This window comes from Niastella sp. OAS944 (genome assembly GCA_024809215.1).
Lineage (GTDB): Bacteria > Bacteroidota > Bacteroidia > Chitinophagales > Chitinophagaceae > Niastella.
The window spans coordinates 1-115,343 of record JANUBW010000007.1 but is presented as its reverse complement, the minus strand read 5'-3'; the positions used below and the strand labels follow the sequence as shown (position 1 = coordinate 115,343).

Here is a 115,343-nt window from a genome sequence, read left to right as displayed (position 1 = left end):
AGATCTGGAATAATGTGTTCATGGAATTCAACCGCAAGAAAGACAGTACGCTTGAGCCGCTGCCCGCCAAACACGTGGATACCGGAATGGGCTTTGAACGTCTGGTTCGGGTACTGCAAGGCAAACAATCAAATTACGATTCTGATGTTTTCACCGGCACCCTGGCTGCTATTGAAAAGATCACTAATAAAAAATATGACGCTTCTGCTAAACCACCTTCCGAAGGTGGCAAGCCAACTGAATGGCTTCAGGCAGTAGCCTTTCGTGTACTGGCCGACCATATTCGTGCCATCAGCTTTACCCTTGCCGATGGACAACTGCCCTCAAACACCGGGGCCGGATATGTGATCCGTCGAATTCTGCGCCGGGCCGTTCGTTATTATTATTCTTACCTCGATTATAAACAGCCGCTTTTGCACCAACTGGTACCGGTACTGGCCGAACAGTTCAAAACCGTTTTCCCCGAACTGATACAACAGCAGGATTTTGTTGCCAAGGTAATTAAGGAAGAAGAAGATGCGTTTCTGCGTACGCTTGAAAAAGGGTTGAAGAAGATTGACGAAATAATTGCTTCTACAAAGAACAAGATCGTTAATGGTTCGGCTGCTTTTGAACTGTATGACACCTATGGTTTTCCAATAGATTTAACGAAGTTAATTGCCAAGGAAAACAACCTTGATGTTGATGAAGAAGCTTTCAAAGCCGAAATGCAACAACAAAAAGACCGCGCCCGGGCCGCTACAGCTATCAATGCCGAAGATTGGGTTGTATTGAGCGAAAATGGCAGCACCAGCTTTGTAGGTTATACCGAAACTCAAACCGAAGCCAAGGTGCTTAAATACCGAAAGGTTACCGCCAAAGGCAAAACCTCGTTCCAACTGGTTCTGACCAAAACACCTTTTTATGCCGAAAGCGGCGGACAGGTTGGTGATACCGGTACCTTATCATTCTCAGGTGAAGAAGTGGCAGTTATAGATACCAAAAAGGAAAATGACCTCATTATTCATTTTGTTGAAAAGCTGCCAACCAATATAACAGCTGTAGTTGAAGCACGCATAGATGCTGCCCGCCGCGCACGCACTGCAGTTCACCACTCTGCTACCCACCTGCTGCACGCAGCTTTGCGTAAAGTATTGGGCACACACGTAGCACAAAAAGGATCGCTGGTAAACGATGAATACCTGCGATTCGACTTCTCGCATTTTGCAAAAATGACCACCGAGGAAATTGCAAAAGTAGAGGCCATTGTAAACGAAAAAATTCGCGCCAATATACCCGTAGTTATAAAAGAACTGCCTAAGGACGAAGCCCTGAAACTGGGCGCTATGGCGCTTTTTGGCGAAAAGTATGGCGATGTGGTACGGGTAGTTGTTATGGACCCTGCTTATTCAGTAGAGCTTTGTGGCGGAACCCACGTAGGCGCTACCGGCGAACTGGGCCTTTTCAAAATAAAACACGAGTCGGCTGTAGCTGCCGGCGTTCGCCGTATTGAAGCTATTAGCGGATTGGCGGCCGAACAATATATTGGAGAGCAACTGGCACAATTGCATCAGGTAAAAGAAGAGTTGAAAAACCCGGCCGATCTGTTAAAGGCCATTCAAAACCTGGCTGCAGAGAACAGCGAAGTAAAGAAAAAACTCGAGCACCTCGAGAACCGCATACTGGTAGGTGTTCGCAACGAACTGTTGCATAAAGACGAGATCATCAATGGAGTAACCTTTGTTGGTGATATTGTTGAAGTTGGCAATGCCGACGCATTAAAGAAATTATGCTTTGATCTTAAGAACCACCTCAACGATCACGTAGTGGTACTGTGCGCTAACATTGGCGGCAAACCATATGTTGCCGTCGGGGTAGCCGATACAGTAGCAGCCGCTCGCCAGCTCGATGCCGGAAAGATCATAAAAGAACATATTGCTCCGCTGATAAAAGGCGGCGGCGGCGGACAAAAAACCCTGGCTACAGCCGGCGGCCAGGACGCCAGTAACCTGCAGCAGGTGATAGAAAAAGTGAAGAGCTTGTTGTAATTCTTCATTTATAAATACTTAAGCCCCTGAATAGTATCTACCGATACTTTTGGGGGCTTTTTCATTAGCTGCGAAGCCCTTGTTAACCCGTCAACCTGTTAACTAACCTTAACATTTCCGAAAATTTTCGTATTTCAATTATTTCCCTATATTTGATGTACGAAAGCTCACGTAGTCTAATAATTATTATTAAAAAACTTCAATAAAATGAAAAGATTCCTGACCTCATGTACCGCTTTGGCAGCCATTACCCTGCTGCTAAGCCAACCCCTGGCAGCCCAGGACAAAGAAAAAGACAAAGACAAAAGTAAAGCCAGTGATAATGAAGAAATCATAATCAAAAGAAAAGGCGATAAAGACACCAAGCTTACCATTGAAATAAAAGGAGACGATATAACCCTCAATGGAAAGCCCCTTGCCGAATTCAATGATGAAGATATTGTAGTTCGGAAGCAAAAATCCCTGTATGCTCCTCACTCCCCTTTCCGCGGCCAAAGTGGCACCTTAAATTTTAGCCACGATAATAATTTTCTTAAAGAAGGTGCACAACTGGGTGTATATACCGAAAAAGATAAAGACGTAAAAGGCGCCATCGTTAATAAAGTGACCGAAGGCAGCGCGGCCGACAAAGCAGGGTTGAAAGAAAACGATGTTATCAAAAAGGTAGATAATGATGATATAGACAGCCCCGAAGAGCTTAGCAAAGTTATTGGCAAACACAAACCCGAAGACAAGGTAACCATCACATACGAAAGGGCCGGCAAAACCGCCAAGACCGAAGCCACGCTGGGCAAAAGAAAAGCTCATGCCCTGGCCCTTCGCTCGCCTCAGTTTGATATGGATATACCCAACTTCAATTTCGATTGGAAAGACAATGATTATGGCCCCCGCACTTTTTTATATGGTCCCAACTCAAGGCCACGCCTGGGCATAAAAGCACAGGATACCGAAGATGGCAAAGGCGTGAAAGTATTAGATGTTGACGATGAATCTGCTGCCGAAAAAGCAGGGATCAAAGAAGACGATGTGATCACTGAATTTGATGGCAAAAAAGTGAATTCAGCCGAAGAACTGTCCGCCGCCGCCAAAGAAGCAAAAGATAAAGCAGCTGTTAAAATAACCTTCAACCGCAATGGAAAATCGCAAACAGTTGAAGTAAAAACACCCAAAAAATTAAAAACAGCAACACTGTAAGCAGTCTTCAAACATCAGCCCTATATTTAGAGCCCCGGCGGTACCGTCGGGGCTTTTTTGCAAGATACCTTGCCGGAAATAAGGTATTTTTGCCTGATTTTTCACCAATAGGCAATCAAATAATATGTCGACAAATTACGATGCATATGAGGTTGTTGTAGGCCTGGAAGTGCATGCCCAGTTATTAACGAACAGTAAGTTGTTTTGTGGCGATAGCGCCGCTTTTGGCGGCGAGCCCAATACGCATATCAGTCCCATTACTTTGGCGCACCCCGGCACGCTGCCCAAACTGAACAAAAAAGCCATTACCTATGCTGTTAAAATAGGTTTGGCCTGTAATTGCACCATTACCCGGCATAATTATTTTGCCCGTAAGAACTATTTCTACCCCGACCTTCCCAAGGGCTACCAGCTTTCGCAACATACTACTGCCATTTGCCAGGGCGGTTTTGTTACCATTCGTACCCAGGAAGGCACCAGGGACATCAGGCTCAACCGCATTCATATGGAAGAAGATGCCGGCAAAAGCCTGCACGATGTAGATGATAAAAATACCTGTGTCGATTACAACCGGGCCGGCGTTCCGCTGGTTGAGATCGTTACAGAACCCGATATACACAGCGGCGACGAAGCATACGCTTACCTTACCGAATTGAGAAAGCTATTGCGCTACCTCGAGATCTGCGATGGTAATATGGAAGAAGGCAGCATGCGCTGCGACGCCAACATTTCAGTTAGAAAAATAGGCGATCCCAAACTGGGCACCAAGGTTGAAGTGAAGAACCTTAACTCTATCCGCAACGTAAAACGCGCTATTGAGTTTGAAGCCAAACGCCTGGTAGATGTTATTGAGGCCGGAGAAAAAGTGATACAACAAACCAGGAGCTTTGATGCAGGTAATGGCACCACCTTCGCCCTGCGCACCAAAGAAGACGCCAACGATTACCGGTATTTTGCCGATCCCGATCTTACACCATTTGTAGTAACAGACGATCTGTTGCAGGATGTTCGCAGTTCTATTCCCGAATTGCCCGAAGCACGCGTAGCCCGGTATACCCAACAATTACAATTACCCGAATACGATGCGCGGGTTATTACCGACGAAAAAGAACTGGCTGTATATTATGAACAAATAACAGCACATTCGACCAACTATAAAGCAGCCGCCAACTGGATGCTGGGCCCCATAAAATCATGGCTCAATGAAACCGGCGAACCCATCACCGCATTACCGGTGAAACCAGAAGGTATTGCTTCGCTTATTGCATTGATCGATAGCAACCAGGTGAACTTCTCGGTTGCTTCAACCAAAATATTCGGCGCATTGTTGAAAGAACCCGGTAAAGATGCATTACAAATTGCCAAAGAATTGAACCTGTTACAGGATTCAGATGAAGGCAATGTGGCCGCTTGGGTTGAAGAAGTATTAAGCAAAATGCCCGATAAAGTAGCAGAATTTAAAAAAGGTAAAAAAGGATTGATCGGTTTATTTGTAGGCGAAGTGAAGAAAGTGTCAAAGGGTAAGGCCGATCCCAAACTAACCAATGATATCCTATTGAAAAAATTGCAATAACTATTAAACAAAACCTGATAGATGAAAAGTATTCAGAACCGGCTCCTGATGATACTACTGGTTGCCATTAGCTCCTGTGGCTCAAAAGACAAAGGAACGCTTGAGGTAACCGGCAATATCGCCAACCTGGATAAGGTAGCGTCATTGTACCCGAAAGCTGTTAAGAACGGAACAGTTACCCTGTTCCTTTATGAAATACCTTATGGCGGCGACCTGCCTCCTGTACAACTCGATTCGGTAACCGTATCTGCCGAAAAAAGATCCTATACATTAAAAGGGCCCGCCAAACACACAGGCATGTATAATATTGTGGTGCTCGACGGTCCCATGGTGCCCGTGGTTAACGACGTTTCGAACATTACCGTTGATATAGACATGGCCAATGAAAGATTCTACACCGTAGCCGGCTCTGTGGCCAGCCGCGAGCTGCAGGATTTCATTTTCACCTACGAGGTTAAGATAGCCGGCGCCGAACAAACTATGGCGCAATTAGACAGCCTTAAACGTATTGGCGCAGCCGATAGCACACTCATCAATTATACCAATCGCAAGAACGAAGCTATTAAGGAGTTGAATGAGTATATGAAACGGATGATGAACGATGCCAGTCAACCCGTAGTGGCCGCTTTCGTTTTAGGCCGTTCGGCTAAAACACTGCCTACACCTGAGTTTGAAACAGCATTGAACAGCCTTACGCAGAAGTATGCCAGCGATTCAAACCTGGCCGAAATGAAAAAACGCTATCTTGCCATTAAAGAGCAGGTTGCTAAAATCAGAGAGCAACAGGATTATTTATGGGTTGGCAAACAGGCGCCTGCGTTAAGCCTGCCCGATGTGAATGGTAAGAATATTTCCATAGCTTCTTACAAAGGGAAATATGTGCTGGTTGATTTTTGGGCAAGCTGGTGCAAACCCTGCCGCGATGAAAATCCCAATGTGGTAGCCGCTTACAATAAATTTAAAGATAAGAACTTTGCCATCCTGGGTGTATCGCTCGATAAAGCAAAAGAGCCCTGGCTTGAGGCAATAAAGGCGGATCAGTTAAAATGGACACACGTAAGTGATCTTGCTTATTGGGATAGTAAAGCTGTATCGGTTTTCGGGTTTAACGGAATTCCTTATAATATCTTAATCGATCCCGATGGTAAAGTAATTGGCGAAGCATTGCGGGGTGAAGAGCTGCATAAAAAACTGAGTGAGATATTTCTAAAATAGCTGAATAGCGCTTTAAGTTGTAAAAAAAGCAAAGGCCTCCCGAAACATTTGGGAGGCCTTTGTTATTCTTCAATATCTTATTATTCATATCCAGGGTTCTGCACTAATACATTTTTACTTTTATCAACTTCTATCTGGGGAATAGGAAAAATATTTTTATTTGCGCCAAAGGGTTGTGGGGTCAGCAAACTCGTTCCATTATAATCGTATTTACCAGTTACAGTTGCCTTAACCCGCATCATGTCCCAAAAACGATGGCCTTCAAAAGCAAGCTCAATACGGCGCTCCTCTAATATTGCCTCAATAAGTTTGTCTTTATCGTTGCTAAAATCGGCCGCTGTATATGATGGCATACTCACCTTGGCGCGATCTCTTACCTCGTTTAATCTGGCCAAAGCATCGGCATCTACACCGGTTCCGGTTCTGGCCTGCGCCTCGGCATAAGTAAGCAGCACCTCGGCATAACGGATAATGGGCGCCCAGTCGGCCCGGGTAGCCACATCGGTATATTTAGTGGTAAATTTGAAAGGGGCAGAGGCAGCCGTATTGCCATTAATGATCATTCCTCTTCTTTTGTCATCGGCCGCAAATTTAGGATTGGTAGCAAGGCTTAAAAAAGTGGGCGACAAAACAACATCACCTCTTACATCTGAAGGAGAATAACGCATGGGCAGGGCTGCATTTGTATTGGGATTATCAGTAGCGTTATTAGGTATTGACCAGATGGTTTCGGCAGTGGTATAATTACCTTTATTAAAGGCGCCACCAACAGTAGCATTCAGGGCAAAGGTCCCATACGTTTTATCAATTACATCCTTTGCATATTTTTTAGCATTGGCATAGTCGCCTTTGTACAAATATACTCTTGATAAAAAAGCAGCTGCAGCCGCTTTAGTGCCGCGGGTTTTAGTATGGTAAACATTGTTAGTGTAACCCGTATACGTTAATGGAAGGTCGGTCAGCGCCTCTGTAAGATCTTTTATGATTGCAGCATACACCTCACCTACGGTTGACCTTGGCTTATTGGCAGTGGGATCGTTATAGGTATAATCTTCGGTAATTAAAGGAATACCGGGGTGCGAAGCATCGGCCGTAAAGTTATACGGTTGCCCAAAAAAGTTTACGAGATAAAAATTAGCTACTGCCCGAACAAACTTACATTCTGCAAGCAAGGCGCTTGCTTTAGCTGCAGTAAGTTTACTGCTATTGGCCGTTATGCCGGCAAAAGCCCTGTTTGCACGTCCTATAGCATCAAACCCTGCCGACCACACAGTCGCCGGAAGTACATAATTGGCAAGCATATTAAAACGCGACATCTCACCAAAAGCACCGCCCCTATCAAAAACATCATTTCCCATGATGTCGACATATATCAGCGCCGGACCAGCTAAAAAATCTTTCTGCAATCCATCATAAGCCGCTAACGTTGCTGCTTCTATTTTTTCAGGTGTTGTAAAAGCCAGGTCGCTCCTAAGCAGGTTCTCCGCTTCAATATCAAGCACCTGTTTGTGGCACGAACTACCAGCCACGGCAATTACCAATAAAGAATACAATATATGTCGCATAACATTTTTTCAATTTAATGATCAATAGCAAAATCAATCTACAAACCGAAGTTAATTCCCGCGGTAAAGGTACGGGTGAGGTAAGGTCGTTGTTTATCTAAACCCAACCCAATGTTGGTATTACCAATACTGTTAGCTTCGGGATCAATACCACTGTAACCAGTAAATGTATACAGGTTACTTGCCTGTACATAAAGGCGTAGTCTGCTGGCTTTTATTCTGCCTACTGCAATTTTAGGCAACGAATAACCAATCTGAACATTACGTATACGAACAAAATCTCCTTTCTCCAGCCAGCGTGTTGATCCCGTAGTAGACCAGTAACTTTCACCCCAAAATAAACGGGGCACATCAGTATTATCACCAGCTTTCGTCCAGGCATCCAGTATGTCTTCCGATTTGTTACGCGATCTGCCGTTATCCATCAACATGGCTTTGGTTTGATTGTATATATAGAAACCAAATGCATATTGCAGATCGATGCTGGCATCGAAAGAGCTATAATTAAATGTTTGCATAAAACCACCATAGTATTTAGGGTAAGGTGATTTGTCCTGTGCAACACGGTCGGTAGCTGCTATTGCAGTAGTAACTGAACCATCACTAACATTGGTCCAAACATAACCATTGCCAACACGTTCAACCTGTTTTTGATTTCCATTTACATCCAGGAAGGTTGCCAGTCCATTGGCAGGGTTTACACCAGCCCAGCGAATAAGATAAAAAAGCCCCAGTGGTTGTCCTGGTCTGGCGATTGAATATTGAGAATTCACATCCTTACTATCATAAAGATCATCGCCCAGGAAATTTGTTGCCAGTACCTTTGTATTATTCCAGGCCCCATTAAAATTAACCGTCCAGGTAAAATTCTTTTTACGCACCACCTGTGCACCAACCGTTAATTCAACACCACGGCTGCGAAGCTTGCCTACATTTTCTGTAATAATATTATTGGGGGCGCCTACAGTAGCCAATACCTGGTTATTCAGGATGAGGTCTATTGTTTTACGGTTATAATAATCAAGGCTAAAGTTTACTCTATTCCACAACACCGCATCGATACCAATATCAAATTGCAAATGCCTTTCCCAACGCAGGTCTTTATTACCGAAGTTATTTACGGTAAGCACAGGAATGTCGGCATACGAACCGGGTGCAAAAGTGCTGGTTGCAGGGAAATAACCAATATCTGAGTTACCCGTAACTCCATAACTGCTCCTAAGCTTTAGTTCATTTACAAAAGTATAGGGACGCATAAAATCTTCCTGTGCAATTTGCCAGGCAATTGACCCTGAAGGAAAATACCCCCAGCGGTTCTTATTACCAAAACGGCTATCCGCATCGGTCCTGAAATTAAATGTAGCAAGGTATTTTTTTCTGAACCCATAATTTACAGTACCGAAATAAGACGCCAGGCCATCATCGATACCGTCAATACCGTTATCACTTCCAGTTATAGCGTAATTGCTGGCATTTATTAATATCAGGTCAGGATCATTTAAACCCTGCCCATAAGTATACATATATGAACTGGTACGACGGGTATATTCTGAACCAGCCAGCAGATTTAATTCATGATCGGCGCCAATTTGCTTTACATAATTCAATGTATTGAACCAGCTCCAGATGTTTCTTTCGTTTTCCGCAGTTTGCCGCAACCCTTTGGTGGTTACCCCATCGCCTATGTCTCTATTCCAGAAGTTATCAATGGTGCCGGTTGAATAATCAACATTCACCTGGCTTTTGAACTTAAGCCCTTTTATAAATTGTACTTCACCAAATGCACTACCAATAAAACGCCGGGCATCTCTTTTCTGGTAATTCAAATGGGTAGTGGCTTCAATGTTAGGGATACTGTAACCAACGATGCCGGAATTACCGCCTACGCCCGTATAATATTTTCCATCAGGGCCATACACAGGAATATTTGGGAAAGCGGTGAGCAAACCAAAAGGAATACCTGCAAAAAAGGTCCCGGTCCCCGACCCCAGGTTATTACTAAGAGTACGTGAGTACTGTGTATTCACTCCAACCTGTAACCAATCATTTAATTTAGTGGTCAGATTTAAACGAGCCGATCCTCTTTTCTGATAAATTGTTTCTATATAACTCTGGTTATCGTTATAATTAAAGGAAGCGAAATACGTGGTTGACTGGTTTCCGCCGCTAACAGCCAGGTTGTGGTTTTGTACCAGGCCTTTGTGAAATAATTCATTCTGCCAGTCGGTATTCACAATATCGATCTTGCCATCATTATCAAGATCATTGTATTTAGCTGAAGTGTCTGTCCGAAGCTGCCCCGCATTCCATTTCAGGGTATTAATTGTCTTATTATAATCTTCAGCATTCAATACTTTCATTCTATTTGCTTCTTCATTAAAACCTGCATAAGCATCGTAGGTGAGGGCATTATGGCCTGCTTTGCCTTTTTTGGTAGTAATAAGCAGTACACCTGCTGAACCGCGTGAACCGTATATAGCTGTGGCAGAAGCGTCTTTGAGTACTTCAATGTTTTCAATATCATTGGGGTTTAGTTCGGCCAGGGGATTTATTTTGTCATTTATTATATTGCTATAACCCTGGTTCAGGGGTACTCCATCCATTACGATCAACGGGGTACTGCCCGAAGAAATAGAGGCAGCGCCTCTTATGCGAATGATAACATCATCACCTACAAGCCCCGATGATGTATTAACCAGCACGCCGGCCGCCTTACCGGTAAGTGCCTGATCAAAACTATAAACAGGTTTATTCGCAAGTTCTTCCCCTTTCACTTTACTTACCGACCCGGTTAGCGAACGTTTGGCTATAGTGTTATACCCTACCACTACAACTTCTTCCATATTCGTTTCAACAGGTTTTAAGGTGAGGTTATAATCACCTGCCTGCCCGATCTTTAATTCTACTGTTTCCATATTAACAGAAGAAATGACCAGTGTTTTTGCACTAACCGGTACATTTAATGAATACCCGCCGTCGGTATCAGTAACTGTACCTACTCTTGTACCTTTAACAATAACAGAAACATTAGAAACCGGATTGCCTTTGGAGTCTGTGATCTTCCCGGTTAGGGTTCTGGTTTGAGCCATCACTTCTCCCGAAAGAAGCAACAAGCTGCACCATAGGGACATTAAAAACTTTCTCATCGGAGTTAGTATTTACAAGGTTATTAACAGTGTATAACAGTTTGCTATCAGTAAAACAAAGTAGAACAATTAAATCATAAGAGTGCTGCAAACCTTACTCATATAATTACATGATCTTTTCATGAACTGATAAAAAATATCAGCACATGTAAATTTAAAAAAATGAGGTACGGTTTATTAGTAACGGTTTTCAGGTATCATCCTGGTATTGCCAAATGATCTTTCATTCAATTTATTGATCAAATGCAATGCGGCAGAAATACGCATTCGCACGTCCTTTTAGGTTAACGGTAGGGGCGCCAAAGATAAGAAGTTACATAGTAATTAATTTCCATTAACATATAATAACAAGAGGAAACAGAATATAAAAAACAAGATAAGTATCCTTCAACACTCAATAGGACGTATAAAAAAAGTCCCGCCATTGGCGGGACCAGGGTAGCTCATACGCTTTGAGGGCAGAGCCTATGTCAGAACCAAAATACGTACAGGCATGGTCACCACTTGCGAATTATCATCAAGCGTTACCAGAAAGTAAAGTCGTAACCCTAACTCTGTATTCACCTTGGCCGCCGCTGCAGTGGGGAACTTTACAAAATAATCGGCTATCGTTGTCTTATAAGTATACGAAGTGCCATTCACAGCAATAGGTGCATTCTCGTAATAGCCTGTTGAACCGCCCGACAGTATCTTCGTGTATGAAGTACTGGCGGCTACTCTTGTTATTTCCTTTATCGTTCTTCCGCTTGATGCCGGTATTGACAATTCAACTACAATATTCCCGCCCGCAGCCAGTGAGGTAGTCACTGTGGGATCGGGTCTGAACTCTGTAGCGTTTGTAATAGAAACAGGCACTGTGGGCCTGTTATCCATTAACGGATCAATATCCTGCTTGGTGCAGCTATTGATGATTATTGCGCCGAATATTAAAAACGCAGTTTTATATATTCTTACATTCATACTGGTAATATTTAATAATTAAAGAACCACAAGGTTGCATCTCCTATTTAGCCCACCATAGCTTTACATCTGTACGTGTAACCGGGTTAGGCGTATTCGGATTCCTTGACAATTCATTAAGCGGGTATGTTAACCTTGTAGGTATCACATTTGGGTTATGCCCTGCTGCATTATTGGCAAGTGCCAATACCGGGTACCCCGTTCTGCGATAGTCATTATATGCTTCAATTCCATTCCCTATCCAGGCTATGTATTTTTGAGTGATGATCTGGTTGCGTTTTTGTTCTGTAGTGCCTGCAAGTGTTACCACACTTGGGTTGGTGGCAAAGTAATTGTCAATTTCAGCAGTTGTCATGCCTGTCTTTTGCATGTTGGCCTTTATACCAGCCTGGTAATAAGTATCGGCATCACCGGCCGTACCCAGTATCAGTGCAGATTCGGCAAGAATAAAATTCACCTGGGCAAAAGTGAGTAGCCTGGCCGGCGCTTCTCCGGTTGTCCCCGTAACAAAAGTGTTGTATTTACTTCTGCTGGCCAATGTGGGTGCAGTAACTGTGGCACCATTATCAAATGCAACAAAGTTACCTGTTGGTTTGGTAAAGTACTTGCCCAACCGTACAGTATCATTCAGGCTTCGCATCAGGTTCAGCAAACGCTGACTAAGCATCTGGTCGGTTTGGCGGTTTAAATTATTAAAAGTATATAATGGGTTTTGATTACCTACGCTGCTGCCAAATGGCACATCAAAATCAACTGCGTTTGAATTAATATAATTATTACCCGCGATAACCGCATCGATGGTTGATTTTGCCAGCGTTGGATTTACGTTAGAGATCTGCATAGCAAATTTCAATAACAGCGTGTTGCCCATGCGTTTCCATTTTGCAAGATTTGTTGTTGTATCAGGGCCGTATACAATATCATCTTTTCCCGGTTTTAATAAACTGGGTTTATCCAGGTCGGCAATTCCCTCTTTTACCAGATCGAATAAACTTTGAATGCTATCGGCCGCATTGCCCTGGTAAATATCCTGTTGCTTATCAAAACGGGGTGATGATCCAAACTTTAACCCTCTGCCGGCTTTTGAATAGGGCACATCGCCCCACAGATCGGTTAACATAGAAAAGGCATACGCCAATTGAAGTTTCGCAACTCCTGCATAAGCAGGGCTAGTGGCGCCATGCTCGTCAATGATCTTCAAGAGGTTATTGATAGCCCCATTATAAAGCTCAAAATTCCATGCGTTATCAAAATATCCTTCGAGCTTATATACATCATAATCTGCAGCCTGGCTGGCAATACCTGCAATATGTTGTACAAGTAAAGAAGTAACCCTGTCAAGATCATTTGTGTTAGCAAAAGCTATTGCTATGGTAGTAGTTGGCAACAACACACCTGGCGGCACACTGGTAGGGTTGTTGGGACTAGTATTTACATCGAGGTATTTTTTACAGGATGCAAACAAAGCCAGTATGATCAAAAACAATATTAGTTTTCTCATATCCGAAATTTTTTAAATTATAAGGAAACTTTCAAGCCGGCGCCAATTGTTCTGGCATTGGGTACACTCTGAAAATCGAACCCACGAATATTACCTGCGCCCTGCGTATTAACCTGCGGATCAAAAAATGCATTGGGTGCAACGTAGAATACATTGTTGGCAAACAACGTTAACTTAACGCTGTTGAGTTTTAATTTTTGTATCAATGTACCCGGGAGATCATACGCTATTGAAATATCGCGCATCCTGAACGTAGTGGCGTCATATACATTGAACTCGCTTTGTAAACCGCCAAGCGCCTGCCAGTATGTTTGTGCAGGTATTTGTATGTTGTTTGGAATAAACTTACCGGTTGCATCCTGTACAACACCTGGTAATATATGCGGCTGATCGCGATCAACAGCAGTTTCCTTTAAGGCGCCACGTGATTTATAAGTGGCAGCCGTAAACGATAATATTTGTCCGCCTTTGATGAAATCAAATGTGAACGACACACTGAAACTCTTAACTCTTAAGTTATTGGTAAACCCTAACTGGTAATCGGGGTTAGGATCGGCCAGTATCTGGTTGGCCAGGGTCGACAGGTATGTTCCTGTAACCGGGTTGATAATACGTTCGCCTTCGGGGCTTCTTGTTATCAATCCGCCAACGATAACACCATATGGCTCGCCTTCCTTTATAGTAGGAATGGAACCGGTAAATGCATCACCGGGTATTGAGAAGCTGGTTACACCTGGGAAAATATAATTTACTTTGTTCCTGATCCTGGTAAAATTACCCGAAACTTCCCAACGCAAATTGCGTTCGCTAATAGGCATTATTGTAACCAGGGCTTCAATACCCTTGTTGGTCATTTTACCAACGTTTGCGGTCACCTCAGCAAAACCGGTTGAAGGGGCCACCCCTACATCCACAATCTGGCTTTTACTTATCTGGTCAAAGTAAGCTACATCAATGGTAACCCGGTTCTTGAACAACGCGGCATTCAACCCTACTTCAATTGAAGAAGTAAACTCGGGCGATAAAGAGGTGGGCGGTAAACGGGAAGTGAGCGCAAAGCCTGTTGTTGCACCAAAAGGAAAATTAAAGCCAGCCACATTGTTACCAAATTCTGGCTTTTCATAAAATTGTACCGTACGGTAAGGTGGCGCATCTCTACCTACTTTAGCATAACTGGCTCGTATTTTACCATAGTTAATTACATCACTCTGAATTTCAAATGCATCAGTAAACACCAGGCCAGCACTTACCGATGGATAGAAATAGGTGTTCTTATTTTTGGGCAGGGTCGAAGACTGATCGGCCCGGCCGGTTAGTTCAAGAAACAAAAAACTTTTATAATCGAACGATGCCTGCGCATAATAACCAACTATCCGCTGTAAAATTGTTTCTTCAGCCGATCCGTTATTTAGTGTAGAAGCGTTATTTACATTATAGAAGAAAGGGATGGAAAGGCCGTCGCCCTGTAGTTCCACCGTTTGAATCCTTCTCTGGTTTATGTTGTTACCTAATAACCCGGTTACATTCAATCCCTTTACAATGTTGTTCTTTTTAGCCGTGATGATGAGGTCGCCATTTACTTCGGTGCGAATGATAGGACTTTCCATCACCAGCCCATTTGGTACCCGGCCCGATCCCAACGCAAAGATCTGTTTACGCCGGTCAGTATATGCGTCTACTCCCAACCGGTAATTTACATTTAACCACGAAGTGAAATCGTAGCCTAAGTTGGTAATACCTATTACACGATACAAATTACTTTTCAGGGGATTTTCGTAAGCGCCAAAGTAGGGGTTCTCCTGCCCTATCACTGCATAGTTATTGCTACCATCGGGATTCTTCCACGTTTTATTACGCTTGTATGCCTGCAGGTCAATACTACGCGCAAGGCCATGTATCGCCGCTAATGCGCTTTGGCCGTTTCCGCCCAGGATACCATCTTGTATTGTATTGGTAAATGTAACGGAACCTCCCAATTTGATCTTCTCACGCAAAACGGTATTGCCGCCAAATTTAACAGAGGCCCTTTTTACTCCTGTATTTGGTAAAATACCTTCCTGGTAAAGATAACCGGCAGAAAATGTAAAGTTCTGTTTGGCATCACCACCATTTATTGAAATGTTGTTATCGGAGATCAAACCTGTTTCAAAGAAGTCTTTTATATTATCGGGGTGTGGGTTGTAATCAACCGGTTGCCCACCCACCAGCAGTCCATTGGCAACAGTTGGGGTAGAACCGAATTTTGGTCCCCAGGAATTTGAACTATTGGGGTTATAAATACCTAGCGAGCCCTGCCCATATTCGTTTTGCACTTCGGGCAAACCGGTGGCTCGTTGAAAACTTATATTTGAAGAAGCAATGATCTCAGCACGCCCTTTTTGCCCACTGCCTTTTTTAGTGGTAATGATAATGGCGCCGGCTGCAGCTCTTGAACCGTATAAAACAGAAGCCGCAGGCCCCTTCAAAATGTTAATTGATTCAATATTGTTCATATCCAGGTCAAGCGCCCGGTTAGGCGGTTGGTTGTCGCCCAGCGAACCGGTAGGTCCGCCATTGGTTCTGTCAACATCATTGCTAATAGGGATGCCATCAATGATAAACAAAGGCTGGTTACTACCCTGAAAAGAAGTAATACCACGAATATTGATATTTACTGAGGAACCAGCGCCACCACTGGCATTTGTGATGTTCACGCCCGCTACTTTGCCTTGTAGGGCATTTACCACATTCACCTGTCCACGATCATTGAACTGATCGGCTTTCAGGTTTTGCGTGGCATATCCCAGTGACCGTTTGTCACGGGCAATACCCAACGATGTAACCACTACTTCGGTTAGGGTATTAAGGCGGGTTGATAATGCAGCGCTGATCGAATTTTTATCTCCGATCGGTATGTCCTGTTCAGCCATGCCTACAGCAGAAAAACTAAGGGTTTTTGAGCCGGCTGGAATTGTGAGAGAAAAAGTACCATCATCTTTTGATGTAGTTCCAAATGAAGTGCCTTTAACTGTAACTGACGCGTTTGGAATGGGATTTCCATTTTCGTCGGTAACTTTTCCGGTAATGGTTCGGCTTTGAGCAAGCAGCTGTCCATAGAAGAACAGTATGCTCCCTAGTAGCATTAGAATTTTTCTCATCTCTTACATTTTTTGGTTCAGACAACAATGAAAACATTCAATAATGCGGATTACGGGAGCGCGGATTAGTGCGGAGTAGGTTTACATGATAGGAAAAAGTGATAATATGATAGGCCATTAAAGTCGGTAGAATGCTGCATTAAGCCGATAAATCCCTAGAAATCAGGAAAACCAAGATAAGATTAGAAACAGCCATATATGCAAAAGTCCAGCCAGGCGGCCAGACTTTGCATATAATATATCAACATACTTTATTGATAGCCATCATTTTGCTGCTCCCTGATTGGGGGACTGGCATTTATCTCAGTTTGTGGAATAAGTAATACCATGCGAAATATTACGGGCTTCGTTTTCATCAGAAGCAATAACACACCGCATATGCTTCACCTTTGTATTGCTCCATTTTGGTGTTTGCCGTAAAATAAAAAAGTCCTCCCGGTGTGTCGGGAGGACTCGTGATCATTACTATCGTGGACCCCGTTTTAGGTCCAGGTCATCAGTCCAGGATCTGTTCTTGTAGTCTTCGCAGGAATATCTTTATTGGTCTTGCCACAACTTATTCAATGCTTTTTCATCCGATGAAGCGGGCCAGATGTAACCATCTTCATTAGGAGCCTTCGCCGGAGCTACCCCTTTAGCCGGAATGGTTTGTAATAACCTCATAAGGTCATTATTGCGTAATCCTTCGCCGAGGAATTCGATACGACGCTCAGTGAGTATGGTATTGGCGAGGTTTGTATACGCAGGAAAATTGGCTGCTGTAAACGTAGTAAGGGCATCTGATCTGCGGTGTACGGCGTTTAACAGGTCTATTGCCTGTTGATCTACTGTTTCGGTACTACGCACTCTTGCTTCAGCTAAATTCAACAATACTTCCGCCCAGCGTATCACAATATTATAATCGGAAGGCGTGGAGGTAGGGTATTTTTTTAAATAGATCTTACCCAAATTTGAAGTGGCTTTCGAGGTGTCCACCAAAGTCCTTCTGGCATCGGTTTTCAGCCAAAGCGGATCTGACAGGATAGCTGAAGAATTCAAAGAATATATAGACCCTACACCATTTGCATTCGCATAAAAATAGCTACGCAAATCGTTTTGTGTACCCGGCGCATCAGCTGCGTTAGTGGTAAAGGGCATTGATAAAATAGACTCCGCGGTAGTATAAGGCGCTGTAAACAGGCCAGTATAACTGGTATTTAGCGTGTTTGCAACTCCGCTTTTCGCAGTAAATGTTCCACTGGTGGGTACTATTTTGTTTGCCTCTTCAATAACCTTATCATATTTCTGCATGCTTAAATAAACTCTTGTCTTAAAAGCGATAGCGGTATTGCGATGTGCCCGGGTAACGTTTGCTGCGTTGGAAGCGGTGGCATGATAATTAAGTGGCAGATTGGCTTCAGCAAAATCCAGATCAGATAAGATCTGCGTATATACCTGCGCTACCGTACTTCTTGCCATATCTGATGAACCCGTGACTTTTATGCCCTTTAACCTTAAAGGCACGCCCAGCTTAGAGCCATTGCCATCAGCATAGGGGCGGGCATAAAACTGCAATAAGCTATAATAAGAGATTGCTCTCAGAAGCTTAGCTTCGCCTATGTAACGGTTTCCTGTAGTTGAATCAACAACTTTAAATCCAACACTATCCATACCATCAATAAACATATTACAGGCATTGATCACCTGGTAGGCCTGTAACCACAATCCTTTAACGGCTGTGGCTGAGTTGGTAGGGCTTAGCATCCAAACGTCATAGTTAGTTACCAGGTTGGGGTCTTGTGCTATAAAATCCTCACCACGAATATCACCATATACAATAAAACGCCCGCCATAAAAACCGCCATTTTTTAAGGTAGCATATAAGCCTGGCATCTGGTTGGCAATTCTCGCTGCAGATGAAAATGCGTTGGCATCGAATAGCTGGCTTTGAGGGGCAGGATCCAGGTAATCACGATGGCAGGCAGACAAAGCCGTTAACATGCCCACTATGCTAAATGTATATATTAACTTAAGTTTCATTGTTTTTCTCTTTTTTAGGTTGAGTAATCAGGTTAGAAGCCAACATTTAGTCCTACAGTAATGGTGCGGCCATTTCCAAGCGTATTTCTGTCTACACCAAAAGAAGAACCGGTGTTACCGTTTGATGATACTTCGGGATCAGGTCCGGGATACTTAGTGATAATAGCGAGGTTCTGACCAGCTACATAAAATCTGGCACGGCTAAGCTGGATCTTGTTCAGCAAACTCTTAGGCAGGCTATAACCTAACTGCACAGTTCTCAGTTTCACAAAATCACCTTTGAATACATTAATATCCATAGGCATGGCCGATCCATTGGAGGTATTATCGCCATATACTGGTTTGGCATATTTAGAATTATCGCCAGGTTTTTGCCAGGTGTCAGTTAATACATCTGTCGAGTTATTCCAGAAACGCATGTCGTGTAAACCTGCATTTGTACCATAATAAATATAATAACCCAACTGGTAAGTAAACAGCACATTCAGGTCGAAGTTCTTATAACTAACATTGTTAGTCCAGCCACCAACAAATTTGGGTACAACATTTTTATACGATACGCCATCATCTGCCTGGTTGATCTTTCCCTCAAAACCATCTTTCACGTAGGGCTTACCATCGGCAGTCATGAATTGGGTTTGACCAGTAGGTGCTACATGTTGGAAAAGGATCTGCTGTCCGGCAGAATTTATAAAGATCCTTCTTCCACTGGCTGGGTCAACTCCGGCAGTAGGAACTACCCATAAATAACCAACGCTTTTGCCCACCACTGTTCTGTTAACGGTTTCAAGACCACTGGTAACGGTTTGCACTTCAGTTAAACCGTCGGCCAGTGCTGTTACCATATTTTTGTTGTAAGAAAGATTGAAAGTAGTGTTCCAGCTAAAATCTCCATTCTCTATCACCCGGGCATCGGTCATAAACTCAATACCCTGGTTATACATTTTACCTACGTTAAGCAATACGCTGTTCCTGTTACCGTCGGTTGGGTTAGGCATACCTACAGAAGGAGCACTGGGAACTCTTAACAACAGGTTATCGATGTTGTTTTTATAGTAAGTAATTTCAGTTGTTATGCGATCATTAAGCAAACCAAAAACTACACCCACATCTGTTTTTGTACTTGTTTCCCAACCTATTTTCTTGTTCCCTACTGTATAATAATACAGGGTGGGGTTTCCACCATAAAGGCCAGAAGCGTAAGTGGTATAAGTAGCAAAATCCTCCATACCACCTATGTTACCTACTTTACCATAGCTGCCACGTAATCTGAAGCTGCTGAATACCTGGTCAGCACCGATCGAATTCCAGAATGATTCGTTGGCAATTTCCCAACCGCCAGAAAATCCATAGAAGGTACCTTTTTTCTCACCCAAGGCTGAATATTCATCCTGACGCAGGTTGGCGCTGATAAAATATTTCTTATTAAAGTTATAATTTAAACGGCCAAAGCTTGAGAGCAGGTAATTCTCAGAGAGGGCCATGCCTGAAGTATTATTGGTAGTAAACCCGGCCTGAATAACAGTATAAGCTGAATCAGACAATGTTCTACGATTTATACCAACGCCTTCGTTTGTACGCCGTTGCTGCTCATTACCCACCAACAGGCTAAAGTTATGTAAATCGGCAAGTGTATAGTCAAATTGAGCGGTGTTGGTCCACAACCAGGTCTTTTGTTTCGAATAAGAACCGGTAGCGCCACCACCCGGGCCACTACCTGCAGAAGTACCATCACCATGATATGGGTTAAGATAAACATCATTATCAACCAGTAAATTATCAACACCATATACAGTTCTTAATGTTATCCAGCTAAGCGGCTTCACCTGTACATATACGTTCGACTGCAGGTGATTGGCTTCGTTGTTAGAACGGTTCTTGTCTAACAAAAAGGTAACATTGTTGAAAGTATATGGGTTGGAACCGTTTACAAGGCTACCCTGGCCGCCAATGGCAGTGCCAGATGCAAGATTATAATTGCCATCAAGATTAAGATTATATGGGGAAATATTGGGCGGAAGCCCTAAAGCCAAACGTGCAGCACCAGACGAGTTAAATGCTTCACCAGGTAATGAACCGGAAGTTCCGGCGATCCTGTTCTTTTCATTTGAATATGATACCTTACCACCCACACTTAACCATTTGGTAACCCTGCTATCAACATTAGCCAACATATTGGCCCGCGTAAAATCGTTCTTTTTAAGAATACCCTGTTGGCTGGTATAACCGGCAGAAAGATAATAAGTAGTACCCTCATTACCACCAGAGATGTTTATGCTATTACTATGTGAAAACCCCTGGCGATACACTTCATCGTACCAATTGGTATTGATAAATTCGCTATCGAGACTACCTGGAAATTTGGGCCTTTTGGGAACGATGAACTTTCCTGTAGTAGCAGGACTAAGTGCTCTCAGGTTTTCGAGCGACATATTTTTGAAATCAACGTATTGTTCTGCATTTAAAACCTCAGGTAACCTGGTAGCTTTTGAAAAACCTGCCCATACATCATAATTAACTTTTGCACGGCCCGATTTACCTTTTTTGGTGGTAATGAATACTACACCGTTTGAAGCGCGGCTACCATAAATGGCTGCAGCTGCTGCATCCTTCGCAATGTCGATGCTTTCAATATCGCTTGGGTTAATGCTTGCCAGCGGGTTTGCAGGAGCGCTGGTAGCACCCTGATCACCCGTATAAGCAGGGATACCATCAATTACAATTAAAGGATAAGAGCTCAGCGAAATAGAGTTGGTTCCCCTGATGCGGAAAACCGGCGGGTTATTTACAACACCGTTGGGTACCGTAATTTGAACGCCCGCTGCTTTACCAGCCAGTGCCGACTCAAAACTTTGTACAGGCTTTTGAGAAACATCTGCTCCCTTTACAGTAGAGATATTACCTGTAACTTCTTTACGCTTTTGTGTACCATAACCAACTACTACAACTTCGGCCAGATTTTTATCGGTAGACTCAAGAGTTACATTAATTACCCCTTTGTTACCAATATTGATCTCTATCTCGCCCATGCCTATTGCAGAGATTGTTAGAACTTTTGACCCTTGAGGAACACTCATGGAATAAGTTCCATCGGCTTTGGTAGTGGTACCGTAACTGGTACCTTTAATAATTATGGAAGCATTTGGAAGTGGTGAACCATCGGCAGTGGTTACTTTGCCTACGATGGAACGTGTTTGTGCATACAGATGGGACACGCATATGCCCACTGCAAGTAGCAGTAATAGCAATTTTCTCATGTGTAAAATTCTTTTTAGAAGTTAGTATCAGCACTAAATTTAACTAAAAAGGATATTCACAGTTAAAAATTTTCAAAAAAACACTTATTTTTTAATCAGCGTTAATAATAATGCCGGTAAAAATATCAGATTGGTAAGCGTTGCCAGCACGAGAGTAAGCGATGTAAGCCAACCAATAGCCTGTGTTCCGCCAAAACTGCTGAAGCAGAAGATCACAAAACCTGCAATGAGTACCAGTGAAGTATAGATGATACTAATACCTGTTTTGTGAATGGTATCAATGATCAGCTCATGTGTAGTTTTTTTACTCTTCAGCGAAAGTTCTTGCCTGTAATTTACTAGGAATCTTATTGTTATATCAATTGCAATACCCAACGCCACAGAAAATACCAGTACAGTCGATGGTTTTATGGCTACGCCCGTCCAGCCCATAACCCCCGCCGTAATGATCAACGGAATAATATTTGGGATCAGCGAACATATCAATATTTTAAATGATCTGAACAGGTACAGCATACAAAGGGCAATTAACAGGAACGCCCACATGATGCTTTCCTTCAAACCATTTATAATAAATGCACTTCCTTCGAGGAATGTTATACTGGTGCCAGTAAATGTAACATGGTATTTAGCCGTGTCGAATAGCTGGCTGCTGCGGTGTTCAATATTGCTTATGAGTTCTGGTAAACGTTTACTGCCTACATCGGCCATGCTAACGCTTATACGTGCCTGCCTGCGGTTACTATCCATAAAGGAACTCACAACGCGGGTAAAGTTGTTCGCCTTACCGCTGCTGTCTGCCGATCCTTTACTACTAAGGTATTGCGACAAAAAGAGCAGATCACCTTCATTGGGCACCCTATAAGCGCTGCTATCACCATTATAATAGGCCTGGCGGGCGAACTTCAACCCTTCAACGATCGAAAGGGGCCTTGCCATTTCAGGCTGTGCAGTAATAAACTGTGATAATGAATCAATACGGGCAAATGTTTGTACAGGGTTTCGCCGCAAGCCTTGTTTCTGTTTTGTATCGATCACTATTTCCAACGGCATTACTCCTTTGAAGTGCTGCTCGAAGTATTTAAGGTCTTTGTATATTTTATCGGTTTTTGGAAGGTCATCTACAATAAAACCTACCGACTTCAACTTAAACATACCCGCTACAGATGCTATTAGTATTATAATAGTTACACCGTAAATCAGTTTTTTGTGATGTGATGACCAGCGTTCAAGATTATCGAGTATCGCCAGCAACCATTTGTTCTCCAGGTAACGGGTATGCCTTTTCTTAGGATCAGGCAAAAAGCTCAGCACAGGAGGTATTAACAAAATGGAGATAAAGAACAGGGCCATAATATTTATACCGGCCACAACACCAAACTCTTTTAATATTTCGCTTTTGGTTAACCCAAACACGGCAAAACCAATGGCGGCGGCAATGTTACAGAACAAGGTCACAATACCCATGCGGCTTATCATGGCTGTTAAGGCCACCCGCTTTCTGCTTTCATTGGTGAAAACCTGGCCATTTATATCGTTATACGCTGTATGATATTTGTTGAGGAAGTAAATACAATTGGGAATACCTATTACTACAATCAATGGAGGAATTACCCCGGTAAGCAGGGTGATCTTATACCCCAGCCACTCAATGGTTCCCATACACCAGATCACACCTATAATAACCACCGCCAGAGAAATGGCTGTAGCACTTATACTGCGAAAGAAGATCAATAATATGATAGCAGAAAGAATGATAGAACCCAACAAGAACCATTGCATTTCAGCCGCTACTTTGGTGGCCAGGTTAGTGCGTATTAACGGCAACCCGCTGTAATGCATTTCGAGGTTATGCTTTTTGCCAAACTCATCGGCCAGGCCAACTATTTTCGCTACTACTTCATTTCTTTTTTTAGAGTTCAATACGTCTTTATTGATACGTATGCCCATTAAGTATGAATGGGAGGCAGGATCGAACATAAGCCCCTGGTAAAAAGGCAGGCTTAAGAATATATTAGCCATGCTGTCGAGCTCGGACTGTGCAAGCGGCCGGCTTACAAAAACAGGAACAGCATTTAATTTTTCATTTGTTGTATCCTTTACCAGGTTGGTGGCGGCGGGCACACTCAATACATCTTCTACTGCAGTAACATTCTTAATATCTTTTGCCAATGCGGCATAATCATTAAAAATGGGCGCCTGAAAAAATTTATCGGTCGAAATACCAATGGCCATCAGGTTGCCGTCTTCACCAAACTGGCGGCGGAAGGCCTGGTAATCCTGGTACTTGGGGTTATCGGTTGGAATTGCTCTGGTAAACTCATAGCTCATCTGTACTTTGAAGGCATGATACCCCATTACAACAGTACAGGCCAATAAGATAATTAACAGTGTCCAGCGAGACCGTAAAATAAACCGGGCGATTTTTTCCCACATAAGATATAGCGTATATTAAATCTCAAATAACAAATCACAAAAACCAAATAAAAAATACCAAATCCCAAATCACAAGTCCCAATAAGAAAATCACAAAATCCAAATTCACAAGGATCTATTACATGCCCTTGAATCTTGTGTCTTTCCCCCTTTAGGGGCACAGGTGGCGCAAAGAAACTCAATTTAACAGGATTAAGGAAGTTTATTTGCCGCCAATAAAAGTCGCTAACCAACTTTTAATTTCAATGAATTAAGAATATTTTTTAATCCCATAACACAGCAAGCCCCCTTGTTCCAGTGCAAAAAAAACTGCCATTTAGTACGTTTTTGAACACAGTTTAGTATTAATGAACTCATATTTTATTCACCTCGCCAATTTGACGTGCTTTGATGGGTAAACTGGCGGCAGATTGGCCCACCAGTTGTATATTACCATTTCAACCACATATAATTACCTTTGAAAACTATGCTTCAACGGTTTTTGGCCCTCTATAGCCTTGCACTGGCTTTTCCGTTCGCGTTGCAGGCGCAACTGCAACCAATTGGTCAATGGCGCGATCATTTACCCTACCAACAGGTAACCGGCGTTACCCACACAGCTGATGAAATTTGGGCCGTTACACCTTACAGCTTGTTTTCAGTTGACCCCGCCGATAACAGTATTGAACGGTGGAGCAAAACCAATGGACTTGCCGAAACCGGTATCAATGCTATTGCCGCCGACCCAACAGGCAATCGTATTGTAATTGGCTATAACAACAGTAATATCGACGTGTTGGTTGAAGACAAGATCACTAACATAAATGCTTTTAAAAATGCCAATATAGCAGGTGATAAAAACATTAATGCCATATTCATAAACCAGCAACTGGCGTTTATGGCCACAGGTATAGGCATTGTAGTTCTCAACCTCGTTAAGTATGAAATTAAAGACACTTACATCATTGGCACCGGCGGTACAAAGATCAACGTAAACGCCATTACAAGTGATGGCGCCTGGTTATATGCTGCAACTGAAGAAGGCATTAAAAAAGCGCCTTTGAACAATACAAACCTGGCCGATTTTCGCAACTGGCAATTGATCTCAGGCACCAATGGACTGCCTGCTGGAAATGTGCAATCGCTTGCATCGGTCCAAAACAAAATACTGGCATTAAGAAATGATTCGCTGTGGCTACAATCGGGCAACAGCTGGAATTTGTTTTACCGCGATGGCAATAGTATCAAAAATTGTACGGTATCTAATAATACCATTCTGTTAAGCGAATCCAATAATAACACCGGCCGTATTGTTGCCTTAACAGCAACCGGCTCCATTGACAAAATCATTCAGGATGCGCAATTAACACGCGCTCCTAAACAAGCCGTTCAATTTCAAAACGAATACTGGATCGCCGATACATTAGCAGGTTTGTCAAATTACAGTGGTACAGTTTTTAACCGGTTAACCCCCAATGCGCCATTATCGACCATTACCGGCAGCATGCAAATAATGCACAACACCCTGTGGGCGGCTGCAGGCAGTGTAAACACCAACTGGGAACCGCTTAATAATAGAAGCGGATTGTTTTCCTTAACCGATAATACCTGGAGTTATTATAACGGTGTCCGCTTTCCTATACTAGATTCACTACCCGATATGGTATCCGTTGCTATTGACCCAACCAATGAAAGTGTATGGGCTGGCTCTTTTGGGGGCGCGCTGGCCAACATAAAAAAAGATAACAGCATCACTATCTTCAAACAAAATTCCACCATACAACCAGCCTATTTTAGCCCAAACAGCTACCGGGTAAGCGGCCTCGCTTTTGACGCAGACAATAACCTATGGGTAGCCAACTATGGCGCGCCGGATCCCATACATGTAAAAAAAGCCGATGGCAACTGGCGTTCTTTTATTATTCCGTTTGCATTGACCGAACAAGGGGTTTCGCAAATTGTAATAGATGATAATAATCAAAAGTGGATCATACTACCTAAAAACAACGGACTGGCCTGTTTTAACAGCGGGCAATCGATCGACAATCCCGGTGACGATCAATGGAAATTATATCGTAGCGGTAAAGGAAACGGTAATCTGCCCGATAACCTGGTTCGTTGTATAACAAAAGATAAGAATAATTTTATTTGGGTAGGCACCGCCAAAGGCATTGGGGTAATTCAATGCGCAACCCAGGTTTTTACCAACCAGGGGTGCGAAGCGGTTCTTCCCATAGTGCAGCAGGATAATTTTGCCGGATATTTGTTCAGCAATGAAGATGTACAAACTATTGCCATTGATGGCGCCGATAGAAAATGGGTAGGAACAAAAAATGGCGTATGGCTTATAAGCCCCGATGCCGAAAAAACCATTTACCGGTTTACCGAAAGCAACAGTGCGTTATTGAACAATGATGTAAAGCAAATAGCTATTGACGGAAAAACCGGTGAGGTATTTTTTGCGACAGCTAAAGGCATTTGTTCATTTCGCAGTACAGCTACCGAAACAAAAGAAACACAAAGCGACGTATTGGTTTTTCCTAATCCTGTACCGCCTGGTTATAATGGTTCTATTGCCATTCGTGGTGTTGCCAATAATGCCATTGTAAAGATCACCGAATTGAATGGCCGCCTTGTATACCAAACAAAGGCACTGGGCAGTCAGGCCATCTGGAATGGGAAAAATTATAAAGGCCAAACTATATCAACCGGCATATACCTGGTGTTTATAAGCGACGAAAACCACCAGGAAAAACAGGTCACCAAAATTGTATTCATTCAAAAATGACACTTCATAACACAAAAGGCATTGTATTACGTACCGTAAAATATGGCGAAACCAGCGTGATCGTCACTATTTTCACGGAGCTGTTCGGTATACAATCTTATATAGTGAATGGAGTGCGGTCTTCTTCAAAAAAAGGAAGCGGAAAGGCCAACCTGTTTCAACCCGGTGCTATTCTCGACCTGGTAGCCTATCATAACGAATTGCATCACCTGCAACGTTTGCGGGAGTTCAGATGGAGTTATTTATACCAGAATATCTTTTTTGATGTAGTAAAGAATTCGGTTGCGTTGTTTATGGTTGAGCTGTTATCCAAAACACTCAAACAACCCGAATCAAATCCCGAGTTATTCTATTTTGCAGAAGACGCGTTCACACATCTTGACAAGGCCGAAGAGCAGGTATTGGGTAATTTTGCATTATACTTTTCCTTACACCTGGCTTCGTTCTTTGGCTTTCGTTTTACCGACAAATACACCGATGAAACGCCCTATTTAGATCTGCAGGAGGGGGAATTTGTTCACGAGCATCCGGTGCATCCTAACTTCCTGCAGTACCCCTATAGTTATATTACTTCACAACTGCTGAAGGTGATGCAGCCACATGAGCTTACCCAAATAAAACTGAACCAGGATACCCGCCGCATCTTACTACACGCATATCAAATCTATTATGCATTACATGTGCAGGATTTTGGCGTAATGAAGACGCTGCCCGTGTTACAAGAAGTACTGGGGTAGATTATATGTTTTGTTAATAAAATCGGCAGTTGCAGGTTACAAGGTACAGGTTGCAGGGCTTTTGCTATACCAATTGTCAATCCCTAATTGACTCCCTGAAACTTGTAACCTGAAACCTGAAACTTTTTCCCATTTAGACCAACCTCTCAACTTTCGATAAATCTTCATTAACGACTAGCACGCCCGGCGTTTTTCCCATTTCAAAACTACCGATCACATCATCGAGTTCAAGCGCTTTGGCACCATTCAATGTAGCCCATTGCAGCAGTTCTTTTATTTCAATATGGGGGTAATGATGGCGAAGGGTTTGCAACTCGGCCAATATGTTCAACTGGCGATTTGAGGCCAAACTATCGGTGCCCACAACAATAGCTGCCTTGTATGCACGCAGCAGATCAACATCTGGTAATGGATTTCCTATGTATTCGTTGGCATTGGGACAAACACAAAAGAATAAATTGGCAATTGGCAATGGGCAATGGGCAATGTATTCCAGATCATCTCTATTGGTATTTGTGTTGTGTACAAGTATTAATGACTGGTTGGGAAGAAAATTAGGCAACCAGGCTGCCAGGCTCTGCTGTTGGGTTGGTTTGTAAAAAGAAATATCGATACCCAATGCCTGGTACAACCGGTGAAAATCGCCGGCGCCTTTCTCAATAAATTCCCTTTCGGCCGCACTTTCCTGGCTATGAATGGTAAGCAGGTGATTGCCGGGAAACCTTGTAATTAACTGGAACAGGGCCGCCGAAACCGAATAGGGTGCGTGCGGCACTATAGAGTTGGAATCTGCCGGGTTACGGTATAAACGGGCAAACTGGTCATAAACCGCTCTGGAGGCTTCAAAACGCTGCAAAGCCGTACCCTCAATAAAACCCATGGTTTCAATAAAATTATGGTACAGCAACCGCCCTGCTTTTTTCAGTTCAACCGTATTGGGTGTATTACAAATATCCCCAACCGCTACTATGCCGTTTTGCAACATGCTGTTTTCTGCATCCTCTATGGCATTTTTAATTATTTCTGCATCAAAACCACGCTGTTGGATCACCTTTACCAGAAAATCGACCATACCGGTTTTTTCGGGAATTATGCCCTTCATATGGCTTAGTTCAAGATGGCAGTGGCAGTTCACAAAGCCAGGACTTAAGATCCCGGTAAAACGACTTATGCCCTCGCCGGCCGTTTCGGCCGGTACAATATCCACAATTTCACCTTCTGCGCTGGTAATTAAAACGGAATTGTTTGATAACCACTCATAACCGGTAAATAAATGATCGGCCTGGAACTTTCTGTAATTCATGTAAGCGATGAAACAATTAACTTTGCAGGTTTATAATGATCGGAAAAAAGCGGTTCAGGTGTACCGGGTTGATCACAATGGCGAAACATCGCCGGTGCAACCGTTAAAAGCCTTTTCCGCGTTCAAAATTAAGTCAAAACTATGTTAGACAAACTGGAAGCCATAAAAGCCAAGTTTGAGGACCTGGGGGTTGCGTTAACCAATCCTGAAATTGTTAGCAATAACAGGAAGTTCAGGACCATGAGCCAGGAATACCGCAGCCTGGAAAAGATCGTAAAAGCTTACGAGGAATATAAAAAGGTTCTGGGCGACCTGGAAGTATATAGAGAAGCCCTGGGCGGCGATGATGCCGAACTGCGTGAACTGGCAAAGGAAGAGCTACCAGCCCTTGAGGAAAACAAGGAAAAGCTGGAAGCCCACATTCGCCAGTTGTTGATACCCAAGGATCCGCAGGACGAAAAGAACTGCATCCTGGAGATCCGCGCTGGTACCGGTGGCGACGAGGCCAGCCTGTTTGCCGGCGACCTGTTACGGATGTACCTGCGCTATTGCGAAAAGAAAGGCTGGAAAACAGCTGTTTTAAGCGAATCGGAAGGAACCGTAGGAGGTTACAAAGAGGTTCAGCTGGAAGTAACCGGGGAAGATGTGTATGGCACCCTAAAGTTTGAAAGTGGTGTACACCGCGTACAACGCGTTCCGGATACTGAAACATCGGGCCGGGTACATACTTCTGCCGCCACGGTAGCCGCAATGCCTGAGGCTGAAGAAGTAGACGTGGAAGTAAAGGACAGCGACGTAAAAATGGAAACAGCCCGAAGCGGTGGAGCCGGTGGTCAGAACGTAAACAAAGTGGAAACCAAAGTAATTCTTACCCACCTTCCTACCGGTATGGTGGTTATGTGCCAAACAGAACGTACCCAGTTAGGTAACCGCGAAAAAGCCATGCAAATGCTGCGTACCAAACTATATGAAGAAGAGGTGCGTAAACAGGAAGACGAAATTTCAAGACATAGAAAGAGCCTTGTAAGTTCGGGCGATCGTAGTGCAAAGATCAGAACATATAACTACCCCCAAGGTCGTATTACCGACCATCGTATTGGCCTTACCGTTTATAATTTAGATGATGTAATGAATGGTAATGTGCAGGAGTTTATTGATGCATTACAGTTTGCTGAGAATGCTGAAAAGCTTGCTAAACAGAGCTAGCAGAAAAGTACTATAAACCTGTACTGATAATAAAGTACTATAAATAAGTAAAAAAGTATTACACGCATAAAAACGCCCCGACCGACCGGGGCGTTTTTATTTGGTTATGGCTGTAACTCAACCGTGACAAGTGTTTCACATAGTTCCACAGTACCTATTCACCCTGAGACCAATCGCTAAAACATCTTGATTTTACCGCCCTTAAGAAGTTTGCATTAATTTTTCATTAATTCACATTAGTATACTAATCCCCGTTATAACGGTGCATGTTACCGAAGTTATAATTAAATGATTATAAAGGGTTTTAAATTAACGTTCGTTCGGTATACAATGGGAGTTTTACGTGTTACAGGGTGCTTATAAGCTCACATAAAAACACGCGAATGTTAACGTTTTACAAAAAGTATTAACAGAGCAATGAAATATAGCAAGTATGTAGTTCCTTTGCATTAGAAATTAATACGCAAAAGTTCTTTACCATTTAGCCCCGAAGGTTTTAATAGCAGTTTAACGGGCTTATCTATACTAATGGCATTGGATTTGCGTTATATAATAAAGTTCTTTTTTAACGACTCACACAAAGCAGTCAATTTTCTCATAAGCAGTTAGTTTTGGTTACGGCCCCTGTTTCTACAGGGGCTATTTTATTTTATATAACTAACTGAACTCCAATATTTAATTTGCTATTTAACTTTCACAAACAAATGGTATACAGCGGCCAGTACAGCACCAATTGAATCGGCAATAATATCATTACCATCAAAACTGCGGTTAGGGATATAATCCCGTTGTAGAAATTCTAACCCAATTCCCAGTCCCACACTGAAAAATGTCAGTATTACAATAATACGCTGCCATTTTTGTTTATCACCACGACGAAAATACAGGTTGAATGCCCAAAGCAATACAATGCCACCAAACAATATGGCATGTACAACCTTATCAATACCTTCTGTAGAAAAAACACCGGCGCTGGGTATTGCAGAACCCGGCAAACACAATAAGAAAATAGTTACGGCAGTCCATGCAAAGGGAATGATCTTCCAGGTACAAAGCTTTTTAACAAAACGCATCATATGTGATGGGAAGATAGTATAAAAAAGTTTACAAGTTGAAAGGTTAACGAGTTAACAAGTTATAGATGAGTGGTTACTACACCTTACCCATAACATACATTTTGCCCTTAGGCGTGGGACTTCCTCCTTCCTGCTCGAGGGTGATAGCAAAAAGCTGGGCACGGGGAATATTTTTCATTTTGACCATCATATGGCCTTTTTCCATGTTTAGCATACCGGCATCAACGGGCTGGTTGTCAACAATGGCCCATAATTGATATTGCATGCCGGCCTGTGGCTCGGGCAGGCTATTTACCATCAGGTAAACGTCTTTAGTGCGGGTATCCCATAAAACGGTAGCCTTGCTATCTGGTGACGGACTGGCTTCAACAGCTTTTCCTTCCATTTTAATTTGCGCCATATAGGGGCTGTTTAAAGCCTGCATGGTTTGCTCGTAATTATCGAGCCGCGTTTGCATGATGCCATTATTTTTAGCCAGTTGGGTTTGCTCGGCCACCAGTTGGTCGTAGCGTTGGCTAAAACTGCGGTATTGATTAAAGTAATACACGTTCAGCCCCATGCTGCCCATCAGCAACACAATGGAGGCGGCCGCCACATACCGCATGGCGCCCGGTAATACACCACGCTTTACAGGCCGCATTTGCACTACGGGGGCAGCAGTTTTACTTACAGGCACACTTGGGCCGGCTGCCAGCTGTTGCAGCACGGTTTCCCTTATATGGGCAGGTGGCGCAACAGCAGCGGCCATAGCGTGCTGTTCAAGTGAAAGCTCAAAGGTGTCGCGGGCGGCCCTTACTTCGGCGTATTGTGAGCACATTTGCTCAAATTCAGCTCTTTCCGCCTCATCAGCGAGCCCCAACACATAGCTTTCAACTATGCCACTTGATATGTATTCCTGTATATTCACTTTAATAATCCCCGTAATTGGATCAATGCATTACGAATGCGTGTTTTCACTGTGCCCAGCGGCATTTTTTGCAGCTCGGCTATCTCCTCATGCGTATACCCTTTAAAATAAGCCAGTTCTATCAAAATCCGTTGCTCTTCTTTAAGTTTTTCCAGCACCTTACGCAAACCGATCGTGTCTACCCCCGGCTGTATTACATCATTTACCTGTAAGGTATCTACGTTGTCTTGTATTGATTGGTTTTTGCGGCTGTTTTGATAACTCCGCGATCTAAGCGTATCAATAGAGGCATTGCGGGCTATATTCATCATCCAGGTAAACAAACGGCCCTTGGCAGGGTCATACTGTTCTATCCTGCGCCAGATGTTCACAAATACCTCCTGCATTACGTCACTGGCCAATTCGGTATCATTTACTACTTGTAATATGATGCTGTATAAAGCCGATGCATAATTATCGTATAAATAGGCATAGGCTTTATTGTCCCTGTTACGCAACAGGGACACCAACTCCTGTTCGGTATATGTTAGTGTTGTACCCAATGTGTTTACCCGGAACGAGGCGTGTTACAAAAAAAAGTGGTTTGTTAAAACCACTTTCAATTTACGTAATAACGTTTGCACCGGATTTTTTAATTTCTTAGGCGCCTACCAGGTTTTTATAAGCTGCAGCATCCATTAAAGCATCAACGTCGGCCACGTTGGTAACGGTCATTTTAACCATCCAGCCTTCGTTATAAGGATCGGTATTAACCACTTCAGGCGAATTGGCCAGTTCGGGGTTCACCTCGTTAATGGTGCCGGCAACGGGCAAATACAGGTCAGAAACGGTTTTAACAGCTTCTACTGTACCAAATACGGCTTCTGCAGTGAGGGTCTTTCCCACTGTTTCAATTTCTACATACACTATATCACCCAGCTCGCGTTGAGCAAAATCGGTAATACCAATAGTTGCAATATTACCCTCCAGCTTTATCCATTCATGATCTTTAGTGTAACGAAGATTATCCGGAAAATTCATGTTTTGAAATTTAATGCTGCAAGATTAAGAAAGTTTATGTTAGTCACAAGGGCTCAAAGGCTGAAAGTGCACAATTAAGTTATGACCGGTTTTCTTAATCCCTGCTTCTCGTAATTATTACATTATTGCCTTTTAATAAGGCTGGCTTTTATGATCTTAACATCCTGAACAGGGCGGTTGCGGTCACCAACTGCTACGGCAGCTATACTATCTATGACCTCTACGCCTTTTATAACCTCGCCAAAGATCGTATACTTCTGATCGAGTGAAGGAGAGCCACCAACGGTCTTATATACTTCGCGATGGGCTGCCGGTATCTTATAGCCGTTTAGCCGGGCCTCTATCTGGTTAAGGTCTGCATCATCATATACCCTTCCCTGCACAATGTAAAACTGGCTGCCATTGCTTTCGCGGGTGGGGTTAACTTCATCGGGGGTACGGGCTGCCGCCAGGGCGCCTTTTTTATGAAATAAATAAGGACGCATTTCTGCCGGAATGGTGTAGCCCGGGTTACCCGCCCCCAACGCTTCGCCGGGTTTGGCGGTTTTACTTTTTGGGTCGCCGGCCTGAACCATAAACTGGCTCATAACCCGGTGAAACAATAACCCATCGTAATAATGCTGGTTAACAAGTTTTATAAAGTTGTCGCGGTGTTTGGGAGTACTATCGGATAACCTGATGACCATAGTGCCTTTGCTGGTCACCAGCTCAATATCTTTGTTAAGATCACCTTTTTTAACCTGGTAAGGCGGGTTTGTTCGATAGGCAGAGATAAGTACTACAGCAGTGAGTAGAAGTAATAGTTTATTCATAGTGTGTTTAATGACAAATGTGATAATGTGATAATTTGCTAATGTGATAATGAAATACAGCCGTTCGGCGGCAATACTAAATAAAACGAACAATTTAAGGTTTGCGTATACCCGGAAACCCGGCCTAATAGCGAGCCCTATTATCACATTAGCACATTAGCAAATTATCACATTGTGCTAAAATTCCTGTTGGTCAAAATACAACAGAATATGGTCTTTTAAAAAGTTCTCCTGCTCGTGCAGGTTCATTACCGGCAGGCTTTTTAGCTGTCTGAAGTGCGGCCACCCTTCTTCATCTACTCCTTCCAGTTCGTAATACCCGCTTTGCGCCAGTAGCGAACAGGTAGCAATATGCATCAGGTCCTGCTTTTGCTCTTTGGTGAATTTGGCTTTTATATCCCCAAATTCCTGAATACCTATTAAAAATAAAATGGTTTCCATATCTGGTTTCTTGCCAAAGCGCTCAATCAGCTTTTCTTCCAGCTTCCACCAGCGGCTTTGTAAATCGTCATTTGCTTGCATACCGCAAAGATAGCAGAATGTGATAATTCGATAATTAGCTAATGTGATAATGCCCCTGCGCGGCCTGCCGAACAGTCGCGCGCCTGTATTTCATTATCGAATTATCACATTAGCTAATTAGCACATTAACTTATCTTTGCCGCAAACCTGATTTTCACATGTTACAGATCGCATTTATTCGACAAAACACAGCGCTGGTAAAGGAAAGACTGGCTTTAAAAAATTTCGGGGATATTGCATTGGTAGATGAGCTTATATCCCTGGACGATGCCCGTAAAAAGTTGCAGCTTGAATTTGATACAACCCAGTCAAAAGTAAATGCAGCATCCAAGGAAATCGGGCAGTTGATGGCCAAAGGCCAGAAAGAAGCAGCCGATACCGCAAAACAAGAGGTGGCTACTTTAAAATCAGCTTTACAACCAATAGCCGATCAACTGGCAGAAACCGAAAAGAAACTACAGGAGCAGATCGTAAAACTGCCCAACCTGCCATCTGATAAAGTGCCCCCCGGCAAAACACCTGAGGATAATGTAACCATTCGCGAAGGTGGTAAAAAGCCAGCCCTGCATGCCGGCGCCGTACCACATTGGGACCTCACAAAAAAATACAACCTCATAGATTTTGAACTGGGCAATAAAATAACCGGTAGCGGTTTTCCCGTGTATATTGGCAAAGGTGCCAAATTACAACGGGCGCTTATTCAGTACTTCCTCGATTTTAATACCAATGCCGGTTATACTGAAGTAATTCCGCCGCATATGGTGAATGAAGCATCAGCCTTTGGTACCGGCCAGTTACCCGATAAGGAAGGACAAATGTATTTTGTTACCGAAGACAATTTTTACCTGATACCAACAGCCGAAGTTCCGGTAACGAATATTTACCGCGATGAGTTGCTGAAAGAAAACGAACTACCTGTTAAGATGACGGCATATACGCCCTGCTTCCGCCGTGAGGCCGGCAGCTATGGCAAAGACGTACGTGGCCTTAACCGTTTGCATCAGTTCGATAAAGTTGAAATAGTTCAGCTTGTTCACCCCGATAAAAGCTACGATGTACTGGAAGATATGGTGGCCCATGTTGAAAAGCTGTTGAAAACATTGGAACTTCCTTACCGCATTCTGAAATTATGCGGTGGAGATATGGGATTTGCATCGGCCCTCACTTATGATTTTGAAGTATACAGCGCGGCCCAGCAAAAATGGCTCGAAGTAAGTTCTGTATCAAACTTCGAAGCATACCAAACCAACCGCATGAAAGTACGGTTCAAAGATGCCAATGGTAAAAACCAGCTGGTGCATTCATTGAATGGCAGTTCACTTGCCTTACCAAGAATAGTTGCCTGTTTACTCGAGAACCATCAAAATGAGAATGGCATTGAATTACCGGCTGTACTGCACAGTTATTTCGGCGCCAAACAGATCAACTAATTGGTGCATATGATGTTTTGATCATTTGTTTAAACTTAACATAAAACTTTGCTAAAGGAAGTATACAGTGTGTATACTTCCTTTTTTGTTTTTCATATTTGCGGCAACCAAAAACCAAAATATATGAAACAAAGATTTCTACTTTCTCTTCTTTTTGTTTGCACTTTAGCGGTAACATCACAGGCACAGATCAACAAAGGCGCAACATGGCTGGGCGGCCAGGTTGGATACAGCCAAACCAACAGCGAATCAGAAACCACATCCAAAACCAAACAAACGGGTTTTAACTTTAGTCCGGCTGTAGGTACAGCTGTAAAAGAAAATCTCATTTTAGGAGTTTTTGTTAATTACAGTACTAATAAAACCAAGATTAGTAGCACCAACACCAGTATCACTACTAAAAAAGAGGAACTCGTTGGCGGCGGACTTTTTATTAGAAATTATATTCCGGTTGTAAACCGGTTATATTTATTCGGTGACGCAAGGGTTTTCTATAATTCGTATAAATACACAGACAAAAGTAACAGTCCCGAAACAAAGATCAAAGGTTTTGATGCTGGTATCAGCGCCACTCCCGGCCTGGCGTTTGCCGTTACAGATAAAATTCAAATTGAAACAGGGCTTAATAACCTTTTTAGCACCAGGTATCAAAAAAGAACGCAAACCCAGGGAATCTCTGAAATTGAAAACAAAACATTCAATACCGGGCTCTTCCTCGACAACAGCTCACAGGTATTTATCGGGTTTCGTTTCCTGATCAATAAAAAAGCGTAGAGCACATAGTACAGAAATCATAAAACAAATTGTTATGAAACTGAAATTGTTATTTTCTGTTGTTTTTGTCTGTACATTGCTCACCACTTCTTATGCACAGATCAACAAAGGATCAACCTGGATTGGCAGCAACTTTTCCTATGGCAAAATCAAAGGTAAACTCTATCCATCACTGCCAGAGGAGGAATTAAAACGAACAAGTATTACACCTTCAGTTGGCATGGCCATAAAGGAGAATCTGGTATTGGGCGTTTTTGCCGCCTACGTTAATGACTACCGTGAAAATGACGACTATCTTCTAGAAAATAAATCAAGATCCTACGGCGGCGGTGTATTTGTGCGCCGTTATATGCCAGTATATAAACAGTTGTACATTTTTGGCGAAGGCAGGCTCAGTTTTAACCATACTAAAGCATCAGGAAAATATGATTGGGGCACCAGCGGAAATTACTCATATGAATCGAAGGGCTGGGCAACCAGCGTTGCATTGACCCCGGGCATCGCATATGGAATTACGCAAAACATACAACTTGAAGCAGGATTAGCTTCTCTATTTAATATCTCGTATGAAAGAGCAAAAGCATTTAATTCCGGAACTAATGCTGGTAATCCCGGCAATTCGAAGGCGAAATCTTTTAATGCAAATGTAAATCTGGATAAGCTTTCTTCATTCACGCTTGGAGTTCGTTTCTTACTGAACAAAAAAGCATAACCCCATTAACCAAACCAAAAACTGAAATATAATGAAATTGAAATTTTTATTTTCGCTACTTGCCCTAACCTGTATGTTATCACCCCAGGCACAGATCAAAAAAGATGCAGTTTTGCTAGGTGGCAGCATTGGTTACAGCAAGGCAAAAGCAAATACATGGCAACAGACCACAAAAAGCAAAACGTTTATCTTCTCTCCTGCTATAGGTGTGGCCATAAAAGAAAACCTGGTAGCAGGTGTTCGAATCAATTATTTGAAGCAAACGCAAAACAGCGATTATGCTTCCACTTATAACAACAAGGTTGATGTTGATAATAAAAATTATGGCGGCGGTGTGTTTATTCGTGGGTATGTACCTATAGTAAACCGCCTGTATGTATTCGGAGAAGGTGAGGTTTCCTATACAGTCATAAGAGGCACAGCTACACAACAATATGACTACTATAGTAGATCAACAGCTAAAACAAAAGGTTGGAGCACAGCGCTCGGCTTAACACCCGGTGTTTCCTTTGGCGTTAGTAAAAAATTCCAGATCGAAAGCGGGTTTAATTCGCTGTTCAACGTAGGTTTTCTGAAAAGTAAAACCATTTCCAGTTCCACTACTCAAATCCAAAAAGAGGAATTATTTTCAGCAGGTGTAGCCCAGAATGACGAATCTTTGTTCTATGTAGGATTCAGGTTTATCATTTAATAAAGTATAATACTAAAAACATCGCATGGAGGCTGTCGGCAACGACGGCCTCTTTGCATTTCGACCGCAAAAACCTGCAACTTTTAAGCACTAATGGCCCACTATGGGCAGGCCTAATCATGTTCTTATTAATTTAATATAATTCGTTAAACTTTTAACATCCGAGCTGGTCACAGGCAAAACCTCCATGAAATGACTGTAACACCCCAGTTGAAAAATCAACACCTGCTATGGCGTGCCGGCTTTGGCCCAATGGCCGAAGAATACAACCAGCTGTCAAACGCCTCGCATAAATCCTACGTTAATTCGCTGTTTAAAGCCTCTGTCAAAGGCCCCCAAATGATTGATGTTGCCGACAACGCCCTCAAAGGTTTGGTTATGGGTGTACAGGAAGCAAGCACAAAAAAACGCGATCTCGACGAAATGGAGCGCCGCCGGCTTCGCCAGCAAAGCCGCGAAGACATAAAAAACCTCAACATCACCTGGCTTAACGAAATGGTGAACAGCGAGCAGCAGATACGCGAAAAAATGTCTCTCTTCTGGCACGGGCATTTTGCCAGCCGCAACCTTAATATTCTTTACCAGCAGCAACTGCTCGATGTTATTCGGCAAAACGCATTAGGTAATTTTGGCGATCTGCTGCGCGAAGTAAGTAAGAGTGCGGCCATGATCAACTTCCTAAACAATAATCAAAATAAAAAAGGCCATCCCAACGAAAACTTTGCCCGCGAAGTAATGGAGCTATTCACCATGGGCAGGGGTAACTATACCGAAAATGATATTAAAGAAGCAGCCCGGGCCTTTACCGGCTGGGGCGCTAATATTAGTGGTGAATTTACCTTTAGAAGAAACCAACACGATGATGGTAAAAAGACCGTACTTGGCAAAACAGGCAACTTCAATGGCGATGATGTGCTGAACATTTTATTGGAGCACAAACAAACCGCCGCCTACATCACCCGCAAAATATACCGCTACTTTGTAAACGATGTGCCCGATGAAGTACAGGTAACGTGGCTGGCCGACCGCTTTTACCAAAGCAAATATGACATCAAAGAATTGATGAAAGATATTTTCACCAGCGACTGGTTCTACGATGCCAAAAACATTGGCTGCAGAATTAAATCGCCTGTTGAACTTATCGTTGGTATTCGCCGCGCATTACCCATGAAGCTTGAAAACGAACAGGTGCAATTGCTGTTACAAAGATTGCTGGGTCAATTACTATTTTATCCGCCAAATGTTGCCGGTTGGCCCGGAGGTAAAAACTGGATCGATAGTTCTTCCTTAATGTTCCGCCTGCGTATACCACAACTGATATATGATAATGATGAAGTAGCCCTTAGCCCCAAAGACGATGACGACCAAATGATGGGAATGAGAGATACAGGAAAGAAAAAAGAACGAATGAGTAAAAAAGGCGGACAGATCATATCTGCTGCTGTTGACTGGGAAACCTATTTAAAAAAGTTTGAGAAAGTTCCACGCGAGAAATTGCTTATTTCCATTGCAGGCATTTTGATACAGGGCGGTGAACCGGTAAATGAAAAAATACTCAACAAGTATATAGATTCATCCAGCAGGGAATCGTTTATCAAAACAGCGACGATTCAATTGATGAGCACACCGGAATATCAGCTTTGTTAATACCGAATACTGAATGTTGAATTTTGAATTTGAAGTAAAAACCAAGAACTTATTTTATGCTTATAAAAAGAAAAGAATTCCTTCAAATAGGCTCGCTGGCAACTGCATCAATGATGCTGCCGAAATTTTTAAAAGCATTTGAAAAACCCACATTGGTGCCGCAAGGCAACAAAGTAGTGGTTGTTTTACAATTAAGCGGCGGTAACGACGGATTGAATACCGTAATACCGGTTCGCAATGATATATATTACAAATTGCGGCCACGGCTGGGTATTACCAAAGAGCAGGCACTGCTGGTAACAGATGAAGTTGGCTTACACCCTGCCCTTACCGGTCTTAAAGACCTGTATAGCGATGGCAGCCTGGGTATACTAAACAGTGTGGGTTACCCGAACCCCGACAGATCGCATTTCAGAAGCATGGACATATGGCACAGCGCCAGCAATAGCAATGAGTATGTATATACCGGCTGGCTTGGCCGCTACCTCGATGCACAATGTTCAGGTTGCGATAAACCAACACAGGCATTGGAAATAGATGATGTATTAAGCCTGGCGCTAAAAGGCGAACATGCAAAAGCACTGGCCATGAAAGATCCACGCCGCCTGTATACTTCAAGCAATGAAAAATATTTTAAAGAAGTAGCTGCCAATCATACAACAGGTGGTGAAGAAAAACCGGTTGACTATTTATACAAAACAATGGCCGAAACTGTAAGCAGTGCCGATTATATTTTCAAACAAAGCCGCTTACACCCAAGTAGTACAGAGTATCCTAAAACCGATTTGGGTAATAGCTTTAAGACTATTGCCAGCCTTATTTTTTCAGATATAAACACGAAAGTATATTATGTATCATTAGGTAGTTTTGATACGCACGTGGGGCAGGAAGGACAACAAAAAAGATTGTTCACTGAAATGAATGATGCCATCAATGCATTTGTGAAAGATCTTAAAAGCAATAATCGTTTTCAGGATGTGCTGTTGATGAGCTTTTCAGAATTTGGCCGTCGCGTATCACAAAACGCCAGTGGTGGAACCGATCACGGCACTGCAAATAATATGTTCTTAATAAGTGGTGGATTGCAACAAAAAGGTGTGTTAAATGCGATGCCCGATTTAGCAGACTTACAGGAAGGCGACCTTAAATACAAAGTAGATTTTAAAAACGTATATGCAACTATACTGAATAAATGGCTGGGGGCAGATGACAAAAAGATATTAGGCAGCCAGTATGAACACCTGAGCTTTATTTAGAGTTAGTCCGTATAAAATAAAAAAGGCGTCTCGATATTATCGGGACGCCTTTTTTATTTACTCCCAGCCTTGTTTTGCAACACCAGCTTTAATAGCAGCCAGTGCTTTTTCTTCGCCCAACAAAGTGGTTAATTTATTTCCTTTACCATCATGACCCTGGGCCATGTATGCACCTTTTGCAGTTTTGGTAATAACCGCATCTTGAATAGGAACGCCCTTTTCTTTTGTTTTCACGTTGTATGCGGTGAGTGTAATTTCTGACATAATTGGTTCATTTACGTGGTTAGTATAATAAAAAAGATGACAACAACTCTTACAAAATCTTAGCCAATAACACTAAATAAGTGTTTAAATATACGAATTTCCAATGTGCGAATATTATATTCTAACTAATGTGATAATAACACAATCGATATTCAGTTTGAACATCGACCAATTAACTAAATAAATGCAATTTTATTATTCACACAGCTAAAAAAGAAATGTGCTAATGAAAATCATTATTCGTTTTCATTAGCACATTATCAAATTAGCTAATTCGCAAATTATATTTATACATCTAGTCGTGCATACTTTGCATGACTTTCTATGAATTCACGACGAGGAGCAACTTCATCTCCCATCAACATACTAAAGATGCGATCTGCTTCAGCAGCGCTTTCAATAGTAACTTTTTTCAAAGTGCGGGTTTCAGGATTCATGGTTGTTTCCCATAATTGTTCCGCGTTCATTTCACCCAAACCTTTGTATCGCTGAATGCCAACGCTTTCTTCTTTACCGCCACCCAGTTTTTCAACCAGTGCTTTGCGTTGTTCTTCATTCCATGCATATGCCGATTCTTTACCTTTTTTAACCAGGTATAATGGCGGTTGTGCAATGTATACATAACCCTGCTCAACCATTTCTTTCATATAACGATAAATGAAAGTAAGTATCAGTGTGGCAATGTGGCTTCCATCCACATCGGCATCGGTCATGATAATGAGCTTGTGGTAGCGAAGTTTCACCAGGTTCAGCGCTTTAGGATCTTCAGGTGTACCAACTGTTACACCAAGCGCTGTATACATATTTCGAATTTCCTCATTCTCATAGATCTTGTGCTCCATAGCTTTCTCTACGTTCAGGATCTTACCACGCAGTGGAAGAATGGCCTGAAAAGCGCGCTCACGGCCTTGTTTGGCAGTACCACCGGCCGAGTCACCCTCAACCAGGAACAACTCGCAACGCTCAGGATCACGATCACTACAGTCGGCCAGTTTACCAGGCAAACCACCACCGGTCAATACCGATTTACGTTGTACCAGTTCACGGGCTTTACGTGCAGCGGCCCTTGCCTGTGCAGCTAATATTACTTTAGAAATGATATTCTTTGCTTCCTTTGGATTTTCTTCAAGGAATGCTTCAAGCACTCTGGAAACAGTTGAATCAACAACACCGCTTACTTCACTGTTACCGAGTTTTGTTTTTGTTTGTCCTTCAAACTGCGGCTCGGGAACCTTCACGGAAATAATTGCGCTTAACCCTTCCCGAAAATCATCACCTTCAATTTCAACCTTGGCTTTTTCAAACAGGTTCTGGCGATCGCCATAACTTTTGAATACCCGGGTTAATGCCCTGCGAAAACCAGCTACGTGTGTACCGCCTTCAATAGTATTGATGTTATTAACATACGAATAGATATGTTCATTATAACTATCATTATAAGTAAGCGCTACTTCAACCGCAACATTGGTATTTTCATCTCTTCCTTCTACATTAATGATGTTGGGAATTAAAGCAGTACGGCCGGCATTCTTATCAAGCATTTCAACAAACTCGATGATACCGCCTTCGCTGTAAAATGTTTTGGTATAAGTACCGTTCTCATCTTTTTCGCGAAGATCGTTCAATGTGATGCGGATACCACGGTTCAGATATGCCAGCTCACGCAAACGCGCCTCAAGAATATCCTTTTTATATACACTAACAGTGAAAATGGTAGTATCGGGCCAAAAGTGTACAAGGGTACCGGTTTTTTCACTGGCACCTATTTCGCGCACCTCATATTGTGGTATACCAATGTTATATTCCTGCTCGAAGATCTTGCCTTCGCGTTGTACGGTAACGTGCAGCTTGGTACTTAATGCGTTAACGCAACTTACACCCACCCCGTGCAAACCGCCGGATACTTTGTAGGTGTTTTTATCGAATTTACCACCAGCGTGCAGGATTGTCATTACCATTTCCAACGCGCTTTTCTTCTCCTTGCTGTTGATACCGGTGGGAATACCGCGGCCATCATCGTCAACAGAGATAGAATTGTCTTCGTGGATAGTAACCACAATGTTCTTACACCATCCGGCCAAAGCTTCGTCAATGGAGTTATCTACTACCTCGTAAACAAGGTGATGCAAACCTTTTTCACCAATGTCGCCGATGTACATCGCAGGACGCTTACGTACTGCTTCCAAACCTTCTAAAACCTGAATGCTATCTGCTCCGTAACCGTTATTGGCAGTGATAGGGATTTCCGTAGTTTCTGTAGCCATAGATTCGTGTGGAATGCTCTTGCAGTTTATAAAAAATTAATCCTGCAAATTTACTAAAAATTAAAGGGTTGACCGCATTTAAAGCCCCTTTTTATGAACTTTTTTCCAGCCACGAAAAGCCCCAACAGCCTGTGTTTTAAGCAATAAAACAATAGGTTTTCCACATAATTTAACAAAGGTTAATAAGTTCTTTAAAGTAGCGGTTTTTGGCCTCTGTATCTTTACTGCACGATATTTGATAGCTTTACCAATTTTATCAGGTTATCAATTGGATTATGGATAATAGCAAGTACTCCCAAATTACTTTTGAATTCAGTGACGCCTCCGCTTCATCGGAAAATGAAGCCTCTGTAGGGGTACGTGTTAAGGCATTAAAACCTGTTCCCGAACCGGTTCAACCCAATGCAGAAGAACCTGCCGTTAACGAAGCCGAAAGCCCGGTTTCAACGCCAGCCAAAAAATCAACCCGCGGCCGCAAATCACTCAAAGCCCTCGATGCCGAAGCCGACCTGGTAAACATTCCGGAAGATGAAACACTGTTTCAACGCCAGTACTATTCAATTGGCGAAGTTGCCGATATGTTTGGCGTAAATCAGTCGTTACTGCGTTTTTGGGAGAATGAATTTGATATCATTCAGCCCCGCAAAAACCGTAAAGGCGATCGCCATTTCAGACCAATAGATATAAAAAATCTTGAATTGATCTACGACCTGTTGCGTCGCAGAAAACTTACCATCGAAGGAGCAAAAGAATTTTTGAAGAAGAATTCAAAAGCCTCGGCGCATTTTGAAATGATTCAATCGCTGCAATCACTGAAGGGATTTTTGCTTGAAATAAAAGCCGCATTGTAGTAGTAAAAATTACCATGTAATGATTACTCAATGTTTAGGCAAAGTTTTATTTCATGTTCTCAAAAAATCTGTAAATTCCATATAACAATTACCCTCCTATGTGGAAATATCTATCCATAGCTCTTTTCCTGATTTGTCAGTATAACGCTCATACACAAACTGTTACTGAAAGCTCCCTTACCGGCAACTGGTTAGTTGTTCGTTGGGAAACAGCCGACCGCCTGCTCGACTTTCAGGATACCCTCGCCAGTTTTAGGTTTATGGTAGATAATTTCAAGTATAAAAATAAAGTTCAGGGAATATTACGGGAAGACAGTATACGTATGCGCCAGGAATTAAAAAAAGTACTTACAACAGCCTCTGCTATACGTTTTAGATTGTTGCTTAATAAAGACAAATCGTTTATCTGGAGCGGCATGGCCAATAACAGCGCCCAGTTCAAAGGCACCTACTCCCTTGGCGCCGGAAATCAAACCCTTGTTTTAACCAGTTTCGATAGCAATACCAAGGCCTACCGCACTATGCTTTTAAAAGTGCATACGTTGCAGGTTGATAAAATGACAATCGAAATCCCTTCTGAAGAACCGGGTTTTAAACAAAGCCGCTTTACATTGAAAAAAGCAGAAGCAGGTACTCAGGCTTCCAAATAAAAAGATTGATAATTACTTTCAATTAGAAGGGTTTTACATTGAAAATAAACTGAATTATTTTCAATGTAATGGGTACTCAATTAAAAGTAATATTTATTACTTTTAATTTGATGCATACTACATTTAAAATAATGGCCATCACTTTAAATGTAAAAGTCATTGAATTAAGAATAATCTATACTATTTCAATTGTAAATAGGTTTAAATTTAAAACTATTTAGTCTAAATCAAGCCTTTACACCAGTTTCTTCTTTAGTAGCCAGCCTGATGTTCATTTCCTCCATCAAATTGATCAGTGAAAGATTTACCTGCTGACGCAAGTCGTTGAAATCGGCCACAGGAATAGGCGCCGAGAAGAATTCGACATGTATAACAAACGCATTTTCGAGAATATCAGAAAGGAACACTGTAGTTGCTTCAACCTGGTCTTTGCGTTGGCTAATGTTATTCTTTACCCGTTGCACAAATTGATTTACCGAAGCATGCGGCGTTTCGGCATGCAGCTTCAATTGCACAAAGGCCCGGCGTTGTGTACGCAGTGAAAGATTATCAAGTATACTGTCAACCATTTGTTTGTTGGGAACAGAAACATATGTTTTTTGATCGGTACGAATACGGGTGCTGCGCAATCCGATCTTCTCCACGGTACCTGTTATATCATGCACTTTTACCTGATCGCCCATTGTAAAAGGCCGGTCGAAAAAGATTATAAAAGAAGCAATGAGGTTCTCTAAACTTTCGCGGGTAGCCAGGGCAATGGCGGCAGTAGCAATACTAAGCCCGGTTAACAGGTTGCTGATGTTGTAATGAAAGGCAAATTTCAGGATCAGCAATATGCCAAAGATCACCAGCACTACTTTAAAGAAATCTTTAAAGAAAACGATGAGCTGGTTATCGGCAGGATCGGCTGTTTGATCGGCGCGGTGATGCAATATCATGGTCACAAAATCCATGATGCGCAACAATAACCATATGAATACAATGATGAGTACTATAACAGAAATGGCATCAACAAACTCATGCACATTGGCCTTGTAAATATCAACATTCAATAATTTGGGGAAAGTCAGTTTGTCTAACGAGATCAAACTTGCCAGTACAAGCAAAAAAACTTCGAGCGGCGAAACAACCAGTTTTACAAACGTTTTTTTATCAACGCCACGCACTACACGCTTTATTATTAAAAATAATAACCCGGCTACATAACGCGATAAATAACGTTTCAAAAGAAAGATCAGTAACAAGGTCCCTGCTACTATAAGGTAGCTTCTTATAGTGTTGTCAAGAAAGATATAATCTAAAAATCCCATTCTAAATAATTCAGTTGCTTTTTACTTTTTCAAAGTTAAAAACTTTAAAAAAGTATACTTCTATAAAAAATTATAATCTTATGAAAAGCGATCATCTATAGGAAAACACTTCTAACCGGGTGTTACGCAACACATACAGGTTACCGGGTGTGATCTTTATTTTTTGTGCATCCCGCATGGCTACGGGAATTGGGTAGTTTTGCAGGTTCAATGTACCGGGTTCATAACGATACAACATATTGGCATCCCGGCCAAACATCGCATTCCCAATAACAGTGAAGTCGGTCCAGCCCTTTAGCTGTATGCGGTTTTTAAACCCGCCATAATAATCTAGAAGATAAACACCTTTCAATGAATCGTATAGATACACTAACCGGTTTTGATCGACTAAAAACTGGGGCGATGGCGCTGTATCAACGATCAACCTGAAATCGGTTGACTGATCTAAAACCCGGCCATCTTCACCAACCCGTTTCAACTTGCTTTCCAACTCATCATATACCCAAATATTATTATCATAACTCTGCCCAATGGCATTTACCTGAAACAATTGTTGTTTTCGAAGATCTATTGTTGCCCGTGTGTTCAAAAACCGGTCCAAAACAACGATGGTACCAAAGTCGCGATAGAAGAGCAATACCCGTAATGGATTGGTAACATCTATCAAATACAGTTTACCGTATTGACGTATATTGTTGAACACAGCAATGGAATCACCCGCGGGGCCCATTTTCTTTATTTGCCCGGTGTTGCTTACAACATACAGGTTACCGAGATTATCAACAGTAAAATCAGTAACCTGCTCACCGGCAATTTTATTGAATACAAAAAACGTGTCGGTTGTTTGTGTGATGGTTTGAGCAGAACCTAGTTGGCTGCAAATCAAAAAAGCGGTTAATATGATAAATGACCGGTTCACTGATGGCGAACGATTTTGTTTTCCAGTTCAGGATAACGGCTTTTGAGCTGTAATTGTTGTCCGTCAAAAACGGCGTAGGTATAATAGCGGATCCAGTCGCCCAGATTAATATAACGGCTGCCCCCTTTCAATGCAAAATCTATTGGCAGGTGCCGGTGACCAAACACCAGGTAATCGTAATGTTGTTCTTTCAGAATGTCTTTGCAATAAGTTATCAGCCACTCTCCTTCTTCGCCATAGAACTTATCATCGGCAGAACCGGTTACAGTACGGCTTCTGCGGCTCATATAATTGGCAATGCCCATCCCAATATATGGCGGAAGAATACCAAATAACCATTGACAAATTGGGTTGCGAAAGATCTTCTTCATCATCTTATATCCATGATCGCCGGGACCGAGCCCATCGCCATGGCCAACCCAAAACTTTTTATTATTGAATTCGAATGCGCGGGGTTCAAAATATACGGGAATGTTCAGCTCTTTTTGCAGGTAATCTCTCATCCACATATCGTGGTTGCCTACGAAGAAATGAATAGGAATGCCTGAGTCGGTTATTTCGGCTAGCTTTCCCAGTAAGCGAACATAACCTCTTGGTACAACAGTGCGGTATTCGTACCAAAAATCGAACATGTCGCCTACAATAAAAATAACGGCCGCATCATTTCTTATCTCTTCAAGGAATGTAACAATACGCTTTTCACGTTCCAGGCTTGTTGCAGCATCGGGAACGCCTAAGTGAAAGTCGCTAAGGAAGTATATTTTTTTATTAGGATTCACTTACTTAAGTTCTGCTTTTCGTTTTTTAGGAAATTTTCGGCAATCGTGAATCGGCAATCGGCAATAGAGTCTGAAACTTCTGCCCTCGCTGGTCGTGAAACGGCAAACGTGAAACGTGAAAGGGTCGTTTAAATTTAAAACTCACATAAATCGGCAAATGGCCCCCTCCCCAGGCCCTCCCCCGGTGGGGGAGGTCACTTTATAGGTCAATTTTTCATTATCAACTTTTCAATTGCCTATTAACCTTTTCAACTTGCCTCTATCACCTCTATCAACATATCAACTTTTCAACTCCTCGTCAACTCGTCAACTTGTTAACTCGTAAACTGTATTCCATTATCACATTAGCACATTATCAAATTATCACATTCACCTCCCAATCCCCATCTTATACGCAACAAAATCACCCGACTCTATACGAGTACGATCAGTGATCTCTCTGTTATACCAGTACATCCAGGCAACAACAGTTGAGTTCTTAAACAACACATGCACGGGCTCTCTTCTGAACAAAGGTACTTCGCCAGGCTCAACGATGAGGCCTTCATAATCATCGATCACTTCCATAGCCTTGTCAAACTCATCAACATTGGCAATATGGTATACTTCGCCAACGATCAAATGATCTTCTTCTGTACAGGGTATTGCGCCGGGATATTCGCCCATATCGTATAAGTTGCCCTGTATGGAACCCATTCCATCGAATACGAAATACCGTGTTATATGCGACAGTATTGGGTTAAGCAGTCCACTTCGCAGTGAACCGTAAACAAACAGCCTATAAATGTTGGGTTGCATGTGTAGGGTGAAACTATTGATCAACTAGAAATACGTATACTTCTTTTGGACCATGTATGCCTACAACCAGCGTTTTTTCAATATCTGCTGTGCGGCTGGGACCTGTTGCAAATGTAATTAACGAGGGAAGATTGCCTGCGTATTTTTCCCTGGCTTTCAACAATGCATCTTTTACATCATACACCAGCTGGCTGGTATATGCAATACAAATGTGAATGGGTGCATAAACGCTGACCGTGCGGCCGCTTTCCTGTGCTGCCGACATTACAATACTGCCGGTACGTGCAACCAGCCATTCGCAAGTGGTGATGGCGGTATCGCAGGAAGCCAGGTCGTTGTGGGAGTAATTCGTGAATTGATTTTCGGCCAGTATTTTTCTCAGGCCTTCTTCTCTACAGTATATTTTATCCCATTTGTTGTTTGTGGCAATCATGTTAAGCTGGGCTGCCAGCTCTTTATGGTTCATGCAAAAAACAAATTTTCCCTGCAGGCTGGTAAAACGTTGCGCAAATTCAAGTTCCAGGTCCTGCTTAGAAGGTTGATATACTGAACTGCTGCCTTCACTTTGCGGAAAAGGGAGAGGCGTTGAGTTATTCAACGCCTTCCTTATTTTCTTTAATATATTTTCTTTTGCCGGAGAAACATTCATACTAGCAATTATGTAGCGGGGTGATTGGTTACATTACTGTCGTAAGGAGGAACGCCTTCGCTGATGGCACCTTCGGCATGACCCTGGCCATCTACATCGAGCGTTTTCTTATCAGTGAATGGTCTTTTACCGATCAATGCCTCTACATCACTTTGGAACAATACTTCTTTTTCGAGCAGGGCTTCGGCAAGTTTTTCAACCTGTCCCCTTTTCTCGGTAAGTAATTGTTTTGTTTTGTCGTATGCTTCATCGATCAGCTTACGAACTTCTTCATCAATGATCTTAGAAGTTTCCTCTGAGTATGGCTTGGTAAATGAATTTTCTGCAGAAGGATCGTAAAAGCTTACGTTACCTACTTTTTCATTCATACCATACACAGTAACCATCGAATATGCTATGCGGGTAATTTGCTGTAAGTCGTTTTGTGCGCCGGTAGATATTTTATTGAAGAAGATATCTTCACTTGCGCGACCGCCGAGCGTCATACATATTTGGTCCATCAACTGATCGGTATTGTACAGGTACTGCTCTTTTGGTGTATACTGTGCATAACCTAAAGCGGCAACACCTCTTGGTACAATTGTTACTTTCAGTAATGGGTAAGCATGTTCCAGGAACCAGCCGCAAATAGCGTGACCAGCTTCGTGGTATGCGATAATACGTTTTTCGTCGGGAGAAATGATCTTGTTCTTCTTTTCCAAACCACCGATCACCCGGTCAACCGCATCCTGGAAGTCGTCCATTTCAACGGATTGTTTGCCTTTACGGGCAGCGATCAGCGCAGCTTCGTTACAAACGTTGGCTATATCGGCGCCGGCAAAACCAGGAGTTTGTTCGGCCAGTTTATGAATATCTACTTTTTCTGAGATCTTGATCGGCTTCAGGTGCACTTTAAAGATGTGCTCTCGGCCTTTAAGATCGGGTTTGTCTATTGAGATCTGACGATCGAAACGGCCCGGGCGTAACAACGCGCTATCCAGTACATCGGGGCGGTTGGTAGCAGCCAGTACAATGATGCCGCTTTCGCCGCTAAAACCATCCATTTCAACCAGCAACTGGTTCAGGGTGCTTTCTCTTTCATCGTTGCTCATGATGGCGTTCTTACCACGTGCGCGGCCGATGGCATCAATTTCATCGATGAAAATGATACAAGGCGCTTTTTCACGGGCTTGTTTGAACAGGTCACGAACACGGCTGGCACCTACCCCAACAAACAGCTCAACGAAATCACTACCGCTCATGCTGAAGAAAGGAACCTGTGCTTCACCTGCCATGGCTTTTGCCAACAGGGTTTTACCGGTTCCGGGAGGCCCCACCAGCAATGCACCTTTGGGTATTTTACCACCCAGTGCTGTATATTTCTTTGGATTCTTTAAGAAATCAACGATCTCCATTACCTCAACCTTAGCTTCATCGAGACCAGCTACATCTGAAAAGGTAATGTTCACTTTAGTGCCTTTATCGAAAAGAGTTGCCCTTGATTTACCAATATTGAAGATGCCGCCGGGGCCACTGCCGCCAGAGGCGCCGCCACCCATTTTACGCATCAACATTACCCAGATAAGTACGATAACTACCAGTGGTAAGAGGAATTGAATGATAGAACCAAACCATTCACCTTCCTGAATAGGAATGTTTGCAACTTTTTCAATTTCGGGGCGCGCTTTGTAGTGCTCATCGAGCTTTTTATCAAACTCTTCGGCTTTAATTACCTTAAACTCAAAATGGGGTCCTTTGTCACCAACACTTGGCCAGTTTTTAGAAAGCTGGTCTTTGTATTTAGGTAACTTGTCTTTCTTGATAAAAACGCGAACTGTATTCTTGTTGGTAACTGTATTAAGCTTTTCTACATCGCCATTATCCAACATTTTGTAGAACTCGAGATCGGTAATGGTTTTAGCATCTGGAGCGAAGGAACCAAATAATTGAAAGCCTACTAAAACTGCAAAGATGATTGCCCAAACCCAGTAAATATTGAATTTTGGACCTTTTCGCTGGCCGCCGTCATCGCGGGGACGTAAGCGAGGGAAGTTGCGGTCGTTCTGTCTTGACTCGTCCTGTGACATATATTGTTGCTTGTCCTTGGTTTTTCTAAATGAAATAATAATGATCGATGGAACCCATTTGTTCGCCTAAAAAGCTGTTAGTTAATGATTATTTCGCACAAAGCCGCATTTTAACATTAATTTTTGCAGCTCGGGCTTAATATTCTTCACCTTCAGCATCGTTCCACATTTCTTCCAGCTTGTAAAATTTGCGCGTTTCGGGCAGCATTACATGAACAACAACATTAACATAATCGACTAATATCCAGTGCGATGACTGTTGTCCTTCGCTATGAAAGGGGGTTTCTTCTACTGCTGTTTCAACATGCGCCATTACAAAATCAGCTATGGCTTTAACCTGGGTAGTACTGCTGGCTTCGCAAATGATGAAATAGTCGGCAACAGCTTCGGGAATTTTACGCAGATCCAGCGAAACAATATTGTCTCCTTTCTTCTCCTTTATGGCGTGAATGATTGCTTTAAAAAACTTTGAACTTTTCGATAATCTGGCTACACTTTTTCGCTTACGACGGGTAGCTACACTTGAAACTTGTTCCAATAATCCTGTGTTTTAATGATCAATTGTGTTTTAATTCTAGGTAGTGAGGAGCTCTGTTCTCAGACTCGATTCGCTTCCCTGACCAGGGGGAATTGACTACTGGTATTTAAAATACGAATAAATCCGCTTATAACAACATTTCTCTCCTTAAACGGTCGGTGCTAATTCATAATTTCGCACATCCCAAAAATAATAATCTTTTGTCACATCCCCCCATTGGTCATCCTTATATAATATTACCTACTGTAGACAGCACCAACAACTATGCCATGCGGCAAATACAAGCCGGATTGGCAAATCATGGCGCCACCTGGTTTGCCCTGGAACAAACTGCCGGCAAAGGTCAACGTGGAAAAAGCTGGTTAACAACCCCTAACCTCAATATCATGCTTAGCGCTGTTGTTACACCCCGTTTATTAGCCACCCGGCAATTCTGGCTGTCGGCAACAGTAGCCCTCGCCTGTTATGATTTTTATAAAAAATATGCCGGGGATGAAACCCGTATTAAATGGCCCAATGATGTGTATTGGCGTGACAGAAAGGCAGGGGGAATTTTAATAGAAAATGTATTCAGAGGCGCCGACTGGTTATATGCCGTGGTAGGCATTGGCATAAACATAAACCAGGTAGTTTTTGACCCCGCACTGCCTAACCCCGTTTCGTTGAAACAGATCACCGGTCGGGATTTTGATGCAGCTGAACTGGGCCGCGAACTTTGCCAGTGCCTGGAAAACCGCTATCAGCAATTACAGGCAGGCGGTATAGAAACCATTATGCAGGAATATCGGCAGGTATTGTACAAATTGCATCAACCTGTTACGCTTAAGAAAGGAAGCATTTCGTTCGAAACCACTATTACGGGCGTTTCAGAGAATGGCCGGCTGCAAACAAAGGATACTATGGAGCGGGAGTTTGATTTTGGGGAAGTGGAGATGATAATTAGATAATATGATAAACCGGCTGCCTGCGACAGACCGGTTTATTGTATTTATTTAGAAGTTCGTAACCTGGAAAAATAACTTACTAACTTTCCCTTCTCGCCTTGCGACTTCGCTCTATTGTTTGGCAACCTGGCTATTTAGTTTGTAATCCCACAACCTCTTTTAGTGACCCGGTTGCATTGTTTCGTATTACTTCGCAACTTTTACCCTAAAGTCGCTTACTTTGACACCAAAGTCAGCGACTTTAAGTAACCGGCTACTTACTCCCTGTTATTACGCACCTGTTCCGTGTAATCACGAACTTATAGGTTGTTATCACGAAACAATGCAGTGATATCATCAACTTTTTTGTTTTGCAACCTATTTCCTCTTTCTTATCTGAAACACTCTCGACAGGTTGAAGCCAAAACGAATATCGCCCTTCCAAAAATCATCGGTAGTACCGGTGAGGAAGGCTTTTTCGTTCATACCGGTGCTATTGCTAAAGTGTAACTGAAATACGTGGCCGCCGGTTTCAATATCAAACCCTACCGATAAAGGGTCTTTAGTGCCCGGTTCGCGGCCGGCCAGTATTGGATGATAATCCACAACAAAAGCAGTACGTTTCGATAACTTCAATCTTGCACCAATGCCTAACGCAAAGGTATTGTTCTCATCATCGGCATTGGTAACCAGGTTGCGATGTACCATTATGGGGCTCAACTGCAAGCTGAATGCGTTGCTGAATTTACGGCCAATGATAATTTCATGATAGTAGCCAACGCGCGAAGAGAAATAATTTTTACGCGATGTATCGGCCCACTTCATGGTGTGCACGGTAATACCCGAAACCCATACCAGTGAAAAAGGCAAACCATCATCTGACTGGCGAAGTAAACGGAACTTACCAAAGGCATCAAGCTCTTTATTCAATGTGCTTCTGCCCACACCTATAGTTAAATTATCGGTTAATCCATAATCGAAGCCCATACGCATACTGGCCTCGTCGAGCCCAAAGAAATTATCTGCACCATTGCTTAACAAGCCAAATCGGTGTAAAATGCGAACATCGAGCACGCCTTTTCCTAACAGCTCCATAGATTGCCCGTTTATTACCCGGGTTGATTTAAAAGCACCGGTTGACCATTGCTTTTGTTTGTTAGAAGAATCCTTCACCAGCTTTAACAGGTCTTCATCCTGTGCATATAAACTACTGCCTGCAACTATTAAGCTGAAGGTAGTAAGAAGTATTTGGGTTATTTTAGTCATATTACGTTTGGTTTTTTAATAAGGGTACTACTAACCAGCCAATGGTTCCAGGGTACAGTTTACGTTAATGGTTATATCATCAGACATGTTTTGCTGTACGGGGCCGGGAATATCAATATCATACTCACTCATAAGGATATTGAACTTGGAAGTAAGCATCAGTTTACCACTTTTAACGGTAATTTTTCCATCGGCTTCAACATCCTTTGTTTGTCCATGTAACGTGAGCTTGCCTTTTACATGCGCGTTATATGTGCCGTCTTTTGTGTAAGCTATATCGCCGTTATTGGCAATTTGCCCGCGAAATTCGGCTTTGGGATATTTATCGCTCTCCACATAATTTTCATTGAAATGTTCCTGCATCAATGCTTTTTTAAATTCAAATCCTTTCATTAAAACAGCGAATTGTATGGCGCCGGTTTTAGCATCGAGCACACAGGTAACGCTGCGATGGCTGGCTGTAATAGTTTCGATAACGCCTTTTGAAACAAAATTGATGGAGCCGCTTTTTGTGAAGTACTTATCCTGTGCAACTAATGAAGTTGCAATAAGCAACAAGCAGAAAGAAATAACGCCTTTCCTTATCTGTAGATACATTATAACAAAATTTGGGTTTATAAATAGGCGGTAATTACCTGGCAATAACGCAACGGTTCAGCTGAACATCGGACCCCAGCAAACCGGTTTCGTCTTTATTAAAGCCGGTAATAGCGCCTTTAACAGTTATTACAGCGCCGCGTTGTAATGATTTGGTGATCGCATTAGCGGTGCTGTCTAAAACGCAACGTACACTGTTCATATCGGTAGTATCGCCCAGCACAACGGTGCCGGCATTTTCGCCAGCTTCAATGCCTTTGATGGTCCCTTTTACTGATAGTATTTTATTGAGGTATTTTTTTTGGGCTGCCGCTTCATTGCTAATGAATTCCTGTATCAATGCCGATGCCTCCACTGAATAATCGGCCCTTACATCAGCAAGTCCCTGCACAGTTCTGTTATACTGGTACCAGCCATAAATAGCGGCCATTAGTATAACAACTACTATACCACCAACGATTGTTCTTTTTTTGCTCATTAAAAAAGTACTGTTTAATTATTAGGAGCGCCGGAATCAACCCAGCAACTAATAGTTTTTATCTGGCTGTCAGTAAGCGATCCGGTCTTTGGCATAAAACGAGAAACCACTGCCGATTTTATATCTACTGCAACATTTTTAATTTGCGCATATGTAGTCAGCGGGCCGGGGCCATTGGTGCTGCCGGCTGCATGACAAGTGGGAATGGCGCAACTTGATTGAATAATAGGGTTTACGTTTGTAGCAAAAGAAGTACTAACGCCTTCGCAGGAATTACCTCCTCCATACAAAAGCTCTTCCTTATCATTATAACAACCATAAAATAATAACATACTGCCTGTTAAAACGCCTGCAACTTTTTTTATCATAGAACAATAATTAAAACAGCTGTGTATACCTGTACCGAAGTAAGTATGGGTATTGTTTAAATGCCTCAGCATTGTTTTACCGGATGGGTGCCTTATCACTAATTACTATGCAGTTGTACGTTCAACCGTTTACTTTGGTTGCCTTGAAGTCATTTATATAAAAAACCCTCCCGGGCATCGGGAGGGTAACCAAACCCTAAAACTAAAAAATAACCCATAATTAAGTACACCATTTGCACGGTATACTTACCTCGATTGTATAAGCATGGTGTCATAAACACAATTCACCGGTACATATATTATATACCATATACCGTTGCAGAAGTGGCTTATACATATAATTAGATATAAGTGAATAATTGGTGTTTGAAATTGCACTCAATACTTTCACGCTCCTCAGGGTTGAGGATAGTTTACCAGCTATAAGGCTGGGTTTAGGACCGGGTTGAACCAACATGTGTAGCCTTAGATTGAGATTGCAAAAAACTATACGGCAAAGAGGGTTTTACAGTTGCCCGCTTTAATTTCTTTCAAATTATTATTGCGTTACATCGGGCAAAAGCAGTAATTTATTCTTTATATAGATGGCATGGCCCTTACATTAAAATAGAATTAAAGAAAACGGAAAATAAAAAGAGCTGTCAGGCGAATTGGGATTGGATTGTGCTTTAAAGTTCTGATACTTAACAGTAAATTTGAGAAAAGTTACAGTTACTCTACATGACGGAAAAGAATCAATTGTATAGAAAAAAGATCGTAAAGCATCTTTATTTTTCTAATATGCTGTCCTGTGCCGACCTGAGCGACAAGATCAATAAGAGTTTACCTGTTACTACCAAAATGCTGGGAAAACTTATTGAAGAAGGTTGGGTTACGGAAACCGGGTTTGCAGCCTCAACCGGTGGCAGGCGCGCCGTTATGTATTCCCTGAAGCCCGATGTGTTATATGTGGTATCGGTGGCCATGGACCAGCTTATTACCCGCATTGCCATTTTGAATATGCAAAATGTGCAGGTAACTGCCACAGAAATATTCGAACTGCCTTTAACCAGGAACCCACAGGCCCTGGTAATGCTTACCGAAAAGATTGAAGAGGTAATTAATAAATCGGGTATAGCAAAAAACAAGTTTGCCGGTATAGGTATTGGTATGCCGGGTTTTGTAGATGCCCTGCAAGGTCAAAACTATACGTTCCTGGAGCCAGAACAGGGTTCCTTAACCCAATACATTTCATCAAAGCTCAAGCTACCGGTATTTATTGATAATGACAGCCGCCTGATAGCATTGGCCGAACTGATGTTTGGCGCTGCCCGGGGTAAAAAGAACGCAATGGTAATAAATGTTGGCTGGGGCGTTGGCCTGGGTATGATACTGAATGGTGAATTGTTTCGAGGGCACAATGGCTTTGCCGGTGAGTTCAGCCATATTCCGCTTTTTCTGAACAACAAGTTGTGTAGCTGCGGCAAAAGCGGTTGTCTTGAAACAGAGACCTCCCTGCTGGTTGTAATTGAAAAAGCCAATAAGGGACTAAAAGAAGGTAAAATATCACTATTAACAGAATTGTCGGTTGACCGGGCCGAACAGGCCTTTCAGGAAATAATAAGGGCCGCCGGCAAAGGCGACAAATTTGCTGTTGAAATACTTTCCGAATCGGGATATAATATTGGCCGGGGTGTGGCCATCTTAATACATTTATTGAATCCTGAGCTGGTAATATTAAGTGGCCGTGGTTCATCGGCCGGAAGAATTTGGCAGGCGCCCATTCAGCAGGCACTGAACGAACATTGTATTCCCCGGCTTGCTTTAAATACAGAAATAGGTATCTCTTCACTTGGCTACCAGGCAGAAATTACCGGTGCTGCTGCGCTTGTTATGGAGAACTTTGAAAAAAGCGAATGGAAAAAAGAACCTGCCCAACCAGGTGCAGTGGCGTAAGGGGAGTGTTATTTAGAAATTAGCCAGAAAAAGGTAAGTAGGTTATTAGGTTAAGCACGAAGAAGAAGAACATCCATCTGATGAGGGATTTTGTAATACTTTTAAATAGTGCCCTATCTTCTTTCACAGCGCGTATTGATGATTTCGTATCCATGCTACTTCTTATTTTTCCAAAAATAGCAATATTGAAATAGTCATCATAAAGGGTATAATGGTATCCTAAAGATACCCACTAATACTAATATTATTAGTTTTCCCCCGCCTTAATTTATTGATATTAATCAAGTTATTCGGTTGCAACTAAATTGCTGCAACGATCTCTTCAGCATGTTGTTTGTTCTTTGGCCGTAAAAATATCTTACTTATAATCCCCTTTTCATTGATCACAAAAGTGGTGCGGTGAACACCCATATATTTATTACCAAACATTTGCTTTTCGCCCCAAACGCCGTACTTGTTTATTATAGCATGATCGGGGTCGGCCAGTAAAGTAAAAGGCAAACTGAACTTGGTCTCAAACTTCTTATGGCTCTTTTCATCGTTCGGACTAACTCCTAACACCTCAAAACCATTCTTCTTTAACAGCGCATAATTGTCGCGCAGGTTACAAGCCTGAATGGTACAGGTTGGAGTATCGTCTTCAGGATAAAAATAAAGCACCACTTTTTTGCCTTTAAGTTCGCTGAGCGAAACCTTTTTACCGTTCTGGTCCCTGGCGCTGAACGCCGGCGCTTTATCGCCTTCTTTAAGAGTGATCATATTATTTGCAAATAAATGGGGTTAGCGTGTAAAATTATATACTTTCTCGGTCACATTGCCTGCTTCATCCTCGGCCCGTATTTTTAACTGGTGGCGGCCCGACATACATTTTTCATCAAAAACATAAATGAAAGTCCTGCCCTTATCATTAGTAAACCGCAGCCATTTCCCATCCAGTTCGGCCCGCACGTTTTTAACCCGGTCAAAGTTATCATCCACATTGAATGCTATACGGGCGGCCTTGCTCAAATTAGCACCATCGGTAAAACCAATAGGAGCTATTGCAGGCGGTTCTACATCAACAACCAACTGAAAGTTACCAAGGTCCCTAAAACGGGCCGAAGCCCAGTTGCCCTGCCATTGCACTTTCTGCACTTCTTTTTTAGTGCCGGCAAACCATTGCATTACCGTTCGGGCTCTTTCTGCATCGGTGAGTGGCCGGGTGGGTTGAATTCGCACCAGCACAGAATCGCGAATAGGAATATAAACCGCCCCTATTGAATGAATGGAAGAAACAACCGAACTATTTGAATTAGCTGCTTTATTGTATTTAATATGTACAGAATCGAACAAACATCTCTCCCCTAGGTAAAACTCACATTCGGGGCTTTCAAAACCATCCATCATCATAGGGTAAAATTTCCTGTCGGAGGAAATGGGTATTTCCTGGTCGGCTTCATTGAACCTGATCTTATAGTTAAGGGTACTTGAGTTGCCACTGGCATCCTTTACCACTATAGAAATTGAATGCACTTCGCCATCGCTTACATCAACAACCCCATTGCCTTTGTTTCGTTTGTATATAGCGTTTGTATAACCCGGCAATTCAGACAGATGCTGCAAATAGGGACCGCCCTGATATTTGGTCTTATAATCAATATGCGCGTTCAGGTCGCGGGTATCGTTGTAACTGATATTATCCATTCTAAAAGCAACCACCGGTTGATTGTCGACAAGCAGGGTTGATTCAAAAATGCCGTTAAGATTGGCAGACCCCGTTTGGGTATCCCAGGCGCCAATGGCAAAACTCACCAGAGGCGAGGCAACAGTTATTACCGGGGGCGAGGGCTGGTAATTGCCCACTGAAATTGCCTTTGCAGGAAACAGCCGGGGCGATTGCTCGTACACGCTACGGGTTCTGTCGTACACCGCCAAACGCAGTACCTTGGGCGGAACATTATCAGCCACCGGAAATCCGAATAAAAAAGGGTTCACATTTACATCGTCTTTTGTACGTCTAACCTCAAAATGTACATGCGGCGCCTGCGACCCGCCTGTATTTCCGCTATAGGCTAAAAAGTCGCCCTTTTTTACAGGAAAAATATCTGGGCTCAATTCGAGAAAAACCTTCCACGATTGCTGTTGATACTGTTGGTCTTTTACCCATTTTTCCAAAGTAGGATTAAATGCATTCAAATGCGCATATACCGTGGTAAAACCATTGGGGTGCACAATGTATATAGCCCGGCCAAATCCGAAGGGCTCTATCTTGATGCGACCAATGTAACCATCGGCAGCAGCATGCACCGGCAGGTTCTCCCGGGCGTTCGTCTTTATATCTAACCCCATGTGGTAATGATTGGGACGTAGTTCGCCAAAATTGCCGGCCAGCCGCATAGGAATATTAAGCGGGTTGCGAAAGTATCCCTGGGGATAGCTGGCAGGCGGAAAGATCTGGGCAACTAAACTGGTGCTGCTTAGCAATAACAATAGTGTGATTATTCTCATAGGTCCTTTTGACTTGAATGATCCAAAATGGTTACCTGATTATTGATAAAGTTGCAAAACTAAGTGGTTAGCGTATTTCGGTAAAATGTTATGCAAAAATGAAGCGAATTCATCTCATGTAAACAAGCACTAATAGCTTTGGTAATTAGCCGCTACCCATTATCCTTTAATGATAGAAAAAGTACTTTATAATGGTTTGTGAAAATGTGTAAAATTCAATATTAAAAAACTATTAAGACGGGTTACCTACCCAATGAAATTAGAATAAAATCATAGGGAAAGCCGTCATGAAATTAGAATAGAATAAGAGCGGCAACCATTACGGGTATTCATGTGTTAATTTTTAAAAAATACCCACATAGTGGTATAATTTTTATAAACATTGGAACAGCTTTTGGCGTATATAAGTTGTCTTAAAGTAGGTAATAGAAATGAATAATTTTACAAACTCGGTTTTATGAAAACGATTAGGAACAGGATGATACTTTTATTGGCTCTGTCGATCGGTACGATAGTAGGTATCTTTAGAGGAAGTGAAGCAAAACAGAAATGGGTTTTCCGTATCAAAAGTCGTTTTGATGAGAAACGTCAAATAGCCGAACAAAAGAAATTGATACGGGGCGGAGGTGTTGCACTTGATGAAGTTGAATTAGCCGCTTTTCACAACAACTGATTTACCATAAATTTCAGCCAGCAATTCTGAGCCTTTGCCGGATGGTGAAGGCTTTTTTGTATCCCAGCCCCTTGAATGGGGTAAATACAACCTCGCAATAGTTATTAATTCCTATTATTAAAAAGTTTTAAAGTCAAAGGTGAGTGCAGTTTATATGCTGTAGTGCTTACCGTCACTGTAAAAGCATTGGAGCCGAAGGCGACCACCAGGCTGAACCAGCAGCAGGTTTGCATTTAGTCGGCCATTGGCGAAGAATGAATTTCTTACCTCCTGGTTCTTGCTTCACTCCTATTGAACCCCTGCTTCCTGTAGGACCTTTATCAACTCTGTCACCAGTATCAACTTTTCAACTCCTCGTTAACCCGTCAACTACCCTCCTATTCCATTGACACTCCGCACATATTGTGTTCTTTTAAAAATAATCCCAAAAATTCCTTCCGCATCCTTACTTTTGCGCAATTTATCTGGCCGAAAAGCCGTAAAAACTGCGGTAATAAGGTTCAAGGTGAAGGTTCAACAAGGTTTATTCAAAAAAAATCGCTCTTTACTCAAAATGCCAAAAGACACTTCTATCAAGTCAGTATTAATTATCGGTTCAGGTCCCATTATTATCGGCCAGGCTTGCGAATTTGACTATTCAGGTTCACAAGCAGCCCGTAGTATCAGGGAAGAAGGAATTAAAGTAATTCTCATCAACAGTAACCCGGCTACCATCATGACCGACCCTATGATGGCTGACAAGGTTTATCTGTTGCCACTGACGGTAGAGAGCATTGAGCAAATACTGGAAGAAAACCAGATTGATGCGGTGCTACCGACCATGGGGGGACAAACAGCCTTAAACCTGGCTAAAGAAGCTGCGGAGCTGGGCGTGTGGGAAAAATACAACGTTCGTATGATCGGCGTTGATATTGCTGCTATCGATACAGCTGAAGACCGGGAAAAATTCCGCCAGTTGATGGTTAAAATAGGTGTAGCGGTTGCTCCTTCAAAAGTAGCTAACTCGCTTCTCGAAGGAAAGGAATTTGCCCAGGAAATAGGCTTCCCGCTGGTAATTCGTCCTTCATTTACACTGGGTGGAACCGGTGGCGGTTTTGTTCACGATAAATCTGAACTGGAAGCTGCCCTCGACAGAGGTTTGAAAGCCTCGCCCATACATGAGGTACTCGTTGAAAAAGCCGTTTTAGGTTGGAAAGAATACGAATTGGAACTCCTGCGCGACAAAAATGACAACGTAGCCATTATTTGTACCGTAGAGAACCTCGATCCAATGGGTGTACATACCGGCGACTCCATAACTGTAGCCCCGGCTATGACCTTAAGCGATACCGCCTTCCAGGATATGCGAAACCAGGCCATTCTGATGATGCGCAGCCTGGGTAACTTCGCCGGTGGTTGTAACGTGCAGTTCGCATTGAACCCCGAAACTGAAGAACTCATTTCCGTTGAAATAAATCCCAGGGTAAGCCGCTCATCGGCCCTGGCCTCTAAAGCCACCGGTTATCCTATTGCCAAAATAGCTGCTAAACTGGCTATTGGTTATACACTCGACGAACTGAAGAACCAGATCACCCAAACCACTTCGGCTTACTTTGAACCTGCACTGGATTACGTGATCGTGAAAATGCCCCGCTGGAACTTTGATAAATTCAAAGGCGCCAACGACACCCTGGGTTTGCAAATGAAAAGTGTAGGTGAGGTGATGTCAATAGGAAGAAGCTTTACCGAAGCCATTCAAAAGGCCTGTCAAAGCCTTGAGAACAACGCGGTTGGACTGGGCTACTATGGCAAAAGCCAAATGCATGCTGAAGAAATCGTTGAATACATTAAGACCCCGAAATGGGACCGCATCTTCCGTATTAAAGATGCCCTCATGGACGGTGTATCGGTGAGCACGATCACTAAAGCTACTCTTATCGACCGTTGGTTCATCAATGAGATCAAAAAGATCGTTGATATTGAAAAAGAGATCGCCAAATACAAAACATCTACTTTACCCATCGAACTGCTGAAAGAAGCCAAATTCAACGGCTTTAGCGATGATCAGATCTCCAAGATCATGCAGGATGGCAGCGATGAAGAAATATATGAAAAACGGAAAGCGGCAGGCATTACCCGGGTTTATAAAATGGTGGATACCTGTAGCGCCGAGTTTGAAGCAAAAACACCTTACTTCTACTCCACCTTCGAATCGGGCAACTATTCCGAAAGCAAAGTAAGCGACCGCAAAAAAGTGATCGTTCTGGGTTCTGGCCCCAACCGCATTGGTCAGGGTATTGAATTCGACTATTGCTGTGTACACGGTTTGCTGGCACTGAAAGAATGCGGTTACGAGGCCATCATGATGAACTGTAACCCCGAAACAGTGTCTACCGACTTCGATATGGCCGATAAACTGTACTTTGAACCCGTATACTGGGAACACCTGTGGGAGCTCATAGAGCATGAAAAACCCGAAGGTGTAATTGTACAGCTGGGCGGTCAAACAGCCCTGAAACTGGCTGAACGCCTGACCAAAAAAGGAGTAAAGATCATTGGTACCTCTTTCGATAACATGGATATTGCGGAAGACCGCGGCCGTTTCAGCGACATGCTGAAAGAACTGAATATACCTTATCCTAACTACGGTACAGCTTATGATGTTGATGAAGCTGTGGTAGTAGCCAATAAAGTAGGTTATCCCGTACTGGTTCGCCCAAGCTATGTATTAGGTGGACAACGTATGCGTATCGTTATCAACGACGAAGAGGTAGAAAAAGCGGTAGTAAGCCTGTTGAAACACATCCCTGGTAATAAGATCCTCATCGATCACTTCCTCGACCGCTGCCAGGAAGCTGAAATTGACGCCATTTGCGACGGTGAAGAATTTCATGTAATGGGGGTTATGGAGCACATTGAACCTGCAGGTATCCATAGCGGCGACAGTAACGCCGTGTTACCACAGTTCAACCTGAGCCCGTTGATTGTTGAAACCATGGAAGAATACGCCCGTAAGATCGCGTTTAAATTAAATATCAAAGGCCTTATCAATATTCAGTTTGCCATTAAAGATGGTAAAGTGTATGTTCTTGAGGCTAACCCACGCGCATCGCGCACCACGCCATTCATTGCCAAGGCATACCAAATACCTTACCTCAATGTGGCAACCAAGGTCATGTTAGGCGCCAATAAACTGCGCGACTTCAAATTTGTAAAACGCCTTAAGGGATATGCTATCAAAGAACCCGTGTTCAGCTTTGAAAAATTCCCTGGTGTTAGCAAAGAACTGGGACCTGAAATGAAGAGTACCGGTGAAGCCATTCGCTTTATTAAAGACCTGCGCGATCCTTACTTCCGTCAATTGTACAAAGACAGAAGTATGTATTTGAGTAAATAGTTCTTAATACCTCCAAATAAAAATCCCTCCCGAAACATCGGGAGGGATTTTTTTATATCTTCTGTTCTACCGGCTTTTGCTTATACTTTTTAAGCCAGCGTAAAATTGGCTTTTCAATATACAGATAACTGTAAACAGCTAATATGATAACTATAACAACCATTAACAGTAATACCAGCTTGTTGGTAGCATACTGAATATTAATGTTTTTAAGAACAGCTGAAATAACAGGCGTATGCAGAATATACAAGCTATATGAAGCATTTCCTAAAAGCACTAATTCTTCGGGTACATTTACCTTTCGGTGAAACTCCAGTGCGGTCAATCCCGTTATAAGCATTGCCGATGGTATTCCAAAATCAAGCAAACGCGATGTATGCATTTTAATGGGAGTAAAGAACCAGACCAATCCAATTATTGATAGCCCTACAGCCAGCCAAACGGGCGTTTTTTGATATAGCAACCATATTGCAGCACCTATAAATATCTCCAGCATAAATTCATTATACAAACCGTATATGGGTATTTGCCAGGTATGTAACAAGGGGGCTAATAATTTCATTATATTGGCTATCAGTGCCAATCCAAACAAAAAATATAAAACATATTTAAGCTTCCTGTTCATCACAACAAGGGCCATTAGGAAGTACAAATACATTTCATACCGTAATGTCCAGGTAGTAATAATGATGCTCTTGTAGCCAGGTATCAGAAAAAAGGCACGCAAAAATCCACCCCAGGTCCTGCCACTTATATCAACCATGCCTGTAACAATAAAAAGCAATAAAAAAAGCCAGTAAGCAGGATATATGCGCCCCAGCCTGTTTTTAAGGAATTCAACCAACGACGCCCAACCCGGTTTTAAGGCACATGCTGATTGTATAATAACAAAGCCGCTGATCACGAAGAAGAGATCAACGGCCCCATATCCAAATTGAAAAAGTTTTGGAAAAGAATCCTCGTTATAATTCCACCAATAAGTAATATGAAATAAGGTCACGTACAGTGCGGCGGAAAATCGTAAAACCTGAATTGACCTGAAATACATAGAAGGATCATTATATTTCCACCATACTATGCTTTATTGCATATATAACAAGCCCCACCCGGGTTTTCACGCCCAGCTTTTCAAACAGTGAGTTGCGGTAATCATCCACAGTACGGGGGCTCACAAACATTTTGGTGGCAATGTCTTTATAGGTTAATTCAGTACAAACCCACTTCAGGAACTCTTTTTCCTTTTCGGTAAGGTGAACGGGTTCGTTGGGTTTATCCATGTCTTTATGCAGGCCGCTGATGATCTTACCCGAAATGAGTTCAGAAAGATAAAAGTCTTTGTGCAGAACAGAATCGAGCGCCAGTTTAAGTTCTTCAGGCTCGGCATTCTTCATTATATAACCTTTTGCACCAAGGCGCAACATGCGAATGATAATGTTCTCATCGCTGAACATCGACAGCGCTAAGATCTTTACCTGCGGAAAATTCTTGTATATCCATTTGGCAGTTTCATAGCCATCAATATCCGGCATATTTACATCGAGTAAAATAATGTCGGGTATTATATGCTTGTTGAGCTTTTCCTTAACATCCTGTCCGTTACTGGCCTCAAACAATACTTTGTAATTTTCAAAAGAATTGATCAAACGTGCCAGTGCATTCCGCAGCAAAGTATGGTCATCTGCAACTGCTACCTGTATGTTTTTATTAACAGTCATTATCGCGCATTCACTTTTTAATTGGGTAAAGGTAACTGAATAGAAATAATAGTGCCCTGGCCGGGCTCACTTTGCATATCTATTTCAGCACCAATTAATTTTGCCCGGTTGAAAATACTCTTTAATCCAACACCAGCCGCAGACGATGTAGAATTTTTCTTTTCAGCTACATTAAAGCCAATACCATCGTCGGTTATCTTCATTATGAATTTATCGTCGAGATAAGTTAATGTAATCCGTACAGTTTTAGCTTTAGAGTGCTTTAGAATGTTGTTGAGATTTTCCTGGAAGATCCTGAACAACACGATCGCCTTCTGATCATCGAGGCTTTGTTCTATACCCGATACCCCGAACTCTATTTCAAGTAATCCTGTCCGGTTTATGTTTTCCAATTCAAAGTGTATCGATTCGGCCAAACCAATTTGGGCTATACGATCGGTATGCAAACTTTTGGTTAGGTTGGCCAGGTCGATCATTGCTTTATTTAGCACCCCGCGGGCGCCCTGTATAGGTTCCCAGGCATCATGCTTATCATCCATAGGTAATACTGCCAGCGAAAGCTTTACTACCGATAGCATTTGACCAATATTATCATGCAGTTCCTGCCCTATGTTCTTAAAGGTTTCCTCCTGTATTTCCAGTTGCGACTTTAACGTTTCCCGTTCGTACTCCTCCTTCATCCGGTTTATCTCCATAATTTGCCTGTGCTGCCGCCGTTGGTACAGGAACAGAATGGTAACAATAAAGCCTACCAGTAACACCGCCAGAATAGCACCAATTATTATTACTATATATATCTCAGATGTCATATAAGCACCATTGGAGCAGGCAATTTAGCATAAAGTTCAACGCTATAGCGGAGAAGGCTTATTGTTTTTATGATAGTTCAAAAAGGCTATGGTAATCATGGTATACGATATATAATTTACCAGCATAATAAGACTGAACAAAATGCGGGATTCCGCAAATGTAAATCGCATGTTGAGTGTTGCCGGCAGTATAAGCGGTATCATACAGCTGTTTAGTACCAGCATGCTGCTGGCAATCCAAAAAGCAGGCATTTTAAAGGGGCTTTCGTTAATCGCCTTCTTAAAAAGCTCGCTCAGAGAGTACCCGCTAAAAAAAGAAACGATAATAGCGCCGGTAAAATAGTTAAGTGTATTAAAATGGGCCATGCCTTGTATAAAAGCAATATTAAGAATAGCAAATGCAATAAATGTAAAAGAAAGACCTGCGAGCAATTGGATAACCCTTTTATTAGCGATCAGGCTGGATAGTATAAAGCTCCAAAACCCGAACTGTACCACCTGGTAAATGTTGTACACTTTATGATTATTACCAAATTGCTCGGCCCACCACCACCCCATGAGTTCGGTGATCATGGTGAGGAAAATAAACCAGGGCAGCAGTTTCATTGGGGAAAAGGTCCACTTCAAACGCCTGGTGCAAACCACACCTGTTACAAAACAAACGATCAAGAGAATATGGTATATAACTAATAATGGTCTTATCATTTCTGGTTATTAATAATTATTCCAGATAAATCCTAAGCCAGGGATACAATTTAGATTATCGGGGCATGTTATTATCGTATTGAACGCCGGAATTGGATCTTACATAAAAATGCTATAGAAAATAAAGAGTATAATAAAATATTAAGGCATGTTAGAATGTAACTCAGGTTTTTTAAAATGATATCGGGCAGGCCAGGCAAAAAATTCCATAAACCAATAAGCGGAAAAGTACAGCAATAAAAGAATAACAGACCAGAGCATATCCAAAATGCCGGTTCCTTTACCAGGTTTACCGAATGCGTTGATTGAAATAGTTCGAAAAAATAATACATACAGCCAGCCACCACCAATAAGCACCCAATTGAATATGTGATGGTATGAAATGATCTCTGTTGAACAAACATTCTATTGAGCAGCACCAGAACCGGGTATATAGTCATTAACCACAAAATGATCTTTCTCGCCTTCAAATTATATATGCTGAACGCTATAATAAACAGGTAAAACATGAATTCGAATGACGTAAAAACTATATAAAGTAAAGTTACATTCCATTTATATTTTATGAAGAACCAGGCGCTAACTTCTACTGTCAGCGTAATAAACATGAAAAAAGGAAATAATTTCAGGTATTTCGGTATGGAGACCTGAAAAAACAGGTATATCGACGCCAACAGGCAAATGATCTCAATTATTAGTGTTGGAAAGTTCATCAGCCGCTAATGTAGAGAATTCGACCATAAAAAAAAATCCGTCCCGGATAAACCGGAACGGATTTATATAATATAAGCTTTAGCTGTAATTACCTAGATAACAATCATTCCTTTATCGCCCTTATCAACGATAGTAACACCCAATCCATTCCAATCAGTATCAGTACCACTTCCGGGAGGCCATTGGCCCATGTTGTAGGCCAGCAGTTGTTTGCCTTTGTTAGTTTCGTGGTAAACGTTCTTATGTGCTATACCTGTAGCTGTTTCCTGACGGTCTGTTGCTACAAATACAGTGGTTTGCTTGCCGGCATAACCTTCTCTCTCATTAAAATTTTCTGGATATACACCAAAATGCACGCTAACACCATTGGCGCCGGCTTCTTTTGCTTTTTGCAGAAATTCTTCCAGCTCCTCTATTGAATAGAACAGACTCAGCGAATCATCCTGGCCGATACGCTCAGAATTCTGTTGCCATCTTTCCTGTTTATATGTACGGATAAGTGTGTTAACATGGTTGGCATCCACGTATCTTCCTACCCTTAAGGATTTTTTTTCAATAGTAGTCATAGCTTGTGAGTTTTGATATTGAGTGATTGTGTTGTCGACTCAAAAGTAACCGCGAAGGCACAGCAAACTTCGGCTATAACAGGGTGTTAGCCAACTAATTACAAATTACTATTATTCGTAACGTGAAGGAATTCAATTAGTCACGTGAAAAAGACGGTTCAAATACCGTGAAATGAGGAAGAAATAACCGCCAATAAACGGGATCCTTACCCCCGTCTTTTTACGGGGATCAACCAACCGTAATTTACCCGTACAAAAAACCGTATCTAATAAATCGCGCTTTTCTGGCATGTATCCGGTTTTTGTCTGAAATTAGACATGGAGAGTTGCTATCATCCCGTTTTAGAAATCCAATGGTCCTGTGAAAACCCGCCGACAGATTTCCTCAAGGCTTTTGTTATCCTACAAATCCTCTTGAGGAAATTTTATTCTGATAACAGAATTTTTCCTTTTTCAAACTACCTGCTTTATCTTTTTACCATTAGCCTTGTCCTTTTTTGATAAAGTAGGTAGTTTGTTTTTCAAAGTACCTTCCCCCTCTATCTTCTGCAAACACAGGTTCCCCGTATTAATACCAATTCCATTGTATTTTACCATTCGGTATGCCACATTTGCCTGCCTGGCCCATTTGGAAAGGATCACCATTTATCCGGCTTATTATCCCATTTGCCGGCGGTATTACTTGTCAGTGGTATTGGCCCTTAACCGCTTCTTCTTTATGGCTGCTTTTCGCCTTCAGCGCTATTGCCCTCTGGCTGTATTCCGCACTGCCATTATCTCGCCAATACCGTGCCCAATGGTATAACGGCTTGTGGCTACACGTTATGTTATTTGCTATAGGAGGTTTATTATTGTTCTATAATGATGTACGTAATGAAAACCTGAATATTACCAGGCAATATGTTGTAGGAAAGGCTGTGCTGGTGACTATTGAAGAACCACTGTCTGAAAAAAAACAATCCTTTAAAACCATAGCATCTGTTCAGGCAGTGCTGTTTAACCATTCTATTACTAAAGCCGGCGGAAAGATCATACTGTATTTTCAGAAAGACAGTAATGCTCAACAACTTCATTATGGCAAACAGTTGTTACTCTATAAAGCTTTGCAACCGATTAAAAATACAGGTAACCCGGGGTGCTTTGATTATCAGCGGTATTGCACTTTTCAGGGCATTTCATACCAGGTATACCTGAAGCGAGGCGAGTATGCACCGCTCAAAATAGAAAATGAAAACCTGTTTAGGAAATATCTTTTTTCCACAAGGGAAAAAATTATTAATCTCCTGAAGAAATACATTACAGGCGCCAAAGAAGCCGGGCTTGCCGAAGCCATGCTAATTGGCTACAAAGATGATTTAGACAAACGCCTGGTTCAATCCTACTCCGATACCGGCGCTGTACACATAATAGCCATTTCGGGGTTGCATCTGGGGCTAATTTACTGGCTATTAATATTGTTATGCAAGCCATTGGCAAAATATAAAACAGGGAAAACCATTCAACCCATAATTGTTATTGCCGGCCTGTGGTTATTCAGCTTTCTTGCCGGCGGTTCACCATCAGTGCTTCGCTCTGCCGTAATGTTCACCTGTATTGTGCTGGGCGCGCATCTGAACAGAAAAACCTCTGTGTATAACAGCCTGGCCGCTTCTGCTTTTTTGCTTCTTTGCTACAACCCATTCTGGCTTTGGGATGCAGGTTTTCAACTCTCGTATGCAGCAGTACTTAGCCTTGCCATTTTTTATAAACCCATTTACGACCTGTTGTTTGTTCCCAATAAAATAGTTGATACCATTTGGAAATCGGTATGCGTTACGCTTGCTGCCCAAATACTTACAGTACCGGTTTCAATATATCATTTTCACCAGTTCCCTAACTTATTCCTACTTGCCAACCTGCTGGCTGTCCCACTTTCAAGCCTTATTATCATTGTTGAAATTGTTATTTGCCTGGTAAGCGTTTTACCCGCGGCAGCAGCAGGCGTTGGCTATTTGTTACACTATCTTATTTACTGGCTGAACAGTTTTATTGAACAGGTAAGCAGATTGCCTTTTGCCATTACAAACGACCTGCAGATCAGCCTGCCACAACTCGTTTGCCTGTATGTTTTTATTACTGCCACAGCATGGTGGTTAATGTATAACAAAAAGCAGGGTGTATCAATTGCATTGCTGGCTTTATTAACATTTATTGTATTTCATATAACCACGGTGTGGAATGCATTGCATCAAAGGAAGCTCATTGTATATAACGTTCCAAAGCACAGCGCCATTGACGTTATGGTAGGTAACCAATTTATATTTAAAGGCGATAGTACACTACAGCACGATGAGTTATTACAAAAATTTCATTTGCAACCAAGCAGATCACTATACCGCGTAAACAACACAAAAGACACGGGAAAAATACGGAGTACAAACAACCGCTTCTTTTTGGGGAATTTCTCCTTTTTATTAATCGATCGGCCGTACAGGCTTTATAACGTTACACCCAAAACGCCGGTTGACATTATTATTCTTTTGAACAACCCACCGTTAAAAATTGCAGAACTCACCGGTGTTTTCACCTGTCGTCAATTCGTTTTTGATGCATCAAATGCCCCCTGGAAGGTGGCCAAATGGCAACAGGAATGTGAAGAACTGGGACTTTCGGGCTTTTCTGTGGCAGACAAGGGCGCTTTTGTTTTCAACCTGTATTAACCTACCTTTGCGCCCTTAAATCGACCCCGCGGCCCGTGCTGGCAGGTTGATGATCATTAATCCCCAATGTCCTTTCACTACTTCCGAATAAATTACGCATATGACCAAAAAGATACAGTCTGCTCTTATTTCCGTTTTTTATAAAGATGGCCTTGAGCCATTGGTAAAGGAGCTGCACAAACAAGGCATTACAATCTACTCTACAGGTGGTACTCAATCGTTTATAGAGAAACTGGGAATTCCTGTAGTTCCGGTTGAACAGTTAACGACCTACCCTTCTATATTAGGTGGCCGGGTTAAAACCCTGCACCCCTCAGTTTTTGGTGGTATCCTTGGCCGCAGGGAGCTTGAAAGCGATGTTCAGGAAATGAAACAATATAACATCCCTGAAATTGACCTGGTTATTGTTGACTTATACCCATTTGAAGAAACAGTAGCATCTACCAGCGAAGAAAAGCTGATCATTGAAAAGATCGACATAGGCGGCCCCTCTATGATCCGTGGTGCAGCCAAAAACTTTAGCCACGTTACTGTATTGGCTGCTAAAGCCGATTACCAGGTACTGGCCGATATGCTCGCTGCACAAAACGGCACTACCACTCTGGAGCAACGCCGTGCATTTGCCTCTAAAGCTTTTCAAATTGTAGCCCATTATGATGTGGCTATTGCAAAATACTTTAATCCTGAAGGCGATCTGTACTTCCTAGAGTCAATTCCCAGCCCCAAAACAATGCGCTATGGCGAAAACCCACATCAAACCGGCGTTTTCTATGGCGATCTTAACCAGTTATTCGATCAATTGAACGGCAAGGAACTTTCTTATAATAACCTGGTTGACGTTGATGCTGCAGTTCAGCTTATAAACGATTTCTCAACCGATGAAACCGGCGCCGTATTCGGCATTATTAAACATACCAACGTGTGCGGTATAGCATCGCGTAACACAGTTAAAGAGGCATGGGACACTGCTCTGGCCGGCGACCCCGAAAGTGCATTTGGCGGCGTACTGGTATGTAACAAAACCATAGATAAAGCCACAGCCGACGCTATTAATGAGATCTTCTTTGAAGTATTGATAGCCCCCGCATTTAATGAAGATGCACTGGCAGTGTTGAAGTCAAAAAAGAACCGCATTTTGTTACAACAAAAAGCTACTTCAACCCGCACTAACCAATACAAATCCGTGTTGAACGGTGTGCTGGCCCAGGGTGAAGATAAAGGCAATTACCTGGAGTGGAAAGAAGTTGGCGGCCGCGAAAGCAATGCTGCTGAAAAAAGCGATCTGGTATTTGCAAACATCGTGTGTAAGCACCTGAAGTCAAATGCCATTGCACTGATTAAAAACAAACAACTTATTGGTAAAGGCTGCGGACAAACAAGCCGTGTTGATGCTTTGCGTCATGCACTGGAAAAAGCACGCCAGTTTGAGTTCGATTTAAATGGCGCCGTACTTGCCAGCGATGCCTTTTTCCCATTCAATGACTGTGTGCAGTTAGGTCATGCAGCCGGCATTACAGCCTTTATTCAACCGGGTGGTTCTGTACGCGATAAAGACTCAATTGAATATTGCCAGCAACATCAGTTAGCAATGATAATGACCGGTATGAGACATTTTAAACACTAGTTTTACAACATCCATAAAACTACAAAGCCTCCCTGCATAAACCGGGAGGCTTTGTGATTTTATAACATTCTCTTGGTTTACATAATTAGTTATATAAAACTGGTAAGAACCCGGATAGCCAACACATACATTAGTAACCACCGGACCATTGCTGATAATTTTTTGCGCGCAGGCATACATAGCATATTGATAGCTTGTTCCGGCAAAAAGTGTATTCATCCGAACTTCATAAATTCCTTCGGGAATACCCTAATGATAAAGTAATACCGCGAGCCTATCAAGAGATAGCTACATATACGTTAGAAAGAAAATTAAAGGCAGGAAAATACATTTCTTCAATTTACACAAACTTGGTCACATCTATTCATCAGTGTAAGCGTCCCAGTAAACAGTTTCTTTCATAAACAGCTCAAACATCTTACGCCAGCCTTCATACGCCGGGTCAGTACCTAAAATGAAATTGTGCCAGATGGGAATAAAAACTCCTTTACAACCTTTCACCTGTTCATAATATTGCATCAGCTCGTTATAGGTTTGCTGCGGTGTTTGCTTTTGCTCAAATAATGAATTGGCATCCATAAAGCAAAAGGGATACAACATAAGTGAAGTGGTAGTTTCTTTCTCCAGGTCGTACCAGTAATACGGTGAACATACAGAGGCTCTGAATCCATTTATACTTCCATACCCCATTGAAAAGTCTTTCTCGATTCCTGTTTCAATTAACCGGCGAAAGGTGGCCGGAAGCGAAAATCGAATATAGTGCTGCCGGCTGTGAAAGATCTTTTTATCGCCCACCACTTCCAACCATTCCAATTCTTCTTTCAACAGGGAGGTATCATCACCGCTTTGCCACGAAGGATGCCAGCCCAAATGATAGGTGTTTGCGTAATACGTTATAAGATCACGAAATTCACTGCTTTGGCAGGAATTGTTCTTATCGTATAAAGATGTTTTTTTAGCTGCCAGGAAAAAAAAATAAGGCTTAAGCCGGCAATACAAATGCCAGGCATCGAGCCATTCAAAACAATCGAATGGGTCTTTTCTTTTGCCACGTAACACCAACCATCTATCCTTCACCTTTGCCCATTCACCCTTACCAATGTCATTTATAAACCCGCCCAATGTTCGCTGCCAGCCTTTATGCAGGTACGACCAGGCCATATCAATATCATACGTTAAAATACATTTAAACTGGGCCTGCCTGAACACCAATTCCGGAAATTTAAACTGTAATGCTTTTTTAAACGATTGCAACCAGATATTAATCAGCGGTTGCGATAAGAACCCTTCTTTATATGCCAGCGAGTTAGTATGAGCATAACGGCCATACATATCTTTTTCGTGCGGCAGGTACTCTTCGTACCGGCTTAACAGGTAAAACGAGGCAGCAAAAATATCAAATGAAAAATCTCCTTTTGTTTCAAAAAATGCTTTATGAAAATTGATCTCAAAACATTCTATGGGCTGGTGTTTTATACCCGTTTCAAATAATAAGGCGGTCTTACGCAAAAAGAATTCTCCTTCAGAAAACTCCTGTGCCGAATAGTTTAGCCGGGGCTGTTTCGATGTTTTAAAATGGGCCTCATCGGTAGTTATCTGTATAGATTCGTCGAATAGCTCTTTACCAATAAAATCAACAATGTATTGCAGTCGAGGTGTGGCGGTATGGGTATAAAGAAGTAGCATCAGTAGGTGCAAAATAAAAAAGTCAACCGTAAAAGTTGACTTTTTTTAGACTATCTTTTATGTGATTACTTCTTATGCTTCTCCTTCCACATTTCATTAAACGTCTTTCCGGCAAAGTTCAGGTCGGCGCGATTGGTGGTCCACCCTTTAAATACCTTATTTACCATCCAGTTCTTTAGTTTCTGATTCCCCATGTTCATCATACCACGGTGAAGGCTGGCCTGTTTCCACACCTTCCAGGCTACTTTTTCGCCCCAGGCCACATCGCCATTTGTAACTGCATCGTGGCGGTTCTCAAGCAATATTTCGTGCAGGTTTATCTTAACAGCGCATACTTCGGTACAGTTACCGCATAAGGATGAGGCATAGCTTAAGTGCTTCCATTCGCCCATGTCTTTTAACTGAGGCGTAATAACCGCACCAATTGGACCGCTATACGTAGTTTCATAAGCGTGGCCCCCAATATTCTTATAAACAGGGCAGGCATTTAAGCAGGCGCCGCAGCGGATACAGTACAGGCTTTCGCGGGTTCTTTCATTGGCCAAAATGTTTGTGCGACCATTATCGAGCAGTATCACATACATTTCATCGGGGCCATCGGATTCTCCTTGTTGTCTTGGTCCTGAAATAATGGTGTTATATGAGGTGACCCACTGACCGGTGCCATAGGTTGCCAGCAGGGGCCAAAAAAGGCCCAGGTCGTTCATCGAAGGAATAACTTTTTCAATACCTGTTATAACGATATGAGTTTTAGGGAAAGCATTGCTTAAGCGGGCATTTCCTTCGTTTTCGCTCACAGCCACACCACCAATATCGGCCAGAATAAAGTTAGCCCCGGTAATGCCTATTTCGGCCTGTACATATTTCTCCCGCAATTTTTCGCGGGCTACCAAAGTGAGTTGTTCGGCTGATAAATTTGGCGCTACATGGAGTTTCTCGGCAAATAATTTGGCAATGTCCTCCCTGCTTTTATGCATGGCGGGGGTTACAATGTGATATGGTGGTTCCCCATCGAGTTGTTGAATATATTCGCCCAGGTCGGTCTCTACGCTTTCAATACCATGTTCTTCCAAATGATCGTTCAGGTGAATTTCTTCCGTTACCATACTCTTGCTCTTCACGATCGTTTTGCAATTCTTTGCTTTGGCAATCTTAAGTACTTCTTCCACTGCCTGTTTGCCATCTTCGGCCCAAATTACTTTTCCGCCGCGTTTGGTAAGCATGGTCTCAAACTGCTCCAGGTACTGATCGAGCTTTTCAATTGCCTTCCATTTTATATTTTTTGCCCGTTCCCGTGCCAGGTGCACATCTGTGAACTGCGCTTTTCCAAGCGGTACGGCAGCATTGTACTTTCCTATGTTGAAATTCACTTTACGCCTATGCTCCAGATCAGCAGCCTTTATGGTGCTTTTCGCCATGAAGGTGGAAGAATGCTCACTCATATCTGTATAATTCTAAAATCTTGTTTTAGTATGGTTGGTACTACTTAGGCCTGGCCAGTTATTTCTTTTTCTGAGGATAATATTCAGTAGCCGCTTTCTCCAGGGCATTGTAAAAGTCTTCGCCGTACTTGCGTATGATTGGTTCTTTGAGGAACTGATATACAGGTACTTTAAGCTTTTTCCCTAAAGAGCAGGCAGGGCTGCACAAAGTGGGGCGGGGTTCGTAGTTCATACGATCGTAATCGCCTTTTTTGCCATTTTTTTGAATAATGGGAAAGAAATGGCAACTGATGGGCTTTTTCCAACCAATAACCCCATCGTAATAGGCTTGTTCAAAAGCACATTTAATAATGCCCTTTTCATCGCGGCTACCATAAACACAGATCTCATTATCACCGCCGAGGGTAGGCGTTACCCAGCCAAATTCTCTATGATAAACGTATTTGCCTTTACGCTCAATTTCTGCAATAGCAGCGGGTGTGAGGTAGGGTTTTATTTTTTCGTACAGGTCAACCATAATGTCGAGCTCTGCATCTTCAAGCGGGGCGCCGGCATCTCCTTCTTCACAACAGCCACCTTTACATTTGTTAAGGTCGCACACAAATTGTGCTTCGGCTATTTCATCACTGATCAACACGTTGTCTACTACTATCACGTAAAAATGTTTTAAGGCGTAAAATTAAACATAAAGATGCAAATGGGGCCATCCAAAGCTATTTCCACCGGAATGTATTGATCAGGTGCTTCATATCTTCCTCTACAAAGTTGTTTACCACGCTTATAGAATCTGCATCGGGACTGGCATCAAAATACAAAGCCCCTCTTAAAAAGTGCTTTACCGAATCGGTAACAAAGAACTGTTTGGCCGTTGCGGCATTGCCGCCTACAGAAAAGAATACTCCACTTACGCCATTTTTAGTACGTATAGTTGAGTCAACGATCTCTGTTGCGCGGGTACTGTGCTTGTAGGTCATATTGAAAGCATCGTTCACCAGTTTATTGAGGTCATTTTTGCCAACCTCTTTATAGCTGATGTAAATTTTTCCATTTAAACGGGGAAATTCGATATTGATCCAATAAGGATTTTCAGGTTTATCTTCAAAAAAGGTGGTATCCTTTACAATGTTTGCGTATACCGGGTATTCAAAAGTATAGGGATATCCAGCCTGATCGAATACTTTGTATTCATGTTTGGGAAAATCGATCTTGAAGTATCCTTTCCGTTTAGGGGTGTACGTACTGTTACATGCTATTACCGAAACAAACAAAACAACAAGGGGAAGGTACTTTATCACAAATGTTTTCATTCAAAATTTACTATGGATAAAAGGGCCGTTAACTTACCTGCTTATCCTGTTTTATATTAATGGTCACTTTTATTTTTCGAATACGGTTGCGGTCAACCTCAAGTGCTACAAAATCAAAATCGCCAATGGTAGCCGTATCATTAACTTTTGGAATTTCGCCTACCAGTTCCAACATAAGGCCGGCCATAGAGTCGCTATCGCCTTTAACCTGATCGAAAGTATCTTCTTGCAAGTTCATCATTTTACAGGCGTCGTGTATCATGGTGCGGCCTTCGAAAATGTAGGTATTCTCATCGATCTTTTTGCTGCCGGTCTCTTCTTCATCAAACTCATCCCTGATGTCGCCAATGATCTCTTCCAGAATATCTTCCAGGGTAACAATACCACTGGTTCCGCCAAACTCATCAACCACTACGGCAAAGTGAATATGCCTTGTTTGAAATTCTTTCAGCAGGTCTTCAATATGCTTTTGCTCATGTACAAAAAATGGCGGCCGAACAACAATATGCCAGTCGAAATTATCGGGTTCATTCAGGTGAGGCAGCAGGTCCTTTGTGTGAACGATACCAACAATATCATCGAGGCTTTTACGGTACACCGGTAACCGGGAGTAATGCAGCTCTTCCACTTTTCTTTTCAGTGCCTGAAAGTTGGCTTCATATTCAATCCCATTTACATCGAGGCGGGTGCGCATGATCTGCTTTACCGTTATGTTGGGAAATTTATAAATGCCGGCCAGTATACGTTGTTCTTCCTCTTCGTGTATGGTGCTTTTAATGGCCTGTTCCAGTTGCTGGTGGGTATAAGCGCGGGATGCTTTACCGCCAAACAGGTTTTCCACGGTGTCAGATACTTTCAGCAGCCATACACTTATGCGTTTGAACATGTAAAAGATCACTTCAACCAGAAAGGATGCTTCATATGCCGAACGAAGATTGTTTTGTGAGGCGCGAACCTTGGGTAAAATTTCGCCAAACAGTATGATGAGAAAAGAAATGATGATAAGTTTTATGCCGTACGCCACCCACATGCTTATATTGCCTGGCTTTAGGATCAGCACCTGGTCAATAAGGAAGTTGGTAAGAATGATGATGGCGATATTCACCAGGGTATTGGCGATCATTAAAGAAGCCTGTAAAGCCCGGGGCTCTTCAAGCAGGGAGGCTATTCGCTTCCAGCCGGTATCCTGCTTGGTCTTTAGCATGTTAATATCGCGGTAAGTAAGTGAGAAGAAGGCCATTTCGGCGCCGGAAATAAAAAAAGACAACAGTAATAACACCAGCACAGCGGCAGCCAGCAGTGTGGTAGCCTGCACATTGGTCACCATCAACAGTAGCATATTCACATACTCATATCCAAAAATCAACAAAGGCTTGTCCAAAGCATGGGGTTTTCATGAATAAATTAGTCGTCAACTCGAATTATTTCCCTGTCATTAAGTTGTTAATCAACAAAGTTAATCAGAAAGGGGCCGGTTAAAAGCAATTTCATAACCTTTAATCGGCCCCTGCTGATATTTATTTCGAACTGCAAAAATAATAGTATGCGTTAGAATGGCAAATCCTGGGATGGGGAATCGCTTAAGGGTGGGATGTCGGCACTGTTAAAACCTTCAATATTCTCGCTATGAGTGGTGGTAGTGCCATGTGATCCGTGGGTGGAGTCGGCCCTTTTATCTAACATGATCAGGTTATCGCCAACTACCTCAGTTGCAAATTTCTTATTGCCTTCCTTGTCTTCCCAGCTACGAGTTCGAAGCCTGCCTTCAATGTATACCAGGCTACCTTTGTGTAAGTACTTTTGCGCCAGCTCTGCCAATCCTCTCCAAAGTACCACGGTATGCCATTCTGTTTGAGAAATGAGCTTGCCCGATCTGTCTTTAAATGTTTCGGTGGTTGCCAAAGGAAATTTTGCTACGGCAATATGTCCCTCAAGGTGCTGTGTATCCGGGTCCTTTCCTAAATTACCAATTAGCATTACCCTGTTTACTCCTCTCATAAGATGGTAAATTTGATGTTAATAATCGTCTGCGCCTTTTTTATTCCTTTTTAAAGTTAAATTTTTTAATAGAATAAAAGAGATTTTTTTAGGCCCGGTTATTACCGGGATACCCATCTGTAGAGGCTTTCACAAATAGCATAGTTTTTACCATATGTTAGCCACGGCAATCAACCAGGTAAGCCTGGTCATATGAGCGATTATCAAGATTCCTAACGGCTTTAAAACAATTGGGCCGGAGGGGCCGGTTCACCCAAAAAAGTAGTAATAAAGCGAGGGAATGCGTATTTCGATAACTCCTTCTTATCAATAAGTAAAAAATTGCTCAAAGTGGGTAACGGCTCCTGTACCTTCACCTTCACAAACCGCCCATGAATGGTTTGATGCGTAAGTTGTTGCCGGTATATACGACTTATGCTTTCAATATGCGCGGCCTTTTGGCCATTCACCAACTTCTTAAGGAAAGGCGTTTTTAAAGTAATATCTTCTACTGCGGCCGGAGCCTCGTACAATACAAACTCAAACAGGTTTTCCCATATATCCTTACCCGTTCTTTGTTTTATGTACCATTTGCCCTTATGCTCTATGATGAAGTAATAGAACCAGCGCTCTTTGCGTATAAGCGCCTTTTGTTTCACAGGTAGCTGGCTTACCGTATTTTGGTTAAAGGCTTCGCATTCCTTTTGCTGTACACATGTGTTGCATAGGGGATTTTGTGGTTTGCATATAACCGCCCCAAAGTCCATGATCGCCTGATTGTAAATACCAGGCTCATCGGGTTTTAATAACTCCTGTGCAAGGTTTTGAAATTGTTTTTTGCCTGCGGTTGTATCTATAGGTGTTGTTATGCCAAAGTAACGGGCAATAATGCGTTGTACATTACCATCAAGCACAGCATGTGGCAGGTTGAATGCAAATGATGAAATGGCTGATGCGGTGTATGGACCAATACCCGGCAACGCTTCTATTTCATCATACGTAGCAGGGAATATACCGTTATACTCACTGGCAATTTTACGAGCTGTTGCAATAAGATTTTTACAACGGCTGTAATAACCGAGCCCTTCCCACATTTTGAAAACCTTTTCATCACTGGCTTTTGCCAAATGAATAATTGTAGGAAATGCAGCAATGAATTTTTCATAGTAGCTCCATCCCTGTTCAACTCTTGTTTGTTGCAGTATGATCTCACTCAACCATATTTTATATGGATCTTTCTCTCCTTTCCATGGCATCGCTCTTGTGTTACTGTTCTTATTCCATTGTAATAACCTTCGCGTAAAATCAGGTTTCATGTAATTATTTGCTCGTTTTTATCTATTCTGATTGACCAACAGGCCTTTTTTTGCCTAAAAATCGTTCAAAAGCAGCCGATTTTTTTTAAACTGAAAAAAATTGCTAATACTTGTTCAGTGGTCGTTTTGCGCATTAATGTATTGAAAATGAAACGTTTGCCTATCAAAAAGGGCACAAAAATTGTTTAAAATTCATTTTCAATTGTTTATACTTTTCTTGCAAATGTGAAAATTTACAGTTAATTTCATTAAAGAATTGATTTAGTGTAGATTGCCTTTGACATTCCTATGAAATTTCCTTAAAGAAATAAAAATTTGTAAACCCGTAAAAATTCATGCGACATGAGAAAGGCAGACCTCGTTAACCAAATATCGGAAAAAACAGGTATACCGAAGGTTGATGTGCTGGTTACGCTGGAGACCATGTTCAAGGAAGTAAAAGACACCTTGTCCCAGGGCGAGAACATCTACATTCGTGGTTTTGGCAGCTTTATAACAAAGAAGAGAGCTGCTAAAATTGGCCGTAATATCAAAAAGAATATTGCGGTGCATATACCCGAACATTTTATTCCTGCGTTCAAACCAGCCAAGGAATTCGTTGCAGAAGTTAAAAAACTGCAATCAGTAAAAGAAGATCAGCCAAACCCGGATGATGAGATGTAAATTTGCTGCTTAAATGATTTGATTCTTGAAAAAGCAACAAATAATCCTTGTTAGCAGTGGAGTTGGTCTACTGTGTCTGATCTACTTTTTTGGCAAAACCATTCCCCCTAAAAAGAACCCTGGTGCTGTTGCAGCGGCAGCCGGTACAAGTGAAATAAGTTCGAAAACCATTCTGGATGCTTCCAGGCAGCAACTTACACCTGCCCAGCAGGCTTTTGTTGCCCAAATGGAAGCTGGTGTTGTACGCGGTGACGTTAAAGAGCAACAGATTAAGGTTTATAAGCAGCTGGCTGACTTCTGGAAAGACTCAGCCCATTTACTGCTTCCCTACGCTTATTATTCTGCCGAAGCCGCTAAATTGGAAAATTCTCAAAAAAGTCTCACCTTTGCTGCCCAATTCTTTTTAGAGGGCATTCGCCGGCAAGAGAACCCTGAGTTACAACGGTGGATGGCATCAGAGGCTAAAGACTTGTTTGAGAAAGCTTTACAACTTGCTCCAAACAATGATTCGCTGAAAGTGGGATTGGGTAGCGCAATACTTTTCGGAAACCTGGGCGGTGGCCCAATGGAAGGGATCGCAAAGATCAGAGAAGTGGCAGAGAGAGATCCGGAAAATATGTATGCGCAATATATGCTTGGTTTAGGCGGACTTATGTCGGGCCAATATGACAAAGCAATCGATCGGTTACTGAAGGTAGTTCACCATCAGCCAGAAAATGTTGAAGTTGTGCTTATGTTGGCCGATGCTTACGAGCAACACAACGAAAAGGCAAATGCGGTGAAGTGGTACCAGGAGGCTAAGAAGCATATTCAAAGCGCCGACCTGATGAAGGAGATCGACGAACGAATTAAATTACTTGGTAATAATAAATAAACCTTTCCGGTAAAAACATTAGCAACATTTTTTTTTCATCTTAAACTCATTGGTGTTATATGCCTTGTGGTAAAAAAAGAAAGCGTCATAAAATAGCAACGCACAAGCGTAAAAAAAGACTTAGAAAAAACCGGCATAAGAAGAAGAACCGCTAGTTTAACTTCTTGAAAAAGGTCGCGCCTTTCGGGCGAGGCCTTTTCCTTCTTTCGCTGAATCTAGTTATGTTGTCATTTATTACAGGTTACTTACTTTGCTGATTTCTGATACCTGACAACTAATTCCTCTTCAGCACCTTTCCTTGTAGTGATGAGATGGTTTAGACGGTATAAAGACAGAACGCTTGAATAAGGAACTAATTATAAATGCGACACCTCAGGGCGTTGAAATAGCGCTATTAGAGGATAAAAAACTCGTGGAATTGCATCATGAAAAAACTGATGCAAGCTTCGCGGTGGGAGATCTATATCTCGGAAAAGTAAAAAAGCTCATCCCTGGACTAAACGCTGCATTCGTAGATGTAGGTTTTGAAAAGGATGCCTTCCTTCACTACACTGACCTCAGTCCGTATGCACGCTCCCTTTTGAAGTTTACCCAACAGGCCATTGTTGATAATGGTCCCCAGGGTTTCAACTTCGCAAACTTTCAGGTTGAACCGGAAATTGTAAAAACCGGTAAAATCAATGAAGTGTTGAGCGGCAAACCGAACATTCTGGTTCAGATATTGAAAGAACCTATTGCAGCCAAAGGCCCCCGCCTTAGCTGTGAAATTTCCCTGCCTGGCCGTTTCGTTGTTATCACCCCTTTCAATGATATAGTGGCCGTTTCCCGAAAGATCCACTCTGCCGAAGAAAGAAAAAGATTACAGAAGATAGTAGAAGCTATTAAACCAAAGAACTTTGGGGTAATAGTTCGTACTGCTGCTGAAGGCAAGAACACGGCCGAACTTCATGAAGATCTGGCCGCCCTTGTTGAAACCTGGGAAACCATTCAGGCAAACCTGAAAGGCGCAGTGGCCCCCGCCAAGATATTGAGTGAGCAAACAAAGACTACCAGTATCTTACGCGACCTGTTGAATGAAGACTTTAACCGGGTAGTTGTAAATGACCGCAATATTTATAACGATACCCGTAACTACATTCAGCGCATTGCGCCCGAGAAAGCAGAAATTGTTACATTCTATCATAATGGGTTGCCCATTTTCGATCAGTATGGTATTACCAAACAGGTAAAAGCTGCTTTTGGAAAAACCGTAAACCTGCCAAGTGGCGCCTACCTTATTATTGAACATACCGAAGCATTACACGTAATTGATGTAAACAGCGGATACAAAAGCGTTGGCAATAACCAGGAACAAAATGCCCTGGAAACCAACCTTGAAGCTGCTGCTGAGATCAGCCGCCAGTTGCGCCTGCGCGACCTGGGTGGAATTATTGTGGTTGACTTTATTGATATGAAGTTGCCCGATAATAAACGGAAACTGCTGGAGGCTATGGAAGAATGTATGCGCCCCGACAGGGCAAAACATGCCGTTCTGCCCATCTCCAAATTCGGGTTAATGCAAATAACAAGGCAACGGATGAAACCTGAGGTAAATATCAATACCCAGGAAGTATGTCCCAGTTGCGCCGGTACAGGTAAAATATCTTCTACCCTGTTGCTGGAAGATGAAATTGAAAAGAACCTCAGTTACCTCATCACCCATCAACACAAAGACCTTACCCTGGTTGTACATCCTATTATGCACGCCTACCTTACAAAAGGCTCCATGTTTAAATCTAAAGTATGGAAATGGCGCTGGAAGTATGGACAAAAGGTTAAGGTAAGAGAGAACACCAACTATCATCTTACCGAATTCCACTTCTTCGACAAACACGACGACGAAATAAAACTGTAGCCTGCAGGCACAGACAATAAGCAAAAAAAATTTGGCAAGGGTTTCCGAACATTCGGAAACCCTTGTTTTTTATAATAACCCTGCTATTGTAATTTCCTGTTGATTATTCCTCAGGATCAAAAAACCCGAGCCATTTTAGTGGCGCCCCGGCATCACCTATAGTTTCCTGCAAAAGTTTATCGCCAACATGCCCAAAATTCAGGCTGTTGCTCATTAATATTACCGCCGTTTTCTTTTCGGGGTATGCCACAAAGTAGTTATGCCAGCCCTCATTATGCCCGGTATGGAACAGCGCCCTGCCGTAAGGCGTTTTTATTAGCCCAACACCCAGCCCCCACGATAATTGTATGTTATCATTCTCAGTAGTAATGGTATCTCGCAAGGGGCCAAACCCTCTTTTGGTATTGACGCGGATCTGTGGCGTAAACATTTGATTGAACAACTTTTTACCAACCCCTTGTTGCTGCATAAGGGCAATTATAAACTTAGCATAGTCTGTAGCTATAGTATTCATAGAACCGGCAGCCCGGGCGCTTTCCCTTTTTTCGGCCCCGTATAGTTTACCACTGGCCATATACCCTAACGCATAATCGCTATCGAACGAAGGCTGCCATACAAAAGAGGTATGGTCCATTTGTAAAGGCGCCAACACCAGCTCTTTGGCAACATCCTGCAACTTTTGCCCCGTCTGCTCTTCTATTATCACCCCTAACAGGTTCATGCCTTCATTGGAATAATAAAACTTTTTACCGGGCGGAGCTATCAGGTTTACTTTATTGTTATACAGGAACCGAAGAACTGGCAACCCTGAACTATGACTGAGCAGCATACGGGGTGTTACCTGGTTAAATGCAGTGTCAGTGGCCAGGTCTTTCCACTTCTCATATTGCCCTATTGGTTTCTTCAGGTATTTATATACGGGAGTATCAAGGTTAAACATCCCTTTTTCAACCAGCTTTAAAAATAAATAGGCCGATACCGGTTTGGTAAATGAAGCCGCGTACATAATAGTGGTATCGTTCAATACAGCGTTGGTTTGGGTATTCTTAACTCCAAATGCGTGATTATAAACCACTTTATTGTCGTTTATGATCACTACCGCCAGTCCCACAACGCGGGCAGTGTCGACAATCTGCTTTATAGTCGATTCTAGCCGGTCTTTTTTAACAACAACTCCTTGCAGGTTTTTTATTACAGGCTGTGCATATTGATTTAAAAAGCTTAAGCAGCACACCAGGGTGAGGGAGAAGGCTTTCATCGTAATGGTCAGGTATTAAATGTTAAGAAAACTAATATATCTGGTATTTGATGGAGGCAGGCAATTTCTTCGGATGAACATTTACGGAAGGTCTGTAAAAATAAGGATCGGGCAAAAAATTGCCCGATCGAAATATAAAACCAGAAAGGCGTAGGGAAAAAAGTGAATCAGACATGTCAAAATTATTTTTTAATCCCATACGGCAAAGGACAAATTGGTAAACGTGCAGTTTTGGCAATAGCCGTGTAAAAATGGGCGATAACCGTGTAGCCAACTATCGCCAAATTACCTAGATCGACCTTCTTCGTCCTCCTTTTTCATCAGTTTGTAGTCATATTTCGATGCTTCATAACCTATTAATGTTCATTCCTTAATCTCGGGTAAGGTTTAACATTTTCCCAACAAAAAGCCCCCACTATAGCGGGGGCTCCAATCTCACTTAACCAGATACATTTATAATAAAGACTTCTCTTTCCTGAAATGGATATGGAAGTCGGATAGCCAGCCGGGCCGGGATATATCTAGTCCCTGTTTCGGCCACCAAGGAATATTAATATATATTGTACCAGAGTAGCTATAGAAGCCAGGGCAGCCACTACATAAGTTAAAGCAGCCCACTTCAGCGCATCTTTCGCCTGGGGATACTCACGACTACTGGTAATGTTCGAGCGGTTCAACCAGGCCAGCGCCCGCCGGCTCGCATCCAGCTCAACTGGCAGCGTAATCACTGAAAATAAAGTAGTTAAACCAAAAAGTATAATACCTATCAGTAACAGGGCCGGAAAGGCATTTACCATTAACACGCCACCCAGCAATATCCATTGCACTATTCCTGAACTGAACATTACTACGGGCACCAGCTTGCTACGGAGCATTAGCCATTGATAAGCATTGGCATGCTGCACCGCGTGACCGCATTCGTGGGCGGCTACAGCTGCAGAAGCCACTGATACTCCGTTATATACGTCGTCACTAAGGTTTACCGTTTTGGTGGCAGGATCGTAGTGGTCGCTAAGGAAACCATTGGTTGATACTACTTTAACATCATATATACCGTTATCGCGTAACATTTTCATTGCCACTTCCCTACCCGTTAAACCGGCTGACAATGGCACCCGGCTGTACTTCGCAAATTTGCCTTTTAGCACACCGGACACCAGTAAACTGATCACTAAAAACAGGATTGAAACAAGCCAGATTGATGGTGTCATTTTCTTACTCTTTTTTTCTTTAATAACAATAATCTATCAAATCAGTTACCAATCCATTTGAGTAAATTTTACGCCATTTTTAGGCAGAAATCGAGGGCCTTTTTGTCATTCAAATTGCGTTTAATCGCAGTTAGCTGACATTTTATCACAAGCCTTTTTTAAAATCTCTTAAAATTGTATTAAAATTTGATTATCAATGCATTACGGCATCAAAAGACCAAATCGGGCATACATTAAAATCGCGTTGGAATTTATTCACAACCCCAAAAAATAATTTTGTTATGTGGCGCTTATTTGTAATTTAGTGCAAGAATTTAATGGGTTAGTAAGTAAAGGGTCAACAGCAATGTTGGCCTTTTTACTTTTCAAAAAAAGCACCATTTTTACCCCCCTTTTTTGACCCTCTTTTTTGCCCTTTTTTTGATCAAAAAACTTGCTTCGCAAAACACGCATATCGTTTCATACTATCACATACCTTAAACGCAGTTTTAAAAACCCTTCACTAACTTTTTAACGTGACTAACTATTCAAAAATCATTCTTCATAACATTTACATGTTATCAACAACCGTTTTAAACAATGTGCTTTAATAAGCGACCATGTTTTTACTAACTTTATCGCATGGCTAAAGTTAAAACAGCATTCTTTTGTTCGAATTGTGGATATGAAAGCGCAAAATGGGTTGGAAAATGTCCATCATGTGGTACATGGAATACATTTGTTGAAGAAGTAATTTCAAAACCATCTGTAAAAAAAGAAAACGGATGGGACGATTACAATGAAGAAACAAAAACACTTCGTACCATTCCTCTTCATACTATCAAGAGCAGCGAACAAATTCGCATCACTACTTCCGATGCAGAATTAAACAGAGTACTTGGTGGCGGTATTGTTCCAGGTAGCATTGTATTAATTGCAGGTGAACCTGGTATTGGTAAATCAACGCTGTTTTTACAAAATGGCTTACAACTACAGGGAAAAACTGTGTTATACATCAGCGGTGAAGAAAGCGAGCAACAGATAAAGATGCGCGCCGACCGGTTGAATATTCAAAATGACAACTTTTACTTACTCACCGAAACATTAACGCAAACAATATTCCAGGAGATCAAAAAATTAAAACCACACCTGGTCATTGTTGACTCTATTCAAACCATACAATCGCCGTATATCGATTCGTCACCCGGAAGCATATCCCAGATACGCGAATCGGCGGCAGAGTTTCAGCGTTTTGCCAAAGAAACCAACACGCCTGTATTTCTTATTGGCCATATAACAAAGGATGGAAGCATTGCAGGGCCCAAGATCCTGGAACACATGGTTGATACCGTATTACAGTTTGAAGGCGACCGTCATTATGCATATCGCATCTTACGCACCATCAAAAACCGTTTTGGCAGCACATCGGAACTGGGCATATATGAAATGACCGGCATTGGTATGCGGGGTGTGAACAACCCAAGCGAAATACTGATGACGCAAAAGGAAGATCGCTTAAGCGGTATTGCCATTGCAGCCACCATTGAAGGCATGCGTCCATTGCTCATAGAAGTGCAGGCATTGGTAACCCAATCGGTTTACGGAACACCACAACGAACTGTTTCAGGCTTCGATCTTCGACGTTTACAACTGCTGCTGGCTGTACTTGAAAAGAAAGGCGGCTTCCATTTCGGCATAAAAGATGTTTTTTTAAACATTGCAGGCGGTTTGAAGGTAGAAGACCCTTCAATAGATCTGGCCGTTTTATGCGCTCTCCTGAGCTCCTATGAAGATGTTCCTTTACCACCGCATGTTTGTTTTGCCGGCGAAGTTGGTTTAAGTGGTGAAGTAAGGGCCGTTCATCGCATTGAACAACGGATAGCAGAAGCCGAAAAGCTCGGGTTCGAAAAGATCATTGTTTCGCGGTACGGACAAAAATCAATCGCCAAAGGCGCCCATAATATTGAAGTAGTGCCCATGGGCCGTGTTGAAGAAGTTTATCAGTATCTGTTTTAGAATTTATAAGGCTTGAAGAGTAGCAGTAAACAACTGCTATATGTTTAAAAAAGTATTACATCCTTTATTACATCTTTTTATTCCACATCAGTGCGCCGGCTGCGGCAGCGATATTATGAGCCGGCAACAGGTTTTATGTATGCATTGCATAAACCGGTTGCCGGTTACTTCATTTTGTGGTCATGCCAACAACCCCGTTGAAAAGATCTTTTGGGGAAGAATGCCAGTTACCTCAGCCGCCAGTTATTTATACTTTTCAAAAGATTCGGTATTGCAACACATCATTCATGAACTAAAATACAAGGGCAATAAAGAATTAGGATCGTTTATTGGTCGTAAAATGGGCGAAGCTTTATTACATGCGCAGCAATTTAATGATGTGAACGCACTTATTCCACTACCACTGTTTGCAGCCCGGGAAAGAAAACGCGGGTATAATCAGTCAACCCTGTTATGCCGGGGCATGGCCGAAGTATTAAACCTTCCTGTTCTAACCCAGGTAATTTATCGCCACACCCCAAGCGAAACCCAAACAAATAAGAACCGCATTGACCGTTGGCTGAATATGCAGGGTAAATTTGTGTTACAACAACCCGATGCCATCAGCGGCAAACATATTTTACTTGTTGATGATGTAATAACCACCGGCGCAACACTCGAAGCCTGCGGTCAGGAACTATTAACTGCCCCCAATACCCGCTTAAGCATTATGACCATGGCTTATACGGTGAAGTAGTGAATGGTGAGTGGTGAGTGGTGAGTGGTGAGTGGTGAGTGGTGAATGGTGAGTGGTGAGTGGGCTCGCGAGTCGTGAAACGGCAAACGTGAAATGTGAAAGGGCTCGCAAATTTCCCAGATTCACTTACGAACTTGCGCTGCCTAAAATTTATTGCCGATTTAGCCGGCTCAAGATCAATTGCGAAGCCGCAATAAGGACTTTCACGTTTGCCGTTTCACGGTTCACGTGTGCTGATTGCCTTTCATTATCAAATCATCACATTATCAAATTATCACATTGACCGTGTATTTGAAAACGTGTATTTTTACAGGAACATGAAATATATACTTGTTGCCATACTGCTTACAAGCATTCTGATATCCTGTAAAAAGGAATCATTTATAACCAGCAGCACGGCATCGCTGGCAACCAGCGCCGATACCCTGCATTTTGATACCCTGTTTACCACTACAGGTTCTACAACCCGTTTCTTTCGCATATACAACAACAATAACCAAAAGCTGCGGCTGAATAAAGTGGCGCTTGGCGGCGGCGCGGGCTCTTTGTACGATATAAATGTTGATGGCACCCCAGGCCCCGAAGTAAACAATATTGAAATGGAGGCCAATGACAGCATTTATGTATTCGTTACGGTAAAGATAGACCCCAGCATCGATAACTTACCTTTCATTGTTCAGGATAGTATTCTTATCGATTTCAACGGCAATACACGATATGTACAACTGGAAGCCTGGGGGCAAAACGCCAACTTTATACGATCAAGAGTAATTACCGGTAACATTACCTGGACCAACATAAGACCCTATGTTATCACCGGAGGTATGCAGATAGACACCAACGCCACACTTACCATTGAAAAAGGATGCCGCATTTATATGCACGCCGATGCGCCTATTGTCGTTGATGGTACATTACTCGTTAAAGGAGAAAAATATGATAGCACGCGGGTAGTGTTCAGGAGCGACCGCATCGATGATCCATATCGCGATTTTCCTGGCGGCTGGCCCGGTATTTATTTCCGCGGAACCAGTGTAAACAGCAATCTGCAATATGCCAATATCATAAACGCCTATCAGGGTATAGCAGCCGAAAAAGCAAGCTTAAATGCCAATCCTAAAGTAACTCTTAACGAATGTATTGTTGATAATTGTTACGATGCCGGTATACTGGGTGTACAAACAAGTATCAAAGCTCAAAACTGTTTGGTAAGCAATTGCGGCAAGAATGTGTTACTGGGTTATGGCGGTAATTATGATTTCACCCATTGCACAGTAGTATCCTATTCCAATTCTTACATTCTGCATAAAGACCCTGTATTGGTTCTTACCAATTACACAAAAAATGGTAATGTGGTATTAACTGCTAACTTAACTGCCAGCTTTAAGAATTGTATTTTTTGGGGCGAGAATGGAACAACAGAAGATGAAGTGGTAACCGATAAACAAGGCAACACCACCTTCAATGTTAACTTCCAGAATTGTTTATGGAAGGTGAAGAACAGTGTGGCCAATGTAACCGCTACCAACATTACCGCCAACGACCCGCCATTGTTCGACAGCATTAATACTCAATTAAAATTATACAATTTCCGCCTGCGCGATGAATCGCCGGCCCTGAACAGAGGACTTACTACAAGCATCAATATTGACCTTGATGGAAACACACGGCCGGTGGGTGTGCCCGATTTGGGATGTTATGAGAAAAGGTAAGATGGTGAATGGTGAATAGCTCGCGAGTCGTGAAACGGCAAACGTGAAACGCGAAAGGGCTCGCTATCTTTCAAATTAATATACACCTTAAGCCACGCCAAAATTATTGCCTTCTGCTCACAATCACGAGACTTGAAATTGAGCAGCCATTTGCCGCTTCACGTTTGCCGATTGATCTTTACCAGGGAGCATCCGCCAGCCAGTGGATTACCCACCCTTGCAGCTTGCTTTCATTATCACATTAGCCAATTATCACATTATCACATTTGCTTTACATTATTTTACAGGAAAGCAACCAATTTAGCAGCATCTTTGTATAGTACAATTGCCAACCGGCATATACTATACCTAAAATTTTATCAATATGATACGCTTATTGCTTGTTTCCCTGCTCATTGCTGTGGCGCCTTCTATTTACGATTTTAAGGTTCCCGCACTGGATGGTAATGGCACCATCGATTTTAAAAAGTTCAAAGGCAAAAAGATCATGATCGTTAACACCGCCTCTAAATGCGGTAACACCCCTCAATATGCCGAACTGGAGAAATTATATGAGCAGTATAAAGATAAACTGGTGATCGTTGGTTTTCCGGCCAACAACTTTGGCGGTCAGGAACCAGGCTCTAATTCTGAGATCGGTGAGTTTTGTAAAAAGAATTACGGGGTAACATTCCCAATGGCCGAAAAAGTTTCTGTTAAAGGCGAAGATATTCACCCCCTGTTCAAATACCTGGTAGCAGAAGCTGAGAAAAAAGGTTTTACCGACCCCGTTAAGTGGAACTTTACCAAGTTCCTTTTAGATGAAAAAGGTAACCTCATCACCGTTATTCACAACAAAACAAAAGTTACCAGCGAAGAAGTGACCAAATATCTTAAATAGGATATACTATCGTTGTACGAATTAAGCGCTGACGCCATCGTCGGCGCTTTTCTTTTGCCCCACCTTTGCGGCTTATTGCAAGCCCGCCCCCACACTACCCAAATTCCACCACATAATAGTTTAATCGCAGTTGCACTTAAGTGTTTACTCTCAGTTTTTCGTCTGGTAAAACATGAGCAAAATCGATTATAAGTGTACTTTGAACGAATAAAATTCACCTTGCGGGTTTATATAGCCATTTTTGAATCATAAATCCAATATCTGTTTAAACGATCCAATTTTCTGAAGAAAACCATCCAATTCCGCGAAAAACCACCGGATATCCTTTGAACGAAAACCACGGAAAATCCAATCCATTGAAAATCAAAACCACCCACTTTTCCTGGTAACTCTTTATGAAAAATGTGATCCTAATTCTGTTAAAAACCATCAAGAGTTTAGCCGTAAAAGTTTCTGAAAGCCTTCCCGATGTATCGGGAGGCTTTCATTTTATATAGCTAATCAACCTGTCAAAGATCTTGTTCTGCCCCGCCCTCATAATCACCGCTGATATAACAAATATACACCTGCATACACCCATCTTTTTCAAATATGTGACGGCCTCCGGCACCCGGTGTTACGAAGTCCTCCAACCGGTGTTACGAACCGTATTTTTACCTCGGAATTCAATTTCTGGTGTGACGAACTCGTCTAAACGGTGTACGAACCGAGGTTAATACAGTGATGAATTTTTCTTCGGCCTCTTTGCCTCCTCTTTGGGTCCTCAATGGGCCCTCGAAAGTACCTCTGCCGGCATTCGGGCACCAAGGAAGCAATGAGGTTCCATCAAGGTATCATTAAGGTGTATTACACTATTCTTCTTTCTCTTTTCATCGTTGCTTTTTACTACTTAACTTCGCCCGCATGTTATTTAAGAATGTTATAGGCCAGGCAGATGTAAAAGCACATCTGGTAAATATGGTTCAGCAGGACCGTATCAGTCACGCCCTTTTGTTTCTTGGTAAAGAAGGGTGCGGCGCACTGCCCCTGGCCATTGCATTTGCACAATATATTGTTTGTGAAAAGGTGAACCGGAAAACCGCAAATGCGGCCGCACCTGCGGGTCCATCGCTGTTTGGCGAGGAACCTGCACCTTCGGATTCTTCCCACTCACCACTCACCACTCACCACTTGCTCGATTCCTGCGGCGAATGCCCCAGCTGCCAAAAAATGGTGCAGCTTATGCATCCCGACATCCATTTTTCTTACCCCGTAATTCCAAGGAAGTCGGGAGATAAGCCTTTAAGCTCTGATTATATTAGTGAGTGGCGCGAGTTTATTGCTAAATACCCTTATGGCAATTCCTACGACTGGCTGCAGTTTATTGGGGCCGAAAACAAACAGGGTAATATTACCGCATATGAATGTAATGAGATCATTCGCAAGCTGTCGCTCAAAAGTTTCGAAAGCGGATTTAAAATATTGGTAATGTGGATGCCCGAATACCTGGGCAACGAAGGAAATAAATTACTGAAACTCATTGAAGAACCACCACCAGATACCCTCTTTATACTGGTGGCTGAAAATGAGTCGCTGATATTGCAAACCATTTTATCGAGGACCCAGCTGGTTAAAATTCCGGCCCTTACTCATCAGGATATTTCCGCAGCCCTGGTTGAAAAGGCCAAAATGGCCCAGGACCCGGCTATGCAGATAGCCCTGATAGCCGAAGGCAACTACCGCGAAGCCCTGCAATTGATGCAACATGCCGATGAGGACTGGCAGAGCCTGCTGCGCGAATGGCTAAACGCCATTTTAAAGAACGGCCCCATTGCCCAGGTGAAATGGGTTGAAGAGGTGAGCAAGCTGGGCCGTGAAAAGCAGAAGCAGTTCCTGCGCTATTTTACCCATTTGCTTGAACAGGCCATCAGACTGAATGCTATGGGACCGGCCAACTTGCACCTACCCGAGAAGGAAAAGGATTTTGCCGCCCGCCTTAACAAAATTGCGGCGTTCCTTCAGCAACAGGCCATCATTGAGGAACTCGACAAAGCCACTTATTATATTGAGCGCAACGCCAATCCCAAAATGTTGTTCCACGCTCTTACTATTAAATTATATCATATTATAGCTAATAAGCAGGCTCCGGCGGTGATTTAGTAGTGAATGGTGAGTGGAGAGGGGCTAACTTACAAACGTTATCATATACAAGCCCTTTTGACGTTAATAACTTATATTTGTAAATCGGCCTGTTAAGCAGGAAGCAGAAAAATTGTGCGTAAGGGGTTGCATGCGAACAGGATTGCTATATATACCAGGTTATCTTATTTCGCTATATTACCCATAAATGCGTCTTAATCAGCACGTTATAGTCATATAACGCCTAAAATGATGAATACTGGCGCACCCCGGTTTCCCGGAGGGATGTATAATACCCTGCCTCTAATTTCTGCATACGTTTTCCGGCCGACCCGATCATAAATAAATTTTATAAATCGTTAATCCTAAATAAAGAATGGGATGTAGTTCATGCGGAACAGGCGGTAAAGTAGCCGGTTGCAAAAGCAATGGCGGCTGTAGCACGGGCGGATGTAACAGAATGAATGTACACGATTGGCTTAGTAACCTGCCATTCAGCGACCCTTCGGGCAGCTGCAAGATCGTAGAAATAACCTTCAATAACGGAAGCCGTAAAGACTTTTACCGTAACACCACTGTTCATATATTCGAAAAAGGCGACCTCGTTGCCGTTGAAGGCGTAAGCGGGTTCGATGTAGGCACCATAAATATCACCGGTGAAATCGTTAGGCTCCAGATGAAAAAAAGGAATGCCGACGAAACCGACCCCGATATTAAAAAAGTACTTCGCCGGGCCACCGATAAAGACATCGAGATCTGGCAACAAAATAAAGACCGCGAAAAAGAAGCCCTCATCAGGGCCCGGGCCATTGCCCGCCAGCTGAACCTCGAAATGAAATTGACCGAGGTTGAAATTCAGGCCGATGGTCGCAAAGCTACCTTCTTTTATATTGCCGACGACCGGGTTGATTTTCGCGAGTTGATCAAAGTATACGCCAAAGAATTCAGAGTTAAAGTAGAAATGCGGCAAATTGGCGCCCGCCAGGAAGCCGCTAAAGTAGGTGGCATTGGCAGCTGCGGCCGCGAATTGTGCTGTAGCACCTGGTTAACCGATTTCAAATCAGTTAACACTACCGCCGCCCGCTACCAAAACCTGTCTATAAATCAAAGCAAACTCAGCGGTCAGTGCGGCCGGTTGAAATGCTGCCTCAACTACGAGCTCGATATATACCTCGATGCCCTGCAGCACTTCCCCGACAATGCCGATACCTTACAGGTAGCCAAAGGCACTGCTATTCTTATAAAGAAAGATATTTTCAAGAACCTGATGTGGTATACCCTGCCCGATAGCAGCAAGCAATATCCGCTTACTATTGAACGGGTAATAAAAATAAAACAGCTGAACGCGCGTAACCAGGTGCCCGATGAGCTGGAAGCAGTAGATGTAACCACACAGAAACCCAAAGAGGTTGAACCTGAGTTTGTTGATGTGGTGGGGCAAATCAGCTTACGCAGTCTTGAAAGGGCCGAGAAAAAGAAACGCCATGGTGGTGGAGGCGGACATCATCAACACGGCGGCGGCCAGCAAAAAGAAAAAGAACAACCACGCCAGCAGCAACAGCAGCGCGGCGGTGGCGGGCAGAACCAGAACCGCGATAACCGCCAGGGTCAGCATGATAAAAAAGGCGGCGGCGGTGATAACAGACGGCACAACCAGCCCCGGAACCAGGGTGGCGGCGGCCAAAACCAGAACCGCGACAATCGCGGCGACCGGGGTGGAAATAAAGGGAAAGACAATGAAAAAGGCGGCGACCAACAAAAACCTGTATCTTAAAAAATAAATTCAAACTCTAAATCTATGGCATTATTTAAATCCGGTAATCCTGCTTTAGGAGAGAAGGCCTTCTCACAAACCTATACCGTTTATGGTGATGAAGCAATGACAATAAAAGGAACCCTCAACAAGTTCGGTATCCTTTTCCTGCTCACCATGGCAACAGCCGGCCTCGCCTGGAAGATGGCATATTCTGGTGTTAACATTGTTCCTTACATGTGGGTAAGCTTATTCGGCGGTTTGGGCCTTGCTTTTATTATGGCTTTCAAAAGGAACCTGGCCCCTTACCTGGCGCCCGTATATGCGCTGGTTAAAGGTGTTGCTGTGGGTGGCATATCGGCTTACTACAACTATGCATTCGAAAAAATTGCTCCAAATATCATTACACAGGCAGTTGCTTTAACCTTTGGTGTGGTTATCGCCATGTTCCTGTTGTACAGATTTAACATCATTAAGGCTACGCCTATTTTCACCAAGATAATTGTTACCGCCACTGCAGGTATTGCAATTTTCTATCTGATCTCTATTGGCCTGCACTTTGCCAACATCAACATTCCTTTCCTGCACGAAGGCAGCCCTATTGGCATCGTCTTCTCGCTGGTGGTTGTTGCATTAGCTGCTCTGAACCTGATCCTCGATTTCGATCTTATTGAAAACGGTTCTAAAATGGGTGCGCCTAAATACATGGAATGGTACAGCGCTTTCGCATTGCTGGTAACCATTATTTGGCTCTACTTCGAAATTCTGAAGTTGTTGTCAAAACTCGCTAAGAGAGATTAATAGCTGAAAAGCTTAATTATACTAAAAGGGCGCCCGGTTAATCCAGGCGCCCTTTGTATTTACTGTATTTTGTATTCCATTATCTCATTAGCACATTAGCTAATTATCACATTAACCTTACCAGCCATCACCATCGAGCATATTACCTAAGCCGCCCAATATGCTTCCTTCTTCTTTACGTCTTGGTCCGCCATAGGTTAAAATGCGGCCGGCCAAACGGCTAATAGGCAGGGTTTGAATCCATACTTTACCAGGCCCGCGTAATGTAGCAAAGAACAAACCTTCGCCACCAAACAGGGTATTTTTAATACCGCCTACAAACTGAATATCATAATCGATGGTTTGCGTATAAGCCACCAAACAACCGGTATCAATACGCAGCAGTTCGCCGGGTTGTAATGTTCTTTCAAACACGTGACCACCGGCATGCACAAAGGCCATACCATCACCTTCGAGCTTTTGCATAATGAAACCTTCACCACCAAATAAACCGGTACCCAGTTTACGTTGAAATTCTATACCTACGCTTACGCCTTTGGCTGCAGCAAGAAATGCATCTTTTTGGGCAACTATCTTTCCACCCAGTTCCATTAGATCGAGCGGAATAATTTTACCAGGATAGGGAGAGGCAAAGCTTACTTTCTTTTTGCCCTGTCCTACGTTTGAGAATGCGGTCATAAATAAACTTTCACCGGTGATCACGCGCTTACCGGCGGCCATCAATTTACCAAAGAAACCGGTGTTGGCTTTAGCGCCATCGCCAAAAATGGTTTCCATTTGAATGCCATCATCCATCATCATAAAGGCGCCGCTTTCAGCAATTGCAGTTTCACCCGGATCGAGTTCCACTTCAACATATTGCATTTCTTCACCGTAAATTTTGTAGTCTATTTCGTGATTAGTACGCATGTAATTCTTTTTAAAGTTTAATAATTAAACCACCCCGACAGACTGGTTAGTCGCAATTTAATGCTATTCGTTTCATGAGTTTGATTATTTTTTTGGACGACCGCCACCCCATGTTATTGATAAATGGTTTGGAACCCCTATGGGAAATCGTTTAACTTGGTGCAATCTCATTTAACAAAAATTACACATATGAAAAAAGCCATACTGCTGTTGGCTGCTATGCCATACCTGTACAACCAGGTAGCCGGCCAGGCAAAACTGGTTGAAAAAGTTACACGTACAGGAAATGAGCTCGTTATACCTTACGAAAAGTACGTGCTGCCCAATGGCCTTACGGTTATAGTGCATGAGGACCACAGCGACCCTATAGTTCAGGTTGATGTAACCTACCACGTAGGCTCTGCACGCGAACAAATAGGCAAATCGGGCTTTGCCCATTTCTTTGAGCATATGATGTTCCAGGGCAGCGACCATGTAAAAGATGAAGAACATTTTAAAATGGTGACCGATGCCGGCGGAACATTGAACGGTAGCACCAACCGCGACCGCACCAATTATTACGAAACTGTACCCAGCAATCAACTGGAAAAAATGCTTTGGCTCGAAGCCGACCGCATGGGCTTTTTGCTGGATGCTGTTACACAACAGAAGTTTGAAATACAAAGGGCCACTGTAAAAAATGAACGCGGACAAAACTATGATAACCGCCCCTATGGTTTAATGAGCGAAGTTATTTCACGCAACCTGTACCCATACGGGCACCCCTACTCGTGGTTAACGATCGGGTACATCGAAGACCTGAACCGTGTTGATGTAAATGACCTCAAGAACTTCTTTTTACGATGGTATGGCCCTAACAATGCCACCGTATCAGTTGGCGGCGATGTAAAAACAGCCGATGTAGTAAAGCTGGTTGAAAAATACTTCGGCAGTATACCCCGCGGGCCGCAGGTTGATAAAGTAGTGGTACCCGCCGCAGTACTCGATAAAGACCGTTATGTTTCTTATACTGATAATTATATCAGGCTGCCCATGCTGAATATTGTATATCCTACCGTTCCTAACTATCACAAAGACATGGCGGCCCTTAGTTGCCTGGCCCAAATACTGGGCGCAGGTAATACTTCTCTGTTATATCAGCAATTGGTAAAACCACAATTGGCGCTGCAAACAAATGTGTATAGCCAGTTATACGAACTGGCCGGTGAGTTTACCATTCGCGTTGTGCCGCTGCCTGGTAAAACCCTGGCCGATATGGAAAAACTGGTACGCGCTTCTTTAGATAGTTTAGAAAAACGCGGTGTAACCGATGAGGACATTGCCAAATTCAAAGGATCTTCCGAGGCGCAATACATCAACGGGCTGCAAAGCGTATCGGGCAAAGTATTTCAGCTGGCCGCCTTTCAAACGCTGGCCGGCAACCCCAATATGATAGGCTCTTTGCTTAAGATGATAAATGCAGTAACAAAAGAAGATGTAATGCGGGTATACAACCAGTATATAAAAGGCCAGCATGCCGTTGTATTAAGCGTATTGCCTAAAGGGCAGGAAAGCGTAATTGCAGCAGCAGACAATTACGAGATAGACAAAAGTCATTACACGGCGCCCGATTATGGCTATACAGGTTTGGCGTACAACAAAGCAAAAGACAATTTCGATCGCGCCACTCACCCTGGCAACGGACCTAACCCAATTGTAAAAGTGCCGGCCTTTTGGCGTAAGGAATTGCCGGGCAAAACAAAATTCATTGGTGCCGAAAATAATGAACTACCCACGGTAACGCTTACGATCTCTATACCAGGCGGGCATTTATTACAATCAAAAGATACGGCCCGGATTGGTTTGGCCAGCCTGTTTGCCGATATGATGAATGAGGACACAAAAAATTATACAGCCGAACAAATGACGGCGGAGCTGGATAAACTGGGCAGCAGTATTGAGGTAACCAGCAGTCGCGATGCTATTGTATTTAACGTAGAAGCGCTTAAAAAGAACATTGATAAAACGCTGGCCCTGTTACAGGAACGGTTGTTCAATGCAAAGTTTACCGAAACTACTTTCAACCGCGTACAACGGCAAACACTCGAAAGCCTGAAGCAATCGAAAACACGCCCTGCAGTGGTGGCCGATGATGTAATAGCTGTGGTGAACTATGGAGCCAACCATATATTAGGCATGAACGAAAACGGCACAGAAAGCTCAATAAAGAATATCACCCTGCAGGATATTCAGAATTATTATAACAATTATATGACCACCAACAATACCAAAGTAGTGGTGGTGGGCGATATTACGCAAAATGAAATTTTGCCCAAGCTTTCCTTCTTAAGCAAGCTGCCTAATAAAGCCGTTGTTATACCTGCTGTAGTTGCCAAGCCAAAAGAAATTGATAAATCGAGAATATACCTGGTGAACATTCCCAAGGCGGCACAAACCGAATTCAGAATAAGTGATGTAACCGGTTTAAAATACGATGCCACCGGCGAGTATTATAAAACAGGTTTAATGAACTTTACATTGGGCGGCGGGTTCAATGGCCGCGTGAATATAAACCTGCGCGAAGACAAAGGCTGGACATACGGCGCCCGCACCAACTTTAATGGCGACCAATATACCGGCGACTTCACCTTTAGCTCCGGCATAAAAGCCGATGCTACCGACAGCGCCCTTTCTGAAGTAATAAGAGAATTTAAAGAGTATGCAGCCAATGGCATTAAAGATGAAGAGTTGGTATTTATGAAAAACGCCATTGGGCAACGCGATGCATTACGTTACGAGACCGGTATGCAAAAAGCTGGTTTTATACAACGCATGTTGCAGTATAATTTGCCTGCCAATTATGTTGATCAGCAAAACAAGATCTTACAAAACATTACCAAACCCGAAATTAATGCGCTGGCTAAAAAGTACATCAACCCCAATAAAATGAATATGGTATTGGTGGGCGATAAAGCACGTATATTACCCGGCCTTCAAAAAACGGGGTATGAGATTGTAGAACTGAATATAGAAGGAAAGCCACTTGAGGGAGGGGAAATGAAAAAAGGATTTTAAGCATAATATGCTAATGTGCTAATATGCCATTGTGCTAAGGAATACCATAAAAAAATCCCACGGCATAGCCGTGGGATTTTTCATTAGCATATTATCACATTAGCACATTATCACATTAACTAAAACCAGCTTCCAATGAATGCCTTATTCGCTTTCTCTGGTTTGCCGGCCAGCTTTCTTCTTCTGCGGCTTACTTTATAGTTATGCCTTACCATGGTAATAAGCATCAGCGGTATAAACAGGAACGTCAATGGCGGAATACCAAGGAACGAGATCCATTTACCACCATACATGTTACGCATTGGCCTTCTCAGGCGCTCAGCTATTAAATACATGGCAGGCAATATAAGCAGGGTCATAAAGAAGGCAAAGGCCAAACCAAAGATAATGGTCCATGATAACGGTTTCCAGAACACCACGTTATCGCCACCAAAGAAGATGTGTGGGTTCAGTTCTGAGAACAGGGTAACGAAGTTGATATTTAAACCAACAGCCAGCGGTATAAGACCCAGTATCGCAGCCAATGCGGTCAACAGTACCGGAATGATACGAGTTTTACCAGCCTGTATCAACGCTTCCCTTGTTTTCATGCCACGGGCCCTTAACTCGTCGGCAAACTCAATAACCAGAATACCGTTCTTCACCACTATACCCGCCAAACCTACAATACCAATACCGGTCATAACCACCGACACCTGCATGCCTGTAAAGGCAAAGCCTAACAACACCCCTATCACACTAAAGATGATCTCGGTTAAAATGATAACCGGTTTGCTAACAGAGTTGAACTGAATTACCAGTATCAACAGAATAAAGAACAGGGCAATTACCAGGGCTTTGCCAAGGAAGGCGCCGGTTTCGGCCTGTTGCTCTCCTTCACCTGTTTGCTTAATGGTAACATCATCAGGCACCCCTGCTTTAAACTTGTCTATATAGCTCGCTAAAACCTCGTTTACAGCTGTAGGCGTGGTCACATTCAACAATACGTTCGACCGTATTGTTATCACGCGCTTTTGGTTTTTACGTTTAACACTTCCCAGCGTACTGGTATAATCAACTTTTACCAGTGAGCTTAAAGGCACATGTTTGGTTTGCCCCGAAGCCATATCACGGAAACTGATATTCATGTTCAGCAGATCGGCCAGGTTTTTACGTTGGCCTTCGAGGTTACGCAGCTGTATTTTGTATTCATCTTCACCATCTTTGATCTTCGATACTTCTCTTCCGAATACGGCCGTTCTTATTTCCATACCAATCTGAGTAGAAGAAACACCTTCTATCAACGCCCGCTCGCGGTCTACCGTAAAGGTTACCTCGGGGTTGGTAAGGTCAATATCCATTTTCAGTTCTTCTACACCGGGCACCTGTAACGAATCGAGATAATTCTTTAACGATACAGAGGTCTTAATGAGATTATCGAAATCTTCACTGGCTACTTCAATATTGATGGGAGGATCTGTTGGCGGACCGCCCTTTTCCTGGTCAACCGAAATTTCGGCACCGGGAATACCTTTTATAGCCTGGCGCACTTCATCCAAAATAGGTGCGGTATGAATACCATGCCTTTTTTCAAACTCTACAAACGACACCTGTATACGGCCCAGTTCGGGTCTTGTACTTCTGTCGCCACTCTGCGGATCGCCGGCTCCTACTGCTACGTTACTGATCACACTCTCAACAATGGGATTCTCTTTATAACCACCCTTGCCGTCTTTTTCCATGTGTAACACCTTGTACACTTTTTCTTCCAGCGTGTGGGTAATAGAATCTGTATAGTTTACATCGGTACCAACCGGTAATTTCAGGTAAACATATATCTGGTTGGGGTCGCCGCTGGGGAAGAACACCACCGGTACCTTACGGGCAGCAAAGAATACAAAAGTGAGTATAAGTAAAACAAAGGTGCCCAGCAATAAGTGTACAGGGCGCCATCCTTTCAGTGCCCAACGCAAAGAAGATTCATAGTGGCCCATGATCCAGGGCAGCGCGCGGTTCTGGAACGCATGTATTACATCATCCAATACATACTTGTTCAGGATGATCATTATTACGATGAAGATGAGGAAGTTTCCTAAGAAGGTAAATCCTCCTAAATCGAACAGGATACCTACAGCCAACGTAACCCATAATGAAGGTTTTCGGAAGATGGCCGATTTGGCTGGCTTCGCTTCTCCTTCGGGGTGGTTCATAAAATCAACCGCAAATACAGGGTTCATAATGAACGCTACGATCAACGATGCGGTAAGTGTAAAGATCAACATCGTAGGCAGGTAGATCATGAACTTACCAATGATACCCGGCCAGAATAATAGCGGAACGAAGGGCGCCAGCGTTGTTAATGTACCTGCCAGCACCGGAATAAACACTTCACCAGCCGCCATCATGGCCGATCGCTCACTGGTTAATTTTCCTTTACCTTCTACAAATATGCGGTGGGTATTTTCAATTACCACAATGGCGTCATCCACAATAATACCCAAACCAAACAACAGGGCAAACAGCACTATGAAGTTGAGGGTAACGTGTGTACCAACTATAAGATCGGCAGCAGGTAAGAAGATGAATGCAACGAACATACTTAATGGTACCGAAAGGGCCACAAAGAACGCGTTGGTTACACCCATAAAGAACATCAGGATGATCAACACCAGCACAAAACCAATAACAATGGTATTCACCAGGTCGTTAAAGGAGGTGCGTGATGCTTTACTTTGATCGCCGGTGATAGACACATTCAGGTCCTTTGGCAGTACGGTACTCTGCATATCTTCTACCACTTTCTTTACCGCATCGGATGTTTCAATAAGGTTTTCGCCGGCACGCTTGATGATATTCAGTGTAATTACATTTTTACCATTCAACCGCGCATAGCTTTCTCTATCCTTAATAGTGTCTTTTATTTCGGCAATATCTTTCAGATAAATGGGTGAGCCGCTGGTGTTGCGCACAACTACCTTTTGAATATCATAAGCGGTCTTGAACTGGCCTTTCAACTGCAGGGTACGTTTTGTGTTCCCTACATCGAGCAAACCGCCGGAGATATCCATGTTCTCACGGGAAACAGCGCCGGCAATATCATCGAAGGTGATATTGGCGCTACGCATTTTATAGTTATCTACATTGATCTGGAATTCACGCTCAGGCGCACCTACCAGGTCAACCCGGTTCAGCTGGCTTAATTCTTCCAGTTTATCCTGCATATCATCGGCATATTTTTTCAGCCGGGGCAGGTCATAATCGCCATACAGGTTCACATACATAATGGGCTGTTCCGAAAAACTCACTTCCATTACAGCGGGTTCTTCAGTAAGGTCGGTGGGCAGATCCTTCTTGGCCTTATCTACCGCATCCTTTACTTTTTGCAGGGCCACATCAACTTTTACATCGGTGCCAAACTCAACCATAATGGCTGAATAATCAGCTACCGAAGTACTGGTGGTTTTATTGATCTTGGCGCCTGTGATCCCCTTGATCTGTTTTTCAATTGGGCGGCTAACCAGGTTTTCAATATCCTTGGGCGAGTTACCTACATAAATGGTTTGTACATATATGGTAGGAATAACGATATCGGGAAACTGTTCTTTGGGTAAGGTCACGAATTGGAACACCCCAAATAAACTCACGACCAACATGACCAGGTAAATGGAGGCCTTGTTTTTTATACTCCACGTTGTGGGGCCGAAATTTTTGAACGGTCCTTTAATATTTTCTAAAACACTCATACAATGAATTTGGTGTGTAAGTCGAAATCTGCTTGAAACTATTTGGCATCGGTAATGATGGCCTGGCCATCGTACAGGCCCTGGAAGCCTTCAGTGATCACAACATCACCGGTTTGCAAACCGCTTTTAACTTCCAGTGTATCGCCATACAGAGCACCTGTGGTTATAGGTCTTTTTCTGGCTACGTGTTTTCCATTCTCTTTTGCAGCTACCATTACAAACTTTCCTTTTTCATCATTCTGCATTACATTAATAGGAACTGTAATGGCCTTAGGCGCTGCATAGTCCTGAATACGTACCATAGCTATTTGGCCCGGGCGGAAATTGTTGCCAGAGATCCTTCCTTCAATATAGAATGAACGGGTACTGGGATCAATCAACTTACCGGCAACAGATACCTTTGTGTTGATGGATTTGTTATTATCCTCGGGCAATGTTATAACCAGGTTGGTGCCTTCTTTTACTTTTGTCTGGTAAGACTCAGGAACATTGGCAGTTACTTTAAGGTTGCTGGTATTTACGATTGTTATACCAAACATGGCTGCAGTTGCACCAGAAAAAGTTTCACCTACTTTAATATTCACCCGTTCTGCAACACCACCAATTTCAGCATATACATTCGACATATTGAGCTCTTCTTTAAACAGGTCTATCTGTTTTTCGAGGTTCTCAACATTGCTTTTTGCATTTAATAATTCTACCTCGGTACCAATCTTTTGGTCCCACAGGTTTTTGCGGCGTTGATACAGGTCCTGGGCCAGTTTCAATTGCACATTGGCCTGCTCTATCTGACGGCGGGTTACCGCATCATCGAGCTTCATCAACAACTGGCCTTTTCTTACATTATCGCCTTGTTTTACATATATTGCTTTTACCTGACCGCCCTGCCCGCGGGGTGTTACAACCGCTGCATTATCGGTCTCAATTTTACCCTGCAGGTCTATATAGTGAGTGAAAGCGGTAGTACTAATAGGGGTTAATACTACCAGCTTTGGTTTTTCGGGGAGTTTAAAGCTGGTATCTAATTTTGCAATTTCTTTTTCAAGCTTTGTGACCTTGGCGTTTGTTTCAGTCTGCTCTGTCTTCAATTTCTCAAGCTCAGCTTTTTTCTTCTCCAGTTCACTTTTACCGCCACATGCTGTCATTAAAAGAACAACTGCAGTTGCGCCAATTATGTTATACGTACTTTTCATATCAAATAATTTATCCGGTGTTTGCATTGTTGGTTTAGAGTTTTATAGAATATGGATTAAAGTTTTCCAATGGCTTTTAAATAATCTACCCGGGCTATAATAGCATCATACAGGGCATTGATATAATTGGTTTCAGCAGTTTTCAAATCAGTTTGTGCTGCATTGATCTCGGTATTAGATCCCAGACCTGCCTGGAATTTTTTCTTTGTTTGTTCAAACACTTCTTCTGCCAGTTTGCGGTTCCGTTGCTGATAATCCATAGCCTCAATAGCTGTTTTGAAATTAACCACGGCCGTTTGTACCTGGTTGTCTATTGTTAGTTTCAGGTTGCTGATCTCGTATTCTGTTTTTTGTAAGGTTAGTTTGGCCTCATCTATCTTTGAACGGGTATAAAAACCTTTGAAGATGGGAACAGATATATTGAGACTGATATTTGAGAATGTATACCAGTCGCCTTTACCAAAGAAATCGAATTTATTACGTTGAGCATTTTTTGATAATGAACCTGAAAGGCTTGCTGTTGGTACCTGGCTCAGTTTATAACGCTTGATATTGTACTCATTCAGTTTTTTGCCCAGCTCGGCATATTGTACCTCTTTTCTGTCGTTATAATTATAAGTGCTGGCTTCAAGAACACCTTCTTTGATCTGGCTATCGGACAAGGTAGAATCACTGAGCACCAACTCATCTTTCATTGGCATGCCCATCAACAGTTTCAGGCCAAGATTACCACTTTCGATCGCATTCAGCACCCGCTTCTTTTCTGTTTGTAAATTGGCTACCTGTACTTCTATTTTGTCTACATCTAATTTTTCAGCAAACCCATTTTTAAACATCTCGTTTGTTTCGAACTGTAGCTTTGTCAGCCTTTCAATATTGGCATCGAGCAAACCGATCTGTGTTTTGCTTACCACCAGTTGGTAGTATACTTTATGTACATTGGCTTTTATCAACTCTTCGGTTACCTCAACATTCTTGGAAGCCCATTCAATAATTGTTTTTCTCGACTGCAGCCCTACAAACACCTGTCCGTCGAAGAGTATTTGGCTAAGGTCAAGACCTGCGCTTGCAATATACTTGGTGCCAAACTGGGCCTGTAACAATCCAATATCATTAGGCATTGTAATAGGACGGCCAGAACCATCAGTAACGCCTTCCTTTTGTAAAACCCCGTATGTTGCCAGTGAAATAAAGTCGGGGAACGACTGTACGGCGATGTTGGGGTTATAGGTGGCACCTATTCTTCCGCTTAATTGCGGGTAAGCATTGGCAGTTACCTGCCGGTTCACTTCCTGTTGTAACTTAACATCTATTAACATGTTTTTGACCTGTACGCTGTTCTTTTTTGCATATTCTACAGCCTGTTGTACGGTAAATGCATGTTTTTCCTGGGATATGGCCGGTTGTATTATACTCGCCAATACAACCATAAGAGCTACTCTATTTATGCTTGCCGGTTTCAGTTTCATAGTTCTTTGCATTTTTATTTCTATGCTGTTGATATTTTATGATCAGTTTATGTCCTTTCAGAGAAGCAACCCCGTAAACATAATGTTCTATAACGGCTTTGGTAACCTCGGATAATTTATATCGTGAAGGTGGGAAGAGGTCAATATTAAAGGGGATCATCATCGACTCTAACCTGAATTTAGAAACGATATCTACGTCTATATCGGGTCGGTAGAGCCCTTCCTTAATGCCCCACTCAAGGTTTTTACGAATTACCTCTAACAGGAACTTATTCTTATGCTCCATAAACCGCTGGAATGCCCTGATGTGAAACTTCTCCATATCATACAACACCATGGGGTTCATACTGCTTAATTGTTCAACTACCTGATCAACGGTTAAAAAGATCTCCTCGATTGCATCCTTTGCATTCTCACCGCACTTCATACAATCCTGCTGCATATCCTGCACTTCATCCTCTACCACCGCATCAACCAGTTCATTTTTATCTGTGTAATACTGATAGATGGTTTTTTTTGACATGCCCAACTGGTTGGCAATATCATCCATGGAAACGGAGCGAATACCATACCGCAGGAACAGTTCCTTCGCTTTTTCCCGGATCCTCACTTTTGTATTTCCTTCTGTTATCATAAGATCGGGACAAAACTATAGAAACTTTTTTCGTTACCAAAGTTTCCATCCCCATTTTTTGACCGTTCTTAACAAAGCTCTTACACACACGATTGTTCGTTTTATAAACATTTATTGACATCTGTGGTATAAAATTCGCGACCACCTTATATTTGCTAACCGATTGCTTTCCAGCCTAAAATGCGCCATTTTACAGAAGGTTATTTTATTAGCCAGCCTAAGTAATCTAACTTTGGGGCGCAAAACACAGCAGCACATGAAATCGCCACATATATTTAAAAAGATAATACAGTACTTTCTGCAGGGGCTAATTATTTTAGCCCCAATCGCCATTACGATCTATGCAGTAACTGCTTTATTTAATTTTATCGACAACATTTTGCCCAGCCTTATAGGTTATTTTTCGCCCGACCTGTTAGGCACTGACGCCAATGGTAACCCTAAAAAGATACCTGGGCTCGGTTTTATACTGGTAACGGTTATCGTTGTACTGGTAGGTTATATCTCCTCTTCGTTCATTGTTAGTAAACTGGTCGATCTGTTCGATAAAGTATTGGAGCGTACACCGGGCATCAAGCTTATATATTCAACCATTAAAGATTTTTTTGAGGCCTTTGCCGGTAACAAAAGGAAATTCGACAAATCGGTACTGGTTGCCATTGAAACAACCGATGTATGGCAAATAGGCTTTATTACACAGGAAGACCTACACGAATTTGGATTGAAGGAATTTGTAGCCGTGTATGTTCCGCAATCATATGCCTTTACCGGCCGCCTGTATTTTGTAAAACCCGACCGCGTTCGCGTATTGACCGATATTAGTTCGGCTGAAGCTATGAAGTTTGCTATTTCGGGTGGAGTAACTACTATTGATGATGATGATTCGAAGAAGAATTAGTTATTCAGCTGTTCAGTTAATAAGTTATACAGTTTAATATAACGTTCGGTCCCGCCTACGGCGGGACCGTTTCGTTTTAAGACCTATGAACTGTAAACAATGAACTATGAACTCAACTTAACCGACAACAACCGGCTATTCATAAACTACTTTTCTAACTTCGTAGTTACTTGCCGGAAATGAAAAAGCTACTACTTATAACGCTGTTGACAATCACCTGTCAAAACCTGTTTCCATGGGGCTTCTACGCCCATAAACAAATTAACTATTATGCCGTCTTTCTGCTTCCGCCCGAAATGTTGGTGTTATACAAACCCAATATTGGCTTCATCAGCGATCATGCCGTTGACCCCGATAAACGACGGTATGCCGTAGCCGCAGAAGGCGCCCGCCATTATATTGATATTGACCACTATGGCGTTTACCCCTTCGATTCATTACCCCGTACCTATACAAATGCTTTAAAAAAATACAATAAGGACACATTGCAGAAATATGGCATTGTTCCCTGGCATATTCAAACCATGCTGTTTCGGCTAACGGCTGCTTTTAAAGAAAAAGACCAGGCCAAAATTCTGAAGCTATCGGCCGATATGGGTCACTACATCGCCGATGCACATGTGCCATTGCATGTTTGCAGTAACCACAACGGCCAGCTTACCAACCAGCACGGCATTCATGGCTTTTGGGAATCACGCATACCCGAACTGCTGGCCGCTACCTCGTGGGATTTTATGCTGGGCAAGGCAGGCTATATTACCAACCCTGTATACTTTACCTGGGCACGCATTCTTGAAAGCGCCGCCGCGGCCGATACAGTACTGCGAATTGAAAGAGAATTAACAGCCAGCTTTACGGCCGATCAGAAATATTCCTTTGAGCCACGTAATGGCCAGGTGATAAGGCAATATGCTACCCCCTTTTGCCTGGCATACAATCAGCAGCTTAATAATATGATTGAACGGCGAATGCGGCAATCCATTTCGGCAGTAGCCTCATTTTGGTATACCGCCTGGGTAAATGCCGGCCAGCCCGATCTGAAACAGCTTATAAATAAAAGCTTTAGCGATGATGACCGCCGCGAATTTGAGGAATTAAACACTGCCTGGCTAAAAGGACATGTAAAAGGAAAAGATTGTGACTAATTCAGGATGAACATATTATGTATCTGCTACAAAATTCACTCTGCCTTTAGTGCCGCGAATAGAGTACTTTTGCACTCCTTCTAACATAACTGAATCAATGATGCACAATTTTAACGCGGGACCCAGTATTCTGCCCCAGGAAGTATTTAAACAAGCCAGTGAAGCCATTTTAAACTATAACAACTCCGGTTTGTCGATCCTGGAAATCGGTCACCGCACCGACCTGTTTCAGGCAGTAATGGATGAAGCCATTACCCTTGTGAAAGAATTAATGCAGCTCGATGATCAGCATGAAGTACTGTTCTTGCATGGTGGCGCCAGTACCCAGTTCTTTCAAATTCCCATGAACTTATTGAATGAGAATGAAATAGCTGCCTATACCGATACCGGCACCTGGAGCGCCAAAGCCATAAAGGAAGCCAAACTGTTTGGCCATGTAGAGGTGGTTTGCAGCGCTAAAGAATCCAACTATAACCACCTGCCCAAACAATTTACGGTTCCCAAAACCGCCAAATACCTGCACCTTACCACCAACGAAACCATTCATGGTGTTCAGTGGCACGATTTCGCTCCGTTTTACGAAGCTGGTGTACCATTGGTAGCCGACATGAGTAGCGATATTCTGAGCCGTAAAATGGATTTCAACAAATTCGACCTTATTTATGCCGGCGCACAAAAGAACGTAGGCGCTGCAGGTGTAAACCTGGTGATAGTGAACAAGAACATACTGGGCAAAGTAAACCGCAAGCTGGCCACTATGATGGATTACCGCAATCACATCGAAAACGGCAGCATGCTCAATACGCCACCGGTATTTGCCGTGTACGTTTGTATGCTTACCCTGCGCTGGTTGAAAAACCTGGGTGGTGTAGACGCTATTGAAAAGATCAACAACCAGAAAGCGCAATTACTTTATAATACACTCGATAGCCTGCCCATATTCAAAGGCGCCGTTGTCAATAAGGAAGACCGCAGTATTATGAATGCCTGCTTCGTTATGGAAAATGCCGACCTGGAAAAAGAATTCATCACGCTTTGCAAACAAAACAACATCGTTGGCATAAAAGGCCATCGCAGCGTGGGCGGGTTCAGACCTTCTATGTACAATGCATTGCCGCTCGAAAGCGTACAGGTGCTTACCGATCTCATGAAAGATTTTGCGAATAAAAAAGGATAACTAAAACACTTAATTACTAGAATAATGGCTAATATTTCTCCATTCAAAGCCCTGCGCCCGCGCCCCGAACTGGCCAGGCAGGTTGCCTCTCGCCCTTACGATGTGCTGAATTCGAAAGAAGCCCGCGAAGAAGCAGTAGGTAATCCCTATTCATTTTTGCATATAACCAAGTCAGAGATCGATTTACCAGATGATATCGACATTCACAGTGCACCGGTGTATGAAAAAGCAAAGGAAAATATCGAAGCATTTATTCAACGCAGTATTTTATTCAGGGAAGATAAACCCTGCTATTACATATATCAATTGATAATGAACGGCCGTAGCCAAACGGGGCTGGTAGCTGCCAGCTCAGTTGACGACTACGAGAACGACGTGATCAAAAAACACGAGTTTACGCGCCCCGAAAAAGAACAGGACCGCATCAACCACATTAAAACCAGCGGCGCTCAAACCGGTAATGTGTTCCTCGCATATCGTAACAATGCCGAGGTAGATACGCTGATCGAAAACTGGAAGAACACCCATACACCTATTTACGATTTTGTGGCCGATGACGCCATTAGCCATACTATTTGGGTGATCACTGATGATTCGGTTAATGCAAACATCACCAACCTGTTCAAAACACAAATTCCGCAAACCTATATCGCCGATGGTCACCACCGTGCTGCTTCCGCAGCCAAAGTGCGCAAGGCATTAGGTAACGAAGCCAAAGCAGAAGCTGATCATTTCTTAACTACCCTGTTCCCATCGAACCAGTTGTACATTATGGATTATAACCGGGTGGTTAAAGACCTGAACGGACTTACCGAAGCCGCACTGCTCGAAAAACTGGGCGCTTCATTTACGATAGAAAAAGCAGCCACTGCGGTTGCGCCCGCCCAATTGCATCAGTTTGGTATGTACCTCAAAGGCCAGTGGTATACACTCACTGCCAAAGAAGGTACATATACCAACGACCCTATTGGCGTTCTGGATGTATCAATTTTGAGTAACCTGGTCCTTGACCCAATTTTAGGAATTAAAGACCAACGTACCGACAAACGCATCGACTTCGTAGGTGGTATTCGCGGACTGGGTGAACTGGAAAAAAGAGTGAACAGTGGAGAAATGGCCGTAGCGTTCAGCCTGCACCCGGTAACCATTCAACAATTGTTTGATATTGCCGATAGCGGTAATGTAATGCCACCCAAAAGCACCTGGTTTGAACCTAAACTGCGTGATGGATTGTTGACGCACCTGATATACTAGTTAACAAGGGTAATAAATAAGAAAATATAACTGAGGCCGGAGGGTTGTTACTTAGAGTAGCGCCTCCGGCTTTTGTTTTGGCGCTAGCCTAAAAGTTCGGCATGCCACCAAACAATTTTGAGCCCCGAACCTGAAACCTGAAACCTGGAACTTGGAACCTGAAACCAGCAACCCAGTGAAATGTGAACTCAGAACTAAGTACTCAGAACTGAACAACTCCCTTTGAAAAGAGAACCCTCCCAACCAACATTTTAACGTTCTTTCATCCTACCAGTCCCTTCCAAACCTTATCTTTGAACCGTATGAAACATCTTTTACCAGTTGTAGGCTTATTGTTTGCCGTAAACATGACGCAGGCCCAAACAGAGCCTGGTGACGTAAAATCTGTACAGGAAACGGCTAAAAATTATATGCGTATGGGCGACTATTCCAACGCCGTTCTTGTGCTGAACCGGGGGCTGCAAAACAATAGCGAAAACCTCGACCTGCAAAAAGACCTGGCATTCGCCTATTACCTCAACCGCGATTACGTTCACGGACTGGAAGTAGCAAAAAAATTCCCCGACCGCCAGGATGCCGATGTGCAAAGTTTTCAGATCCTGGGCATGATATACAAAGCCATTGAAGAAGTAAAGGATTGCGAAAAAATGTACCGGGCCGCCCTTAAAAAATTCCCCAACAGCGGCACCCTGTACAGCGAATATGGCGAAATGCTTTGGAGCAAGAAAAATTATTCCGATGCCATAAAACAATGGGAAAAAGGTATTGAAAGCGACCCCGGCTATTCTGGCAACTATTACAACGCCGCCAAATATTATTATTTCACTACAGATAAAGTTTGGGCGCTGGTATATGGCGAGATCTTCGTGAACCTCGAAAGCTATTCAAAACGCACCGCAGAGATCAAAACTGTTTTGCTCGATGGGTACAAGAAGTTGTTCAACGACGCCAACATGACCAAAGACCAGGATACAAAAAACGAATTTGTAAAAGCGTTCCTCGACAACATAAAATCGCAATCGACCTTTATTGGCACCAATGGTGTTAATCCCGAAACGTTATCGGCTGTACGCACCAAATTCGTTCTCGACTGGTTCACAAAATATGCAAAAGGCCTGCCCTTTCGTTTATTCGAATATCAGCAGCAACTGTTAAAATCGGGTATGTTCGATGCCTATAACCAATGGATCTTTGGCACTGCCGGCAACCTGCCAGCATATGAAAACTGGACCAAAACCCACCAGGAAGACTACAACAAGTTTGATTACTTTCAACACAACCGGGTATTTAAAGTACCATCGGGGCAATATTATCAAACAGTAAAATAAGCAATTGGCCCCGGCGGTGTCGTCGGGGCTTTTTTTATTTGCGCAGATTCGTTAAATTCAATTAACGCAAATCCGGGAGTCCTCGTTTGCCATATTCCCCTTGCTGACCCTCCGGATCAAAAAACAACATCTATGACCGAACCCAAACGTCTATTCGATTGCCTGCAGTTCCATTTAACAAGGAAGCCATTGCCCGAAATGCTGGCCGCCAAGGAAAATGGGAAATGGAGAACCTACAGCACCGAAGAAGTAAATAATACCGTAACTAAACTAAGTGCAGGCTTACTGAACCTGGGTATCAAATGCGGCGATATGAGTGCCGAGCAGCGCGATAAAATTGCCATTTTGAGCAAGAACCGGCCGGAATGGATCATGCTCGACCTGGCCGTTCAGCAATGCGGCGCCATTCTTACCCCCATTTACCCTACCATCAATGTACAGGACCTCGAATTTGTTTTAAATGATGCCCAAGTAAAGATCGTATTCGTAAACGATGAAGAACTTTTTCATAAAGTATTAAGCGTAAAAGACCGGATTCCCTGCCTGCAGGAAATATACACCTTTGAACATGTGGCCAATGCCCGTCACTGGAAAGAAGTGCTTAACCTGGCAAACAGTGCGGCTGAGGAAAAAGTGAAGAACATATCGGCGCAAATAAAATATGAAGACCTGGCCACCATCATCTACACCTCAGGCACAACCGGAACACCAAAAGGTGTAATGCTGTCGCACCGTAACATCCTGAGCAATGTGATGGCCTGCTATCCCTGTTTACCCGCCTTCCCCAATATGCGTTCATTGAGCTTTTTGCCTCTGAACCATATATTTGAGCGAATGATCTCCTACTTCTACCTGTACCGCGGCATCGCTATTTACTATGCCGAAAGTATGGAGTCCATTGGCGACAATCTGAAAGAAGTAAAACCCGATATGTTCACCACCGTGCCACGCCTGCTCGAAAAAGTGTACGACCGCATAATGGCCAAAGGCGCTGAACTAACCGGTGTAAAAAGAAAATTATTCTACTGGGCGCACGACCTGGCTACCCGGTACGAGATCAACAAATCGCAGGGCCTTAGCTACAATCTGCAGCTGGCCCTGGCCAACAAACTTATCTTCAGCAAATGGCGCGAAGCCCTGGGCAATAACCTCAAATGTATTGTAAGCGGCGGCGCTGCCTGCCAGGTGCGCTTAATACGCATTTTCACAGCGGCGCGCATACCCGTGCTTGAAGGTTATGGGTTAACCGAAACCTCACCGGTGATCAGTGTTAACCGTTATGAAGAACACAACCGGCAGTTTGGTACCGTAGGCCCCTTAATTGATGATGTTGAAGTTAAGATCGCCGAAGACGGAGAGATCCTTTGCAAAGGCCCCAACGTTATGATGGGTTATTATAAACGCCCCGATCTTACCCAGGAAACCATGAGCGGTGAATGGTACCATACCGGTGATATTGGTATGATGATCGATAATAAATTCGTGAAGATCACCGACCGCAAAAAAGAACTGTTCAAAACCAGCGGTGGTAAATATGTAGCGCCATTGCCTATAGAAAACAAACTGAAAGAATCAATTTATGTAGAACAGATCATGGTGGTGGGTGCAGAACGAAAATTTGTAGGCGCACTCATCATTCCGGCATTTCCTGCTTTGAAAGACTGGGCACGCAAACAAGGTATCGCCAACCTGACAAACGAACAGTTGGTAAAAGAACCCAAAGTGCTAGAATTGTTCCGCGAACTCATCGACAGCTATAATAAATTCTTCAACCACGTTGAGCAAATAAAAAGGTTTGAATTGCTGCCCCAGGAGTGGAGCATTGAAACAGGTGAAATGACGCCGAAGTTGAGCCTTAAGCGTAAGGTGGTGATGGAGAAGTATAGAGATTCTATTGAGCATATATATTCTTAGTTGACGAGTTAACAGGTTAACAGATTCTGTGTTAGTTTGAAAGTCTGCTATTAATTATTTTTCTATAATTTTGAAGTTCTAAGGCGGCTTTATGTCAGCCTGTTAAGGGC

87 protein-coding genes (1 of these 87 running past the window's edge) are annotated in these 115,343 nt (G+C 42.7%); 38 read left to right on the top strand and 49 right to left on the bottom strand.

The annotated features are described in order from the left end of the window. From alaS to GGD38_RS24875, 4 genes are all read left to right on the top strand, one after another. Positions 1-2,027 carry the 3' portion of an alanine--tRNA ligase gene (gene alaS, locus GGD38_RS24890; RefSeq protein WP_375303901.1) on the top strand. 625 nt of this gene lie to the left of the window's left edge, so only the last 2,027 of its 2,652 coding nucleotides appear in the window; its start codon lies beyond the left edge, outside the window; the stop codon is at positions 2,025-2,027. A 207-nt stretch (positions 2,028-2,234) separates the two neighbouring features. Further along, positions 2,235-3,221: a PDZ domain-containing protein gene (locus GGD38_RS24885; RefSeq protein ID WP_375296892.1), complete on the top strand. Its 987-nt coding sequence runs from the start codon at positions 2,235-2,237 to the stop codon at positions 3,219-3,221. Between the two features lie 124 nt (positions 3,222-3,345). After that, positions 3,346-4,794, top strand: a complete 1,449-nt coding sequence (gatB, locus tag GGD38_RS24880) for an Asp-tRNA(Asn)/Glu-tRNA(Gln) amidotransferase subunit GatB (RefSeq protein WP_375296893.1) — start codon at positions 3,346-3,348, stop codon at positions 4,792-4,794. A 21-nt stretch (positions 4,795-4,815) separates the two neighbouring features. Beyond that, positions 4,816-6,009, top strand: coding sequence for a peroxiredoxin family protein (locus GGD38_RS24875; RefSeq protein WP_375296894.1), 1,194 nt, complete (start codon positions 4,816-4,818; stop codon positions 6,007-6,009). Positions 6,010-6,089: 80 nt separating this feature from the next. On the opposite strand, the gene GGD38_RS24870 is transcribed toward GGD38_RS24875, so the two are convergent. The 8 genes from GGD38_RS24870 to GGD38_RS24835 form a co-directional block, all read right to left on the bottom strand. Then, positions 6,090-7,574, bottom strand: a complete 1,485-nt coding sequence (locus tag GGD38_RS24870; RefSeq protein ID WP_375296895.1) for a RagB/SusD family nutrient uptake outer membrane protein — start codon at positions 7,572-7,574, stop codon at positions 6,090-6,092. 38 nt (positions 7,575-7,612) lie between these two features. Further along, the gene (locus GGD38_RS24865) at positions 7,613-10,720 is read right to left on the bottom strand and encodes a SusC/RagA family TonB-linked outer membrane protein (RefSeq protein WP_375296896.1); all 3,108 of its coding nucleotides are present in this window, start codon (positions 10,718-10,720) and stop codon (positions 7,613-7,615) included. Positions 10,721-11,185: 465 nt separating this feature from the next. Then, positions 11,186-11,680, bottom strand: coding sequence for a hypothetical protein (locus GGD38_RS24860; protein WP_375296897.1), 495 nt, complete (start codon positions 11,678-11,680; stop codon positions 11,186-11,188). Positions 11,681-11,723: 43 nt separating this feature from the next. Further along, a complete protein-coding gene (locus tag GGD38_RS24855; RefSeq protein ID WP_375296898.1) occupies positions 11,724-13,181 on the bottom strand; it encodes a SusD/RagB family nutrient-binding outer membrane lipoprotein in 1,458 nt (485 codons plus the stop codon). A gap of 17 nt (positions 13,182-13,198) precedes the next feature. Then, a complete protein-coding gene (locus GGD38_RS24850) occupies positions 13,199-16,318 on the bottom strand; it encodes a SusC/RagA family TonB-linked outer membrane protein (RefSeq protein ID WP_375296899.1) in 3,120 nt (1,039 codons plus the stop codon). Positions 16,319-16,855: 537 nt separating this feature from the next. Further along, positions 16,856-18,337, bottom strand: a complete 1,482-nt coding sequence (locus GGD38_RS24845) for a RagB/SusD family nutrient uptake outer membrane protein (protein ID WP_375296900.1) — start codon at positions 18,335-18,337, stop codon at positions 16,856-16,858. A gap of 32 nt (positions 18,338-18,369) precedes the next feature. Further along, complete coding sequence (locus GGD38_RS24840) at positions 18,370-21,594, bottom strand: SusC/RagA family TonB-linked outer membrane protein (RefSeq protein WP_375296901.1); 3,225 nt, start codon at positions 21,592-21,594, stop codon at positions 18,370-18,372. Between the two features lie 84 nt (positions 21,595-21,678). Further along, complete coding sequence (locus tag GGD38_RS24835) at positions 21,679-24,030, bottom strand: RND family transporter (RefSeq protein WP_375296902.1); 2,352 nt, start codon at positions 24,028-24,030, stop codon at positions 21,679-21,681. A gap of 466 nt (positions 24,031-24,496) precedes the next feature. Between GGD38_RS24835 and GGD38_RS24830 the strand changes: the two genes are divergently transcribed. Continuing rightward, positions 24,497-26,797, top strand: coding sequence for a two-component regulator propeller domain-containing protein (locus tag GGD38_RS24830; RefSeq protein ID WP_375296903.1), 2,301 nt, complete (start codon positions 24,497-24,499; stop codon positions 26,795-26,797). Then, positions 26,794-27,534: a DNA repair protein RecO gene (gene recO / locus GGD38_RS24825; protein ID WP_375296904.1), complete on the top strand. Its 741-nt coding sequence runs from the start codon at positions 26,794-26,796 to the stop codon at positions 27,532-27,534. Before GGD38_RS24830 ends, recO begins: the two co-directional genes overlap by 4 nt. A 133-nt stretch (positions 27,535-27,667) precedes the next feature. Here the strand turns inward: recO and GGD38_RS24820 are convergent, their stop codons facing one another. Next, entirely contained in the window at positions 27,668-28,837 is a 1,170-nt protein-coding gene (locus tag GGD38_RS24820; protein WP_375296905.1) for an amidohydrolase family protein, read from the bottom strand. A 141-nt stretch (positions 28,838-28,978) separates the two neighbouring features. Between GGD38_RS24820 and prfA the strand changes: the two genes are divergently transcribed. Then, positions 28,979-30,043: a peptide chain release factor 1 gene (prfA, locus tag GGD38_RS24815; RefSeq protein ID WP_375296906.1), complete on the top strand. Its 1,065-nt coding sequence runs from the start codon at positions 28,979-28,981 to the stop codon at positions 30,041-30,043. A gap of 683 nt (positions 30,044-30,726) precedes the next feature. On the opposite strand, the gene GGD38_RS24810 is transcribed toward prfA, so the two are convergent. The 6 genes from GGD38_RS24810 to GGD38_RS24785 form a co-directional block, all read right to left on the bottom strand. Next, complete coding sequence (locus GGD38_RS24810; RefSeq protein WP_375303701.1) at positions 30,727-31,134, bottom strand: VanZ family protein; 408 nt, start codon at positions 31,132-31,134, stop codon at positions 30,727-30,729. 61 nt (positions 31,135-31,195) lie between these two features. Continuing rightward, positions 31,196-32,026: an anti-sigma factor domain-containing protein gene (locus GGD38_RS24805; RefSeq protein WP_375296907.1), complete on the bottom strand. Its 831-nt coding sequence runs from the start codon at positions 32,024-32,026 to the stop codon at positions 31,196-31,198. Then, on the bottom strand, positions 32,023-32,568 hold the full coding sequence (locus tag GGD38_RS24800) for an RNA polymerase sigma factor (protein WP_375296908.1): 546 nt from the start codon (positions 32,566-32,568) through the stop codon (positions 32,023-32,025). The genes GGD38_RS24805 and GGD38_RS24800 overlap by 4 nt, the downstream gene beginning before the upstream one ends. Positions 32,569-32,665: 97 nt before the next feature. Next, positions 32,666-33,046 (bottom strand): glycine cleavage system protein GcvH, encoded by a 381-nt coding sequence (gene gcvH, locus GGD38_RS24795; RefSeq protein ID WP_375296909.1) that lies wholly within the window; start codon positions 33,044-33,046, stop codon positions 32,666-32,668. Positions 33,047-33,168: 122 nt separating this feature from the next. After that, positions 33,169-33,858 (bottom strand): peptidylprolyl isomerase, encoded by a 690-nt coding sequence (locus GGD38_RS24790; RefSeq protein WP_375296910.1) that lies wholly within the window; start codon positions 33,856-33,858, stop codon positions 33,169-33,171. A gap of 177 nt (positions 33,859-34,035) precedes the next feature. Further along, the gene (locus tag GGD38_RS24785; protein ID WP_375296911.1) at positions 34,036-34,380 is read right to left on the bottom strand and encodes a hypothetical protein; all 345 of its coding nucleotides are present in this window, start codon (positions 34,378-34,380) and stop codon (positions 34,036-34,038) included. 158 nt (positions 34,381-34,538) lie between these two features. Between GGD38_RS24785 and serS the strand changes: the two genes are divergently transcribed. The 6 genes from serS to GGD38_RS24755 all read left to right on the top strand — a co-directional run bounded on the left by serS (position 34,539) and on the right by GGD38_RS24755 (position 40,890). After that, a complete protein-coding gene (gene serS / locus GGD38_RS24780; RefSeq protein ID WP_375296912.1) occupies positions 34,539-35,810 on the top strand; it encodes a serine--tRNA ligase in 1,272 nt (423 codons plus the stop codon). Positions 35,811-35,933: 123 nt separating this feature from the next. Then, positions 35,934-36,584: an outer membrane beta-barrel protein gene (locus GGD38_RS24775; RefSeq protein WP_375296913.1), complete on the top strand. Its 651-nt coding sequence runs from the start codon at positions 35,934-35,936 to the stop codon at positions 36,582-36,584. A gap of 34 nt (positions 36,585-36,618) precedes the next feature. Continuing rightward, complete coding sequence (locus tag GGD38_RS24770; RefSeq protein WP_375303900.1) at positions 36,619-37,296, top strand: hypothetical protein; 678 nt, start codon at positions 36,619-36,621, stop codon at positions 37,294-37,296. A gap of 31 nt (positions 37,297-37,327) precedes the next feature. Next, positions 37,328-37,987 (top strand): hypothetical protein, encoded by a 660-nt coding sequence (locus tag GGD38_RS24765; protein ID WP_375296915.1) that lies wholly within the window; start codon positions 37,328-37,330, stop codon positions 37,985-37,987. Positions 37,988-38,179: 192 nt separating this feature from the next. After that, on the top strand, positions 38,180-39,634 hold the full coding sequence (locus GGD38_RS24760; RefSeq protein WP_375296916.1) for a DUF1800 family protein: 1,455 nt from the start codon (positions 38,180-38,182) through the stop codon (positions 39,632-39,634). 56 nt (positions 39,635-39,690) lie between these two features. After that, positions 39,691-40,890 carry a DUF1501 domain-containing protein gene (locus tag GGD38_RS24755; protein ID WP_375296917.1) on the top strand — a complete coding sequence of 400 codons (1,200 nt, stop codon included), beginning with the start codon at positions 39,691-39,693 and terminating at the stop codon, positions 40,888-40,890. A gap of 57 nt (positions 40,891-40,947) precedes the next feature. Here GGD38_RS24755 and GGD38_RS24750 read toward each other — a convergent pair whose 3' ends face one another. Together GGD38_RS24750 and gyrB are read right to left on the bottom strand one after the other, a co-directional pair. Next, on the bottom strand, positions 40,948-41,154 hold the full coding sequence (locus GGD38_RS24750) for a hypothetical protein (RefSeq protein WP_132554525.1): 207 nt from the start codon (positions 41,152-41,154) through the stop codon (positions 40,948-40,950). Positions 41,155-41,441: 287 nt separating this feature from the next. After that, positions 41,442-43,418 (bottom strand): DNA topoisomerase (ATP-hydrolyzing) subunit B, encoded by a 1,977-nt coding sequence (gyrB, locus tag GGD38_RS24745; RefSeq protein WP_375296918.1) that lies wholly within the window; start codon positions 43,416-43,418, stop codon positions 41,442-41,444. Between the two features lie 275 nt (positions 43,419-43,693). On the opposite strand from gyrB, the gene GGD38_RS24740 reads away from it, so the two are divergent. Both GGD38_RS24740 and GGD38_RS24735 read left to right on the top strand, forming a co-directional pair. Beyond that, a complete protein-coding gene (locus tag GGD38_RS24740) occupies positions 43,694-44,269 on the top strand; it encodes a MerR family transcriptional regulator (protein WP_375296919.1) in 576 nt (191 codons plus the stop codon). A gap of 98 nt (positions 44,270-44,367) precedes the next feature. Next, positions 44,368-44,919, top strand: a complete 552-nt coding sequence (locus GGD38_RS24735; RefSeq protein ID WP_375296920.1) for a hypothetical protein — start codon at positions 44,368-44,370, stop codon at positions 44,917-44,919. 227 nt (positions 44,920-45,146) lie between these two features. Here GGD38_RS24735 and GGD38_RS24730 read toward each other — a convergent pair whose 3' ends face one another. The 7 genes from GGD38_RS24730 to rsfS form a co-directional block, all read right to left on the bottom strand. Continuing rightward, positions 45,147-46,229 (bottom strand): mechanosensitive ion channel family protein, encoded by a 1,083-nt coding sequence (locus GGD38_RS24730; RefSeq protein WP_375296921.1) that lies wholly within the window; start codon positions 46,227-46,229, stop codon positions 45,147-45,149. Between the two features lie 91 nt (positions 46,230-46,320). After that, positions 46,321-47,115 (bottom strand): hypothetical protein, encoded by a 795-nt coding sequence (locus tag GGD38_RS24725; protein WP_375296922.1) that lies wholly within the window; start codon positions 47,113-47,115, stop codon positions 46,321-46,323. Between the two features lie 29 nt (positions 47,116-47,144). Further along, a complete protein-coding gene (locus GGD38_RS24720; RefSeq protein ID WP_375296923.1) occupies positions 47,145-47,927 on the bottom strand; it encodes a UDP-2,3-diacylglucosamine diphosphatase in 783 nt (260 codons plus the stop codon). 369 nt (positions 47,928-48,296) lie between these two features. Next, positions 48,297-48,725 (bottom strand): gamma-glutamylcyclotransferase, encoded by a 429-nt coding sequence (locus tag GGD38_RS24715; RefSeq protein WP_375296924.1) that lies wholly within the window; start codon positions 48,723-48,725, stop codon positions 48,297-48,299. Between the two features lie 13 nt (positions 48,726-48,738). Continuing rightward, entirely contained in the window at positions 48,739-49,374 is a 636-nt protein-coding gene (locus GGD38_RS24710; protein ID WP_375296925.1) for a lactate utilization protein C, read from the bottom strand. Positions 49,375-49,382: 8 nt separating this feature from the next. Continuing rightward, positions 49,383-51,440: an ATP-dependent zinc metalloprotease FtsH gene (gene ftsH, locus GGD38_RS24705; protein ID WP_375296926.1), complete on the bottom strand. Its 2,058-nt coding sequence runs from the start codon at positions 51,438-51,440 to the stop codon at positions 49,383-49,385. Positions 51,441-51,576: 136 nt separating this feature from the next. Then, positions 51,577-51,978 carry a ribosome silencing factor gene (gene rsfS, locus GGD38_RS24700; RefSeq protein WP_375296927.1) on the bottom strand — a complete coding sequence of 134 codons (402 nt, stop codon included), beginning with the start codon at positions 51,976-51,978 and terminating at the stop codon, positions 51,577-51,579. Positions 51,979-52,178: 200 nt separating this feature from the next. Here rsfS and GGD38_RS24695 point away from each other — a divergent pair, with 200 nt between their 5' ends. Then, entirely contained in the window at positions 52,179-52,925 is a 747-nt protein-coding gene (locus GGD38_RS24695) for a biotin--[acetyl-CoA-carboxylase] ligase (RefSeq protein WP_375303899.1), read from the top strand. A 354-nt stretch (positions 52,926-53,279) separates the two neighbouring features. Here the strand turns inward: GGD38_RS24695 and GGD38_RS24690 are convergent, their stop codons facing one another. The 4 genes from GGD38_RS24690 to GGD38_RS24675 are packed head-to-tail and all read right to left on the bottom strand — an operon-like array spanning position 53,280 to position 55,610. Continuing rightward, on the bottom strand, positions 53,280-54,167 hold the full coding sequence (locus GGD38_RS24690) for a DUF5777 family beta-barrel protein (protein WP_375296929.1): 888 nt from the start codon (positions 54,165-54,167) through the stop codon (positions 53,280-53,282). Positions 54,168-54,197: 30 nt separating this feature from the next. Next, complete coding sequence (locus tag GGD38_RS24685) at positions 54,198-54,764, bottom strand: YceI family protein (RefSeq protein ID WP_375296930.1); 567 nt, start codon at positions 54,762-54,764, stop codon at positions 54,198-54,200. A 34-nt stretch (positions 54,765-54,798) separates the two neighbouring features. Then, positions 54,799-55,242 carry a hypothetical protein gene (locus GGD38_RS24680; protein WP_375296931.1) on the bottom strand — a complete coding sequence of 148 codons (444 nt, stop codon included), beginning with the start codon at positions 55,240-55,242 and terminating at the stop codon, positions 54,799-54,801. A 14-nt stretch (positions 55,243-55,256) separates the two neighbouring features. Then, positions 55,257-55,610, bottom strand: coding sequence for a hypothetical protein (locus GGD38_RS24675; protein WP_375296932.1), 354 nt, complete (start codon positions 55,608-55,610; stop codon positions 55,257-55,259). Positions 55,611-56,330: 720 nt separating this feature from the next. Here GGD38_RS24675 and GGD38_RS24670 point away from each other — a divergent pair. Next, positions 56,331-57,545 (top strand): ROK family protein, encoded by a 1,215-nt coding sequence (locus tag GGD38_RS24670; protein ID WP_375296933.1) that lies wholly within the window; start codon positions 56,331-56,333, stop codon positions 57,543-57,545. A 300-nt stretch (positions 57,546-57,845) separates the two neighbouring features. On the opposite strand, the gene bcp is transcribed toward GGD38_RS24670, so the two are convergent. Further along, entirely contained in the window at positions 57,846-58,304 is a 459-nt protein-coding gene (bcp, locus tag GGD38_RS24665) for a thioredoxin-dependent thiol peroxidase (RefSeq protein WP_375296934.1), read from the bottom strand. Between the two features lie 21 nt (positions 58,305-58,325). Then, complete coding sequence (locus tag GGD38_RS24660) at positions 58,326-60,032, bottom strand: M23 family metallopeptidase (protein ID WP_375296935.1); 1,707 nt, start codon at positions 60,030-60,032, stop codon at positions 58,326-58,328. A 457-nt stretch (positions 60,033-60,489) separates the two neighbouring features. Here GGD38_RS24660 and GGD38_RS24655 point away from each other — a divergent pair, with 457 nt between their 5' ends. After that, positions 60,490-60,705 carry a hypothetical protein gene (locus GGD38_RS24655; protein ID WP_375296936.1) on the top strand — a complete coding sequence of 72 codons (216 nt, stop codon included), beginning with the start codon at positions 60,490-60,492 and terminating at the stop codon, positions 60,703-60,705. Between the two features lie 553 nt (positions 60,706-61,258). Then, a complete protein-coding gene (carB, locus tag GGD38_RS24650; RefSeq protein WP_375296937.1) occupies positions 61,259-64,081 on the top strand; it encodes a carbamoyl-phosphate synthase large subunit in 2,823 nt (940 codons plus the stop codon). Positions 64,082-64,133: 52 nt separating this feature from the next. Here carB and GGD38_RS24645 read toward each other — a convergent pair whose 3' ends face one another. The 5 genes from GGD38_RS24645 to GGD38_RS24625 form a co-directional block, all read right to left on the bottom strand. Then, positions 64,134-65,129: an acyltransferase family protein gene (locus tag GGD38_RS24645; protein WP_375296938.1), complete on the bottom strand. Its 996-nt coding sequence runs from the start codon at positions 65,127-65,129 to the stop codon at positions 64,134-64,136. A gap of 10 nt (positions 65,130-65,139) precedes the next feature. Then, the gene (locus tag GGD38_RS24640) at positions 65,140-65,796 is read right to left on the bottom strand and encodes a response regulator (RefSeq protein WP_375296939.1); all 657 of its coding nucleotides are present in this window, start codon (positions 65,794-65,796) and stop codon (positions 65,140-65,142) included. A gap of 17 nt (positions 65,797-65,813) precedes the next feature. Further along, positions 65,814-66,605: a sensor histidine kinase gene (locus GGD38_RS24635; RefSeq protein ID WP_375296940.1), complete on the bottom strand. Its 792-nt coding sequence runs from the start codon at positions 66,603-66,605 to the stop codon at positions 65,814-65,816. A 42-nt stretch (positions 66,606-66,647) separates the two neighbouring features. Then, entirely contained in the window at positions 66,648-67,310 is a 663-nt protein-coding gene (locus tag GGD38_RS24630; protein WP_375296941.1) for a hypothetical protein, read from the bottom strand. A gap of 806 nt (positions 67,311-68,116) precedes the next feature. Then, positions 68,117-68,590 (bottom strand): hypothetical protein, encoded by a 474-nt coding sequence (locus tag GGD38_RS24625; protein WP_375296942.1) that lies wholly within the window; start codon positions 68,588-68,590, stop codon positions 68,117-68,119. Positions 68,591-69,192: 602 nt separating this feature from the next. Here GGD38_RS24625 and GGD38_RS24620 point away from each other — a divergent pair. After that, positions 69,193-71,289: a ComEC/Rec2 family competence protein gene (locus GGD38_RS24620; protein WP_375296943.1), complete on the top strand. Its 2,097-nt coding sequence runs from the start codon at positions 69,193-69,195 to the stop codon at positions 71,287-71,289. Between the two features lie 100 nt (positions 71,290-71,389). Next, positions 71,390-72,913, top strand: coding sequence for a bifunctional phosphoribosylaminoimidazolecarboxamide formyltransferase/IMP cyclohydrolase (gene purH, locus GGD38_RS24615; RefSeq protein ID WP_375296944.1), 1,524 nt, complete (start codon positions 71,390-71,392; stop codon positions 72,911-72,913). Positions 72,914-73,273: 360 nt separating this feature from the next. Here purH and GGD38_RS24610 read toward each other — a convergent pair whose 3' ends face one another. The 7 genes from GGD38_RS24610 to mutY form a co-directional block, all read right to left on the bottom strand. Beyond that, positions 73,274-74,599 (bottom strand): hypothetical protein, encoded by a 1,326-nt coding sequence (locus GGD38_RS24610; protein ID WP_375296945.1) that lies wholly within the window; start codon positions 74,597-74,599, stop codon positions 73,274-73,276. 65 nt (positions 74,600-74,664) lie between these two features. Then, entirely contained in the window at positions 74,665-76,041 is a 1,377-nt protein-coding gene (locus GGD38_RS24605; RefSeq protein ID WP_375296946.1) for a LutB/LldF family L-lactate oxidation iron-sulfur protein, read from the bottom strand. A gap of 58 nt (positions 76,042-76,099) precedes the next feature. Continuing rightward, positions 76,100-76,696 carry a DUF3109 family protein gene (locus tag GGD38_RS24600; protein ID WP_375296947.1) on the bottom strand — a complete coding sequence of 199 codons (597 nt, stop codon included), beginning with the start codon at positions 76,694-76,696 and terminating at the stop codon, positions 76,100-76,102. A gap of 58 nt (positions 76,697-76,754) precedes the next feature. Continuing rightward, entirely contained in the window at positions 76,755-77,348 is a 594-nt protein-coding gene (locus GGD38_RS24595; RefSeq protein WP_375296948.1) for a hypothetical protein, read from the bottom strand. Positions 77,349-77,376: 28 nt separating this feature from the next. Then, a complete protein-coding gene (gldE, locus tag GGD38_RS24590; RefSeq protein ID WP_375296949.1) occupies positions 77,377-78,729 on the bottom strand; it encodes a gliding motility-associated protein GldE in 1,353 nt (450 codons plus the stop codon). A 167-nt stretch (positions 78,730-78,896) separates the two neighbouring features. Next, positions 78,897-79,346, bottom strand: a complete 450-nt coding sequence (locus GGD38_RS24585; protein WP_375296950.1) for a single-stranded DNA-binding protein — start codon at positions 79,344-79,346, stop codon at positions 78,897-78,899. 221 nt (positions 79,347-79,567) lie between these two features. Further along, positions 79,568-80,641: an A/G-specific adenine glycosylase gene (gene mutY, locus GGD38_RS24580; RefSeq protein WP_375296951.1), complete on the bottom strand. Its 1,074-nt coding sequence runs from the start codon at positions 80,639-80,641 to the stop codon at positions 79,568-79,570. A gap of 342 nt (positions 80,642-80,983) precedes the next feature. On the opposite strand from mutY, the gene GGD38_RS24575 reads away from it, so the two are divergent. The 3 genes from GGD38_RS24575 (at position 80,984) to GGD38_RS24565 (ending at position 84,072) form a co-directional block, all read left to right on the top strand. Then, a complete protein-coding gene (locus GGD38_RS24575) occupies positions 80,984-81,304 on the top strand; it encodes an HU family DNA-binding protein (protein ID WP_081145882.1) in 321 nt (106 codons plus the stop codon). A gap of 25 nt (positions 81,305-81,329) precedes the next feature. Continuing rightward, positions 81,330-82,178 (top strand): tetratricopeptide repeat protein, encoded by an 849-nt coding sequence (locus tag GGD38_RS24570; RefSeq protein WP_375296952.1) that lies wholly within the window; start codon positions 81,330-81,332, stop codon positions 82,176-82,178. Between the two features lie 340 nt (positions 82,179-82,518). Beyond that, positions 82,519-84,072 (top strand): ribonuclease E/G, encoded by a 1,554-nt coding sequence (locus GGD38_RS24565; protein ID WP_375296953.1) that lies wholly within the window; start codon positions 82,519-82,521, stop codon positions 84,070-84,072. A 103-nt stretch (positions 84,073-84,175) separates the two neighbouring features. On the opposite strand, the gene GGD38_RS24560 is transcribed toward GGD38_RS24565, so the two are convergent. Together GGD38_RS24560 and GGD38_RS24555 are read right to left on the bottom strand one after the other, a co-directional pair. Further along, a complete protein-coding gene (locus GGD38_RS24560) occupies positions 84,176-85,330 on the bottom strand; it encodes a serine hydrolase domain-containing protein (RefSeq protein ID WP_375296954.1) in 1,155 nt (384 codons plus the stop codon). Between the two features lie 521 nt (positions 85,331-85,851). Continuing rightward, on the bottom strand, positions 85,852-86,541 hold the full coding sequence (locus tag GGD38_RS24555) for a zinc metallopeptidase (protein WP_375296955.1): 690 nt from the start codon (positions 86,539-86,541) through the stop codon (positions 85,852-85,854). 621 nt (positions 86,542-87,162) lie between these two features. On the opposite strand from GGD38_RS24555, the gene radA reads away from it, so the two are divergent. The 7 genes from radA (at position 87,163) to GGD38_RS24520 (ending at position 96,536) form a co-directional block, all read left to right on the top strand. Next, the gene (gene radA / locus GGD38_RS24550; RefSeq protein WP_375296956.1) at positions 87,163-88,536 is read left to right on the top strand and encodes a DNA repair protein RadA; all 1,374 of its coding nucleotides are present in this window, start codon (positions 87,163-87,165) and stop codon (positions 88,534-88,536) included. A 40-nt stretch (positions 88,537-88,576) separates the two neighbouring features. Continuing rightward, positions 88,577-89,272, top strand: coding sequence for a ComF family protein (locus tag GGD38_RS24545; RefSeq protein WP_375296957.1), 696 nt, complete (start codon positions 88,577-88,579; stop codon positions 89,270-89,272). A 317-nt stretch (positions 89,273-89,589) separates the two neighbouring features. Next, positions 89,590-90,984, top strand: coding sequence for a choice-of-anchor Q domain-containing protein (locus tag GGD38_RS24540; RefSeq protein WP_375296958.1), 1,395 nt, complete (start codon positions 89,590-89,592; stop codon positions 90,982-90,984). A gap of 364 nt (positions 90,985-91,348) precedes the next feature. Beyond that, positions 91,349-91,864 (top strand): glutathione peroxidase, encoded by a 516-nt coding sequence (locus GGD38_RS24535; protein ID WP_375296959.1) that lies wholly within the window; start codon positions 91,349-91,351, stop codon positions 91,862-91,864. A 903-nt stretch (positions 91,865-92,767) separates the two neighbouring features. Continuing rightward, positions 92,768-94,003 carry an ATP-binding protein gene (locus GGD38_RS24530; RefSeq protein ID WP_375296960.1) on the top strand — a complete coding sequence of 412 codons (1,236 nt, stop codon included), beginning with the start codon at positions 92,768-92,770 and terminating at the stop codon, positions 94,001-94,003. A gap of 355 nt (positions 94,004-94,358) precedes the next feature. Next, positions 94,359-95,756, top strand: coding sequence for a stage 0 sporulation family protein (locus GGD38_RS24525; RefSeq protein WP_375296961.1), 1,398 nt, complete (start codon positions 94,359-94,361; stop codon positions 95,754-95,756). Between the two features lie 24 nt (positions 95,757-95,780). Continuing rightward, positions 95,781-96,536: a Bax inhibitor-1/YccA family protein gene (locus GGD38_RS24520; RefSeq protein ID WP_375296962.1), complete on the top strand. Its 756-nt coding sequence runs from the start codon at positions 95,781-95,783 to the stop codon at positions 96,534-96,536. Positions 96,537-96,653: 117 nt separating this feature from the next. On the opposite strand, the gene GGD38_RS24515 is transcribed toward GGD38_RS24520, so the two are convergent. Beyond that, positions 96,654-97,445, bottom strand: coding sequence for a TIGR00266 family protein (locus GGD38_RS24515; RefSeq protein ID WP_375296963.1), 792 nt, complete (start codon positions 97,443-97,445; stop codon positions 96,654-96,656). Positions 97,446-97,634: 189 nt separating this feature from the next. Between GGD38_RS24515 and GGD38_RS24510 the strand changes: the two genes are divergently transcribed. Further along, positions 97,635-100,499, top strand: coding sequence for a M16 family metallopeptidase (locus GGD38_RS24510; protein WP_375296964.1), 2,865 nt, complete (start codon positions 97,635-97,637; stop codon positions 100,497-100,499). Positions 100,500-100,618: 119 nt separating this feature from the next. Here GGD38_RS24510 and GGD38_RS24505 read toward each other — a convergent pair whose 3' ends face one another. From GGD38_RS24505 to GGD38_RS24490, 4 genes are read right to left on the bottom strand one after another with little or no spacing between them, the layout of a single operon-like run. After that, on the bottom strand, positions 100,619-104,221 hold the full coding sequence (locus GGD38_RS24505; RefSeq protein ID WP_375296965.1) for an efflux RND transporter permease subunit: 3,603 nt from the start codon (positions 104,219-104,221) through the stop codon (positions 100,619-100,621). A 38-nt stretch (positions 104,222-104,259) separates the two neighbouring features. After that, positions 104,260-105,414, bottom strand: a complete 1,155-nt coding sequence (locus tag GGD38_RS24500; RefSeq protein ID WP_375296966.1) for an efflux RND transporter periplasmic adaptor subunit — start codon at positions 105,412-105,414, stop codon at positions 104,260-104,262. Positions 105,415-105,470: 56 nt separating this feature from the next. Continuing rightward, positions 105,471-106,883, bottom strand: a complete 1,413-nt coding sequence (locus tag GGD38_RS24495) for a TolC family protein (protein WP_375296967.1) — start codon at positions 106,881-106,883, stop codon at positions 105,471-105,473. After that, positions 106,855-107,517 (bottom strand): TetR/AcrR family transcriptional regulator, encoded by a 663-nt coding sequence (locus GGD38_RS24490; protein ID WP_375296968.1) that lies wholly within the window; start codon positions 107,515-107,517, stop codon positions 106,855-106,857. Before GGD38_RS24490 ends, GGD38_RS24495 begins: the two co-directional genes overlap by 29 nt. Before the next feature lie 256 nt (positions 107,518-107,773). Here GGD38_RS24490 and GGD38_RS24485 point away from each other — a divergent pair, with 256 nt between their 5' ends. The 6 genes from GGD38_RS24485 to GGD38_RS24460 all read left to right on the top strand — a co-directional run bounded on the left by GGD38_RS24485 (position 107,774) and on the right by GGD38_RS24460 (position 115,233). Then, positions 107,774-108,415: a DUF502 domain-containing protein gene (locus GGD38_RS24485; protein WP_375296969.1), complete on the top strand. Its 642-nt coding sequence runs from the start codon at positions 107,774-107,776 to the stop codon at positions 108,413-108,415. 179 nt (positions 108,416-108,594) lie between these two features. After that, positions 108,595-109,560, top strand: coding sequence for a zinc dependent phospholipase C family protein (locus GGD38_RS24480; protein WP_375296970.1), 966 nt, complete (start codon positions 108,595-108,597; stop codon positions 109,558-109,560). A gap of 97 nt (positions 109,561-109,657) precedes the next feature. Beyond that, positions 109,658-110,737 carry a 3-phosphoserine/phosphohydroxythreonine transaminase gene (gene serC / locus GGD38_RS24475; protein ID WP_375296971.1) on the top strand — a complete coding sequence of 360 codons (1,080 nt, stop codon included), beginning with the start codon at positions 109,658-109,660 and terminating at the stop codon, positions 110,735-110,737. Between the two features lie 24 nt (positions 110,738-110,761). Continuing rightward, positions 110,762-111,991 (top strand): DUF1015 domain-containing protein, encoded by a 1,230-nt coding sequence (locus GGD38_RS24470; RefSeq protein ID WP_375296972.1) that lies wholly within the window; start codon positions 110,762-110,764, stop codon positions 111,989-111,991. A 302-nt stretch (positions 111,992-112,293) separates the two neighbouring features. Then, positions 112,294-113,319, top strand: coding sequence for a tetratricopeptide repeat protein (locus tag GGD38_RS24465; RefSeq protein WP_375296973.1), 1,026 nt, complete (start codon positions 112,294-112,296; stop codon positions 113,317-113,319). A gap of 132 nt (positions 113,320-113,451) precedes the next feature. Continuing rightward, entirely contained in the window at positions 113,452-115,233 is a 1,782-nt protein-coding gene (locus GGD38_RS24460; protein ID WP_375296974.1) for an AMP-dependent synthetase/ligase, read from the top strand. Positions 115,234-115,343: the final 110 nt, after the last annotated feature.

Bases quoted from the DNA above. Each gene is read 5' to 3' on its own strand.
- prfA (WP_375296906.1), top strand. From the start codon at position 28,979: ATGTTAGACAAACTGGAAGCCATAAAAGCCAAGTTTGAGGACCTGGGG.
- GGD38_RS24480 (WP_375296970.1), top strand. From the start codon at position 108,595: ATGAAAAAGCTACTACTTATAACGCTGTTGACAATCACCTGTCAAAAC.
- ftsH (WP_375296926.1), bottom strand. From the start codon at position 51,440: ATGTCACAGGACGAGTCAAGACAGAACGACCGCAACTTCCCTCGCTTA.
- GGD38_RS24710 (WP_375296925.1), bottom strand. From the start codon at position 49,374: ATGAATGTTTCTCCGGCAAAAGAAAATATATTAAAGAAAATAAGGAAG.
- GGD38_RS24675 (WP_375296932.1), bottom strand. From the start codon at position 55,610: ATGATAAAAAAAGTTGCAGGCGTTTTAACAGGCAGTATGTTATTATTT.
- GGD38_RS24610 (WP_375296945.1), bottom strand. From the start codon at position 74,599: ATGCTACTTCTTTATACCCATACCGCCACACCTCGACTGCAATACATT.
- GGD38_RS24690 (WP_375296929.1), bottom strand. From the start codon at position 54,167: ATGACTAAAATAACCCAAATACTTCTTACTACCTTCAGCTTAATAGTT.
- gatB (WP_375296893.1), top strand. From the start codon at position 3,346: ATGTCGACAAATTACGATGCATATGAGGTTGTTGTAGGCCTGGAAGTG.
- GGD38_RS24775 (WP_375296913.1), top strand. From the start codon at position 35,934: ATGAAACAAAGATTTCTACTTTCTCTTCTTTTTGTTTGCACTTTAGCG.
- GGD38_RS24460 (WP_375296974.1), top strand. From the start codon at position 113,452: ATGACCGAACCCAAACGTCTATTCGATTGCCTGCAGTTCCATTTAACA.
- GGD38_RS24515 (WP_375296963.1), bottom strand. From the start codon at position 97,445: ATGCGTACTAATCACGAAATAGACTACAAAATTTACGGTGAAGAAATG.
- GGD38_RS24855 (WP_375296898.1), bottom strand. From the start codon at position 13,181: ATGAGAAAACTAATATTGTTTTTGATCATACTGGCTTTGTTTGCATCC.
- GGD38_RS24685 (WP_375296930.1), bottom strand. From the start codon at position 54,764: ATGTATCTACAGATAAGGAAAGGCGTTATTTCTTTCTGCTTGTTGCTT.
- GGD38_RS24540 (WP_375296958.1), top strand. From the start codon at position 89,590: ATGAAATATATACTTGTTGCCATACTGCTTACAAGCATTCTGATATCC.
- GGD38_RS24485 (WP_375296969.1), top strand. From the start codon at position 107,774: ATGAAATCGCCACATATATTTAAAAAGATAATACAGTACTTTCTGCAG.
- serC (WP_375296971.1), top strand. From the start codon at position 109,658: ATGATGCACAATTTTAACGCGGGACCCAGTATTCTGCCCCAGGAAGTA.
- GGD38_RS24620 (WP_375296943.1), top strand. From the start codon at position 69,193: ATGCCACATTTGCCTGCCTGGCCCATTTGGAAAGGATCACCATTTATC.
- GGD38_RS24505 (WP_375296965.1), bottom strand. From the start codon at position 104,221: ATGAGTGTTTTAGAAAATATTAAAGGACCGTTCAAAAATTTCGGCCCC.
- GGD38_RS24500 (WP_375296966.1), bottom strand. From the start codon at position 105,414: ATGAAAAGTACGTATAACATAATTGGCGCAACTGCAGTTGTTCTTTTA.
- GGD38_RS24495 (WP_375296967.1), bottom strand. From the start codon at position 106,883: ATGAAACTGAAACCGGCAAGCATAAATAGAGTAGCTCTTATGGTTGTA.
- GGD38_RS24765 (WP_375296915.1), top strand. From the start codon at position 37,328: ATGAAATTGAAATTTTTATTTTCGCTACTTGCCCTAACCTGTATGTTA.
- GGD38_RS24530 (WP_375296960.1), top strand. From the start codon at position 92,768: ATGTTATTTAAGAATGTTATAGGCCAGGCAGATGTAAAAGCACATCTG.
- GGD38_RS24875 (WP_375296894.1), top strand. From the start codon at position 4,816: ATGAAAAGTATTCAGAACCGGCTCCTGATGATACTACTGGTTGCCATT.
- GGD38_RS24760 (WP_375296916.1), top strand. From the start codon at position 38,180: ATGACTGTAACACCCCAGTTGAAAAATCAACACCTGCTATGGCGTGCC.
- GGD38_RS24785 (WP_375296911.1), bottom strand. From the start codon at position 34,380: ATGCAAGCAAATGACGATTTACAAAGCCGCTGGTGGAAGCTGGAAGAA.
- GGD38_RS24585 (WP_375296950.1), bottom strand. From the start codon at position 79,346: ATGAGAGGAGTAAACAGGGTAATGCTAATTGGTAATTTAGGAAAGGAC.
- GGD38_RS24595 (WP_375296948.1), bottom strand. From the start codon at position 77,348: ATGAAAACATTTGTGATAAAGTACCTTCCCCTTGTTGTTTTGTTTGTT.
- GGD38_RS24645 (WP_375296938.1), bottom strand. From the start codon at position 65,129: ATGTATTTCAGGTCAATTCAGGTTTTACGATTTTCCGCCGCACTGTAC.
- GGD38_RS24545 (WP_375296957.1), top strand. From the start codon at position 88,577: ATGTTTAAAAAAGTATTACATCCTTTATTACATCTTTTTATTCCACAT.
- GGD38_RS24465 (WP_375296973.1), top strand. From the start codon at position 112,294: ATGAAACATCTTTTACCAGTTGTAGGCTTATTGTTTGCCGTAAACATG.
- GGD38_RS24630 (WP_375296941.1), bottom strand. From the start codon at position 67,310: ATGATAAGACCATTATTAGTTATATACCATATTCTCTTGATCGTTTGT.
- GGD38_RS24830 (WP_375296903.1), top strand. From the start codon at position 24,497: ATGCTTCAACGGTTTTTGGCCCTCTATAGCCTTGCACTGGCTTTTCCG.
- purH (WP_375296944.1), top strand. From the start codon at position 71,390: ATGACCAAAAAGATACAGTCTGCTCTTATTTCCGTTTTTTATAAAGAT.
- GGD38_RS24845 (WP_375296900.1), bottom strand. From the start codon at position 18,337: ATGAAACTTAAGTTAATATATACATTTAGCATAGTGGGCATGTTAACG.
- GGD38_RS24490 (WP_375296968.1), bottom strand. From the start codon at position 107,517: ATGATAACAGAAGGAAATACAAAAGTGAGGATCCGGGAAAAAGCGAAG.
- GGD38_RS24860 (WP_375296897.1), bottom strand. From the start codon at position 11,680: ATGAATGTAAGAATATATAAAACTGCGTTTTTAATATTCGGCGCAATA.
- GGD38_RS24850 (WP_375296899.1), bottom strand. From the start codon at position 16,318: ATGAGAAAAATTCTAATGCTACTAGGGAGCATACTGTTCTTCTATGGA.
- GGD38_RS24885 (WP_375296892.1), top strand. From the start codon at position 2,235: ATGAAAAGATTCCTGACCTCATGTACCGCTTTGGCAGCCATTACCCTG.
- GGD38_RS24680 (WP_375296931.1), bottom strand. From the start codon at position 55,242: ATGAGCAAAAAAAGAACAATCGTTGGTGGTATAGTAGTTGTTATACTA.
- GGD38_RS24635 (WP_375296940.1), bottom strand. From the start codon at position 66,605: ATGACATCTGAGATATATATAGTAATAATAATTGGTGCTATTCTGGCG.
- GGD38_RS24740 (WP_375296919.1), top strand. From the start codon at position 43,694: ATGGATAATAGCAAGTACTCCCAAATTACTTTTGAATTCAGTGACGCC.
- GGD38_RS24575 (WP_081145882.1), top strand. From the start codon at position 80,984: ATGAGAAAGGCAGACCTCGTTAACCAAATATCGGAAAAAACAGGTATA.
- GGD38_RS24770 (WP_375303900.1), top strand. From the start codon at position 36,619: ATGAAACTGAAATTGTTATTTTCTGTTGTTTTTGTCTGTACATTGCTC.
- GGD38_RS24865 (WP_375296896.1), bottom strand. From the start codon at position 10,720: ATGAGAAAGTTTTTAATGTCCCTATGGTGCAGCTTGTTGCTTCTTTCG.
- GGD38_RS24510 (WP_375296964.1), top strand. From the start codon at position 97,635: ATGAAAAAAGCCATACTGCTGTTGGCTGCTATGCCATACCTGTACAAC.
- GGD38_RS24525 (WP_375296961.1), top strand. From the start codon at position 94,359: ATGGGATGTAGTTCATGCGGAACAGGCGGTAAAGTAGCCGGTTGCAAA.
- GGD38_RS24820 (WP_375296905.1), bottom strand. From the start codon at position 28,837: ATGAATTACAGAAAGTTCCAGGCCGATCATTTATTTACCGGTTATGAG.
- GGD38_RS24840 (WP_375296901.1), bottom strand. From the start codon at position 21,594: ATGAGAAAATTGCTATTACTGCTACTTGCAGTGGGCATATGCGTGTCC.
- GGD38_RS24755 (WP_375296917.1), top strand. From the start codon at position 39,691: ATGCTTATAAAAAGAAAAGAATTCCTTCAAATAGGCTCGCTGGCAACT.
- GGD38_RS24870 (WP_375296895.1), bottom strand. From the start codon at position 7,574: ATGCGACATATATTGTATTCTTTATTGGTAATTGCCGTGGCTGGTAGT.
- gcvH (WP_375296909.1), bottom strand. From the start codon at position 33,046: ATGAATTTTCCGGATAATCTTCGTTACACTAAAGATCATGAATGGATA.
- GGD38_RS24670 (WP_375296933.1), top strand. From the start codon at position 56,331: ATGACGGAAAAGAATCAATTGTATAGAAAAAAGATCGTAAAGCATCTT.
- GGD38_RS24625 (WP_375296942.1), bottom strand. From the start codon at position 68,590: ATGACTACTATTGAAAAAAAATCCTTAAGGGTAGGAAGATACGTGGAT.
- carB (WP_375296937.1), top strand. From the start codon at position 61,259: ATGCCAAAAGACACTTCTATCAAGTCAGTATTAATTATCGGTTCAGGT.
- GGD38_RS24605 (WP_375296946.1), bottom strand. From the start codon at position 76,041: ATGAGTGAGCATTCTTCCACCTTCATGGCGAAAAGCACCATAAAGGCT.
- bcp (WP_375296934.1), bottom strand. From the start codon at position 58,304: ATGATCACTCTTAAAGAAGGCGATAAAGCGCCGGCGTTCAGCGCCAGG.
- GGD38_RS24655 (WP_375296936.1), top strand. From the start codon at position 60,490: ATGAAAACGATTAGGAACAGGATGATACTTTTATTGGCTCTGTCGATC.
- GGD38_RS24470 (WP_375296972.1), top strand. From the start codon at position 110,762: ATGGCTAATATTTCTCCATTCAAAGCCCTGCGCCCGCGCCCCGAACTG.
- recO (WP_375296904.1), top strand. From the start codon at position 26,794: ATGACACTTCATAACACAAAAGGCATTGTATTACGTACCGTAAAATAT.
- GGD38_RS24560 (WP_375296954.1), bottom strand. From the start codon at position 85,330: ATGAAAGCCTTCTCCCTCACCCTGGTGTGCTGCTTAAGCTTTTTAAAT.
- GGD38_RS24535 (WP_375296959.1), top strand. From the start codon at position 91,349: ATGATACGCTTATTGCTTGTTTCCCTGCTCATTGCTGTGGCGCCTTCT.
- mutY (WP_375296951.1), bottom strand. From the start codon at position 80,641: ATGAAACCTGATTTTACGCGAAGGTTATTACAATGGAATAAGAACAGT.
- GGD38_RS24735 (WP_375296920.1), top strand. From the start codon at position 44,368: ATGTGGAAATATCTATCCATAGCTCTTTTCCTGATTTGTCAGTATAAC.
- GGD38_RS24520 (WP_375296962.1), top strand. From the start codon at position 95,781: ATGGCATTATTTAAATCCGGTAATCCTGCTTTAGGAGAGAAGGCCTTC.
- gyrB (WP_375296918.1), bottom strand. From the start codon at position 43,418: ATGGCTACAGAAACTACGGAAATCCCTATCACTGCCAATAACGGTTAC.
- GGD38_RS24790 (WP_375296910.1), bottom strand. From the start codon at position 33,858: ATGAATAAACTATTACTTCTACTCACTGCTGTAGTACTTATCTCTGCC.
- GGD38_RS24835 (WP_375296902.1), bottom strand. From the start codon at position 24,030: ATGTGGGAAAAAATCGCCCGGTTTATTTTACGGTCTCGCTGGACACTG.
- GGD38_RS24660 (WP_375296935.1), bottom strand. From the start codon at position 60,032: ATGAGAATAATCACACTATTGTTATTGCTAAGCAGCACCAGTTTAGTT.
- GGD38_RS24715 (WP_375296924.1), bottom strand. From the start codon at position 48,725: ATGCAACCCAACATTTATAGGCTGTTTGTTTACGGTTCACTGCGAAGT.
- GGD38_RS24640 (WP_375296939.1), bottom strand. From the start codon at position 65,796: ATGACTGTTAATAAAAACATACAGGTAGCAGTTGCAGATGACCATACT.
- GGD38_RS24750 (WP_132554525.1), bottom strand. From the start codon at position 41,154: ATGTCAGAAATTACACTCACCGCATACAACGTGAAAACAAAAGAAAAG.
- GGD38_RS24730 (WP_375296921.1), bottom strand. From the start codon at position 46,229: ATGGGATTTTTAGATTATATCTTTCTTGACAACACTATAAGAAGCTAC.
- serS (WP_375296912.1), top strand. From the start codon at position 34,539: ATGTTACAGATCGCATTTATTCGACAAAACACAGCGCTGGTAAAGGAA.
- radA (WP_375296956.1), top strand. From the start codon at position 87,163: ATGGCTAAAGTTAAAACAGCATTCTTTTGTTCGAATTGTGGATATGAA.
- GGD38_RS24555 (WP_375296955.1), bottom strand. From the start codon at position 86,541: ATGACACCATCAATCTGGCTTGTTTCAATCCTGTTTTTAGTGATCAGT.